We start from the raw sequence: 108,384 nt of genomic DNA, 5'->3' as shown, positions 1-108,384 counted from the left end.
GCGCGTACTCGCCAAGACCGCGCGGCTGTTCCGTGAGGTCCGCACGGCGTACGACTACGGGATCGTCGTCGCCGAACCGTCCGTCGACTGGGACAAGACGGTGCAGCGGGTCCGAGCCACGGTGGCCCGGGTACTCGACGCCAAGGGCTACGGCCCCACCATGGAACGCCTCGCCATCGACCTCGTCGAGGGCGACGCCGAGCTCACGGGCGAGCACAGCGTCGTCGTCGACGGCCGGGAGATCACCGCCGCCGCGATCATCCTGTGCATCGGCGGCAGCGGCCGCCGCCTGCCGATCGAGGGCGCCGAACATGCCGTCCTGCCGCACGAGGTACTCGACCTCCCGAGCCTGCCCGGTACGGTCGCGATCATCGGCGGCGGACACACCGGTGCCCAGATGACCACCATCTTCGACGCCATGGGCTCGGACGTCCTCCTCCTCGACGTCGCACCGCGCATCCTGATGACGGAGGACGAGGACGTCGCGGACGTCGTCACCGCCAGCTTCCGGGGCAGGGGTATCCGGGTGGAGGCCGGCATCAGCGGTATCGACAGCATCCGCCGGGAGGAGGGCGGCCTCACGCTCACCTGGCAGCGCGATGAGGCACCGGAGTCCCTCACCGTGGACGCCGTCATCATGGCGGCCGGCTGGCCCGCGAACCTCGCCGGCCTGGGCCTCGACGCGGCGGGCGTCCGGACTGCCCGCTCCTTCATCCCGGTGGACGACTACCTGCGGTCCAACGTGCCGCACATCTTCGTGGCGGGCGATGCGAACGGCAGCAGCATGCTGGTGCAGGCCGCAGTCTTCGAGGGGGAGACCGCGGCCGAGAACGCCGTGATGGGCGCCATGCGGACCACACCGCACCATCTCCTGCCCGAAGGCGGGTTCACCGACCCCGACTATGCAGGGGTCGGGCTCACGGAGGCTCAGGCGAGGGAACGCGACACGGAATGCCACGCCGTCACGGTGCCCTACGCCGCCGTGGAGCGTCCCATCATCGACGACCGCGAGCAGGGCTTCCTCAAGCTCGTGATCGACCGGCGCCGCGAGCTGATTCTCGGCGCACACGCGGTGGGTGAGAACGCCGTCGAGGTCATCACCGCGGTGGCCGCCGCCATGGCGGCGGGCACCGACCTGGCGACGCTGGCCCGGGTGAAGTTCGCGTACCCCACGTACAGTGCCATCATCGGGCAGGCGGCCAGGGTCGGCCTCCACAGCTGACCTCCCGGCCCCGGTCGCTGCGGGGGACGCCGCCGGGCGTCAGGAGGTGCGGCCGAGCGTCAGGTACTGCGGATTCTGCCGCAGGAAGTCGCGGGCCGCGGCGCACCCCGCGACGAGGTCCAGTCGTCGCCTGTGGGCGCTCAGGACCGCGCGCCGCATCAGGACCCGGCCCACGCCGCGCTGTTCGAAGCCCGGCATCTCGACCAGGGCCTGCAGGGTCAGCCGGCCGCCGAGCATCGAGTAGTCGAGGTGGGCGGCGAGGCCTCCGTCCACGAACAGTTCGAACCGCGAGCCGAAGGCGGAGTCCTTGAAGACCGCCCTGGAGATCGCGGCGTCCCCGCGGGTGGCGACCAGGCGGGCCCGGCGGGCCCGGCGCTCGATCTCGTCGACCGCCGCCGCGTACCGTTCGACGGCCTGCTCCGGCGGGACGGCGGTGTCGAGCAGGCGGAACATCCTGTCCGCGAGACCGCGGAGACCGGCCAGGGACGCGGTGCCGACGTCGAATGCCGTGGCGTCCTCCATGCACTGCGCTTCGCGCTCCCGCGTGGTGGGAGGCACGACGGCGTCAGCGGCCGGGTCGTCGGGGACGGCCGGCACCGGCGGCAGGGCGATGCCACCGGCCGCGCTGGTGACATCGGGAACGGTCGAGGATTCTGTCATGGAAGATCCGATGATGGTCAGGAAGCCGAGGCCTGCTGCTAGACCGTGGCAGCACGCACGCTAGTCCATGCCACCCCCAGAACTCCGGGCCGGCCACCCCGTGCCGTCCACCATGACGCACTGCTACTGTTGCAGCCATCCACATTGCAAGGGCACTTGGTTCTTCAGGATCGGCAGGAATGGCGAGGGCGATGATCGACAAGAAATTCACCGTGACCGAGGAGTCGACGAGCAAGCATCCGCACGACTGGGGGCGCGCGATGGCGGTGGCCATCAGCCGCCTGACGGACCTTGCGCGCGAGGCCGGCGACCCGGTGCACGACGAGGCACTCATCGGAGAGGAACTCCAGCTCTTCGTGGCGGACACCGAGAACGGCGTGAACATCACCATGTCGTGGACTCCCGGGGAACAGGGCCCGCCTCCCGCCGAGACGCCCGCGCATCCGGCGGAAGGCATCGCCGAAGAGGACGGCGGATCCGGCCGGTAAGCGCAAGGGCGAGCCGACAGGAACGTCAGTAAGCAGACTGATGATCCTGTGCGTAGGGTGGAGTGGAGCAGCCGGCCAACTACGTGGAGGACAGCATGAGCGAACGAAAGAACCCCGATCCCTCGAATGCGGGGAACCCGGATCCGGACGAGATGAACCTGACGGGCCTCGAGCCCGGAGGCGGCGTCCCACCCGGCGAGACACCGCCGGGCGAAGCCAGCACCACGTGGCAGCAGCCGACCATCGAGAACAAGACCCAGTCCAAGACCGTCACCGGTCTTTGGATCGGAGTCATCGCCGTCGTCGTGCTCCTGGTCCTGCTGTTCATCGTCGGCAACATCATCGGGCTGTTCAACCTGACCTGAGCGGACTCGGACCGGCGAAGCCCCCGTCCGGTGGACGGGGGCTTCGCTAGTCCGGGACCGGGGATCAGGCCTCGGCGCCGTCGCGCAGACCGTAGTGGTCGATCAGGGCCGTCTCCTCCTCCGGCGAGAGCTCCACGCTGCTGTTGGCGCTGGGCGCGTCGGAGATCACCTTCTTCGTCCACGCGAGGTGGAGGTCGTCACCCTCGAAGCGCGAGTTCGCCAGGGGCACGTAGTGCTTGCGGGAGTTGAGCAGCCCGAGTGACACCGTGACCCAGGCGGGGATGCCCGATTCCTTCTCGAGGTGCACGTCGTTGACATCGCCGAGCTTCTTGCCCTTGCTGTCCCAGGCCGTGGCGGACTGGAGTTTCGTGATTTCGGCCTGAGCCATTGGGTGTTCCCTTCGGTGGAGGAGAGTCGGTTCGCTTCCCATTCCAGCCCAGATACCGCCCGGGGGCAATCGACGCGTGGAGCGAGGCTCCGCTCAGGCCTTGTCGGCGGCCTCACCGAGCAGGGGGAGGAAGCGCTCGAGGGCCCAGGGCAGGCTCAGCGGGTTGGCCGCGGAGATGGACAGCGTGAGCGTGTTGTCGCTGTCCGCCACCAAGGCCCCGCTCTCGACCGCGGGAATCTGCTTCAGCAGCGGATCGGCCGAGATCGCCTGCTCGGTGGCCTCGTCCGCGACCCAGGTCACGAAGAGGTCCGAGTCCAGCTCGTTCGCCCGCTCCGCCGACCACGGGATGAAGAATTCCGAGGAGTCCTTCGTGTTCTCCGTGACGACGTCGGCCTGGACCATGCCGAGCTCGGTCAGGAAGCGCGGGCGGTTGTCGTTGGCGGTGTAGATGCTGACGCCGTCGGCGGCGGCCGGCTCGAGGTTGCCGTAGATGAAGGTCTTGCCGGCCAGTTGCGGGTAGTCGGCGGCGGCGTCCGCGATGGCCCGCTCCGTGTCGGCCACGAGCTGCTCGGCGTCGTCGGACAGGCCCAGGGCCTCGCCGATGATGCGCGTGGAGTCCTGCCAGGCGGTGCCGTAGGGGACCTCCGGGTAGGCGACGACGGGGGCGATCTTGCTCAGGGTGTCGTAGTCCTCCTGGGAGAGCCCGGAGTACGCGGCGAGGATGACCTCGGGGTTCGTGGCGGCGATGTCGTCGAAGGCGATGCCGTCGGTCTCGGAGTACTGGACGGGGGCGTTCTCGGTGCCGATGGCGGCGTCGAGTTCCTCGAGCCGGGCATCCTTCCAGGGGGTCGACTGGTTCTCGTTGCCACCGTAGGTGTCGGCGGGCATCCCCACGGGCACGACGCCGAGCGCCAGGGACACGTCCGCGTTCACCCAGGACACCGTCGCCACCCGCTCGGGCCTCTCGGTGAGGGTGGTCTCGCCGAAGGCGTGCTCGATGGTCACCGGGAATCCCTCGGCAGCAGCGGACGCCCTGGCGCCGTCGGCTGCGCCGGATCGGCTGTCGGCCGGACCTGTGGAGCAGGCGGAGAGGGACAGGACGGCGACGGCGGCGGCGGCCACGAGGCTGCGCAGGCGGGTGGGGGCCATGAGGTTCCTTGACTTCTGTGGCCTCGAACGAGGCCGGGACGGGACAGAAGTAAGGCTAACCTAAGTTATGTCCTATTAAGAAATACTTTCGTTGCGTAATGGTCAGCCCTCGCGGGCCCTGCGGGTCTCGCGCTCGTTCGCCTTCTGGAGCGCCTCGACGAGCTCGGCCTTGGACATCGTGGACCGGCCCGGGACGTCGAGCTTCCTGGCCAGGGCGTAGAGATGCTCCTTCGACGACTTCGTGTCCACCCCGCCGGCCGTGCGCCCGCCGTCGGCGCGGTTGCCGGCGGCCTGCTCGTCGGAGGGGCCCTTCTCCTCCTTCGGCTCCCAGTGGTCGCCCACCTTCTCGAAGCCGTGCTTCAGGGAGGCGAAGGCCGTGCGGCGGGCCCGCTCGCCGTCGCCGTACTGCTCCTCCGCGGCGTCGAGGGTTGCAGCGAACGTGTCCTGCGCCTTCTCGTCGGAACGCTGGAGCGTGCTCGGGAGCGTCTCGGACTTGACCTTGCCGTCCTTCGTGAATCGGGACATTCCTGCATCCTTCCGGGTCGGGGCACCGCAGGGCGCGTACCAGCACGCTACCGCAGAGGGCCCGGCCGGAGGCGTCGTCGGGAAGCGACGACGGCGTCAGCCGAGCGTCGCGAGGTACCGGACCAGCTCGCGGGGTGCGGACTTCGGCGCCACCGCCTCCACCGCGGCGTTGTAGTTGGTGTTGGTGTTGACGTCGTAGGTGAGGACGCGTCCGTCCGCGGTCTCGATGAACTCGATGCCGCAGACCTCCAGGCCGTTGCGCCGCGCGAAGTCCTCGAACCGTCCGATCACGGGATGATCGAACCCCTCCCGGAGGCTGAAGAGCTGCTGGCCCGGCTCGGGCGCGATCGTGGCTCCCGGGGGCATGATCGGCCTGCCGGTCACCGGGTCGATCGCGCAGGCGTCCGCGGGGCAGAGCTGGAAGCCGCCGCGCGCCGTATCGGCCTTGATCGCGTAGACGAACCGCCCGCCCACGATCTCCGCGCGCGTGATGAACGGTTCGGCGGCCTGGATGTACTCCTGCACGAGCGTGATGCCGTCCTGGGGCTCCTCGAACCCGCTCGACCCCACGTACTCGGCGAGCTCCTCGTGGGAATCGAACTTCCGCACCCCGAGGCCCTTGCCGCCCTGGTTGTGCTTGACGATGAACGGCGTCGCGAAGCCCTGCGCCGCTTCGAGGATGCGGTCACGGCCGACGGCGGCGACCGTGCGCGGGGTGTCGATGCCGGCGGCCTTCAGGGCGGTCAGCTGGTCCACCTTGCTCATCTCGAGTTCGAGGACGCGGCGGCCGTTCACCGTGCGGCGCCCGTGGGCCTCGAGCCAGGAGAGGACGGACCGCGCGTAGTCCTTCGACAGGCCGTGGTCGCGCGTGTGGGCGGAGGCGCTGATGCGGGACCAGAAGATGCCCTCCGGCGGCACGGCATCGAGGTCCAGCACGCCGTCCGTGAGCAGCCACTCGACCACCTCGACACCCTCGGCTTCGAAGGCGCGGGCGAAGGGCGGGAACCACTCGGGGTTCTCGTGCAGGGCGTAGACCGTCGTCACGGGGTGGACCTCCTGGAGGAATCGATGGACCTGTCCGGATAACCGGTGGCCAGGGGCACCTATTCCTGCACTCCTTCCTGCACTCCGTGCGACTCGGACCCCGGCACGGGCCCGCCGGATGCTGACGGCCCGTGCGGGGGATCAGCGTGCGGACGTGGCTTCCCTGGTCTGCTGCCAGGCGGTCCAGGCTGCGTAGCTGCCGTCGAGTTCGACGACGTCGTACCCGGCCCGGCGGAGGGCACTGGCGGCGACCGAGTTCCTCAGTCCGCTCTGGCAGTAGGTGACGATGGTGCCGTCGGAGGGAAGTTCGTCGAGGTGCCACATCACCCGCCCGCCGTTGAGCTGGTGGGCTCCGGGGATGTGCCCGTTGGCGTGTTCGGTGCGGTTACGGACATCCAGCACCATGGCGGCGTCGGAACCCTCGAGCTCTGCGGGCTGGATCAGGGCGGGCGTGGTGAGGGGTAGTCCGTCGAGGCTGGTGACGTACCCGGCGACACGGTCGATACCGACGCGGACCAGGTGATCCCACAGTTCCTGGGCCTGGTCCTGGCCGGTGGCGAGCAGGACGAGCGGGTTCGTGTCCGTCTCGGGGTTGACGACCCAGGCGCCATGGGTGGCCGGGGTAGGGCTCGCGGGGATGTTGAGGGACTCCTCGACGGTCCCCGCGTGCACCTCGTCCGCGGTCCGGGTGTCGATGAACGTCAGCGTGTCCGCGGCGAGGCCGGCGGCGACCCGGTCGGCGTCGAGTTCGGCCAGCGGTGCGCGCTCCCCCATGACCGCGGGCCCGTCGCGGTTCTCGCGCTTCATCCGCCCGAAGTAGGCGTGGGCGTCGGGCTGACCGTCGAGGAGTTCGTCGATGAAGCCCTGCTCGTCGTCCGCGGCGAGGTAGGGGCCCCACCAGGAGTAGAGCCGCTCGTAACCGACGGTGGAGGACGGGATGGCGCCCAGGGCCTTGCCGCAGGCGCTGCCGGCACCGTGGGCGGGGTGGACCTGGACGTGGTCGGGCAGGGTCAGGAACTTCTCCTGCAGGCTACGGAACAGCTGCTTCGCCCCCTCGAAGCGGGTGTCGACGCCGCCCGCGGCCTCATCGAGGAGGTCGGGGCGGCCGAGGTCCCCGGAGAACACGAAGTCCCCCGAGAGCAGGTAGCCGGGCTTGTCGCTGAACGCGCCGTCGGTGACGAGGAAGGACAGGTGCTCGGGGGTGTGCCCGGGCGTGTGCACGGCCTGGATGCTGATGTTGCCGACGGTGATCGCGTCGCCGTCGAACAGTCGGGTGCCGTCGAAGGCGTACTGCCAGTCGGGTCCGCCTTCGCCGGAGACGTAGATCGCAGCCCCCGTCGCCGCCGCCAGTTCGCGGGTGCCCGAGAGGTAGTCCGCGTGGATGTGGGTCTCGGTGACGGCCACGATCCGCATGTTGTTCTTCGCGGCGAGGTCCTGGTAGACGGCGATGTCGCGGCGGCCGTCGACGACGACAGCCGTCCCGTTGGCCTGGCAGCCGATCAGGTAACCGGCCTGGGCGAGGTCCTCGTCGTAAATGCGTTCGATCAGCATCGGGTGCTCCTTCGGTTTGGATGGATTCCGATACCCCCTGGGGTATCTTGCTGATCTCCAGCGTAATACCCCTGGGGGTATACCGCAAAGCGTGGAGGTGCCTGCGGGGGGCATCGGGAGGAGGGCGCGTGACCGGGCCCGGGACGGGACGGGTCCGGTCACGCGCCCGGTCTATGGGGTCCGGGGCCGCCGGGAGGGCGCCTGCGCTCCGGCGCGGCCCGCCTGGTCGACAGGGAGGCCTGTAGCCTCGCGGACGTCGAGGACCTGCCCGTGGTGCCGGCGGTCGCTGGTCGCGGCGGTGGCGGTCTCGCTCATCATGCGTCCCTCCTGGGATCAGAGGGTGCGTGGTGGGGCTGGTGCAGGGATGGTGCGGCACCAGCCCCGTCGCCCCGTTCCCGGTTCCGGGCGCTGAGGGGACGGGCCGGAAGGATGAACCGCCGGGCGACGAGTGCCGCGAGCGCAATTCCGGCGACCATCGCGGCGACGAGGGGACGCGCGTCTGCAGGGACCTGCTGGATGAGGACGAAGGCGCCCATGGCCAGCACGAACCAGCCGAAGGCCTTGCGGAGGGCCACCTCGGGGATGCGGCCGGCGAGTTGCGCGCCGATCAGGGATCCGACGATCGCGGCGGCCGTGACCGCAAGGGTGAGCGGCCAGTCGATCTGCACCGTCGTGAGGTACCCGGCGAGGCCGGCGAAGGACTTCATGGAGATCACGACCAGGGAGGTGCCGACGGCCACGGACATCGGCAGCCCGCCGAGCAGGGCCAGGGCCGGGACGACGAGGAACCCGCCACCCGCCCCGACGAGCCCGGTGACCAGCCCGACCACCACGCCGTCGAGCAGGACCCGCCCGAGGGGAAGCTCACGCCTGACGCCGACAGCGGCCGTGCCATGAGTTGCCGTGCGGGGCTTCCTGCGGCCGCGGATCATGGCGATCGACGTGGCGACCATCATGAGGGCGAAGGCGACGAGCAGGATCTGTCCGGGGACGAACCCTCCGAGGAGCCCGCCGACGAACGCCCCGACCATGCCGGCCGCGCCGAAGATCAGCCCCGTCCGCCACATCACCCGGCCGCGCCGGGCGTGGCTGATGACGCTGACCGCGGAGGTGACGCCGACGACGAACAGGGACGCGGCGATCGCCTCCTTCGCCTCGAAGCCGGCCACGTAGACGAGGATCGGGACGGTCAGGATCGATCCGCCACCGCCCAGGACGCCCAGGGACAGGCCGATGAGGATCGACAGGGCCAGGACGAGGGCCAGGACCGCGTTCATGCCCCGTCGGCCCGTCGGCGGGCCTCGGCATTCCCGACGCCGACGAAAGCAGTGGGCAGGGTCAGGATCGCGGATTCCCGAGTGGGCTCCTGGGCCGCCCTGTTCCAGGGCATCGAGGACAGGGCACGGCCCATCGCGCACGTGTTCGTCGCGGCCGAGAAGGTCAGGCCGGTGCCGATGAGGCCTGCCAGGGTCCGGATCCTCGGGGAGACGAGGCGTCCTCCGGCGAGACCGACGAGGACGAGGGAGCCGGCGGCCATGCGGACCTGACGCTCGAGATCCCAGCGGCCGCCACCGCGCACCACGTCGCCGCCGACCGCGGCGTACCCGGGAACCCCGCCCGCCAGGACGTGGGCGGCGCCGATGCCCGATGCGGCCAGCTTCCGGCGTGCCTGCTCGGCGCGGACACCGGACTGGCAGGCCAGCACGACCCGGCCGCCCAAGCGGGCGGCGAGCTCGTCGGTGTGCTCCGACAGGAGCGGCAGCGGGACGTTGTACGAGCCATGGATGTGCAGGGACTCGAACTCCGCCGCAGACCGCACATCGATCACCACGAGATCCTCGTGCTCGGCCACCCAGTCCCGCAGCGTCTCGGGGGACAACTCCGTCAGGGCCGACGAGGACGTCGCCTCCGACACGATGGCGGCGGGGTTCACAGGGGAAGGGGTGCTCATGGGAGCCTCTCGGTCGAATCGGAAGGGTATACCCCCCGGAGTATTCCCTATACCCCCCGGGGTAGTCAAAATACCCTTGGGGGTATAAGCTCGACAGGTACCCCGACATCTGGAGAAGACCATGCAGCTCGACCCGACCGAAATGACGCCTGTCATCAACCGCCTCAAGCGTGCCCAGGGGCAGCTCGCCGCGGTCACCCGCATGCTCGAGGAAGGCAAGGACTGCAAGGACGTCGTCACCCAGCTCGCAGCCGTCTCGAAGGCGCTGGACCGCGCCGGGTTCGCCGTGATCGCCAGCGGCCTCGAACAGTGCATCGTCCGCGAGGACACCAGCCTCGACAAGAAGGAGCTCGAGAAGCTCTTCCTCACCCTCGCCTGATCCGGTGGACCTGGCCCGAAGGAGGAGCCGGCAGGGCTGCCCGGCGCCGCGTCCTGCCGGCGTCGAGAACTAAACGTCCCGGAAACACTCCCGCAATACCGCTCCCGAATCATGGAGACAGCCCGCCGTTCCAACGGGCCGACCCTGGATCACCGAGGAGTACCGATGACCGCCATCGCCACCCGCACCACCGTCCGCATCCTCGACCTCCGCGCGCTGACCCCGGGAACGATCGTCGAAGCCCGTCGCAGGGACGAAGTGCACTACCGCGGGCGCGTGGAGGACACTGCCCCCGGGCTCGGCGTCGTCTGGATCCGCGACGACCTGGCCGGGCACCGCGCCATCCTCCACCTCGACGAGTACAGCATCTGGCGGGTCGCGGGGTGAGCCGCCCGTCCGGCAGTTCCGCCCTCAGCACGAGCGGGCACCCTCCTAGACTGGAGGGATGACTGCAACCCTCGTGGCGAAGGACCTGTCCGGGGGCCACGCCCACCGCACCCTCTTCTCGAAGCTCGACCTCACCGTGTCGCCCGGGGACGTCGTCGGCGTCGTGGGGGCCAACGGCGCCGGGAAGACCACGCTCCTGCGCCTCCTCGCCGGAGCGGACACCCCCCTTGCCGGCACCGTCCGGACCACCCCGGCCGACGCCTTCGTGGGGTGGCTCCCGCAGGAGCACGAGCGCGTCGCGGGTGAGACGGTGGCCGCCTACCTCGGGCGGCGGACCGGCACGACGGCGGCAACCCTCGCCATGGAGGACGCCGCCGCGGCGCTCGGAAGCGGGGCGAAGGGCGCCGACGACGCCTACGCCCTGGCGCTCGACCACTGGATGTCCTCCGGGGCCGTGGACCTCGAGGACCGCATGCCGGCCGTCCTCGCCGACGTCGCCGGGGGCCTCGACCCGTCCACCCCCACCGCTGCCCTGTCCGGCGGGCAGCTCGCGCGGGTCGCGCTCGCCGCCCTGCTGCTGAGCCGCTTCGACATCGTGCTCCTCGACGAGCCCACCAACGACCTGGACCTCGCCGGCCTCGACCGGCTGGAATCGTTCATCCAGAACCTGCGCGGCGGCGCGGTCCTCGTCTCGCACGACCGCGAGTTCCTGGCGCGCTGCGTGACCACCGTCGTCGAGCTGGACCTCGCCCAGAACAGGGTGGCGGTGTACGACGGCGGGTACGACGCCTTCCTGGAGGAACGCGCCGTAGCGCGCCGGCACGCCCGCGAGGCGTACGAGGAGTACGCGGACAAGAAGCAGGACCTCGTGGGCCGGGCCCGGACCCAGCGGGAGTGGAGCTCGCAGGGCGTCCGCAACGCCATGAAGAAGAGCCCCGACAATGACAAGATCCGCCGCAGGGCCAGCATGGAGTCCTCCGAGAAGCAGGCGCAGAAGGTCCGCCAGATGGAATCGCGCATCGCCCGGCTGGACGAGGTCGAGGAACCCCGCAAGGAATGGCAGCTGCAGTTCACCATCGGCGCTGCACCGCGCTCGAGTTCCGTGGTCGCCACCCTGAACAACGCCTCCGTCACGCAGGGCGCCTTCACCCTCGGGCCCGTGTCCGTCCAGGTGAACGCGGGTGAGCGCATCGGGATCACCGGCCCCAACGGTGCCGGGAAGTCCACGCTCCTGCGCCTCCTGCTCGGTCATCAGACGCCCGACGGCGGCGCGACCGCCCTCGGCTCCAGCGTGGCCGTCGGCGAGATCGACCAGGCCCGCGGTCAGCTCGACGACGCCCTCCCCCTCGGGACGGCCTTCGAGTCCCTCGTGCCGGAGATGGCGCAGGGCGAGGTCCGCACCCTGCTCGCCAAGTTCGGGCTGAAGGCCGACCAGGTACGCGCCGCCGTCGGCTCCCTCTCCCCCGGCGAGCGGACCCGTGCCGGGCTCGCCCTGCTGCAGGCGCGCGGCGTGAACCTCCTGGTCCTGGACGAACCGACCAACCACCTCGACCTGCCGGCGATCGAGCAGCTGGAGGACGCCCTCGAGTCCTACACGGGTGCGCTGCTGCTCGTCACGCACGACCGCCGGCTGCTGGAGAACGTGCGCCTCGACGAGCGCTGGCAGGTGGAGGACGGCAGGGTCACCGTCGGCTGAGCCCGGCATCGTACCCGCGCCGGAAGCCTCTCGCCCGACCCGGACGAGCCCTCCCCCGATCCCGCATCCGTGACAGCATGGATCCCGAAGCGCGGACTGCTGCTTCCCGGACGAGGGGTGCCGTACCCGGTAGGCGACAAGACGGCCCGGAGAGAGTCATGGCCTGGATCGTCCTCGTAGTATCCGGAGTCCTCGAAGCCGTCTGGGCGACAGCCCTCGGCCGATCGGAGGGCTTCACCCGGCTCGCGCCGACCGTGGTGTTCGGCATCGCCATCGCCGCGAGCATGGCCGGCCTGGCCTATGCGATGCGGACCCTGCCCGTCGGGACGGCGTATGCGGTCTGGGTGGGCATCGGCGCGTCACTGACCGTCGTCTACGCGATGGCGACCGGCACCGAGCCGGCGTCGCTCCTGAAGATCGTGTTCCTGCTGATGATCGTCGGCGGCGTCATCGGGCTGAAACTCGTGCACTAGACCATCCCTTGCGCCAAAACTGAGTCTGCACACCCGTTTCAGTTGACGTTGGTCCGACAGGATCGGTGAAGGCCCCACCGGGGGCCACGACCGGGGGTTGAGCAGAATGCAGCACGACGACACGCTGAGGGCCATGGAGTTCGCCGGGCTTTCCGTCTACGAGACGTGGATGCACTACTGCAACATGGGGGGCGCGGGCGACTACTTCGAGTTCGACGCATACCTCCACGGGATCGTCCGCCTCGACGCCGAGGACGCCGATGTCGTGTCGCAGGCCGTCAACGAACTCGTCGACGACGTCCTCCCCGCCGAGCAGTCCCGCGTCAGCCGTGCCCCCTACTCGTGGACCCGGTACCCGGAGCCGGCGGCAGGTCGGGGCGACGACGACCCGGTCCGCGCCCTGACCAGCCCCGGCGTCCCGCTGCCCCCCGGAGCCCCGCTGGAACTCCTCGGGGAGATCCTCGGCAGCAGCGTCCTGAACGGCTCGGTCGCAGGTGGGCGGGCGTAGGGCTACCCGCGCGGTTCCCGCTCCAGCGCGGCGTCGTGCTCGGCATGCGCCCGGCGGATCAGCTCCATGAACTCGGTCTCGTTCCGGATGAGGCGCTTGAACTTCTCGGGCAGCGCCCTCAGTCCCTCCTCCTCGGCGCACAGCTTCGCGAAGATCTTCTCCCGCTCGGCGATGTCGGTCTCGTAGTTGAGATCCAGGTACTCGGTGGCATGCCGCTTCGCCCCGGAGATGGCGTTCTTCGCCCGTCCCTTGGGGCTCAGGACCGAAGCCAGGACGGTCACGATCAGCACCCCGAGGATCACGCTCAACGAGACCCCGGTACTGATCTCGACCACCTCGACGTGCTCGCCGCCGTTGATGAACGGCAGGGTGTTCTCGTGCAGGGCGTGGAGGATGAGCTTCACGCCGATGAACCCGAGGATCACGGCGAGGCCGTAGGAGAGGTAGATCAGGCGGTCCAGCAGCTCGTCGATCAGGAAGTACAGCTGCCGCAGGCCCATGAGCGAGAAGGCCGTGGCCGTGAACACGATGAACGTGTTCTGCGTCAGGCCGAAGATCGCGGGGATGGAGTCGAGGGCGAAGAGGATGTCCGTGCCGCCGATCGCGACCATGACCAGCAGCATGGGCGTGAGGACGCGCTTGCCGTCCACCATGGTGAACAGCTTGTCGCCGTCGTAGTGCTCGGAGGCGGGGAGGAAGCGCTTCGCGAGCCTGATGATCAGGCTGTCGCCGGCGTCGTCGTGCCCGTCCGGCTTCAGCAGGTTGCCCGCGGTGAGCAGGAGGATCAGGCCGAAGATGTAGAACACCCAGGCGAAGGTGTTGATCAGTGCGGCACCCAGGAAGATGAACCCGGTGCGGGCGATCAGCGCGAAGACGATGCCGAAGAGCAGTACCTTCTGCTGATCCGCGCGAGGCACCTTGAAGCTCGCCATGATTATGAGGAAGACGAACAGGTTGTCCACGGAGAGCGCCTTCTCCGTGACGTACCCGGCGAAGTACTCGGTGCCCATGGTCGGTCCGCCGAAGACCAGCACGCCGACGCCGAACAGCAGCGCCAGGCCCACGTAGATCGAGGACCAGATCGCCGACTCGCGCAGCGTGGGGGTGTGCGCCTTGCGCACGTGGAAGAAGAAGTCGAACAGCAGCAGCCCGACGATGCCGATGATGGTGCCGACCCAGACGTAGAACGGTGTTTCCATGCTGCGCATCTCCCGCCGTCGTTGGTGATGGTCTTCGATTGTCCCGCTAACGGTACGGGTACACCCCTAGACTGGCGCAGTCCCTACCTTTTTGACGAGGAATGCCATGAGCCCGATGATGCGTGCTGCAGTGCTTCGCGCCGCCGAACTGCCCGTTCCCTACGCGGAGAGCACCCCGCTGTCCCTCGAATCGGTCCCCGTCCCTGAACCGCGCCCCGGCGAGGTGCTCGTGCGGATCGCCCGGGCGAGCCTGTGCCACTCGGACCTGTCGGTGATCGACGGGTCCCGCATCCGCCCCCTGCCGATGGCCCTCGGGCACGAGGCGACCGGCGTCGTCGAGGGCGTCGGCGACGGCGTCGGCGACGTGCGGGTCGGCGACCACGTGGTGCTCGTCTTCGTGCCCGCCTGCGGGGAATGCCGTGCCTGCTCGGCCGGCCGGCCGGCTCTCTGCTACCGGGGCGCGGAGGCCAACGGCAGCGGCGACCTGCTGCACGGGCCCGCCCTGCTGCGCGACGCCGACGGCGGGCGCGTCAACCACCACCTCGGCGTCTCCGCATTCGCGCAGTACGCCGTCGTGGCCCGCGAATCGGTGGTCGTCATCGACGACGACGTCCCGTTCGACATCGCCGCCATGTTCGGCTGCGCGGCCCTGACCGGGATCGGCGCCGTCCTGAACACGGCCGCCGTCCGGGAGGGGCAGTCGGTCGTCGTCTTCGGCCTCGGCGCGGTGGGCCTCATGGCCGTGATGGCCGCGGCCCAGATCCCCGGCACCACCGTCATCGCGATCGACCCGCTCGCCTCCAAGCAGGAGCTCGGCCTGCGCTGCGGAGCGCAGCATGCGGGCGCCCCGGACGAGGCCGCCGACCTGGTGCGGCGCGTCACGGACGGCGGGGCCGACGTCGTGATCGAGGCGGTGGGGAGCGCCCGCGTGATGGAAGCGGGCCTGCAGCTGCTCGCCCGGGGTGGCGCCCTCGTGTCCGTGGGCCTGCCGCACCCGGACCAGGAGATCTCCACCCAGGCCCTGCAGTTCGCCGGGCAGGGGCGGCGCCTGCTCGGGTCCTACATGGGGGACGCCGTTCCCGAACGGGACCTCCCCGCCTACCTGGAGCTGTGGCGGCAGGGACGCCTGCCGGTCGAACTGCTCCACACGGACACCCGGCCGCTCGAGGACCTCAACGAGAGCCTCGACGCGCTCGCCGAGGGCCGGGTGGTACGGCGGATCTTCACGCTCGGCTAGTACCGGAGCCGGTTCCCCGCGGGCTGTGAAGCGTGCTTACCATGTGGTCGGCACGTCTATCCAAAGGAGAACGACAATGCAGCAACGCTCGCTCGGCGGTACCCCGGTCAGCGCCCTCGGCCTGGGCGGCATGCCCATGTCCATCGAGGGACGTCCCGACGAGGACCGTTCCATCCGCACCATCCACGCTGCGCTCGACGCCGGTGTCACCCTGATCGACACCGCGGACGCCTATCACCGCGACGCCGACGAGGTGGGCCACAACGAGCTGCTGATCGCGAAGGCGCTGGCCCACTACGGCGGGGACAGCTCCGGCGTCCTCGTCGCCACGAAGGGCGGGCACCTTCGGCCGGGCGACGGGTCGTGGACGCTGAACGGCCGCCCCGAGTACCTGAAGGAGGCGGCGAAGGCCTCGCTCAAGCGGCTCGGCGGGGACGCGATCGACCTCTACCAGTTCCACCGACCGGACCCCGAGGTCCCCTACGAGGAGTCCGTGGGTGCCCTCAAGGACCTCCTGGACGAGGGCGTCATCCGCATGGCCGGTATCTCGAACGCCACCGTGCACCAGATCCGGAAGGCGAACGAGATCCTCGGCGGAGCCCTGGCCTCGGTGCAGAACCAGTTCTCCCCCGCCTTCCGGTCGAGTGAGGACGAGCTCCGTTACTGCGGCGAGAACGGCATCGCCTTCCTGCCCTGGAGCCCGCTCGGCGGCATCAAGAAGGCCGGCGGGCTCGGCGAGCAGTTCACGCCCTTCCAGGAGATCGCCGACGCGCACGGTGTCAGCCCCCAGCAGGTGTGCCTGGCCTGGGAGCTCGCCCTGGCACCGACGGTCATCCCCATCCCGGGCGCATCCCGCCCGGAGAGCATCCAGGATTCGGCCCGCGCCGAGGAGCTCGAGCTGTCCTCCGACGAGATCGCGATGCTCTCCCGCACCGACTGACCGGCACCACGTCCGCGTCGCACGCCCGCGTTCCCTCCGGGGGGCGCGGGCGTCCGCGTCACGGGACCCTCCCGGTCCCGTGGGGTGCCGGGCCCCGCCGATCGGTCACGGCCCGGGGCCGCCGCGCCGGGCACGATCGCCCAGGAGCCGTCAGGCGTCCGGCTGCATCGCGACGGCTCGGACGGGCGCGCCGTCCGTCCCGGCCAGGGCGAGCGGGAGTACCGACACCAGCGGGCGGTCCCAGGTGACCTGCGCCAGGTTCGCGAGGTTCTCGACGATCACCCCGTCCGCGCCGAGGAAGACGGCGTGGAACGGCAGATCGTCCCCGTTGTCGAGGGTGGCGTCCGGGTTGAGGGTGTCGACGCCGACCACGGTGATCCCGGCGGTGAGCAGCTGCCGGGCCACCTCGGCCGCGAGGACCGGGTGCTCGAGGTAGCGCTCCGTCCCGAAGTGCTCGGACCAGTCCGTGCGGAACAGCACCATGGCGACGCCGTCGAGGTCCTCGAGCTGATCGGCCACGGCGGACCACGGGATCATCTCGCGGGCGGCGAGACCCGTGCACCGCACGATCCTCGCGGACCCCACGAGCCGGGCGAGGTCGATGTCGTCCACCGCCCGCCCTCCGGGGATCGAATGGAGGGGGGCATCGAGGTGGGTCCCGGTGTGGGAGCCGGCGTGCAGGGATGCCACCTGGTAGCCGTCCTCGACGACGGTGGTCACCGTGGTCAGCGTGACCTCCGGGTCCCCTGGATAGACCTGCATCCCGGTGTGGACCGGCTGGGACAGGTCAACGATCCGCACGGGCGGGACTTTCCTCCGGCAGGTCGAGCAGGTGGACGTGGGGGCGCCGCGTGCGGTCGATCCGCCCGGTGGCCGCTGCCCAGGCCAGGTACAGCACGGCCGAGAGCACGAAGGTGGGGATCGTTGCGCCGATGGGGCTCGGGACACGGTAGGTCAGCAGCAGGGAGGCGCCCGCCCCGACCAGCCACACCAGCACGGCGGCGATGTTGACTCCCCCGCGGTACCAGTACTCCCCGCCACGGGTGCGCAGGATGTCGCGTCCGTAGTGGCGCGACTTCAGCACGTAGTAGTCGACGAGCATGACGGCGAAGACCGGGATGAACAGTGCGCCGATCACCGTCAGGAAGGCGGTGAACTGGTCGAGGAGGGCCAGCCACGTGGAGCCGAGGATCGAGATCACGCCGAGGACGATCGCCGTCGGCAGGAACGTGACGCGGCGCGACGGCGCCATGTTCACCACGGAGGCGACCATCCCGTACACCACCATGGTGTTCGTCGCCATGACGGACAGGAAGATCACGACGGCCAGCGGTGCGCCGAACGCGGCGACGATCACGGTGGGGTCGAAGGGAACGGCCTCGCCGCCGTCGAGCACCACGTAGCCGATGGCCGTGGCGCCGAGGGTCATGGCGAGGACCGTGGACAGGACGTAGCCCACCCCGGAACCGATCATGCCGGCTGCCTGCGTCCGGGCGAGGCGGTTGAACTCTGCGGAGAGGACGGTCCACGAGATGGCGGTCGCGATGACGACGTCGAGCGTCGCGACGGGCGTCCACCCGGCGGCGGCGTCCTGCGGGATCGCCGCGAAGTCCGCCGGACCGTACGCGAGGAACGCCGTGGTGAAGATGTAGGCCATGAAGGCGAGGATCACGAGGGCGAGCCACGGCTCCACGCGGGCGATGCCCGTGTGGCCGAAGATCGCGAGGCAGACCACGAGCAGCTGGCAGAGGACGGAGAACAGCACCGGGCTGGAGAAGCCGGTGGCCTGCTCGACGAGGAAATTGACCGTGACCCCCGCGAGCATCGCCTGGACCCAGCTCCAGCCCATCAGGATGATCACGTTCGCGGCGACCGGGAGGAAGGAGCCGCGGAGCCCGAAGGAACCCTTCGTGAGCGACATCGTGGCCAGGCCGGTCCGGGTGCCCATGTTCCCGACCAGCACCAGCACCGAGCCGCCGATCAGGGTCCCGAGGACGATCATGCCGACCGCGAGGCCCCAGCTGATGCCCGGGACGAAGAGCGTCCCGGTGAGCAGGGTGGTCACGACGAGGTTGGCGGCGAGCCAGATCATGCCCATGCGCGCGGTCCCGAGCGTGCCGCGGAGGGGGCCGTACCCGTCGGAGTTCTTGTCGAGGTGGTCGGACAGGCGCCGATACGCCGAGGTCCGGGAGGCCTGCGTCATGCTGCGCTCTCTTCCGTGGGGTCTTCGAGGGCGGGGCTCAGGTGTTCGTGGACGGCCTCGATCGAGGACCCGGCGCGGCGGAACACGATCGTCTCCCGCTCGCTGGTCGTCCCGGTCGCGCCTCCGACCGAGGTGGTCGTCCGGACGTGATGGGTGAAGATCGCCGTGGTCCCGACCACCTGCACGCGGGGACCGCTGCTGATGCAGTCCGTCACGCGCCAGCCATCCGCCATCCACCCCGCCCACAGCTCCTCGTAGGCGGCCCTGTCCTCGAGCCGGCGGGGCTCCGTGTGGAACACGAAGGTGGCGTCCGGGGCGAAGCACCGGAAGTACGCCTCGGTGTCCGTCGCGCGGAAAGCGGTCACGAGCGCGTCGGCTGCCGCGAGGACCTCGGCCTCCGTGAGGATCTCATGGGGTGGATTCACGTCAGGCATGTGCCCTCTCATCTCTCTGAAGTTGTCCCCCAGTGAACTTTTGTTGTCAGGCGATTTTGTGTGACGTGGACTTCATTGTCAAAGCACGCCCGGCGGGTGAACAGCCCGTTGCTAGGGTGAGGGCATGTCCTCCTCTCCCGTCGCCCTCATCACGGGCGCCTCCCGCGGCATCGGCCGTGCCATCGCCGACGAGCTCGGCACCACGCACCACCTGCTGCTCGGCGGACGTGACCTGACCGCCCTCGCGGAGCTGTCGGCGTCGTTCCCCTCCGCGGAACCGTTCGCCGCGGAACTGCGCGATTCCGGCCAGGTGGCCGCCGCGGTCGCCGGCATCCCGCGACTGGACGTCCTCGTCCACTCCGCGGGTGTCCTGCGGATGGGGTCGGTCGCGGAGCTGTCCGACGACGCCTGGCGCGAGAGCTTCGAGGTCAACGTGTTCGCGGTGGCCGCCCTCACGAAGGCGCTGCTCCCGGCCCTGCGCGCGGCCGGCGGCCAGGTCATCGCCATCAACAGCGGCTCCGGCTACAGTTCCGGGGCGGGTTCCGCCGCGTACAGCGGCACCAAGTTCGCGCTGCGCGCCCTCACGGACGCCCTGCGCGAGGAGGAGCGCCCGCACGGCGTCCGGGTCAGCTCCATCCACCCCGGCAGGGTCGCCACGGACATGCAGGAGGAACTGCATACCTGGGAGGGCAGGGACTACCGGCCCGAGGCGTGGATCCAGCCGGACCAGGTAGCCCGGGCCGTACGCCTCGCCGTGGACGCGACCCGCGAATCGACGATCGAGACACTCAGCATCCGGCCCTCGGGCATCGCACGCGCGTGACGGTGCCGGCCGGGGCGTAGCGTCATGACGCGGGCTCCGGTGAGAAGCACAGGCCCCGGCTGTACTCGGCCCCGCTCTCGGCCCGGTCGTCCTCGACCGTGATGCCCCCGTCGAGCACCGCCCCGCAGGACGCGGCGGGAGCGGACAGGAGGGGGTCCGAGGGTCAGGGACGGTGGACCACGCGAGGCTTCCCGAACTGCGTCTGCACGCCGGGCGAGAACAGCACGGAATCCGGCGGACCGTCCACGTGGAGCCCCGCCGCGGCGAGCAGCCCATCGTCGAGCTCCGTCAGGGTGGCGGGGTGGAGCGGCCAGGGCGTGTGGGTGTTGGGGATGTAGAGGGTGCGTCCGGCGAGGACGCTGTGCAGCCCGAAGCGCGCGGTGAGCTCCAGGGACAGCGCGTCCGCCGCCGTCGCGCCCGTGTCCGGCCGCACGGCGAAGCGGGAGCGGGCCTGCCGCCGGTACCGGGCGACGTCGTACCCGTACTCCCTGCGCTCACCCTCCCCACGCGCGAGCGGCGCGCACTGCGACCACACGTAGGGGATTCCGCCGGCGCGGGCGGCGAGGACGACGGCGAGGCGGGAGGCATCCAGCGTCACGAACACGACGCCGCGGACGCCGTCGGGGCCGCGTGAGTAGAGCCGGACGTTGATCTCGGTGAACGACCCGACGTACGGGACGGGCAGGCCGCGGCCCAGTCCCGCGCCGATCATCCGGAAGCCGATCAGTCCCACCCAGGAGGAGCCGTCCACCTCGTCCGGCACGACGCCGGGCGGCATGAACCCGGCGACGGCCGCGGCGTCGATCCGCCAGTGCAGGAAGACGGCGTCCGCCCAGTACTGGTCCATGATCACGGGGCGTGGCAGCTCCGGGGCGAGGTACCGGTCCGGGCCCTGATGGGGTTCGGCGGTCATGACAGCGGCTCCCCGCAGTCCTCGGGCTCGTCGGCGAACCGGTACCAGTCGGGCAGCGCGGCCGTGAACTCGGCGCGGATCGCGGGATCCTCGACGACGGTCCAGTCCACGGCCGAGCCCACCTCGGGTTCGACCTTGTTCCACTCGAACCAGTTGACCATCGCGAGTCGCGGGAAGCGCTCCTGGACGGCCGGGTCGAAGACCTGCTGCCACCAGGCACGCTTGATGTTCAGGGTTCGCAGGCCGCCGATGTCATCGCGGACGAGCGCCGCGGTCTCCGGGATGGCGACGGGTTTGCCGTGGCCCACGCCGTACTCGGCGTAGAAGTCGGGGAGCATCGTCTCGTCGCCGTTGGCGCCGTCGTAGGTGCCGGTGAGCTGGGCGACGAACTTGCCCTCCTCGGGCATCTCGCTCTCGCCCCAGGGGTAGGTGCTCCCCCAGTGGTAGATGGTCATGCCGACCCAGTCGACGGCGTCGTCGCCGGGGTAGTAGGGCGCGTAGGGGTCGTCGAGCGCGGTCAGCACGCCGTCCCCGGTGGTGTCGAGCGCCGGGAAGCCGGCGGCTCCGGGGAGGGACTCCTGGGCGCCCCCGGCGAAGGGATAGCCGCCGCCGTAGTTCGGGGCCCACATCATCGCGGACCCCGGGGCGTCGGCGTGGACGGCGTCGGCCACGCGGCGGAAGGCCTCGATGTACTCGCCGGGCTGCTGCCCCCAGGCGTACCAGGAGCCGTTCATCTCGTGGGCGAACCTCACGATGACCGGCACCCCGCTGGTGTTGAAGCCCGCGAGCAGGGCCGCGAGCTCCCCCGCGCGCTCGTCGGTGACGGCGGCCAGACCCTCCACGGGCTCCAGCGTCAGCAGGAGCATGGCTCCCGTCTGTCGCGCCTGCTCGGCGGCGGCACTGACGAGGTCCGGGTCCTCCGGGGCGAACGGGAAGTCCGCGAAGGTCACGGCCACGGCAGGGCGCTCGCCGAGCTTGTCCGAGTACTCGGCGAGGGTCTCCCTCCCCCACTCCAGGTTCACGCCCATGAGCGTGCCCTCGGCCGGCGCGAGGTTCCGGCCATCGATGGGGTCGCAGGCGACGGCGGCAGGGTTGATGTTGCAGGCGCACAGGCAGAGGAGCAACAGCGCCGTGACGAGGCGCGCAAGGTTTGAGACCACGGTGACAATGTACCGTCGGTCGGCCCCGGCCCCGCGCCGCGGACGGTCCCGGTGCGGCGGACGGGGCCAGTGCGGCGACGCGCGCGGCGTCGAGCGCTAGAAGGCATAGCGGATCCGGCAGTAGGGCAGCTGCGCGTCGGCGAGGCGGAGGAACTCGTCGAGATAGCCCCGCTTGTCGTAGGCGACGTAGCGTACGTTCGTGAACCCGTTCTGGGACTGCTTGGTCTCCTGGAGGTCCGGCCGCCACAGGATCTCCTCGGCCTGCGGATGCCACCCGAGGTTGACCTCGTGCAGTTGCTGGTTGTGGGTCAGGAAGATGACCTCCGCCGCGAGCTGGCTCTTGGCCGCGGGTGACAGCGCGGCGTCGAGCTGGCCGAAGAGCTCGCGCCAGTCGTCCTGCCAGCCGGGCGTGATGATCACGGGAGAGAAGTTGACGTGCACCTCGTAGCCCGCCTCCACGAAGTCGTTGATCGCGGCGATGCGCTCCGCGACCGGCGTGGTGCGCACGTCCACGGTTCGGGCGAGCTTCTCGGGCATGAGGGAGAAGCGGATGCGGGTGCGTTCCTGGGGGTCCCAGGCGAGCAGGTCCCGGTTCACGTACTTGGTGGCGAAGGAGAGCTTGGCGGTCGGCAGGTCCCGGTACAGGTCGACGAGGTCCCGCACGTTGTCGCTGACCAGCGCGTCCACCGAGCAGTCGCTGTTCTCCCCGATGTCGTACACCCAGGCCTGGTCGTCACACTGGTTGGGCTCCAGCTTCATGCCCTGACGCGCCACGTGCCGTTCGAGGTAGCCACTGATCTGGTCGATGTTGGCGAACACGGTGATGGGGTTGCTGTAGCCCTTGTGGCGCGGGACGTAGCAGTAGGCACAGGCCATGGCGCAGCCGTTCGCCGTCGAGGGGGCGATGAAGTCCGCCGACCTCCCGTTGGGTTTCGCGGTGAGTGACTTCTTGACGCCGATGATCAGGGCCTCGGTCTTGATGCGGACCCATCGGCGCACATTCGCCTCGTCCCCGCTGAGTTCCGGGATACGCCAGTGGCTCGCCACCTCGACGACGTCGGCGTCCGGCCACCGTGCGAGGATCTCCTGGCCGCGGGGCAGGGCAGCCGCAGCCGGCTCGACGTAGATGCGGCTGATCTGAAGCAGCTTGTTGGCCTGGGGCATGCAACCCTTCGAAGTGTCCGTCGTTATCCCCGACGGTACCTGCCGCCACCGACACTTCCGGAGGGCCGCGGGCCCGTCTACTGTGGCTGCACGGGCGCCGACGGCGCGCCCTGGGAAAGGCGGCCGGATCGTGGCAGAACTGCTGACACAGCCGACGGATCAGGACCCGCGCTCGTTCATCGACACGATCGCGCATCCCACGCGGCGTGCCGACGCGCTGGTCCTGCTCGACCTCATGGGCCGGGTGACGGGCGAGCGCGCCGTCATGTGGGGTTCCTCGATGATCGGTTTCGGCCGGTACCACTACCGGTATGCCTCGGGCCACGAGGGCGATGCCCTCTCCGTGGGATTCTCGCCACGGTCGACGGCGCAGGCGCTCTACGGCCTGCTCGCCGCACCAGGGGTGGAGGAGCTGCTGCCGCACCTCGGCAAGCACCGGCGCGGCGCCGGGTGCCTGTACGTCACCTCGCTCGCCGCCGTCGACCTCGCCGTGCTCGAGGACCTGGTGCGGCGCGGACACGGATTCATGACGACGGAGAACTTCTCCTAGGCGCCGGACGCCGCCCTCCTCACACGGGATGACGAGTATCCTGATGAGTAGTTCCCTGCCTCCGACCGGAGAGCACCACGGAGGACGACCTCCTGCTCGGGACGCCGAAAGGAAGCAATGAGCGCGAAGGATCCGCTGTCGACCCGCTTCATGCAGGCCACGGGCAGACTTCGCATGTTCTTCGGACCTGCACAGCGCGGCAGTACCACGGGCCCGATCGTCTATCTCGACGACGAAGCGCAGCGGGCGAGGCAGGAGGAGTTGCAGCAGTGGACGGTGGTGCGCAACCCGGACGGGTCGACCTACCTCACCTCGAAGCGGGACTCCTGATGGACGGCGACGGACCCACGGTCCGTACTCGTCGGTAACTTACGGGATTCCTGCGGCATGGAACGCGGGGAATACTGCCGGGTAATGGCAGACTGTCTGTGTCAATGCCTTTTCGCCCCTGAGCGATGTCAGGGTGCCGTCATCACACAGACCGAGGTCTCACCTACATGAGCACACAGTGCCCGTCTGCCCCCACGCCCACGGACGAAGCCGCGCCGCACCGGACCGCACTCCACATGGTGCCCGGCGGCCGGGACGCACGAAGCGGGGACACCCTCGTCCACCAGCTCAGTGCCGAGACGGACGCCCTGCTCGAGCACCTCGAGAGAGCCGTCGCGCGCCTCGCCCTCACGCACCGCGCAAGCGCACCTGACCTCGAGACGCAGAGGACGGACGACGACGCCTTCGCGTGGGTCCAGCAGTCCATCGAGGACATCGCGGCGACCCTGCGGGGACTGACCCTGAAGCGTTCGAGGGAGCACTCGACCGAATCTCCGCTGCACGCGCTCAGCGACCGCCCCTGAGGCGCGGCCAGGCGGCGGGCCCGGTCCCCGACGTGGACCGCGGATCCGGAAGGAGCCCTAGATGGACTGCCGGGCGCGGATGCCGGCGCGACCCATCGCGTCGGTGTAGGCCGCCTGGATCTCCTTCAGCCACAGCTCCTGGTTGACGGGCGTGCCTTTGAAGGCGCGCTCCCCAGGGGAACGGACCTCGTAGATCTTGAACCCGCGCTTGGCGATGGCCCGGTTCTCGAGCTTCATGAGCCGGCGGGCGGCCTTGTGGGCGTCGGCACCGTGCGCCACGAGCGCCGACGCTCGCGGGACCTGCTGCAGGAAGGTGAGCAGGGGCTTCACGCCGTCGGCGATCTGGTCCATGGTCAGCGCCCGCTCCTTGCCCTCCGGCAGGTACCAGGGGTGGGCGTTCCACGGCATGAAGGCATCGGGCCGCAGACCGACGGCCTCGTAGATCCCCGCCATGCGGATGGAACTCGGGTCGTCGTTCTCGAACGAGACGAAACCGGAGGGCAGCGAGGCTCCGGGGTTGGAGAAGAGGCTGACGATCTTGCAGCCGTCCACGTCGTGGATCGGGTCGATGTAGGGCACCGCCGACCCCGGCTTCGACTCGGCCAGGGTGTCGCACAGCCGGTTCACGTCCTCGATCTGCGGATCGTATCGCTGTTCCCACTGCTGTGCCCTGTACGTGGGGTCTGACATACGCTGTACCAATTCCGCCTCCTCGCGGACGGCGCCAGAGGTGGCGCGAACGTGTCCGCAACTCCCAGCCTACGCCAGTACCCGACCGGCGTCGCGGCCACCGGACCCTGCCGGCTGCTCGACCCGGGCGGAACGCGGGCTGTCGGAGCCCCGCCGGCCACCGTCCGCGTCCCTCGCGGGCGTGGTGGTCGGGTTCCCCGGGAGGTCTCAGGACAGGGTCGCCGCGTACGGGTTCCAGTCCTCCGGCAGCGGCTCGGCGGCGGTCGCGGTGCTCGAGAGCGAGACGAACTCACCGGTGGCGAGGCTCTCCGCGATCGAGACCATGGCGTCGAGGACGTGGTACGCCGTCTGGCCCTGCGCGCGGTGCGGGCGCCCCTCGCGCAGGGCCCGGGCCATCTCGAGCACACCGCTGCCGCGCGTCGACGTCGCGCCGACCGCGTGGACGACCTCCGGTTCGTCGCTTCCGCGGCGCGTCAGCACGAGGTCGCCCGTGAAGTTGTTCGGGTCGGGGAACGCGAGGGTGGCCTCCGTCCCGGTGACCTCGACGAACCCCGCGCGGTGGAGCGGCGAATCGAAACTGAAGATGCTCTGCGAGGACTCGCCGTTCGCGAACCGGGCGATCGCGCTGACGTGGGACGGGACGGTGACGTCGAAGACCTCACCGGCCCTCGGCCCCGAACCGATGGTGCGCCTCTCGCGGGACGTCGACCCGAAGCCCGCCACCTTCGTGATCGCACCGAAGGTCTGGACGAGCGTCGTCAGATAGTAGGGGCCCATGTCGAACAACGGCCCGGCGCCCTCCTGGAAGAGGAAGGCGGGATTCGGGTGCCAGGACTCGGGGCCCGGGGACTGCATCAGGGTCAGCGCCGTGAGGGGTACGCCGATGTCGCCGCGCGCCACCAGGCGCAGCGCCGTCTGCAGGCCCGCGCCGAGGAAGGTGTCGGGAGCACAGCCCAGGCGGAGGCCGGCGGCATCCGCGGCCTTCAGCAGGCCCGTGCCGCTCTCCCGGTCCAGCGAGAAGGGCTTCTCGCTCCACACGTGCTTGCCCGCTTCGACGGCGGCAGTAGCGACCTCGACGTGCGCTGCGGGGATGGTCAGATTCACGATGATCTCGACGTCGGGGTGGTTCAGCGCATCCTGGACGCCGCCCGAGGACGGCACCCCGAACTCCGCGGCCCGGGCCGCGGCGACCTCCTCGTGCAGGTCGGCGACGATGTGCACCGTCACGTCCGGGAAGGCTGTCAGATTCGTCAGGTATTCCTTGCTGATGACCCCTGCTCCGATGACGGCGACGCCGACGGGGCCGGTGCGCCGGGCTTCCGATCGAGCGCTCATTTCCTTCCCTCCGTCAGGTACGCGAGGCTGTCGGCGACGGCGGCGAAGATGTCGCCGTCGAAATCGTCGAGTTCGACGACGGCGGCCTCGAGCCCGGGAGCGGCGTCGAGCACGTCCCAGACGGGCATGCTGCCCGAGCCGACGGCAACCTGCTCCGTGTTCTGCTTGGTGAGTGGGCCGTCCTTGATGTGGATGAAGCGTACGCGGTCGCCGAGGCGGCGGAGCAGCGCGGCGGGATCCTCGCCGCCGACGGCCGCCCAGTAGGTATCCACCTCGAGGACGACCTCCGGGTCGAGGTAGCCGGCGAGGACCTCGAGGGCGGAGGTGCCGTCGATGCGCTCCTCCAGTTCGAACTCGTGGTTGTGGTAGCCGACGGTGATGCCGTACCCGGCACCCTTCTTCGCTGCCGCGTTGAGGGCTTCGGCGGTGGCCCTGATGTCCTCGTCGGAGGTCCAGGACGAGCGCTCGACGTGGGGGTCGATCACGGTGCCGATACCGAGCTTGCGTGCGGCCTCGAAGATCTCGTCCTGGTCCGCACTGAGGAGGGGCGCGTGGCCGGACGGGGCGGTGAGTCCGCTCTCCGAGAGTGCGGCCGTGAGCTCGTCGGCGGTGGCGACGAAGTTGTAGGGCTCGACGGCGGTGTAGCCCAGTGCGGCGACGCGCTGGATGGTGCCCGGCAGATCCTCTCCCATGGCCGTCCGCAGGGTGTAGAGCTGGAGTGAATACGTCACGGGGGATTCTCCTCGCTGAGAAAAGGGGGTGCTGAACCGGTTCAGCAGTCAGGTCGAACCTAGGTGATATCACGGGGTCGGTCAAGCAATTCGTGGAGCTATTGTGGAAGCCATGGCCAAGGAAACCATTACCGGCCTGGCGAAGAGGCTGGGCATTTCGAAGGCATCGGTCTCCTACGCGCTCAATGGCCAGCCAGGGGTCAGCGAACTCACCCGGCGCCGTGTCCTGGACCTCGCCGAGGAACTCGACTGGTACCCCAGCTCCTCCGCCCGCGCCCTCTCCCGGTCCCGCGCGGGCGCCGTCGGGATGGTCCTGTCCGCCGATCCCCTCCTCATCGGCACGGAACCGCACTACATGGCGATGCTCGCGGGCATCGAGACAGCCCTCGCCGAAGGGGACATGGCCCTGATGCTCCGCATGGTGGACAAGGGTCCGGCCCAGGAGCAGTCCACCTACGAGCGCTGGGCCGGCGAACGGAAGGTGGACGGCGTCCTCATCTTCGATCACCTGCACGACGACCCGCGTCCCACGCTGCTGGACCGGCTGGGCATGCCGTTCGTGCTGCACAGCGCACCGGCATCCGCCGCGCCCGCCTCGTACTCCGGGACGACGACGGACCACGCCGTCGACGCCGCCACGATCGTCGATCACCTCCACGACCGCGGGCACCGTCGGATCGCGCACGTCTCGGGCCCGCACCGGTTCGTCCACGAGGAGGAGCGCATCCGAGGCGTACGGGAGCGCGCGGCACGCCACGGTTTGGAGGTGGTCCAGGTGGAGACCGACTACGCACTCACGTCCGGGCACGACGCCGTCGTGACACTCCTCCGCGCACCGGAGTCACCCGTGACGGCGATGGTGTTCGGCAACGACCTGATGGCGATGGGCGGGCTGCTCGCCCTGCGCGAACTCGGCCTGCGCTGCCCCGACGACGTCGCGATCGTCAGCTGGGACGACTCGCTGCACTGCCGGCTCGCGTCCCCCGCGGTCACGGCACTGTCCAGGAACCCGGGCATGCAGGGCCGGGTGGCCGCCGAACTCCTGCTCGCCCTGCTCGACACGGGCACCATCCAGACGAAACCCATGCCGCACGGCGAACTCGTGCTCAGGTCCAGCACCGCCACGGGTTGAGGACGACCGACCGGCCCCACGGTCCGGCTGCGCCCCTGTCACAGACCGCCGGCGAGCGGTGTCTTGATGGTGTCGGAGATTCCCGAGGAAGCGAGGCGTCATGAGCGGGTCGGTGCGGGTGGTGGTCGTCGGTGGCGGGTACGCCGGGGTGATGGCGGCGAACAGGGTTGCGGGGAGCACAGCGGATCGCCTCCCCGTCGAGGTCACCCTGGTGGATCCGGGGGCGCAGTTCACCGAACGGATCCGGCTGCACCGGGTCGCCGCCGGGAGCCGGGACGCAGCAGGCGTGGACTGGTCGAGGGTGCTGCATCCACGGGTGCGTCGCCTCCCCGCCCGGGCGCTCCGGATCGATGCCGACCGTCGGTCCCTCACCCTGCGGGGCCACGCCCCGATCGGGTTCGACTGGCTGGTGTACGCGGTCGGCAGCGGAGAGCCGCCCACGCCCCTGCTGTCGGTCACCAATGCGGCGGCCGCGGCGGGAACGCGGCGCGCCATCACGCGTCTGGCCCCCGGTGCGGCGGTGACGGTGGCCGGTACCGGTCCCACGGGAGTCGAACTAACCTGCGCGCTCGCGGTCACCCGCCCGGACCTGTCCATCACCGTCGTCGCCCCGTCCGGGCCGGCCCATCCCCTCACCGACAGGGACGCGGTGGCCCGCCGCCTGCACCGCCTCGGCATCACCGTCGAGCACGGGAGCGTGGACCCGGAGACGGGGACCGTGACCCCCCGGGCTCCCGGTGCACGCCCACGACCGGCCGCGGCGGCGACGATCTGGACGGCGGGGCTCGCCGTGCCGTCCCTCGCGGCCGACAGCCTGTTGCCCGTGGACGGCAGCGGGCGGCTCGTCGTGGACGCGACACTCGCCGTGCCTGGCCATGAGCGCGTCCTCGGCGCCGGCGACGCCGTGTCCGTCACCGGTACCGCCGGCGATCACCTGCGGGCGTCCTGCGCGATCGCGCTGCCGATGGGCGCCCACGCCGCCGACACCGTGCTCGCCCGCCTGGCCGGCACCGCCCCGTCGGAGCTCGACGCCGGCTACCTCGCGCAGTGCCTGGACCTCGGCGCAGGACGGGGCCACGTGCAGTTCGTCCACGCAGATGACGCGCCCCGCCGCTGGGCGCTCTCCGGGCGGGCCGGAGGATGGGGGAAGGAACAGGTCTGCCGGATGACGCTCGCGTGGCTGGCCGGGGAGGCGCGCACACCGGGGTCCTACACGTGGCCGGCCGGTCCGGCCGTGCCCGTAGGCTGATGCCCATGGCCCCCTCGACGGAGCAGGACGAGCTGTTCGCAGCGCATCGCCCCATGGTGTTCGCGATCGCCTACGAGGTCCTGGGGACCCGCGCCGATGCCGACGACGTCGTCCAGGACAGCTACCTGCGCTGGGCCGGCGTGGACCCGGCCGGGGTCCGGGATCCGCGGGCCTACCTCGCCACGATCGCGACCAGGACCGCACTCAACGCGATCCGGACCGTGTCCCGCCGCCGGGAGTCCTACCCGGGTCCGTGGCTGCCCGAGCCGCTCGTGGCAGAGGCCGACGACCCCGAGCAACGCCTGATGATGAGCGAGCAACTCAGCTACGCCCTGACGGTGGTGCTGCTGCAGGCCACTCCGGAACAACGCGCCGTGTTCATGCTCCACGACGTCTTCGGCCTGCCCTATCCGGCGGTCGCCGAGGCCCTCGGCAAGAGTCAGGCCGCGGTACGGCAGATCGCCGTGCGGGCCCGGACCCGCATCGGCGCCGCAGACCGGTCCGCGAGCAGCACCAGGGAGGGCGCCGCGGCCCTCGAGGCTTTCCAGGCCGCCGTGGGCACGGGTGACCTGCAGGCCCTGATGGACGTCCTGGCCCCCGACGCCGTCCTGCTCTCCGACGGCGGCGGCAAGGTCGTGGCCGCCCGCAAGCCCATCCTGGGGGCCGCGGCGATCGCCGGGTTCCTTCTGAGGATCGGCCGCACGCCGACGCCGGGGGCGCGGGTGGGCATCGGACCTCTTAATGGCGGCCAGGGCATCCTGGTCCATGCGGGTGACCGGCTGGAACTGACCGTCGCCGTGGAGGCGGACGGGCAGGGCAGGATCAGCGGGATCTACCTCGTGCGGAACCCGGACAAACTGCGCGGCCCGGCCCGAGCCGCAAGGCTCTGACGACACGCAAGATCTGCGCACCTCCATGGATCCGGCCGCCCGACGCGGGGGGACCTGTGGTTTGCTGTACTTAGGTTGTTTAGCAATCAGGGACCTTATGGCACGCGGTGCCCGACGTCGCCTGGATCAAGCCGACGGTCAGAAGAAGGTCTCACGCACATGCAGAATACCCGGATCCCGGATCCTGTCCGGCTTTCTCCCCGGTCCTCCCCTCCTGCTGTCGCTGGTCCGGGCCTGCCGGGGAGCGAGGTGGAGTCGCTGCTCCTTCGGGTGGGGCAGGGCGACGCGCAGGCCTTCGAAGACCTGTACCGGCAGACCTCCGCCCGCGTCTACGGGCTTGCCCGGAAAGTGCTCGTCGATGCCGAGATGAGCGCCGAGACGACGCAGGACGTCTTCCTCGCCCTCTGGCAGGGCACCGCGGCGCGATTCGATCCCGGCCTCGGTACCGGGATGTCCTGGATCCTGACCGTCGCGCACCGCCGCGCGGTCGACAAGGTCCGGTCCGAGGAATCCCACCGGACCCGGGACCTGAAGTGGGGGATCAAGAACCAGGACGTCGACTACGACCAGGTCGCAGATGCTGCCGTCCGGCAGTCAGAGGCCGCTGCGGTCCGGGCCTGCCTTGCCTCCCTGTCCGCGGCGCAGCGGGAGGCGATCGACCTCGCCTACTACGCCGGTCTGACCTACGTCGAGGTCGCCGACCACCTCGGCATCCCCGTCCCGACCGCCAAGACCCGGATCCGGGATGGCATCGGACGGCTCAGGACCTGCCTCCAGGCGGCGGACTGAATGATCGACTCCGGGCTCCCAGGTCCTATACTTCTTCGGAGGAAAGCGCTCCACATCTCCATCCACGTGGTCCGAAGCGAGCGGTGAACCCCGACCGCCGCGACGACCCGGCCCGGTTCCGACCGCTGCGGCTTGGATCGTCGACCTGACATCCCCTCGTTCAAGGAGCCAGCCGCATGCCCGACGAAAAGGAACTCGCTCGCGAGATCGACCGCGACCCGGTCACCGCGCTCCTGCAGGACATGGTGCTCGAGAGCGACGACGTCCAGGAATTCCTCACCGGCCTCGCGACCATAGCCTCCGAAGCGTTCAGCAGCGCCTACGGTGAGGTGTTCTGCGGGGTGACGCTCCTGCGGCCACGCTCGATGATCACGGTCGCCAGCAGCAGCGACAAAGCCCGTGAGGTCGATGAGGTGCAGTACGGGTTCGACGACGGCCCCTGCCTCCGGGCCGCCCGCACGGGTGAGACCGTGCATATCCGGGACTTCCTCACCGAGGAACGCTTCCCCGAATACCGCCAGGCCATTGCGGCCCACGGCCTGCGCTCTGCCCTCGGCATTCCCATCCGGCTCGACGACGGAGCCAGTGCCGGCCTGGACTTCTACTCCACGACCCCGGACGCCTTCGACGCCACAGGCATCACGGTGGCCGAAGGCCTCGCCCGCGATGCCTCACGCTCCCTCCGCCTGGCCGTGCGGATCGCGAAGCTCAGCGAGGACACGCAGCACCTCAAGGCCGCCATGACGACCCGCACCACGATCGACACGGCCGTCGGCGCGATCATGGCCCAGAACAGGTGCACCCAGAAGGAAGCGTTCGCGATCCTCCGACAGGCATCCTCCACGCGCAACGTGAAGGTATCGGACCTCGCCGCCGGCATCCTCGCCTCCGTGGGCCAGGCAGAACCGCTGACCACGCACTTCAACCACTGACGACCAGGCGTCGCACGCCCCGGAGGATCCGCCGCCGTGAACCGGAGACAGCCCCGATGCGCTAGCGAGCGGTCTTCGAACGGGGAAGTTCGCCGCTGCTGATGAGGTGCTCGGCGACGTTCCAGAGTTTCAGGTGGGTGCGCTGGCTGGCCATGGACAGCACGATGAACGCCTGCTCACCGGTGATCTTGTGGCGTTCCATGAGGATGCCCTTGGCCTGGCCGATCACATCCCTGGAGTTCACCGCCTCGTGGAGTTGCCGGGCCTTCTCGGCCTCGGCGAACGCCACCGACGCGTGGGAGGCGACCAGCAGGCCGATGTTCTCCGACTCGTCCGTGAACGCGTCGGCCTCGTACGAGTAGAGGTTCAGTGCGCCCAGGTCGTCGCCTTCGACCCACAGCTGGATCGAGAGCATCCCCTTGGCGCCGGCCTCGGTGGCCCGCTGCGCGAACAGCGGCCACCGCTCCTCGTGCGCCATGTCGGGGACCCGCACGGTCCGGCGCTCGTACGCCGCTTCCAGGCACGGCCCCTCCCCGGTCTCCATCTGCAGCGCATCGATGCGCTCGGGCAGGCTGCCGGACGCGCCGCGGGATCCGATGTTCTTCCGCCCGATGACGACACTGACGGAGCCTTCGTCGACCCCGGGGATCAGGTCGACGGCCGCGTGGACGAAGCCGGCGACGATCGCGTCCGAGTCCGGTTCCTGCTGCAGCGACCGGGCGAGCTCGGCCAGCTCCGTGGCGAGATCGCGTGTCCGCTCACTACCGCCGTAATGCGACGACGGCATACCCCTGTTCATCTTGAGCTCCTCGCTCATCACATACACCTCCTGGCAGTGGGACCGCGATCGGTACGGGCGGTGCTGCCCTCCACTGTAATGCTCGTCGTTTTGCAATGCTTGTCGCGGTGTGCCGCTGCCGGATACACGATCGTCGACCGGCTTCCCCGCTGGACAGCCTCGCGACCGGTGCACTGTTTCCTGAGTGTCGGCCGTGCGATCAGCGGTTGCTTCGACACGGAATCCGCTCTTGACTGGAAGGAGTCCCCGGGTCGAGCAAACGGCACCGGGGGCGACAGGAGTGCAGGGCCCAGCGCCCTGCACTCCTGGTCATGCGCGGCTCATGCCGCAAGTCCTCGACCTGCGGCAGGAAGTGACGAGGCGGAACCGTGCAGTGATGCATGCTGGGAGGATGAAGGACACGCCGGCGCCTGAGGCAGGACCGAGCTCCGGGAGGTCGGCCGGCATCAGCGCCCTGGTAGGAGCATTCGGTGCGATGGCCGAGGACATCGACCTGAACATCGTCCTGGAGCGGGTGGTGTCGGCGGCCTGCAAACTCGTCGGCGCGCGGCACGGAGCGTTGGGAGTGGTCGGTCCGGATCGGCTGCTCAGCGCTTTCGTCACGGTCGTGCTGGAGACCGACGAGAACGGGACGGCCTCGTCGCACCCCCGGGGAGACGGGGCCCCAGGCGCATCGGGCCCCGGTCCGCGTCCCCTGCGCCTGCACGACCTGCGCCCGCACGAGCGCGCGGCAGGCTTCCCTGCCCGGCATCCGGAGATGAGCTCGTTCCTCGGAGTCCCCATTCGGATCCACGACAGGGTCTTCGGGACTCTGTACCTCACCGGGAAGGACGGAGACGGAGGATTCACCAGCACCGATGAGAAGCTCCTCGTCGCTCTCGCCGCGGCGGCCGCCATCGCGATCGCGAACTCCCGCCTGTTCGACGACTCGACGCGCAGGACACGATGGCTCGAGGGCGGGCTCGGTGCGGTCCGCGAGATCCTCGAACAGACCGACCCGGTCCGGAGCCATCCCGAATCGGTCGCGCACCACGCCCTGCGGGCATCGCACAGCGACCTCACACTCGTTCTCCGCGAGCACGGTGATCGACGAGCGCTCCTCTGCGTAGCGGCGGAAGGCCGGGACGCAGGCTCCTTCAGCGGGGAATCCTGGGACTATCCGGCGCTGCTGGACGATCTGACCGCGATGTCGCCCCCGTTGCTGCTGACACCGGCGGATACCGCCCGCCTGCTGCACGGGTCCTCCCTCCCTGCCCCGACGACGGCGGTGTGCGTACGACTCGCCGGGTCGGGAGAGCGGCACTACATCCTCTTCGTCCGCCGGGCGGAGGTCCCGTTCACCGACGTCGACCACGAGATGGTCCGGACGTTCGCGTCCCATGTGTCGTTGGCCCTGGAACTGCTGCGGGCCCAGCGGGAACGGGAACAGGAAGCGGTGTTCGGCGACCGGGACAGGATCGCACGCGACCTCCACGACCTGGTCATCCACCGACTGTTCGCGACAGGCCTGAGCATGCAGGTCCTCAGCAAACAACTCACGGATCGCAGGGCGCTCGAACGCATCAGCGTCGTGACCGCCGAGCTGGATGCCACGATCAGGGAACTGCGCGACACCATCTACTCACTGCGATCCGTTCCGCGGGCCACCTCGACCTTCAGCGCCGGCGTCTTCGCCCTCGTGGCGGCAGCGGCCAGGAGCCGCGCCCTCCAACCCGTCCTGCACCTCTCAGGCCCCCTCGACGCCGCTGTCGACCCCGAACTGGCCGAACATGTTCACGGGGTCCTCACGGAAGGCCTGTCCAACGCCCTCCGGCACGCCGCAGCACACTCCGTCACGATCACGCTGCAGGCCCTTCCGGATCGCCTCGAGATGGAGATCATCGATGACGGCTCCGGGTTCGCAGAACCGCCCTCGTGTCCCGGACTGACGGAGATGCGGCGCCGGACCGGACTCTGCGAGGGCACCCTCTCGATCTCGAGCCCCCTCGGCCATGGAACGCACATCCTGCTCATCGTGCCCCTGGGCACCGAGGGCGGCGGGGACCAGGAATCCGGGAGGTAGGAGGCGATTGCGGTAAGGTCGGTCTCGCCTCTAGAAGCGGGGCTCTTGGGTTTGTTGCATGTGAATGAGGCACTTCGTGAGTGATAACAGCAGGTTGGACCCGGCGAAGCTCTTCCCGGAGGATCTGACATCGATCGATCGGGATGACCTTGACATCCTGAACAGCAGGAACCACCGCTCGAGGGATGTGCAGTACATCCGTGACGGGGGCGTGGACGCGGAGACCGAAGGGCAGCACCACGAACTCCGGGAAGAGCTTGATCGCCGTCAGCTGGCACGCGACACCTTCGTATCCGCCGACAACGAGGACGCCGACAACGAGGCGAAGGAAGCCTGAGCCCGCCTCCGGTGGGCGCGACTACCGTCAGAGCGCCACGAGGGCATCGATGATGTCGCTGGTCTCCGTGCGGTTCGTGTAGTCCACGTGAACATCGATGAACCGGATGGTGCCCGTCGCGTCGGCGACGATCACCGTGGGGAACGGGATCGTCAGCGACCGGTCCAGGTTGGATCCGGCGACGTCGATCCCGAGGGCTATGCGCGCCAGCGTCGACTCGGGGCTGGGTGACGTGACGATCCCGAGCTGCGAGGCGAGGGTGTTCCCTGCGTCCGAGTAGAGCGATACGTACAGCCCCCTCTCGTGTGCCATCTTCCGCGTGATCTCCGGGTGCTGGGGGCTGACGGCGATGAGCCGCGTCCCGAAGGTCTCGGCGAGGGGGCTCAGTTCCCGCTGGTAGGTCTGCAGGGTGATGCTGCAGTAGGGGCACCACTCGCCCCGGTAGAACACGATGATCGCGGCTGCGGCCCCGAGGACCTCGCGCAGGGGCACCGGATGCCCTCCGTCGTCGTACAGGATCGCCTCGGGAAGCTTGTCGCCCACGCGGGCGATCCCCTGGGGCAGCCCTGCGCGGCGGAGTTCCTCCTGCTCCATCATGAAGACCTCCGCGAGCGCCGGGCCCACCTGCGCCTCGAAGGTCGGCCTGAACGCGTCCACCTGCGTCGCGATCGTGTCGGTGAATTTCTGTCGTTGCTTCATCTTCTCCCTCCGCACACCACGACGGGAGCCTCGAGCCCGTCGCACTACCAATTGTGGGCCAGGCCACACGATTTCCCAAGACGACGGCCATATTCGGGCGGCGGCCGGGGCCCACCGGGGATGCGCGCTGCGGAAGACCTGACGGAATCCTTGGCCACCGCTCAGCGGATTCCGGCGGCTGCGGGGCAGATGCGACGGGACAATGGGGTGCGGGTCCCGCTGCATCGCGGGGACCCACGACGCCCGGGCAGCCGCTCGGCGACAAGGGCAAACCCGGCGCGAGCCGGGGACGCAAAGCCACGGGACCCTCGCGGTCAGCCGGGCCACCGAACCCGTGAGGTGCCGATCATGCTTCCCGTTCCCCGTCTCGCAGCAGCTGCAGTCCTGACGACCGCCGCGCGCCTCGTCGTGGTCGCCGCGGTGCTGTCCGTCCTCATGCTCGGGGGGCCGCCGGTGTCCGCTCAGGCCGCGGCCACGGGCACGCCCAGGGTCACGGTCAGCACCACCTCCGGAGTGCCCGGCGCCGCCGTCACGGTGACTGGCGCGGGCTTCCCGAGGAAGAGCAGGGGAACCGTCGTGGCAGGGGCCGTGGGTGCGGCTCTGACCACGTCGCCGACGGGCGCCTTCACCGTCTCGATCGTGCCGACGGGGACCGGCCCGGTGGACATCACGGCGACGGTCGGTACCAGCACGGCGAGCGTCCGATACACGCTTCTCGAGCCTGCGCCCGCCCCGGGCGCCCCGAAGGGCATCCGCTTCGGCGTCGGCACCAATGGCGGGCCCGCGGCCGGCGGCGAGCTCGACGAGGTCGCGACACTCGCGGGCGAGGCCCCTTCCCTCGTGCTGTCCTACAAGGACTTCAACCAGCCCGCGCCCATCGCCGAGCTGGACGCGGTGCGCGCCCGCGGCGCCGAGACGCTGCTGACCTGGGAGCCGTGGACCTGGGGTGGCGGCGCCGACCAGTCCGCCTACTCCCTCGACCGCATCGCGGCCGGCGAGTTCGACGCCTACCTCCGCGAGTGGGGCACGGCTTTGGGGCGTTGGGGGCAGCCCGTGTATCTGCGGTTCGCGCACGAGATGAACGGGGACTGGTACCCGTGGGCCGCCGGCGTCAACGGCAACACCGAGGCCGACTACATCGCGGCGTACCGGCACGTACACGACGTCGTCGCCTCCACCGGCGCGACCAACATCAGCTGGGTCTGGAACCCCAATGTCCCCTACTGGGGGTCCACGCCCATGGATCGGCTGTACCCGGGTGGAGACTACGTCGACGTGGTGGCGCTCGACGGCTACAACTGGGGCACGTCGCAGGCGTGGAGCTCCTGGCAGGAACCCGAGGCGCTGTTCGGGGACGGCATCGCACAGCTCCGGCAGATCGCCCCGGGCACGCCGATCATGATCGCCGAGACTGCCTCGTCCGAGATCGGCGGGTCCAAACCCCGATGGATCTCCGACCTGTTCAGGTACGTCTCCGCGCAGCAGGACGTCGTCGCGCTCGTCTGGTTCCACATCGTCAAGGAGGCCGACTGGCGCATCGACAGCTCCCCCGCCTCGACCGACGCCTTCGCCACGGCACTCGCCGCGCGACGCTGACCGACGCCCGGCACGGGATGAGCCCGGACCCCGGCGTCAGTGCCCCGACGGTGGCGGCTGGCAGCGCGGACACCACCAGGTCCGACGACGGCCAGGATCATCCGGGACCTCCGCCCTGACGTGCACGGCGGTGCCGCACCGGAGGCACGGCCTGCCGGCGCGACCGGCCACCCAGTGCTTCTCGCCCCGCCGGGTGTTCCCCGTGGTGACCTGGTGCGCACCCGGCTGCATCGCGGAGAACCGCAGGCACCGGGCGCCGAGGGCCACCAGTGCCGGCACGTCCACGTCGGCCACTGCTGTGTCGGGGTGGACACCCCGCAGGAAGCAGAGCTCGTTGGCCCACAGATTTCCGAAACCGGCGATGTTCCGCTGATCGAGCAGGGCGGCCGCCACGCGCTCTCCCGGGCCGCGGCGCAGCCTGCGCACCGCCTCGTCCGCGGACCAGTCCTCCCGCAGCGGGTCCGGACCGAGGTGACCCACGGCGTCGCCCTCCGCCCGCGTGGCCAGGAGGTCGACGACGGGCAGGTCCAGCCCGTACGCCGTGGGCCCGTCACGCACCGCGAGGATCACCCGAGCGTCCGGCAGGAGTCTCCGCGGCAGCGCCCTCCCGGGGGCCGTGACCGTCCAGGACCCCCGCATCAGCAGGTGCGTGTGCAGGGTCAGCCCGCCGTCGAACCGCGTCAGCAGGTGCTTGCCGTGGGTCACGTGCTCCGCGATCCGCATCCCGTCGAGCGGCGTGGCGGCATGCGCGGGAACGCGCAGGTCGCCGCGGCTGAGCGCGCGCCCGTCGAGGGATCGCCGCAGGCGGACGGCGAGCCGGAACACGCTGTCCCCCTCGGGCACGGAGCCTCCCTGTCCTGGTGCTTCCGGCCAACCTAGCGCCCGGCACCGACACTTCCTCGCGCGGCAGGGCCTGCACCGCGGCACTCCCCTACAGCATGTTGCCTCTGGAAACTCCTCTCGCCCCGGCCGACCAGGTGGTCTAGATTCGAGAGGATCGCAGTCCATCGAAGGGAGAACACCATGAAGAACAAGCTTGTTTTCGCCGCAGGCACGGCGGTCGGCTACGTCCTCGGGACGCGGGCCGGCCGGGGGAGCTACGAGCAGCTCAAGACGAAGGCGCAGGCTCTGTGGGAGAGCCCGAAGGTCCAGGAGACCGTCACCTCGACCACCGGCACGCTCAAGAGCAAGGCCCCCGAGCTGCAGGACTCCCTGAAAGGCGTCCTCAAGAAGGGCGACTCCAGCAAGGGCGACAGGGCGCAGGGTGGCACCTCCGGGACCACCGGACCGAGCGGGGGGAACCCCCGCGACGTCGAGGACACCCCGTTCCAGGCCCAGGACAGCGAGACCCGTCCTGACCTCGGGAAGGATCTCGGGAAGTAGCGCTCGTCCCGGAGGCGGGCCACGACACGACGTCGGGGCCCGCCTCTCCCCTGCCCCCTGCGGGAGCAGTCAGACGCCCTCGCTGACCGCCTCCTCGACGTCGAGGAGGTCCTCACAGTCCTCCTTGACGAGGACGGCGTTGAGGGCCACCGCCGTCCGGTAGGCATCTCCGGCCGCGGTGATGAGGTGGGCTGCGGGGTCGGCTGCGTTGCCGACCACCCAGAGCCGGTCGCGGGACGCCCGGCCGAGGTGGTCGGTGACGATGCACCCGTCGTCGCGCACTTCGCACCACAGCGAGGCCACGAGCGGCGAGCCCGCGTCCGCACCCGGCTCGCAGAACACCGCGACGCACGGCACCCGCTCCCCGTCGGCGGACCCGTCGTCGACCCGGACGGCGACGAGCGCCTGCGGGGCACCGCCGCCGGGCACCCCGTCCAGGACGAACTCCCGGACGGCGCCTTCCACGACCCGCACGCCCCTCGTCCGCAGGCGGCGTGCGTCCTCCTCCGGCACGGACCCGAGAAGGTGGGGGAAGTAGGTCACGTCCGCCGACCACTGCCGCAGCAGGAGCGCCTGCGCGAGTGACGCGTCGGTGGAACCGATCACGCCGAGGGCCTGGTCCGCGACCTCCCAGCCGTGGCAGTACGGGCACTGCAGCAGCCCGCTGCCCCACGCCTCCCGGGCTCCCGGGACCTCCGGGAGGACGTCCCGGAGACCCGAGGCGAGGACGAGGTGCCGTCCCCGCGCCGTCCCGCCCGCCGCGGTACGCACGCTCCAGAGGCCCCCCTGCTCCTCCGCGCCGTCCACGACGTCGTCCACGACGTGCACCCCGTAGGGTTCCAGTTCCGCCCGCCCGAGGGCCACGAGGTGCTCCGGTGTGGCGCCGTCGCGGGTGGTGAAGCCGTAGGTGGCGCCGGCCGGGGCATTGCGGGGCGTCCCGGCGTCGATCACGAGGACGCGCCGCCGCGCGCGCCCGAGCACGAGGGCTGCGCTCAGGCCCGCGATCCCGCCACCGACGACGACGACGTCATATGTTCCGAGTCTGTCCATTCCTCCATCCGACCACGCCGCGCGGCTCCGCCGTCCCCGGAGTTTCCGCTTGCGCTCAGTCGGCGGGCCCGGGGTGTCCGCCGGCTCCGCGCGCTCCGCCGTCGACGGGTAGCCCCAGCGACGCCACGAGGGACGAGAAGCGACCGTTCGCGGCGAGGTCCTCGACGAGGACGGCCCTGCCGTCGGCGTCGGCGAGGGGGATCCGCCAGTTGGGGTACTCGTCGCTGGTGCCCGGCTGGTTCTGCGTGCGCCGTTCCCCGACGGCGTCGGCGAGTGCCACGCCCAGCAGGATGGACGGCGTCTGCGCGATGAAGGCGTGCAGGGCCTCGACGGTCTCCGGGACCCCGACGGGGCCGTCCGCGAGGAGATGCCGCTCCCGGAGGAGGTCCAGGAACTTCTCCTGGACGGCGCGGTCCTCGGCCTGCTCCTCCGCGACGGGCCGGCTGAGCAGGCCGAGCCGTTCGCGCAGCGCCACGTGCTCGCCCGCCAGGTACCCTGCGCTCGGAGGGAGGTCGTGCACGGTCACCGTCGTCAAGCAGCCCTGGCGGTAGGCCTCGGGGGGAAGGGGGCCGTCGGCGTCCTGCTCGAACCACAGGATCGAGGTGCCGAGGATGCCGCGCTCGGCCAGGTACTCCTGGACGCCTGGTTCGAAGACCCCGAGATCCTCCCCGACCACGATCGCACCGGCCCGTTCCGCCTCGAGGGCGAGGATGCCGATCAGCGCCCGATGGTCGTAGTACACGTAGGCTCCCGCGCCGGGCGCCTCGCCCTGCGGGATCCACCACAGCCGGAACAGGCCGAGGATGTGGTCCACCCGGATACCGCCGGCATGCCGCAGGATGTTGCGGAGCATGTCGCGGAACGCCGTGTAGCCGGAGGCGGCCAGGCGCTCGGGGTGCCACGGCGGCTGGCTCCAGTCCTGGCCGAGCTGGTTGAACATGTCCGGTGGCGCGCCGACGCTGATCCCGGGGGCGAGCACGTCCTGCAGCGCCCACGCATCCGCCCCGCTGGGGTGGACGCCGACAGCGAGGTCATGCACCACGCCGATGGACATGCCGGCGTCGGTCGCCTCCAGCTGGGCTTCCTGCAACTGCTCGTCGAGCAGCCACTGCAGCCACGCGTGGAACTCGATCCGCGCCGCATGGCGCTCGGCGAACGCGCGGGCTCCGGGCGAGTCGGGGCGTCCGACGGTCTGCCATTCCGGGGCGTCCGGTGGATACGCCTCGGCGAGCGCCGACCACAGGGCGAAGTCGGCCAGCCCCCGGCCCTGCCGGGCGCAGTAGGCGTCGAAGTCCTGCCGGCGCTGCGCGGTGCGTTCGACGGCGAAGACCAGCTCGAGGGCCTCCAGCTTCGCGGCGTACGAGGTGTCCCGGTCGAGCAGTTCGGTGGCCGTATTCGCGGCGGAGAAGCCCGCGGCCAGGCCCTCGATGCGCTGCCGCGCCGGGGCGTCGAGCCTCGCGTATTCGGGGATGTCCTCGATGCGCAGGTACAGGGGGTGGAAGTACCGGCGCGTGGTCGGCAGGTAGGGCGAGGGTTCCACCGGCGGTACCGGCTCGGCGGCGTGCAGGGGGTTCACGAGCACGAAGTCGCCCTGGTGCTGCGCGGCCGCCTGCGCGATCCGGCCGAGGTCCGCGAGGTCGCCGATGCCCCAGGAGTCGGTGGATCGGACCGAGTACAGCTGGGCCATCAGTCCCCAGCTGCGGTGGTCGGCGAGCGCCGCCGTCGTGCTCAGCCGGTCCGGCGTGACGACGAAGGCGCAGGTACTCTCCTGCCCGTCCACGCTGGCGTGCAGCGTGTGCCAGCCGAGCGGGACGGCGTCCGGCAGCGTGCCGTCGCGCCGCTCGAGGTCCTGGCCGTCGACGGTCCGGGCCTGCCCGGCCGCACCGACGGTCCCCTCGTGGCGGACGCCGTCCTCGTCCACGGCCCAGAACTCCACCGTCGCACCGACCGGCACGTGGAGGGGCACAGGGTCGGCGTCGCTCTCGCGCACGACGACGACGGCGGGCAGGATCGAGCGCCAGGGAGCGGCCGCGGTGTCGGCGAGGGCCTGCGCGATGGCGGTATCGGAGGAGGCATCGACCCCGAGCGCCGCGAGGACCGCCACGAGCGTCTCCGGGGTCACCTGCGCGGGTTCGCCGTCCCACCCCTTGAAGGTGGTGCCCACCCGGTGCGCCTCGGCGAGCCGGGCGAGGGGGGACGGGTTCCGCGGGCGTGCGTCGTCGTGCTGCGTCGTATCGGCCATGGCTCCAATCTAGGCGGCCATCAGCAGGCTGTGCATCCGTTCCCGCAGCACGCCCCGCATTTGACGGGCTCCGGGACCCCCGCCTCCCTGCACCGCCGGCGCAGGGAGGGGCTACCAGGTGTCCTTCGTGTAGGTGCTGTTGAGACGGGCGATCAGCGTGCCGAGCGCCTCCACGTCCTCCGGCTTCCAGCTGCGCATGAGGGCCGTGAAGGCCGTGCGTCGGCCGCTCTGCGCGGCGGCGAGCTGCTGCTGCCCGAGCGGGGTCAGGACCACGCGCTGGGAGCGGGCATCGTGCGGGTCCAGCTGGCGGTTGACGAGCCCCAGCCGCTCGAGCCCGGCGAGCTGCCGGCTCACCGAGGGCTTGCCCACTCCGATGCTCAGGGCGATGTCCGTCGCCCTGAGGGACCCTTCCCGCTGCAGGAGCGTCAGGATGCCGTACGCGGCCGGCTCCATGTCCGGATGCACGTGCTTCGCCAGCGCGTGCGAGGTGGTCCGTTCCCGGCGCCACAGCACGCTGGTCTGTTCCTCGAGCACCTCGATGGCGTGATCGAATTCGACGTCACCGGCCGCCGTTGCTGTCTCCATCCCCGAAGCGTATAGACGAGCGGCCTGGCCGGGGAGGGGTTACGGCGAACAATCCGAAGATTTCAGGGCGCGGGCCTCGTCCCCGCCCTGACGAAGTCCCGGTGCATCTCCGTCTGGGAGAGCGCGGACAGCAGCTGGAAACCCTGCAGCCCCTCCCAACCCGCGGTCCAGGTCAGGCGCGACGCGAGGTCCCAGACGGTGGGCTCCCCCAGGGTCTCGAGGACCACCTCCACCTCCCGTGCGCGCTTCAGCTGATGGTCGGCGCTCTCCTCCGCCCGCTCGCCCAGCCCCGTGAACCGGTGGCCGTGCCCGGGGAGCGCCTCGTAGTGTCCGTAGCGGCGCACGCTGTCGATCGACGCCACGTAGTCGGCCACGGGGTTCGACGGCGTCGCGCCCCCGAGCCCCACCCCGGCGAACACGGTGGGCAGCACGTGGTCGCCCGTATAGAGGAGCCCGCGGTCGTCGTCGCGCAGGCAGATGTGGCCGCCCGTGTGGCCGGGCGTGCCCATCACCACCGTCCGGAAGCCGGGAACGGGCAGGACGTCGCCGTCGGTCAGGGTACGGTCCACGGCCGGCCCGAGCCCCGCGGGCGAGCGGTCCACGAATCGGGCCAGCTCGTCCCGGCGTTCCCGCGGAACATCCCACCCGTCGAGGCGCGCGGTCACCTCGTCGGGATCGAGCAGACGGGTGTGGTGCCGCTCGAGGGCGGCACGCTCCACGCCGTGCATCGCCAGGGGTGCGCCCGAGGCCCGCCGCAGCCGCGCGGCCATGCCCACGTGGTCGGGATGCAGGTGCGTCCCGGTGATCCCGGTGACCGCTCCGTCCGGCGCGACCGCCGCGAGCGCCGCCGTCAACCGGTCCCAGTTCGCGTCGGAGTCCCACCCGGGATCGACGACGTGGACACCGGCGTCCGCGCCCCGCAGCAGGTACGTGAGGGAGTAGGCGAGGTGCCCGCCCGGCATGGGCTGCGCGAGGCACCAGACGTCGTCGCGCACCTGCTCCAGCGGCGGGAGCTCTCCACGTGCGAGGGCTTCGACCTGCTGCGTGCTGGTGGCGTGCATCTGTCCTCCCGAGGGTCCCCTCCACCGTAGACCAGGCGTGCACGACGGGGGCGAAGCCGCGGCCGAGCCGGAGTGGTCGCCCACTCCCAGCCTGTGGTGCATCGGCGATGTCGGTTGCGCCGTGGACACCCCGAAGGGCTCACGCGAGAGGACTGCTGCCCGATCAGCCGCCGAAGAGAGCCGCGGCGCGGGTGAGGGTCTGGAAGATCCCGTAGACCAGGGGGACCCCGACGAGGGCCCAGACGGCGGCGATTCGTGCTCCGGCCATGTCAGGCCTCCTTTGCAAATTCTCGTGGCGCATTCCGGACGGGTTCGTGGAAGCGGGCGTTCACTGGCTTGACGAGCAGGTTGGCGATGAATCCCACGACCAGCAGGGCCACCATGGTGAGCAGGGCGGGCTGGTAGGCGCCTGCGGTGAGTTCGCCCGGGGTGCCCTGGGCATCGAGGAAGGAGTTCACGATCAGGGGCCCGGCGATGCCTGCGGCGGACCACGCGGTGAGCAGGCGGCCGTGGATGGCCCCGACCTGGTAGGTGCCGAACAGGTCCCGCAGGTAGGCCGGCACGGTCGCGAAACCGCCGCCGTAGAAGGAGATGATCACGAAGGCGAGCGCCACGAACAGGAGGGTCGTGGAGGAACCGGCCAGGGCGAGGATCAGGTACAGCACCGCGCCCACGCCGAGGTAGATCATGTAGATGCGCTTGCGGCCGATGAGGTCCGACAGGGTCGACCAACCGAACCGACCGCCCATGTTGCCGATGGACAGCAGGCCCACGAAGCCACCGGCGACGGCGACGGAGACCGCCGTCGTTCCGTCCGCGCCGCGGAAGAAGTCCTGGATCATCGGGGAGGCCTGCTCCAGGATGCCGATACCCGCCGTGACGTTGCAGAACAGGACGACCCACACGAGCCAGAACTGGGGGGTCTTGATGGCGTTCGCCGCCGAGACGTTGTCAGAGGTGATGAGGGGCTTGGACTTCAGCTGGGAGGGATCGAAGCCGTCCGGCTTCCAACCCTCGGCCGGCACCTTGATGGTGAAGGCGCCGAACATCATGTAGACGAAGTAGATGACGGCGAGGGTCAGGAACAGCTTCCCGACGGCGTCGCCGCTGGCCACCCAGCCCTCGGCACCCGAGTTCGGGTCGTACATGCGGAGCAGCTGTGTGGACAGGGGGCTCGCGATGAGCGCGCCGCCGCCGAAGCCCATGATCGCCATACCCGTGGCGAGGCCGGGGCGGTCGGGGAACCACTTGATCAGCGTGGACACGGGGGAGATGTACCCGATGCCCAGCCCGATGCCGCCGATGAACCCGTACCCGACATAGACGAGCCACAACTGGTTCGTGAAGATGCCGAGTGCTCCCACCAGGAAGCCGGAGGTCCACAGGACGGCCGAGGTGAACATGGCCTTGCGCGGCCCGTTGCGGTCCACCCAGGTCCCGAGGAGCGCCGCCGACAGGCCGAGCATCACGATCGCGATCGAGAAGATGATGCCGATCTGTGTCAGCGTGGCGTCGAAATGCGCCGTCAGCGCGGTCTTGTAGACACTGGTCGCGTACGCCTGGCCGATGCACAGGTGGACGGCCAGCGCGGCGGGCGGGATCAACCAGCGGTTGAATCCGGGTTTGGCGATGGTGTGGTCGCGGTCGAGCCAACTCATCGATGGCCTCTCTGTCAGCTGGAGTGGCCTCCCCCGGCCATTGTTATCGAAAGCAATTATGCTGTGCATCACAGCGGCCGGGGTGCAACCCGCGTTCGACGGTAGTTGTGGCGCGTCGAGCGGTTCTGTGATTCGGACAATACCCAGCCAGCTTAGTAGTTTCGTTTACACTGACGCTCATGACCATCACCGAACAGAGCCCCGACACCAGACTGAAACGCGGCATCACCGGCCCGCTCCTGTACCTCTTCATCCTCGGTGACGTCCTCGGAGCCGGTGTCTACGCCCTGGTCGGGGTCATCTCGGAAGAGGTGGGTGGTGCCATCTGGATGCCGCTCATGGTCGCACTGGCGCTCGCCCTCCTGACGGCGGGCTCCTATGCCGAACTGGTGACCAAGTACCCGAAGGCCGGTGGAGCCGCCGTCTTCGCCGAGCGCGCCTTCAGGAAGCCGTTCATCTCGTTCCTCGTCGGGTTCTGCATGCTCGCTGCGGGCGTGACCAGCGCCGCCGGACTCGCCCAGGCGTTCGCCGGCGGCTACCTCACCACCTTCATCGACGTGCCCGCGACTCCGGCCGCGCTCGTCTTCCTCGTGCTCCTGGGTCTGCTGAACATGCGCGGCATCAAGGAATCGGTGCGCAGCAACGTGGTCATGACCGTCATCGAGGTCTCGGGCCTCGTCCTCGTGATCGTCGTGGTCGGGATCTTCGTGGCTGCCGGCAACGGTGACCTCTCGCGTGTCAACGAATTCCCACCCGGTGTGGGCCCGGCATCGGCCGTGCTCGCGGCGTCGCTCATCGCCTACTACTCCTTCGTGGGCTTCGAGGTCTCCGCGAACGTCGCCGAGGAAGTCCACGACGTCAGCCGTGTCTACCCCAGGGCCCTCTTCGGCGCACTCCTCACGGCCGGCGTCGTCTACCTCCTGATCGGGCTGGCCTCCTCCGCCGCCCTCGCCCCCGACCAGCTCGCGGGATCGAGTTCGCCGCTGCTCGACGTCGTGACGGCCACCGGCGCGGGCATCCCCGGCTGGCTCTTCAGCCTCGTGGCACTCATCGCGGTCGCCAACGGTGCACTGCTGACCATGATCATGTCGAGCAGGCTGACGTTCGGGATGGCCGAGCAGGGACTCTTCCCGTCGGTCTTCGACCGCGTGCTGCACCGCCGCCGCACCCCGTGGGTGGCCATCGTCGCCACCACCCTGGTCGCCATGGCGCTGACACTGACGGGCGGGCTCGAGTCCCTCTCCCAGACCGTCGTCCTGCTTCTGCTCTTCGTCTTCCTCAGCACCAACATCGCCGTGCTCGTCCTGCGGAAGGACGCGGTGGAGCACAAGCACTTCCGCATCCCGGCGGTCTTCCCCTACCTCGCCATCGCGTCCTGCATCCTGCTGCTCACCCAGCAGACGGCCGAGATCTGGTTCCGCACGGGTATCCTGCTCGCCGTCGGCCTCGCCCTGTACGGCGTGCAGCGGCTGGTCCGCAGCCGGGCACGGAGGGCTGTCGACCAGTAACTGGTCCCCCGCCTACCAGGTGTGGGGTGCGGGCCTCCGGGTGCTGGGCAGCCCGTTGTTGAGGCGCCACTCGTGGATCCAGTCGGGAAGCACCAGGTCCTCCGGCGGCGCCCCGAAGGCCGCGATGATCTCCTCGTTGCTGACAGGGCCCGACGACGAGACGAGCCTCGTCGCGATGAAGGCCCGTGCGTAGATCTCGCCGTCGGCCACGGCACGCTGCTCGAAGTAGACGGCGCGCTCGTCCAGTCCGATGATGCGCGTCTCGACGGCATAGCGTTGGCCGAGCTGGAGCGACTTGCGGAAACTGATGGTCTCCCCGGCCGCAACCGGGCTCCACCCGCGACGGCGCATCAGGCGCCACACCCCGCTGCGGACCATCAGGTCGAAGCGGCCGAGGTCGAACACCGAGAAGTACATCCCGTTGTTCATGTGCATCGCGATGTCGATGTCCGTGAGGAGGACCCGGAGGGTGACGCTGCTGGAGCCCCAGATACTGAGGTGTGACCGTCTGCCGGACCGGAAGAGCTGCAGCATCGTGCGGAAGATCAGGTGCATGGACAAGATATTACTCGCCGGTAACATAACCCCGGTCGGACGCACCCGCCTACACTCGGGAGATGGACCAGGCCTCCCCGCACGCCCTTCCGTTCGACCGCTACCGGGAGTTGCTGGACCGGGAGTACCGGATCCTCGCCGACCTCGTCCCCGCCACCCTTGACCTGCCCGTGCCCGCGTGTCCGGGCTGGACGGGCGAGGACCTCGCGCGGCACACCGCGATCGTGTTCCTCCACAAGGCGGAGACCATCCGGACGGGCGAGCGGCCGAGCCATGGCTGGCCTCCCGTGAGCATCGGTAGCTTCCCGCCGCAGGCCCTGCTCGCCCACTCCTTCAGCAGCCTCACCGACCAGTTGGATCGGCACCGGCCGGAGGATCCGGCGGAGACGTTCGTCCCGTGGGACCAGACCGTCGGATTCTGGATCCGGCGGCTCACGCACGAGACCGCGATCCACCGGGTGGACCTCTAGGACACGGCAGGAGACGGGCCCACGCCGATGGACCCGGACCTCACCCTGGACGGCATCGACGAAGTGCTGACCGTGATGCTCGTCCGCAGCCAGCCGGACCTCACGGCGTCCGCAGCGGTGGTCCGCCTCGAGGCGGGCGGGCACTCCTGGGACGTGTGCCTGGCCCCCGGGCGGGTCGAGGTCACGCGGGACGCACCGGCGAACGGACAGCCGACCGCCCGGACGGACCCGGAGGCATTGCTCCTGTGGCTCTGGGGCCGTGCGCCGCAGCCCTTCCCGCCCTCGGACGCCCTCCGTGAACTGCGGGACCGCCTGGCCGGGGCGCTCTAAACGGAATAGATCCTCCGGATCGCGGGTTGGCAGGTGCAGGAAGCAACCGACCCCCAAGGAGCAGCAATGACCGCCAGTACCCAGATCCAGCTCGTCCGACGTCCGGTCGGCGCGCCGACCCCGGAGGACTTCGCGCTCGTGACGGTGGACCTGCCCGAGCTCGGCCTCGATGAAGTGCGTGTCCGGAACGAATACGTGTCGGTCGACCCCTACATGCGCGGCCGGATGAACGGCTCCAAGTCCTACGTCGCGCCCTTCGGACTCGACGAGACCATGACCGGTGGAGCGGTGGGCCGGGTGGTGGAATCGACGTCCGAGGCGATGCCGGTCGGCACGGCGGTCCTGCACGGCCATGGATGGCGCGACGTGGCGCAGGGCCCGGCCTCCCACTTCTCGCCCCTGCCGGACACGGCGCTGCCGCTGTCCGTCTTCCTCGGTGCCGCCGGCATGACCGGCCTCACCGCCTACGCGGGACTCAAGCGGGTCGCCGGGCTGAAGGAGGGCGACGTCGTCTTCATCTCCGGCGCGGCGGGCGCCGTCGGCTCCATCGCCGGCCAGATCGCCCGGAAGCTGGGCGCCTCGCGGGTGATCGGCTCGGCCGGTTCGGCGGAGAAGGTGGCCCTCCTCAAGGAGAAGTACGGCTACGACGAGGCGTTCAACTACAAGGACGCCCCCGTGCGCCGTCAGCTCCGCGATCTCACACCGGGTGGCATCGACGTCTACTTCGACAATGTGGGTGGGGACCATCTCGAGGCAGCGATCGACCGCCTCAACACCGGAGGCCGCGCGGCCCTGTGCGGTGCGATCTCGCAGTACAACAACACCGAACGCACCCCGGGCCCCGACAACATGGCGAATCTGGTCACGCACTCCCTCACGCTGGAGGGCTTCATCGTGGGCCGGCACCAGGATCTGCAGGCCGAATTCGCGGAGCTGATGACGGGCTGGCTCGCCGACGGCAGCATCGTGTTCGACGAGACCGTGGTGGACGGCATCCGGAACGCCGTCGGCGCCTTCCTGGACATGATGAACGGTGCCAACACCGGCAAGATGCTCGTCCGCACCTGAGCGGCTGCGGCGCATCGCCGGCGCCACCGGGCAGGCTGGGATACTGGCGTCATGACCGCAGCGTTCACGTGCACGACAACCACCACGGTGGGCCAGGCCGAACTGTTCGACCGCTCGCGCAGCATCGATGCCCATGCGAGATCGATGCGCTTCTCACGGGAGCGGGCGGTCGCCGGGGTGACGAGCGGGCTCATCGGCCTCGGCGAGCACGTGACATGGCGGGCCTGGCACTTCGGTATCCCCGTCAGGATGACGAGCGTCATCACGGAGCTGGACGCACCGCACCGGTTCGTGGATGAACAGCACACCGGTCCGTTCCGCGACTTCCGGCACGTCCACGAGTTCTCGGAAGCCGACGGCCTCACGACGATGGTGGACCGGATACGCTTCACCGCGCCACTCGGTCCTGCCGGCGCCGTCGCGGAACGGATCCTCCTCCGGCCCTACCTGCGCTACCTCATCGAGGTGCGCAACCGCTTCCTGACGGCCGACCCCGCAGCCGGCCCGACGTCCGCCTGAGCGGGGACTCAGGCGTCCGAGGAGACGAGCAGCGCCGCTTCGAGCCGCTTGCGCTGGTCCACGGGCAGGAGGGCGCGGTACTGGGGGAACTCCCGGAGGAACTCCCGCACCCGCGGGCAGTAGGGCACGACGGCGATGCGCCGCTGGTGTGCGTTGAGGAGTACCCGCCGGATCAGCGCGGGTTCGACATCGACGGCGTCGAACTGCGGGTCGACGACCGCCTGGATGAGCACGGCGTACGGACCCTTCATCTCGTACTTGACGTGGCCCACCATGGTGCCGTCGCTGAAGAGCTCGAAGCGCGAGAACAGGGAATTGTCACGGAAGCCGCCGCGCGCCTTCGTGGGTTCACTGCGCGTCTCGGCCTGCACCTCGCGGCGTTCGATCTCCTCGACCAGCAACTCGTAGTGGTGAACGGCTTCCATCGGGGGGAAGTCGCGATCGAGCACCCGGTAGGTCTGGTTGCAGAGGACCCTCAGCTGCCGGTTCGACACGGTGGACAGGTCGGCAGGAAAGCCTGCGTCCTCCGCACGGGACGCAGGGCCCTGGGAGGCTCCAGGGGCCGTGGCCAACCCGAACGGCTGGGGATCGGCGGCGGGCGCACTTTGGGTACGGTAATCGGCGAACGAAGAAGATTGCATGGTCAGCTCCACGATGGTGGTTCAATGGCCCGCTGCTAGGCCCTGTACAGAATTATACCGCGCCGGGGCCCGATGCGAAATCAAGGCATTCCTCGCATACCTTCTCCGCCTGACGGGCAGGGCCGCTATGGCTTGAGTGAATCTTGAGGGATGAGGGGCGCTGCCCGGACTATCGTGTCAGGAGGAGCGGCAGTCCCCGTCCGGATGCCACTGGACCCGAGGAGCCGCCGTGCAGTCCCAGACAGCATGTACGGCCATGGCGGAATCGTCACTGACCGTCCATGAGGTGTATCTGCACTACCTCAATTCGGGTGGATTCTTCGACGAGTTCGAGATGGATGCCTACCTGCACGGCCTCGCCCCGCTGCCCCGCGAGGAACGCGACTGCATCGCCCGGGCCGTGAACGAACTCATCGACGACCTGCTCGCGCGCGGCGCGCCGCATCGCCGGCCCCGGGCGTCCTACAGCCGAATCGCCTGAGCCGCTTCGATCGCGGAGGTCCGCGCGCGTGGGTCACCATCCAGCGGCTCTCCACGGGACATGCCGTTTGACGGGAGGTTCGGCGCGGGACAGGCTGGTGCTGACCCGTCACCTCTCGACCAGGACTCCCACCATGGCACTCGCCCCCACCGTCCAGCTCCGCAGCGGCGCCCACCTCCCCCTCCTCGGCCTGGGCACGTGGCCGCTGGACGACGCCGAAGCCGCGGACACCGTGGCCCTGGCCCTGGAGACGGGCTACCGGTTGATCGACACGGCGGAGAACTACCGTAACGAGCGGGGCGTCGGTGAGGGGATCCGCCGCTCCGGCGTCCCGCGGGAGGAACTGTTCGTCACCACCAAGTTCAACCGTGAACACCACGGTCGGGAGGGCGTCCGGCGTGCCTTCGAGACCAGCGCCGGCCTGCTGGGCCTTGAGTACATCGACCTGCTCCTGGTCCACTGGCCCAATCCCGACCAGGGGCGCCACGTCGAAGCGGTCGAGGGCATCGCCGCGCTGATGGAGGAGGGCCTCGTGGGCGCGGTGGGCACCTCGAACTACAAGCCGGCGCACCTGCAGCAGGTCATCGACGCCGGGATCGTCCCCGACGTGAACCAGATCCAGCTCGATCCCCAGCGGCCGCGCATCGTGGAACGGGCGTTCCACAACGAGCACGGCATCGTGACCCAGGCTTGGAGCCCGCTGGGCAAGGGCAGCGGGCTGCTCGACGAACCCGCCGTCGTCGCGATCGCCGAGGCCCACGACCGGACACCCGCGCAGGTGGTGCTGCGCTGGCACGTGCAGCAGGGGATGGTCGCCATCCCGAAGTCCTCCAACCCGGAGCGGCTCGCCCGGAATCTCGACATCTTCGACTTCGAGCTCTCCGGGGCGGAGCTGGCCGCGATCTACCTGCTCGACTCCGGTCGGGCCGACATCGTCGACTCGGACGAGTTCGGCCATTGAGCCGGTGCCGGCCCGGGTGACGCGGCGGACGGTGCAGCCCTAGGGCCAGAGCATCTCCCGGCGCCAGCCCTCACCGAACCGGCTGTACAACAGGCGGGTGTGGCGCCGCTCCTGGTCGGCCTGCCAGAACTCGACCGCGTCGGGTGCCACGATGAAGACCGTCCAGGTGGTCGACACGAGGCCGTCCGCCGCCTCGATGCGGCGCACCTGTTCCGCCACGGCGGTGTCGACGTCGCTCCTGCTGCGCACCACCGAGCTCTGGCTGCCGGCCAGCACCAGGGCGCGGGCCACCGGGTGGCGGCGCTGGAAGTCGGCGTCGTTCTCCTGTGCGGTGCCGGTGGAGACCGAGCCGCGGATCCGCACCTGGCGGCCGGCCTCCGGCCAGAAGAAGGTCAGCGCGGCGGAGGGATGGTCCGCCAGCTGCCGTCCCTTCGGACTGTCGCTGCTGGAAGCCACCTCCCATCCGGCGGGCGTGAGGTCCTTCAGGATCACGACGCGCGCATCCGGCAGGCCGTCCTCCCCCACCGTCGCGAGGGTGAGCGCGTGCGGCGCCGCGACGCCGTCCTCCACCGCCCGCTGCAGCCACTCGACGAACAGCGGGATCGGGGAATCGGGGGCTGCTCCCGGATCGAAGGGCGGCATCTCGTCGGGGAACACTGGGACGCCGCGGATGATGTCGCGGATCATGCCTGGATCGCTCATGCGGCCAGCCTAGCCCTCGTGCCCGCCGACACCCCGACGGGCGACCACGCAACCCGGCGTCGCCGGCCGGGCCCCGGGATGCCCCTGCCCGGGCCGCAGCATAGAGTCGGTGGATGCCAGCGCACCAGGACCAATACGTCGGACCACGAGACCTCACCCGGTGGACGTCGCCGGTGGGCCGGTTCCTCGTCCGGTGCGTCCGCCCCCTCGCCCGCTGGGCCGGTCCGCATGCCGCCCTGCTGCTCCTCATCGCGATCGGCGGCGGGGTGGCCGCGGCCCTGACCGCGGCGTCGGCCGAAGTGTACGAATCGGTGGTGGAGGCCGACGGCGTCGCGGCCCTGGATCAGCCGGCCCTCGACCTCGCCGTGTCGCTGCGCGAGGGCTGGTTCGACGCCTTCATCACCGGCTACACCAACATCGGCGGACCGATCGGCATGCCCATCCTCGCCGTCTCGGTGATGGTGCTGCTCGCTGTCCACCGCCGCTCCTGGACGCCGGTGATCCTGCTGCCGGCCGCGGCGTTCGGCTCCCTGCTCATGACGGTCGCCGGCAAGGATGCGATCGGCCGCCTGCGTCCGCCCATGGACCTGGCGGTCCCGCCCTACGAATCGTCGCCGTCGTTCCCCAGCGGGCACTCCCTCAACGCCGTCGTGATCGCCGGCATCGTGGCATACCTGCTGGTCCTGCGGCAGCAGCGCAAGCGCACCCGGGCGCTGACCGTCGCCCTCGCCGTCGTCTTCGCCGTGACCATGGGCCTCAGCCGGGTCTACCTCGGCCACCACTGGCTCACGGACGTCCTGGTCGCCTGGACGCTCGGGGTCGCCTGGCTCGCCGTCGTGATCACCGCACACCGGCTCTTCCTGACGTTCCGCCTCCACCGGACAGCCACCCGTGGCGTCACCACCTGAGCAGCCCGGACCCGGCGCCGGCCCGCCACCCGCCCTCCGGCCGCTCCGGCGGGATGCCCGGCACAATCGCGAGGTGGTCCTCGCCGCGGCCCGGCGCATGTTCGCCGTCCATGGCGCGGAGTGCAGTTTCGAGGACATCGCCCGTGAGGCCGGGGTGGGCGTAGGAACCGTGTACCGCCGGTTCCCCGATCGCCGCACCCTCATCGAGGCCATCCTCGAGGAGCGCGTGACGGACGTCGACGCGACGGTGTCCGAGGCCCTCGCGCTCGAGGACTCCTGGGCGGCAGCACGGCTGTTCATCGGCTCCGCCGCCCGCATGCAGCTCGAGGACCGCGGGCTGCGGGACCTGCTGCACGACCCCGGCTTCGTGTCGGCGGGACTCGCGATGCTGCGGCGTCGGATCGCTCCGGCGGCGGAGGAGTTCGCCGCACGGTTGAGGGACGACGGCGCGCGGCCGGACCTCACCGGTGAGGACGTCCTGGTGCTCGTCCGCATGCTGGGATCACTGCCCCCGGGGGCCGTGACGGCCGCCCCCACGGGCCGGGACGCGGGCTTCGAACGGTACCTCGGCCTCGTCCTGGACGGCCTCCGCCGCCGGGCGGCCGCCGAAGGATAAGCAGAACTGACGAATTGTCGTCAGGAATAATGATTTCCCCTCACCAACGGCCCGCTCCATACTGGGGGGTGCACACGAGCACCCCCTAGGAACGGACGACGATGTCGGATTCATCAGCCCTGCAGAACCCACGATCGGTGTTGCGGCGCAAACCGATCGACAACGTCGAGGACGAGACGGGCCGCTCGACCCTGTTCAAGAGCCTCGGCCTCTGGCAGCTGACCGCCATCGGCGTCGGCGGCATCATCGGCGTCGGGATCTTCACGCTCGCCGGACTCGTCGCGAACGGCGGCCCGGACGGCGAGCCGGTGGGCCCGGCCGTGCTCATCTCGTTCCTCATCGCGGGCCTGGCCAGCGCAGCGGCGGCGCTGTCCTACGCCGAGTTCGCCGGGATGATCCCCCGCGCCGGCTCCGCCTACACCTACGGGTACGTGGCCCTCGGTGAGATCGTCGGCTGGTTCATCGGCTGGGACCTGCTCCTCGAGTACATCGCCATCGTGGCCGTCGTGGCGATCGGCATCTCGGGGTACTTCACCGAGTTCATGTCCGGCATCGGCGTCACCGTACCCACCTGGATGCAGGGAACGCCGGACACGATCGAGGGCGGCGTCGTCAACATGCCCGCGATCGTGGTCTGCCTGCTCGTCACCTTCATCCTCAGCCGCGGCACCAAGACCTTCGGGCGGTTCGAGCTCGTCGCGGTAGGCCTGAAGATCCTGCTCATCCTCGGCATCGTGGGCCTCGGCTTCTTCTACGTGAACGTCGACAACTACTCGCCGTTCGTCCCCTCCGGCTTCGGGGCCGTGTTCGCCGGCGCCGCCACCGTGTTCTTCGCCATGTTCGGGTACGACGCCATGAGCACCGCCGCCGAGGAGGCCAAGGACGGCAAGAAGCACATGCCGAAGGCCATCCTCCTGTCCCTCCTCATCGCGATGATCCTGTACGTCCTGGCGACCCTCGTCCTCACCGGGATGCAGAACTACAAGGACATCAGCCCGACCGCCGGCTTCGCCTCGGCCTTCCAGTTCGTCGGCCTCCCCGTCGTCGCGACGATCATCTCGGCCTTCGCCGTGATCTCCATCCTCACCGTCATGCTGACCTTCCTCCTCGGTGTCACGCGCGTCTGGTTCTCGATGAGCCGCGACGGGCTCCTGCCGGCCTGGTTCTCGACGACGGACCGCCACGGCACGCCGCAGCGCGTCACCTGGATCGCCGGGATCGCCTCGGCGTTCCTCGCCGGGGTGTTCCCGATCCGCGCCGTCGCCGACCTCACCAACATCGGCATCCTCGCGGCGTTCGTCGTGGTCTGCATCGCGGTGATCGTGCTGCGGCGCACCCGTCCCGAGGTTCCCCGCACGTTCAAGCTGCCACTGATGCCGATCGTCCCCGCGTTCGGCGTCCTCGCGTCGCTGTTCCTGATGCTGCAACTGGACGGAGAGACGTGGCTGCGGTTCGGCGTGTGGCTCCTGATCGGCCTCGCCATCTACTTCTTCTACGGCAGGAAGCACTCGCTCATGAACCCGGACAGCCCGCGCCACGCCTTCCTGAAGCGGCAGGCCTAGCCTCCGCCGCATCGATCAGGGGCCTGCCGCCCGCGTCACGAACGTGCGGCAGGCCCGATCAGCTCCTATCCTCGACAGGTGCGCGGCCTCTCCACGACCGCGGACCCTCCACCCCCACCACTGAAGGACCTGCCCCATGGACCTCTTCCGGACCAAGTCCATCGAGCAGTCGATCAAGGACTCCGACGAGAAGGGGCGCGGCCTCAAGCGGTCCCTCACCACGTGGGACCTCATGGTCATGGGCGTCGCCGTCGCCGTGGGCGCGGGGATCTTCTCGGTGGGCGCACAGGCCGCCGCCTTCAACGCCGGCCCCGCGGTGACCATCTCCTTCGTCCTCGCCGCGATCACGTGCGCCCTCGCGATCATGTGCTACGCCGAGTTCGCGACGGCGCTGCCGGTCGCGGGAAGCGCCTACGTCTTCACCTACGCCACGATGGGTGAGCTGATCGCCTGGATCATCGGCTGGAACCTGATCCTCGAACTGCTCATGGCCGCCGCCGTCATCGCGAAGTTCTGGGGCGTGTACCTGTCCGATCTCTTCAACGCCCTCGACCTCGACGTCCCCGCCGAGGTCGGCCTGCTGGGCGTCGACCTCGCCTGGGGTCCGCTGCTGATCGTCGCGGTCTTCACCGCCGTCCTGGTCTGGGGCACCAAGCTCTCCGCGCGGGTCAACAGCGTCTTCACGGTCATCAAGATCGGCATCGTGCTGTTCGTCATCGTCGTCGGCTTCTTCTACGTCGATCCCGGGAACTACACGCCGTTCGTCCCGGCCTCCGAGCCTGCGACGGACGGCGGAACCGGCTGGGCAGACCAGCCCTTCCTCTCCTTCCTCAGCGGGGCGACACCGGCCGCCTTCGGTTTCACCGGCATCATCTCGGGAGCAGCACTGGTGTTCTTCGCGTTCATCGGGTTCGACGTCGTCGCCACCTCCGCCGAGGAGGTCGAGGATCCGAGCCGCACCCTCCCCCGTGGCATCTTCGCGGGCCTCGCCGTCGTCAGCGTCCTGTACATCCTGGTGACCCTGGTCGTGACCGGCATGGTGTCCTACACCGAGCTCGGAGCCTCCGGTGCGCCGTCGCTCGCCACCGCCTTCCAGCTGGTCGGCGCGGACTGGGCCGCCGGCGTCATCTCGGTGGGCAGCCTCATCGGACTGACCACCGTGATCATGGTGCTGCTGATGGGCCTGGCGCGCGTGATCTTCGCGCTCAGCCGTGACGGGCTGATGCCGCGCGCCCTCAGCCGCACCTCGGACAAGCACGGGACGCCGGCGCGGACCCAGGTGCTCTGCGGGGTCGTCGTCGCCCTGCTCGCCGGGTTCACCCAGGTGGAGGTCCTCGCCGAGATGATCAACATCGGCACGCTGTCCGCCTTCATCACGGTGAGCCTCGGGATCATCGTCCTGCGGCGCAGGCGTCCGGACCTCACGCCGGCGTTCCGCGTCCCGTTCGGCAGTGTCATCCCGATCGCATCCGCCCTGCTCTGCCTCTATCTGATGTTCAACCTCGCCACCATCACGTGGGTGTTCTTCGCAGGGTGGCTCGTGCTCGGCTTCGCCCTCTACTTCGCGTACGGCCACCGGCATTCCCGCCTCGGAGCCCAGCAGCGCGCGGACGCGGAGGATCCCGCGCACGTGTGAGGTGCGCCGGCGCCCTCGACGCGGGATGATGGTCTTCCCGGGGTTGCGTCATCCGGGACCGCCGAGCCGACCAGGAGAACCACGATGTCCCAGGATCCCTATCCCAGTGAACTCCCCTCCCCCGGCCACAGGAATCCGTACGACGGCGGCGCCTACGGCCCTGCCGGCGGCTACCCGCCGAACCAGCCCGGCAGCAGCCCCTACCAGCAGACCGGCAGCTATCCGTCGGGTCTCTACCAGTCCTCGTACCAGACGATGGAGGGCGAGAAGGCGGCCCAGCTCTCCCTGATCCTCGGTCTGGTGGGCTTCTTCGTGGCGGGCATCGTCCTCGGGCCGCTGGCCATCTGGCAGGCCCGGAAGGCGGAGCGCCTCGGCGTGCCCGCGACAGCAGGCAAGGTCCTGGGCTGGATCGTCACGGCGCTCTACGGTCTCGCGATCCTGTTCGGGATCCTGTTCTTCGTCCTCGTCATCGTGGGACTCGGCGCCACGGCCGGTTTCAGCGGCTGACCGGCACCTGACCGGCAGCCCGACCCAGGGCCACCGCTGCCGTCAGAGCGTGGGGAACAGGTGGGTGGACTGCTCTCCGGCCTCGAAGACGCCCGAGTGCGGCCCCGTCCCGACGATCAACGGATCGGGCGTGCCGACGACGTCGTGGTCCTTCTCGTTGTAGTCGAGGACGTACAGGACGTAGCGCATCGCCTCGATCCGGGCCCGCTTCTTGTCATTGCTCTTGATGACCGTCCACGGGGCGTCCGCCGTGTTCGTGTAGAAGAACATGGCCTCCTTGGCCGCCGTGTACTCGTCCCACTTGTCGAGGGACTGCAGGTCCATGGGGCTGAGCTTCCAGCGTCGCACCGGGTCCGTGTGGCGCTTGGCGAAGCGACGCCGCTGTTCCGCCTGCGACACCGAGAACCAGAACTTGATGAGGTGCGTGTCGCTGCGGACGAGCATGCGCTCGAATTCCGGGGCCTGCCGCATGAACTCGAGATACTCCGTGGGCGAGCAGAACCCCATCACACGCTCCACCCCTGCCCGGTTGTACCACGACCGGTCGAACAGGACGATCTCGCCGCCCGAGGGGAGCGTGGAGACGTAGCGCTGGAAGTACCACTGCGTCTTCTCCTTGTCGCTCGGCTTGTCCAGGGCGACGATCCTCGCTCCGCGGGGATTCAGGTTCTCCATGAAGCGCTTGATGGTTCCGCCCTTGCCGGCCGCGTCACGGCCCTCGAACACCAGCGCCACCTTGGCCTCGTTCGCCCTGACCCACCCCTGCATCTTGAGCAGTTCGATCTGGAGGGCCCGCTTGGCCTTCTGGTACTCCCGTTCCGTCATCCGCTTCTCGTACGGGTAGTCCTCGCGCCACGTCGGCTGGTCCGGATGCGGCAGGAGCACGGGGGCGTCGCCCTCGGCGAGGGGATTCGGGACCGGGATGGCCGGCGCTTCGAGGGCGGGGGCGCCGTCGAGCACCGCGTCACCGGGGGCTGCCTTTGCTGAACTCATGCCTGGTCCTCCGGATTCGACCGTGCCGCGCGGATGCCCATCCTCTCAGAGAAAGCACCGGGGAGATACGGTCCCGGGGAATCCCCCGCCCCCATGACGGGTTACAGCCCACAAACGACCCGCAGGACAAGGAGCACCCGTGAGCGACGTCAAGACCCCGGAGGAACGCTGGCGCCGTTTCCGGAACGCCCGTGATGCGGCCCTGGCCGAGGAGCACGGCTGGCTGAGCCTGACGTCCTTCCAGTGGCTCGGCAGCGAGCCGGCCCGGGTCGACGTCGTGCCGGGGCTCTGGTCCTCCACGGGCGACGCCGCGCAGCTGACCGCAGGGACGTCGGACGGCCTGACCGATCTGACCGACCCGGCCGGCGGCAGGATCCTGGAGGGGACGATCACGGCGACCGTCGCCGACGAGGAATCGCTGATGTGGGTGGCGCACGGCGGTGAGGACGGGCGCCGGGTCGTCGTCGAACTCGCGCGCCGCGCCGGCCGCTATGCCATCCGGACCAGGGATGCCTCCTCGCCCACGCTCACCGGCTTCACCGGCGTGCCGACCTTCGACCACCGGCCCGATCTCGTGGTGGAGGGACGGTTCGAACCGTACGGGGATCCCCTGCACGAGCCGATCGCCACCGCCCACCCTGACGTGCCGGGAGTGCACGAGACGGCCGGCGAGGTGGTCTTCTCCCTTCCCGGCGACCACCGCCGGTTCCGGCTCCGCGCGGGCCAGGACGGGTCCGGGGCGCTCTCGATCACCTTCCACGACACGACGAACGGCGTCACCACCGCGGCCTGGCGCAAGGTGACCACGCGCCGGCCCCGCCCGGACGGCGGGGTCGTCCTGGACTTCAACCGGGCGATCAACTACCCCAGCGCCTTCACGCTCTACGGGACCTGCCCCGCACCGGTCGGCGCGAACGTCGTCGACGCTCCCGTCGAGGCGGGGGAGATGCGGCCGGCGGAGTTCCAGGCTCCCGTGGCGGGGTAGACGCTCCGGCGGAATCGCGTGCTGCTGCGGGTACAGCGCGCCGGCCGGAGCACAATGGTGGGGTGACCGATCCGTTCGACGCCCTGATTCCGCGCCCGCGGCGGGAGCTCGCGCCCGGCGCCGTGCACGTCCCCGACTGGCTGGACCCCGACCGGCAGCGCCGCCTGGTGGACCTCTGCCGCTCCTGGGCGAGCGGGCCCGTCCCGATGCGCGCCGTGACCATGCCGAACGGCGGCGTGATGTCCGTGAAGAGCGTGAGCCTCGGCTGGCACTGGCTGCCGTACCGGTACAGCCGTACGGCCGACGACGTCGGAGGCGCCGCCGTCGCACCCTTTCCGGAGGTGCTGCGCGCGCTGGGCCGCGACGCCGTGACGGCGGCCTACGGTGAGGAGGCGGGCTCCTCCTACGAGCCCGACGCCGCACTCGTGAACTACTACGACGACGCGGCCCGGATGGGCATGCACCAGGACCGCGAGGAACGGATCAGCGCCCCGGTCGTCTCCCTCAGCCTCGGTGCAACGTGCGTGTTCCGGTTCGGCAACACGGAGAACAGGAACCGCCCCTGGGAGGACGTGCAGCTCGCCTCCGGTGATCTCTTCGTCTTCGGCGGACCCTCACGCTTCGCCTACCACGGTGTCCTGCGGACCCTTCCCGGGACGGCGCCGGCCGGTATCGGCTTCGAGGGGCGGCTCAACATCACGCTGCGGCAGACGGGCCTCGGCTAGCGCCGTCGATCGGCGAGGATGATCCCGCGGGCGTACGCGGCCTGGCCGGCGTGCTGCACGGCGTCGTCGAGCACGCTCACGAGCCGGACGAGCAGGGTGACCGGCGGATCCCAGCGCTCGTCGACCACCCGGTGGAGGTCCTCCTCGTCGAGGTCCGCCACGAGGGTCCGGGAGATCCGATGGACTGCGTCGAAGTAGTCCAGCAGTTGCTGCGCGGACGCCACGCGGACGGCGTCGACCTGGTCCCGCGAGTGCCCGTAGCCGGTGTCCTCCCGGTCCAGCGCGAGGTCCCAGCGGTCGGCGAAGCCGTCGGCCAGCCACACCTGCTCGTGGCCGAACGCCTCGGCGAGGTGGCTGTCCGCCACCCGCGTGAGGTGCCAGACGAGCCACGCGACCGGGTTCGCGGATCCACCCGGCCGGAGGGACAACTGGTCGGCATCGAGGCCGCGCACGGCGCTGCGGACGAGGCCCGGCAGCCGGGAGAAGGCTTCGGAGAGGACCTCGACGGACGTCATCGGCGATCCCGTCCTGCGGCACGAGCGGCCCCCGGCAGGCGGAGCCGACGGCGCCCCGTGCCCGGCACGAGCGGAAGGATCACGGCAGTGCCGCGGAGCCCCGAAGGCGGATCCGGCTGCTCCGCCCGGGCTTCCCGCCGTTCGAGTTCCTCGACGACGGCGTGGTAGCGCTCCCGGCTCTCGGGGGAGGGACGGTCCGCATCGAGCCGCTGGTAGATGCTGTTGCAGAGGATCCTCAGCCGGCGGGTCGGCACCTCGCGGAGATCCTCCGGGATGTCGGCCTCCGCACCCAGGAGGAGGCCGGGGAGGCGCGCGCGCCGACCCTCCTGGACGGTCGTCACCCCGTTCAGCCGCACGGTGGGATATTCGAGACTGTGAGGAAGATGATCCATGGCCTGCTCCACATCAAGGTCCATGGCCCGCTGCTCGACCAGATCCCTGCAGTCTAGGTATTCGGCATCGTGATGGAAAGCGCCTGGCGTCGGAAGGAATCGCTTGCATCCCGGGGGACGCCGGCCTCCCGGTAGAAGCCCTCGATGTGGTCGCGGACCAGGTCCGCCGCCGTTTCGCCCCGACCGGCCAGCACCGCGTCCAGGATGGCGCGGTGCTCCCTTCGGAGGCGGTCGGAGGTGGTGCTCCAATCCGGGAGCCGGGCCGTGAGCCGCTGCGTGTACGCCGCGATCGAGCCGCGGAGCGATCCCATCATGGCGCCGATCAGCACGTTGCCGGCAGCCTCCGCGAGCGCTACGTGGAAGAGTGCATCGCGCTCCAGGAAACCGTCCGGGCCGTCGTCGTGCTGGTCCATCTCGTCGAGGAGGAGGGCCGCGCGCGCCAGGGCGGGCGAGTCCGGGGAGGCGTGGGCCGCCGCCCACGTCTCGAGCAGCAGTCGCGTCTCGACGACGTCCTTGACGGGCAGGTGCGCGCTCGCGACGTGGAGCCGCAGGGCGGAGTCGAGGGCCAGCGCGGGATTGCCGGTGATGACGGTCCCGGCCTGCGGACCGGAGCCCACGCCGGCGCGGACGACGCCGAGCGCCTCCAGAACGCGTGTCCCCTCCCGCACGGAGGCACGGGAGATGCCGAGCTGCTCCGCCATCGCGCGCTCCCCCGGCAGGCGGGACCCGATGGCCAGCCGGCCGGCCGCGAGTTCCTGCTCGAGCCATGCAGACACGACCTGGTGATTGCGCATGCCGCCAGCATAGCTTGTGTGGTCGGACCACACGCCGTAGGATCTGTGGTCCGACCTCACTCGGCGCTCGACGACGCCGGCTGAGCCACGGCCCGACGACGAGCAAAGGCAGACCATGCAGACACCCTCGAGTGCATCCATCCCTCCCGCCCTGAGGCGCCGGATCCCCAAGGTCGCGGACCTCGCACCGCTCATGCAGTTCAAGAAGCCGGAATTCGGCGCCGCCGGGCGCCTCCAGCGTGCCAACACCGTCTGGGATCTCCGCGACCTGGCCAAGCGGCGCACGCCCACCGCGCCCTTCGACTACACGGACGGTGCGGCGGAGGCCGAGATCTCCCTGGGGCGTGCACGCCAGGCGTTCCTCGACGTCGAGTTCCGGCCGGGCATCCTGCGGAACGTGGAGACGGTCAGCACGGTCACCCCGATCCTCGGGAGGGACTCCGCACTGCCGTTCGGTATCGCCCCCACCGGCTTCACGCGCATGATGCAGTCCGAGGGCGAGTACGCCGGGTCCCGGGCGGCCGCGGCGGCGGGCATCCCCTACACGCTCTCGACCATGGGCACGGCATCCATCGAGGACGTGGCGCAGTCGGCGCCGGACGGGCGCAACTGGTTCCAGCTGTATCTGTGGACGGACCGTGACCGCTCCATGGAGCTCATCGCGCGTGCCGCCGCGGCAGGCAACGACACCCTCATGGTCACCGTGGACACCGCGGTCGCCGGGGCCCGCCTCCGGGATGTCCGGAACGGGATGACCATCCCGCCGGCTTTGACCCTGAAGACCGTCGTGGATGCCTCGTACCGGCCTGCGTGGTGGTTCAACTTCCTCACCCACGAGCCGCTGTCCTTCGCCTCCCTCTCCCGCTACTCGGGCACGGTGGCGGACCTCATCAACTCGATGTTCGACCCCACCCTCACGTTCGAGGACCTCGACTGGCTGCGCAGCGTGTGGAAGGGCAACCTCGTGGTGAAGGGCATCCAGACGCTCGACGACGCGAAGAAGGCGGTGGACCACGGTGCTGACGGGATCATCCTGTCCAACCACGGCGGGCGCCAGCTGGACCGCGCGCCCGTCCCCCTGCACCTGCTGCCGCGCGTCGCCGCCGAGCTGAAGGGCAGGACGGCGATCATCCTCGACACGGGCATCATGAGCGGCGGGGACGTCGTCGCCGCCATGGCACTCGGCGCCGACTTCACCCTGATCGGCCGGGCCTACCTGTACGGCCTCATGGCCGGTGGCCGCAAAGGCGTGGACCGCACCCTCGAGATCCTCGGCACGCAGACGGCCCGCACCATGCAGCTCCTGGGCGTGAACCGGATCGGGGACCTCAATCCCGACCACGTCCGGCTGCTCGGCGAAGCACCCACCGATGCCGATCTGCCGAAAGCCGCGATGACGCTGTAGGTGCCACCGCGACCCCGCTCCCGGACACCCCGGATCCCGCTACATATCGATTCGGTATCAATTTCCGGGAGATCCCGGATGCCGGTCTAGTCTTTCCTCCAGTGGTCCTGCCCTGGGCGGGCCCGAGGGACCGATCCGGGAGACGAATATGGCGCGTAGGCGGGTGCACCATCCGTTGCCCTACAGGCGCGCCCGGTCCCTGCTCTACGTCATCGGGCTGTTCTGGCTGTGGCTGTGGCTGGGCAGCGGCGCCCTCGTGGATGGGCTCCACCATTCGCCGGTCCACGCGGCGCTCGCGGTGTACGCGGTCGCCGTCGTCCTCCTCGTGTCCATCCCCGCCGCGCTGCTCGCGGTGATCAGGATGCTCCTCACGCACCCCCGCCGGCGCGCCGTCGTCGTCATGACCCTGCCACTCCCGCGGCAGGCACCGCGAGAGGACGCGCACTGGTGGTACGGCGGGAAGGCCTCCTGAGGACTGCCCGCGGAACGGGACGGCCCCCTCGAGGGAGCGCCGTCCGTCAGCACCAGCGGGAGGTCTAGCCCTCGCAGTCGGTGCAGTACTGCCGGCCGTCCTTCTCGAGGGCGATCTGGCTGCGGTGCCGGACCAGGAAGCAGGACGCACACGTGAACTCGTCCTCCTGCGGCGGGATCACCTGGATGAGGAGTTCCTCGCCGGAGAGATCCGCACCCGGCAGATCGATGCCCTCCGCGGTGTCGCCGTCCTCGACGTCGACCGACGACGACTGGGCGGAGCTGCCGCGGTTCGCCTGGAGTGCCTCCAGGGATTCCGCTTCCTTGTCCTCGTCGTTGTTGCGCGGTGCGTCGTAGTCCGTTGCCATGCCGATGCCGTTCTTCGAGGGGGTCTGGTGCCCGGTGGGGCGTGTGCAGCACCTGAGTCTAATGGCAGGAATCAGCGCGCACGCGGCTTCCAGCGCTCCCCGTGATGCTTGTCATACCACCCGGAGCCGGGGTCCGCCTGCCGGGAAACCGGTGGACGCCCACCCGGCTGCGCTGGCACGCTGGACATCATCCCAGCCCACCCGACGACGGGGAATACCATCGCCTCATCCACCCGGCCTCCCGCATCCGCTCCCCGCGCGGGCGCGCGTTCCTCCGGGCGTCGTAACGTGCTGGTGGGGGTCCTGTTCGGCTGCGGGATCATCGCCTTCATCGACGAGGCCGTGTTCCACCAGCTGCTCCATTGGCACCACTTCTACGACCGGTCGACGCCCGGCGCCGGCCTCGTGTCCGACGGCCTCTTCCACGCCTTCAGCTGGTTCGCGACGGTGGCGTCGCTCTTCCTGTTCGCCGACCTCCGACGCCGCAACGCACTGGACACCCGCCGGTGGGTGGGCGGAACCCTCGTGGGGATCGGCGCCTTCCAGCTGTACGACGGCCTGATGCACCACAAGATCCTGGACCTGCACCAGATCCGCTACGGCGTCGACCTCCTGCCGTACGACCTGCTGTGGAACGGCGCCGCGGTGGTGTTCCTGGTCGCCGGACTCCTCGTGCTCAGGACGGCCCGGCGCGCCGGACGCGGGGGCGACACCACGGACCGTGACTGACGGCCCGCACCACCCCGGACCACCGGCGCCCGTCGTCGGTGATCCGACCGCCTTCGCGCTGGACGCGGCCGCCGTCGTCGTCTGGGCCTGCCTCGCCGTGCTGTATCTCGCCGCCGGGCGTGCCGCCGCCCTGCGCGGACGCGGCGCCCGTCCGCTCCGGTACTCGATCGCATGGCTGTCCGGGACGGCGCTCGGGCTCGCCGTGACAGCGGGCCCCCTGGCACGGGCCGCCGCCGGGACCTTCACCGGGCACATGGCCGTCCATCTCGTCCTGGGCATGATCGTTCCACTGCTGCTCGTCCTCGGCGCTCCCGCCACCGTCTTCCTGCGGGCCGTGCCGGGCCGGGTGGGGCGCACGTACAGCAGGATCGTCCGTACGGCGGCGCTGCGGCTGCTCGCCCATCCCCTCACCGCCATGCTCCTGGCCACGGTACCCATGGCTCTTCTGTACTGGGACGGCGCAGGGCTCGCGGTACTGCACCACGCCGTGCTCGGGCCGCTCCTCCACGTCCACTTCGTGGTATCCGGCACCCTGTTCGCCTATTCCGTCATCGGGATAGACCCCCATCCATACCGCGCACCTACCTGGGTCAGGGCGGCGGTCGTCGTGGCGGCCATCGCCGTGCACGGACTGGTCGCTAAGCACCTGTACTCCGTGGCCGGGCGGGGCGGCATGCCTCCCGACACCGAGCAGGCGGCCCTGCTCATGTACTACGGCGGCGATGTGGCCCACGCCCTCCTGCTGGTCCTCTTCTGCGCGCAGGTCTACCGCGAGACGGGACGGCACCGTCGAGGAGCCAGGATGCCGTCCGGGAGCACGGCCGGCTCCGACGCAGGACCGGGCGGGTCACGGACAGCCGGGTGACGTCCTGCCGCTCGCTGCGGGTGGCCGGCAGCTCGGCGACGTAGGCTGGTCAGCGCCCCGGCTGCCGTCGGGGCGCTGCCCGAGAGGGGCGGGTGCGAGCAGACGGGAAGGCCTGTGCCATGAACGAACCCGAGTGGGTCCAGCACGCGATCTGGTGGCAGGTGTACCCCCTCGGCTTCGTGGGCGCGGAGAAGTCCGCCACCCAGGAGCCGGCCGAGGCGCATCGCCTGCTCGGTCTGATCCCGTGGCTCGATTACGCCGTGGACCTGGGCATGTCGGGGCTGGCACTCGGGCCCGTCTTCGCCTCCGAGACGCACGGCTACGACACCACGGACTACTTCGCCATCGATCCCCGGCTGGGCACGCTCGATGACTTCGACACCCTGGTCGCGGAGGCGAACAAGCGCGGACTGCGTATCATCCTCGACGGCGTCTTCAACCACACGGGGCGCTCCTTCGCGCCGTTCCAGCAGGTCCTCGCCCAGGGGCCGGACGCGCCGACCACTGCCTGGTTCTCCCTCGACTGGCCCGACGGCGCCGGGCCCGGCGTCGAACCTGGGTACCGCGATTTCGAGGGCCACCACCACCTCGTGGCCCTGAACCACGAGGAGCCCGCGGTCGCGGACTTCGTCGTCGAAGTCATGGAGTACTGGCTGGGACGCGGGGCGGACGGCTGGCGGCTCGACGCCGCCTACGCCGTGCCGTCGTCGTTCTGGGCCGGGGTGACGCGGCGGGTCCGGGAGGCGCACCCCGACGCCTACTTCGTCGGCGAGTACATCCATGGGGACTACGCTGCGGCGGTCCAGTCCGGCGGCATCGATTCCACCACTCAGTACGAGCTGTGGAAGGCGATCTGGAGTTCGCTCAACGATGCGAACCTCTACGAGCTCGCCGCGGCCCTCGAGCGCCATGACGCGCTCCTCGCGGCCTTCGCGCCGCTGACCTTCATCGGGAACCACGACGTCACACGCATCGCGAGCAGGCTCGAGGACGCGTCCCTCGTGGAGCACGCCGTCGTCGTCCTCTTCACGGTCGGCGGGACGCCCTCCGTGTACTACGGGGACGAGCAGGGCTACCGCGGCATCAAGGCGGACCGCGCCGGGGGCGACGACGACGTCCGCCCCCTCTTCCCGCGCTCGCCGCAGGACCTCTCCCCGATCGGCGGGCCCGTCGTCGCCCTGCATCAGGAGCTCATCGGGCTGCGCCGCCGGCACGCATGGCTGCACCGGGCGAGGACCCAGGTGCTCCACCTGTCCAACGAGGTGCTCGCCTACCGCACCGCGCTCGGCTCCGACGCGCTCGTCGTGGTGTTGAATCTCTCCCACGAGGCCCAGCGCGTCGGTGTCGCCGGCGCGTCGTCCGTCCTCGCCGGACATGCGGCGGTCGACGGCGGCGCGGACACGGCGCTCGTACCGGCCCGGCGCTGGGCCGTCCTCGGCTGAGGCACCTCCCGCGTGGATAATGGAGTTCCACGCCATGTTGCAGGGAGGGTCAGATGAGTTGGGACGAGCAGCCCGGGAACACCGACACGGCCGACTTCACGCCCTGGCCACGGCCCGTCCCGTGGCACGTGCTCACTGCGATCAAGAAGGTGCTCCTCGTGGCCGCGGTCCTCGTGGGCGTCCATCAGCTCTTCCCGTCCACCACGCTCGGCTCCTCCCTGAGCAGCACCTTCACCCTGCTCGTGGTGATGTCCTGGCTCGGACCACTCGCACGGATCCTCGCGGCGAAGCCCTGGACGCGGAAGGACCCCGACGAGGAGTAGGCGACGCGGCGCGACGGGAAGGCGGTCTTCATCGGTCGGCTAGGGATGTTCCGCCGACTCCTCGAGGGCCTCGCACAGATCGACCACGCCACTGGTGGTGTCCCTGACGATCTCGACCGCATCGGGTTCGACGGCGTCCTCGTCCTCCGAGAGGCTGATCTCGATCCTCAGCTTCCCGTCCTCGAAGTAGAAGAGCTCCGGGAACCCTCCTCTGTCCAGCTCCGCCGAGTCGGTCGCACTCACCGGATAGACGATCGAAGGCCCTTCCAACGTCTCCACGACGGTCGACCTGTCCGCCGAGATCCGCTGGCTGCCCGGCCCGGAGACGTCCAGTTCGTCGATGAAGCCTCCGTCGGGGAGGTCCCCGCCAGGGGTCGCCGTCAGGTCCACGGTGCCATCGCCCCGGTACCTGATCACCGTCGACCCGTCGTCCTTGAGCGTGGACTTGTAGTGGACGTCTCGGACGTCTCCGGAGGTCATGGTGACGCTGGTCCCGCACGCCGGGAACTCGATGGGGTCGTAGTAGTCGTCGGGGACGGGCACGTACTCGCCGTCCGTGTCCGCCGGCGGCCAGGGGGCGGGAACCTCCTCCCCGTTGGCCGATGCGGCAGAGGCCGGCCCCGCGACGAGGGACAGCGTGGCGAGAAAGGAAAGACACAGCTTGTTCTGGATGTTCATCTCAGGCTCCCGAGTGCGGCAGGAGTGCAGCCGTGGTGCGTCCTGCCCGGATAAGGGGTGGATGCCGTGAAGGCGACGGGTCCGCCGACGGAACGGTCATCACCGTGCGCGTCAGTCAGGTCGTGCACCGCAACAAGCTACGCCTGGATTTGTCGGGCTGTCAATGGCAGCCGACGCCATACCGCTACCCGATCGGCGGACGAACCTACCCGCCGATCACCGGGGCACCGACAGCATGCACGTGCTGTGGGATCGAGTGGAGCTTAGGGGAATCGAACCCCTGACCTTTTCATTGCGAACGAAACGCTCTACCAACTGAGCTAAAGCCCCGGATACTACTTCCGAACACCAACACTGTACCCAGAAGTTCCCCCTACGCCCAAAGCGCGGGTGGTTCCCGCCCTCAGCGTGGATGTCAGCGCGCGGGCGTAGTCTTCTCCCCATGTCCAGCACCCCCACCCCGGCAACCGCCGGTCCCTCGAAGCACGACGAGATCAGGGCGTGGCCGGCCCTCTGGTCGCTCGTCATCGGCTTCTTCATGATCCTCGTGGATTCGACGATCGTCTCGGTTGCCACCCCGGCCATCATGGAGGGGCTGGACGCCGGCATCGACAGTGTCATCTGGGTGACGAGCGCCTATCTGCTGGCCTACGCCGTACCGCTGCTCGTGACGGGCCGGCTGGGTGACCGCTTCGGGCCGAAGCGCATCTACCTGGTGGGGCTGGTGGTCTTCACCCTCTCGAGCGCCTGGTGCGGGCTCTCCGGCACCGTGGAGGCACTCATCCTCGCCCGCGTGCTGCAGGGGTTGGGTGCCGCGCTCATGACGCCGCAGACCATGTCGGTCATCACCCGGATCTTCCCGCCCGAGCGGCGCGGTGCCGCCATGGGCCTGTGGGGTTCCGTCGCCGGCATCGCAACCCTCGTGGGCCCCGTGCTCGGCGGCATCCTCGTGGACTCCGCCGGGTGGGAGTGGATCTTCTTCATCAATGTCCCGATCGGCGTCATCGGCTTCATCCTCGCCTCCCGCCTCGTCCCGACCCTGCCCACCACGTCCCACCGCTTCGACATGCTCGGTGTGTTCCTCAGCGCAGCCGGCCTGTTCTGCCTCGTCTTCGGCATCCAGGAGGGTGAGACCTACAACTGGGGAACCATCGCCGGCCCCCTGTCCGTCTGGTCGCTGATCATCACGGGCATCGTGCTGCTCGTCGCCTTCGTGGTCTGGCAGAAGATCAACCGCGGCGAGCCCCTGGTGCCACTGCGGCTGTTCCGGGACCGCAACTTCTCCCTCGCCAACACCTCCATCAGCGCCATGGGCTTCGCCATCACCACCATGGCGCTGCCCCTCATGCTGTATGCGCAGACCGTCCGGGGCCTCTCGCCCACGCAGGCGGCGCTGCTCCTGACCCCGATGGCCGTCATCTCCGGCGCCCTCGCCCCCTTCGTCGGCAAATTCGTCCAGCGGGGCAACCCGAAGTACATGGCGATCGCGGGTTTCGCCGGCATGTCGGCGTCCCTCTTCTGGCTGGGGTCCATCCTCACGCCGGACGTCCCGATCTGGCAGCTCCTGCTGCCGATCTCCCTGCTCGGTCTCTCCAGCGCGGGGATCTGGGCGCCGGTGTCACTCACCGCCACCCGGAACCTCGCCCCGTCGCTGGCGGGAGCAGGGTCCGGGGTCTACAACACCACCCGCCAGATGGGCGCCGTGCTCGGGAGCGCTGCGATCGCGGCGATGATGCAGTCACGCCTGATGACGAACCTCGACGGCGGCGGCATGAGCGCCACCCCCGGAGGAGCACTGCCCGACGAGGCGAAGACCGGCTACGCCCTCTCGATGGGCCAGTCCCTCTACCTGCCGGCCGGCGTCATCATCATCGGCTTCCTCGCCGCGCTGTTCTTCGCTAGGCCGCAGCAGAACACCCAGTGGTCCCGGGACGCCGCGGCCGCAGGCTCGGCGGACCACGCCCAGGGTGACGCGCGCCCGGCGACGGGCCCCCGGGCGACGACGCCCGCCGACTCCTGAGCTGTTGCCTCGGAGAACTACCGGTAGTCTTCTGGCATGGCTGATGAGACGACGGACACACCCACCACTGCCGCGCGGGAACAGGATGCACGGGCCAAGGAGGTGTCGGACGACTTCGCCGTCAGGGAGCACACGTCCGCCTCGGGGCTGAAGTACACGACGACGACCGGGCGGCTCGTCCTGCGGCGCGAGGAGACGAAGGACGGCAAGGTGGACGGCTTCAAGCCGAAGGCCGAGATCTTCCTCGTGGCGTACACCAAGCAGGACGCCGAGCCGGACCGGCCTGTCACCTTCGCCTTCAACGGCGGCCCCGGGTCCGCCTCCGTGTGGCTCCACCTGGGGCTGCTGGGTCCGCGCCTGGTGGACTCGGGGGACGTCGGCGCCATGACGCCCGCGCCCTTCGGGCTCGTCGACAACCCGGACAGCCTGCTGGAATCGAGCGACCTCGTCATGATCGACCCGGTGAACACCGGCTACTCCCGCGTCGTCGACGGTGAGGCGGCCGACGAGTTCCACGCGTTCGTCCAGGACCGCGACCTCGTGGCGGAGGTCATCCGCCTCTGGACCACGCGCAACAACCGCTGGCTCTCCCCCAAGTATCTCGTCGGCGAGTCCTATGGCACGCTGCGTGCCGTCGCGGTGGCCGGGCGCCTGTTCGACGCCTGCGGCATGGCCGTCAACGGGCTCGGCCTGATCTCCACCGTGCTCAACATGTCCACGCTGCGCTTCTTCCCGGGCAGTGACCTGCCCTACGCGCTCCACCTCCCCACCTACGCCGCCATCGCCCACTACCACGGGCGGCACGGGGACCGCGAGCTCTCCGACGTGCTCCGTGAGGCCGAGGAGTTCGCGGCGCGCGACTTCGGTTACGCCCTGACGCAGGGCAGCCGGTTGAGCCCGGCGGAATACGACGACGTCGTCGCGCGACTGCACGCCATCACCACGCTCGACGAGGGCTTCATCCGCCGGACGAATCTCCGCTGGGCGTACCACGAGTTCGCTGCCGAGCTCCTGCGCGGGGACGGCCTCGCGGTCGGCCGCATCGACGGCCGGTTCGCTGCCCGCCCCGAGAACCAGCAGGCCTCGGACTCCTTCGACGACCCGAGCATGCGGGCGATCACCGGACCGTACTCGGCCGCGATGAACCACTACGTCCGGGCCGAACTCGGCTACGAGAACGACCTCCCCTACGAGATCCTCACCGCCCGCGTCCAGCCGTGGAGTTACCGGACGTTCGAGGGCGCCCCCGTCGACGTCTCCGGCGTCCTCGAACGTCTCCTCGTGCACAATCCCGCCCTGCGCGTGCACGTCGACTACGGCTACCACGACGGCGCCACACCCCACTTCGCAGCCGAGTACGTCTGGGCGCACATGAATCTCGACGACGCCGCCCGGGCCCGCTTCACGCACCACTACCACGAGGCCGGGCACATGATGTACCTGAACCCGATAGCACGTGATGCCCAGCTCCGCGCGCTGGCTACGTTCGTCACCGAGAACCGGACCACGCGGTAAATGATCAGTAGGATGATGAATCGACCGGCCGTGACCCTCGCGGCCGGACCCGACCGTAAGGACACACCATGCTGCTGAAGAGAATCCTCTGGGCCCTCGTACCCGTCATCGCATCACGCCTCATGAACCGGCGGGGCCAGCCGTCGCGTGCCAGCAAGACGCGCTACAACGGCAGGTAGCAGCGGCAGGACACCACGGGACAGGAAGGCACGGTATCGCACTCCGGGATGAGGCGGGCTTCGTGGATCTCCGCTCCTACGCGGCGATCGGCGACGGCCGGACGGTGGCGCTGGTGGCTCTCGACGGGTCCATCGACTGGTATCCGACCCCGGACCTCGATTCGTCGCCGGCCTTCGCCCGTCTGCTGGATGCGCAGGAGGGCTTCCTGTCCCTCGCCCCCACGGGGGACTTCTCGGTGGAGCGCCGCTACGCGGACGGCTCCAACGTCCTGGAGAGCACCTACACCACTGCCGCCGGCACGGTGCGGGTCACGGATTCGCTCAACACGGGAGTGGCCGGCCGCCTTCCGTGGGGCGAGCTCGCCCGGCGTATCGACGGCCTGACCGGTTCCGTGGAGATGGCATGGGCCGTCGCACCCGGCACCTGTTTCGGCGCCGCATCGCCGTGGGTCGATACCGGCGCAGGGCATCCGATCCTGCGCATCGACGGCGTCGCGCTCGGTATCCTCGGCATCGACCACGGCCTCCGGCACTCCCAGGGGCGGTCCGTCGCGGGCGCCTTCACCACGTCACCGGACTCGAGGCACCTGGTCGCTGTCGTCTCCACGCACGGCGAGCCACTCCCGCTCCCGGACCCGCAGACCATCGACGACGGCGTGGACCGCACCATCGCCAACTGGCAGTCGTGGTCGGACAACTTCGCCTACGACGGCGAGTACCGGCACGCGGTCCTGCGCAGCGCCCTCATCCTGAAGCTCCTGCTGCACAGCCCGTCCGGATCGATCGCCGCCGCAGCCACGACCTCCCTTCCCGAGAGCGTCGGGGGCGGCAAGAACTGGGACTATCGCTACGCGTGGGTGCGGGACACCGCCTACACCCTGCATGCCCTCACCCGGGCGGGGGTCCGCGAGGAGGTCCACGCCGCCGTGTCGTGGATGCTGAAGAACCTGCGGGCGCAGGGGACCGAGCTGGAGGTCTTCACCCGGCTCAACGGTGACATCCCCGAGGGCACCGGACGCCCGGACCTGACCGGCTGGCGCCATATCGGGCCCGTCGTCGACGGCAATCCCGCCGCGGGCCAGCTGCAACTCGGCGTGTTCGGGGACATCTTCGACATCGTGTGGCAGTACGTCCAGGCAGGCCACGCCCTCGATCCGGCGACGATGCGCCAACTCGCCGACCTCGCCGACCTCACCTGCGACATCTGGCAGCGCCGCGACGCCGGCATGTGGGAGTTGCCGGAAGAACGGCACTACGTGACCTCCAAGCTCGGGTGCTGGAACGCACTGCGGTGCGCCGTCCTGCTGGCCGAGCGTGGCCAGCTCCAGGGGCCCGTCGAGCGGTGGGCCGCGGAGCGCGACCGCATCCGCGACTGGGTGCATGAGCACGGCTGGTCCGAGGAACGCCAGAGTTACATCTGGTACCCGGGGTCCACCGAGCTCGACGCCTCGATCCTCCTGCATGCGATGAGCGGTTTCGATCGCGGACCGCGCATGTCCTCCACCCTGGACGCCCTCCGCGGGGAGCTCGGCGCGGGCCCCCTGCTCTACCGCTACAGCGGGATGCAGGAGGAGGAGGCGACGTTCGTGGCGTGCGCCTACTGGATGGTGTCGGCGCTCGTCGCCGTCGGCCGCCGGGACGAGGCCGTGCACCTGATGGAGGAGCTCGTGCCCCTGGCCAACGACGTCGGCATCATGGCCGAGATGATCGAACCGTCCGACAACGCGTTCATGGGCAACCTGCCGCAGGGGCTGAGCCACCTCGCACTGATCGTCGCGGCGCTGACCCTCTCGGGGGAGTCCTGACGCCTACTGGCCGGCGAAGTAGACCCAGACCCCGATGACCCAGGTGGCCCCGGCCAGGCAGGCGAGCGCCAGCTCGGCCAGGATCCCGAAGCCCGTCGCCTTCAGGGCATGCAGGCTCGAGGTCACCGCCTCCCGCACGTTCCGCTGCCGGGCGAACTCGCTCAGGAACAGCCCGAGGGCGAACCCGACGAACAGGCCGACGACGGGGATGAGGAACATGCCCGCGATCCCCGCGAGCACACCGATGGTGACGGACCGGCCCGGGATCCGGCGCTGCCGGAGGGTCCTGCCGGTGAGGACGAGTCCGGCGGCGAGACCGGCACCCGCAAGGACGGTCCCGATCGCGAAGACCGTCCAGCCCGTGGCGCTCCCCACCGTGAGCGCCCAGACGAGCAGCGACACGATGATCAGGATGCTGCCCGGCAGCACCGGCACCACGACCCCCGCGATGCCCACGGCGATCAGGGCCCCGCACACCACGGTCATGAACAGCTGAGGATCCATGGCCCCAGTCTTCGATCCCCCGGTGCGGCGCGGCGCCACCGGTCTTTCCACCCGCCGTCATGGGATACTTCAAAGGAATACTAAGCCACCTTAGCGAGCCTGCGGGCCCTGAGATCAGGAGGACCGATGAGTACACCGGCAACAGGGAACACGGACGGCGAGCGCCGCGGCGCCGTCGGGTCCGAGCACGCCCAGACCCAGGACAACCCCACCGAACTGATGGACACCCACCGCACGGGAGCCGGAGAGAGCGGCTCCGGCGCGTCGGCCGTGGCGCCGTCGTCGGCGCGGAGCGGAGGGAACGACGCCGGGAGCGGGTACGAGTCCGACGACGACTCGGTCGGCGACTACGTCCCGGGCATGTATTCCGGTAGTTCGGCCGACACCGAGGACAGCACCCCCACCCGCCGGCAGGCGGCGCCGATCTCCGCCTCGCGGGACGAGCCGCGCCCTGCGGAGCACACGAGGACGCAGGCCCACACGCAGGTGGTCCCCGTGACGCCCGCCGGGAAGCGCGAGGAGCGCGGCACCGCCGATCCCGGCACCGACCGCCCCCTCCCCCGCGGCGCCGTGGCCGGCTCGGGTGTGCCCAGCCCATCCGACCGCAAGCTGCTGCACCAGCGGGAGAAGGAACACTTCGGGGGCATGAAGTTCGGCTCCGCGTTCTTCGGCTGGCTCACCGCGACGGGCATGTTCGTGTTACTCTCCGCGGTCGTGGGCGGCCTGGCCGCGCTGTTCGGCGTCGGCGGCACCCTCTCCATGCAGGACCTCACGAGCGGTTCGGGCGAGGCGCAGACCGCGGCCATCACGACCGCCGTCGTCCTCGGCATCATGCTGCTCGTCGCCTACTACACCGGCGGCTACGTCGCCGGACGCATGGCACGCTTCAGTGGCGCCAAGCAGGGTGTCGCCGTCTGGCTCTGGGCAGTGGTCGTCACCCTCGTTCTAGCGATCATCGGACTCATCGTCGGCAACCAGGCGAGCGTCACCGAGCGGGTCCAGGGTCTCGGTCTCCCCGCCCTGCAGGACTTCACGGGTCCCGGGCTCCTCGCCCTGCTCGTGGTGGCCGCCATCGCACTCGTCGGGGCCATCCTCGGTGGTCTCGCCGGCATGCGGTACCACCGCCGGATCGACCGCGCGGACTTCGACGCCCTGGACGAGGCGCCGTAACCGTCCAGCACCGTACAACACAGCAACCCCGGACTCACAGGAGTCCGGGGCTGCTGTGGTCTGCCGTCAGGACCTACGGCGAAGGCATGCCGCCGTTGACGTTCAGGGTCTCGCCGAGCACGTAGCTCGACTCGGAGGACGCCAGGAAGACGTAGGCGGGCGCGAGTTCGGTCGGCTGGCCCGCACGGCCCAGCGGGGTGTCCTTCCCGAATTCGGGCAGTGCCTCTTTCGGCTGTCCGCCCGAGGGCTGCAGCGGCGTCCAGATGGGTCCGGGCGCCACAGCGTTGACGCGGATGCCCTTGGGCGCGAGCTGCTGCGCGAGTCCCTTGGTGAAGTTGTTGATCGCGGCCTTGGTGCTCGCGTAGTCCACGAGGGTGGGCGAGGGCTCGTAGGCCTGGATCGAGGTCGAGTTGATGATCGCCGAGCCGGGCTCGAGGTGCTTGAGCGCCTCCTTGGTCACCCGGAAGAACGAGTAGATGTTCGTCTTGTACGTGTGGTCCAGCTGCTCGTCGCTCAGGTCCTCGAGCGACTCGACGGCCACCTGCTTGCCGGCGTTGTTGACGAGGGTGTCCAGTCCGCCGAGGCCGTCCACGGCCTGCTGCACGAGGGAGATGCAGTACGCGGGGTCCTTCAGGTCACCCGGGATGCAGACGGCCGTGCGGCCCTCCGCCTCGATGAGTGCCTTGACGACCTGCGCGTCGCCTTCCTCCTCGGGGAGGTAGGACAGGGCGACGTCGGCTCCTTCGCGGGCGAAGGCGATGGCCACGGCGGCGCCGATCCCGGAGTCCGCGCCGGTGATGAGGGCCTTGCGACCCGTGAGGCGGCCCGTGCCGCGGTAGGAGGTCTCGCCGCGGTCGGCCTTGATCTCCATGCTGGACTCGAGTCCCGGCTCCGCCGTGTGCTCGGCAGGAGGGGTGATGCTCTCGAACCTGGTGACGGGGTTCTGGAAGGTGTACTGGTCGGTCGATCCTGTGGTGCTCTCGGAGGTCATGAGTGTTCTCCCTGGGTTTGTGCGTGTCCTGCGCCGCGACGGACGCCGGAACGAAGGTCGGCCCGCCGGTAAAGCTAAGCCTACTTACGACCCTAGGCGCGCGAGGACACCACCGACAAGTCGAGGACCACGCCGGACCGCACTGGCGGTAGCCGGCCTCGAGGACTATGGGCGGCAAGGGCAATCCTGCCGCAGGCGCGCACCGGCCGGAAGGTACTAGAAGATGACGGAGAAGAAACCCGCACCGATGCTGAGGACCAGGGCGGCGACGAGGAGCCAGACGATCGGGGTGCGGAGCCTGCGCATGTGATCCATAGGCGCCGAGTCTAGTCGCCGCTCCGCGGCCACCGTGCATCGCCTCGGGACGACGGGTGCCCGACCTGGGCCGCGGCCGCCTGTCGGGCGCGGGCCAGGCGCTTCAGCCCGTCGGCCGGGCGGACGGGTTCCGGCCATCGCGGTTGCAGGTCGTCACCCAGCGTCACCTTCCGCAGGCGCCGCCCGAACATCGGCACCACCCACTCCCCGAGCCAGGCCGACTCGCGGCGCAGCCCCGCCACCAGCCCCGCATACCCCTCCCGCTCGGGCAGGCGCGGCGTGAGGGAGTGGTCAACGCCGAGGACCCGCAGCACGTGCGCCGCCAGGTTCCGGTGCCCAGCGGGGGACATGTGCAGCCGGTCGGCGTCCCACAGTCCCGGATCCGAGTACTCGTCGAAGCACCAGTAGTCCACGAGGACGGCGTCGTACGTTCGCGCGATGCGCCGCACGTGGTCGTTGTAGAGCCAATTGCGGCGCTTCATCGGCTCGAAGACGGGGCTCAGCGGGATGTCGAACCCGGTGAACAGGAGCGGACGGGCGCCCGATGCCGCGATGCGCGCCACCACGGACTCGTACTCCCGCATGAGGGATGCCATGTCGGTACGCAGCTCGAGGATGTCGTTGCCGCCGGCGTAGAGGCTGACGAGGGTCGGCTCGAGGGCCAGCGCGCGGTCCACCTGTTCGTCCCGCACGTGGTGCAGCCGCTTGCTGCGGATCGCGAGGTTCGCGTACTCCCATGCGGGGTCCTGGCGCCCCAGCTGCTTGGCCACGCGGTCCGCCCAGCCCCGCACCCCGTTGGGGAAGGAGTTGTTCCAGTCACCGACCCCCTCGGTGAAGGAGTCCCCGATCGCCACGAACCGTCCAGCCATTCGAAGGAGCCTAGCGGCGCCCGGCGGCCCGCGGACCATCGGTCGGCGAACAGACGGTGAAGCGGGGAGGAAATATTTCCGTCCCCGCCGTGGCTGTTCCGGGCATGGAGCAGCGCATCGCAGTCACAGGGTCGACCGGCATGGTGGGCGGACGTGTCGCCCGGGAGCTCGCCGCCGAAGGGGTGCCGCTGATCCTCCCGGTCAGGTCACCGGACCGGGCGGAGCATCTCGCCGACGCCGTCATCCGGCAGTGCACGTACGCCGACGCCGACGCCTCCGCCGCGGCGCTCGCGGGCGTCGATGTCCTGTTCATGGTCTCCGCTGCCGAGGAGGCCGACCGCGTGGCGACCCACCGCACCTTCATCGACGCGGCGAAGGCGGCCGGCGTGCGGCACGTCGTCTACACCTCGTTCCTCGGCGCCTCCCCCGACGCCACGTTCCTGCTCGGCCGTGACCACTGGGCCACGGAAGAGTACCTGCGGCGCTCCGGCATGGCCTGGACCTTCCTGCGTGACAATCTCTACCTCGACGTCGTACCCGCCCTCGCGGAGGACGGCGTCATCCGCGGTCCGGCCGGCGACGGCCGGCTCTCCGCCGTCGCCCGGTCCGACGTCGCCCGGGCAGCCGCCGCAGTGCTGCGGACGCCCACGGACCACGAAGGCAGAACGTACCGGCTGACCGGCCCGGAGTCCTTCACCCTGACCGAGGCCGCTGCGACCATCAGCGCGGCGACCCCCGCGACCGTGCGGTTCGAGGACCAGACGTACGACGAGGCGATGGCCTCCCGGGCCCACCACGGCGCGCCGCGCTGGCAGGTCGAAGCCTGGGTGAGCACGTACACGGCCATCGCCCGCGGCGAGCTGGCCGAGGTGTCCCCCGACGTCGAGCACCTCACCGGGCGGCGCCCGCTCGGCCTCCGCGACCTCCTCGCGGCGCAGGGCTAGGTCCGGATGCGCAAGGACGTCGTCCCGGACCCCGCGAACAGCCGCGCGTTCTACAAGTTCCTGACCTCCGTCGTCGTGCCACGCCCCATCGCCTGGGTCTCGTCGACGTCCGCTGAGGGCGTGGACAACCTGGCGCCGCACTCGTTCTTCACGATCGCGTCGGTCAACCCGCCGATCGTCCAGTTCACGTCCGTGGGCCGCAAGGACTCCGTGCGCAACATCGAGGCCACGGGCGAGTTCGTGGTGAGCTTCACCCCGGAGGACCTCTTCGAGGCCGTGAACGCCACCGCCACCGACTTCCCGCCGGAGACCAGCGAGTTCGACGCCGCCGGGCTCACCCGGGAGCCGAGCACCGCGGTGAAGCCACCGCGGGTCCTGGAATCCCCCGTGGCGCTCGAGTGCCGGCTGCACCTGATCCAGGAGATGGGCGACTGCACCCTCGTCTTCGGCGAGGTGCTGCACGCCGCGGTCTCGGAGGACGTGCTCGACGGCGACCTCCCCTCGATCGCCGCGCTCAGGCCGCTCTCGCGGCTGGGGAAGAACGAGTGGGGCACCGCGGGGACCATCCGGACGATTCCGCGCATCCCCGTCAGGGACTGGCCCGCGCACTACCGCGGGATCCGCACGGCTCCCGCCCCCCCCTGAGTACCACGCGGAGCGCCGGAAGAGGGAATACTAAGGGGGCTTTCTTCTGTGTCGTCGGGCCCTTACCGTGAAGAGATGTTCTTCCTCTTCGGCCTCACCACACGTGAGCACCTCCAGTCCACCCGCTCCGCTTCCTGCCGCTACTGCGGGAGGTTCGCACCGCAGCAGGTGATCCAGCGCAGGACGAAGATCTCCGTGTTCTTCATCCCGCTCCTCACCGTGAACAAGACACGCCTGCAGGTGTGCACGAACTGCGGCGGCACCTCGCGCATCAACGGTGCGGAGGAGCGCGCCCTGGTCCGCTGACCGCGGCGGCGCTCAGCCTCCGACGGCGCCGATCGTGCCCCTGACCATGCTGACGCTGGAATGGGTGGGGTCCCCGTCGAAGGGCTCGTCGGAGATGTCCACGATGGGGTACTGCGCCAGGTCGATGTCGTCCGGCACCGCGAAGCTGCCATGCTCCGCCTCCAGCAGGCCGACGCTGTACATCTCCTGCAGGTCGGGGGCGATCAGCCACACCTGCAGGAACCCCTCCGGCGTCGCCCCGGCGAGGTCCACGTCGAGGCTCCGGGTGCCGTCCTCGGCACGCGAGACCGTCGCCTCCCCGGAGCCGGAGAAGCCGGGCAGCGGCTCGAGCTCGGTCTGGGCCAGCACCACGCTGTTCTCCCCCGGCCGCAGGGTCTCCCACCCCCAGAGCGCTCCTCCACCCACCAGGATGCCGACACCGGCGGCGACCGCAAGCCAGCGGGTGGAGAACTGCCGCCTCCCGCGGTCGGGCCTGTCCCTGACCGCAGAGAGGTTCTGCACGGTCGCTACCGACTCCGCATCGGGCCCCGCGCCCTCCGCACGCAGGCCGAGCTCGGCCCTGATGGACTCCCAAATCGCCGGGTCGGGCCGCTCGAGGACCGCTACGGTACCATCGGCTTTCGCGGCGGCGACGACGCTCCGCAGTTCGTCCACCTCGGCCGCGCACGTGCCGCACTGTCCCAGGTGCTCCTGCGACCAGGGGTCGAGTGGTTCACCCAGCGCAGCGAGTCCGACGGCGTCCGGATCAAGATGCTGCATTCCACTCCCCCAATCGATTGCGTAGGTGCACGAGACTCCTTCGGATGTGGCTCTTGACGGTTCCCAGGGGGAGATTCATCCGCGCCGAGATCTGTTGATGTGTGAGGTCTTCGTAGAAGGCCAGCTTGAGGATGGAGCCCTGGGGCTCCCCGAGCCGTTCCAGCTCCGAGCCCAGGACCACGCGGTCGGTGATGGTGTCCACACCGAGATCGAGGGCGGCGCCGGATTCCGGGGCGAAGCCGGCCCGGGCCACCAGCTGTTCCTGCCGGCTGCGGGCCGAGAGCGAGTCGAGGATGACGTTCCGGCAGATCCCCATGATCCACGCCGGCACCACCCCTGATTCCGGGTCGAAGCGGTCCCTCGATCGCCAGGCCCTGACGAACACGTCCTGGGTGACGTCCGCGGCGGCCGCGCGGTCCCTCAACGATCGCAGGGCGATCGTGTACACGAGCGGGGAGAAACACTCGTACGCAGCGGTCATCGCCCGCTCGTCCCCTGCGGAGAAATCCAGGTCGAGCTGCTTCGTCCACTCGGGGCCCGGAGATGCCACGTGTCACTCCTCAAGCCGGGGCCGATGCCGCACCGATGCGGCATCCTGTGATCCTAGGCTCTTACCCCATCAGACTCAGAGCGGTAAGGCTGTGAGCACTACATTATCCTCATAGTCCCCTTCCTCGGGCAGCCACTCACCCCCACAGGTGATGATCTTGAGCTCGTGGCCGCCGTCGCGGTCGAAGATCTCCGACCCATCCAGCGTGGCCTTCGGGACGTTCCGTACGTCGGAGACCGCATAGGTCAGTGACCGCCCGTCCTCCAGCCCCACCGTGACGGTGGTCCCGATCGCGACGTCCTTCAGCTGGGCGAAGGGCATCACCTCCGTGAGGCTGTCGACGTGGGCGGCGATCACCGCATTGCCGGCTTCCGCGCCTGGCGCGGGGCCGTACCGGTACCACCCCGCTTCGTAGAAGCTGTCGGGGATCTCCATGGCGTCGTTCTCCTCGATCCCGACGTCCACGACCTTCACGGAGATGTCGGTGCCGGCGACGACGAGCGAGACCGGGGCCGGGTCCTGCGGCCGGAGCGCCCCGTCCGCAGGCTGGACGGGCACGTCGGTGATCGCCGTCGGTGGCATGGCGGCCTCGGACGCCGGGGCTGGGTCGGGCGCCGGAACTGCGGCGTCGCCGGCGGGCGCCGACCGGGTGGGGACGGGAGCCGTGATGGCCGGTGCCGGATCCGCCGGATCGTCGGCCTGCGCGCATCCCACGAGGAGGATGGAGGCGAGGACCGCCGCGGCTGTCGCTGATCGTCTGGGATGCACTGTCCGGAACTCTCCTGCAGATGGGGTGCCGGGCGGGGAGGAGTGGGGTGCCTCCCCGCCCGGCAGTACTGGTGTCAGACGCGGGCGGTCCGACGGCGGGCGACGGCTGCCGCGCCGCCCAGCAGGACCAGGAGGAACGCCCCGATCCCGACGGCCGCGCCGTTGTCGTCCTGGGCCGCGAGGCCGGACTGGCCTCCGGGGACGGCACCCGGCGAGGAGTGGAGTCCCTCGATCGACTGGGTGGCGAGCGCGAGGTTGCCGGCCTCGAGGCTGCCCCAGGCATAGACGATCGTCGAGGTGCCCTCGGGGAGGTTCAGATCGGCAGGGCCGATCACCGGATCGGTGGTGCCCGTGGCTGCGACGGCCGCCGACACCATGCCGGGATCCGTGGTCAGCGAAGCCTCGTCCGGGTTGCTGAGGTTCTGGACGATCGGCGCATCGCCGGCCAGGACGTCGACGGCGGGAGCGGCCGCGACGTGGCGGACCGTCAGCCGTGTCTTGCCGGCCTCGATGGTCGAGACGTCGTTGGTGAAGAAGTTCGCCGTCGGCTGCCCCGCGGCGTCGAGATTCGCCGTCGCGGTGTAGTTCCCACCGGCCTCCAGCGTCACGTCGACGGGACCGATCACCGGCGCACTGGCATCCGCGGCGTCCGACGCCGTGATGGCCAGCTGGTAGTTCCCCGCCGGCAGGGCGAGCGGACCGGCCAGCGTGCCCGGGGTGAAGTCGTCCAGCGTGAGGGCGCCGTTGACGTAGACGTCGACGGTGAGGTCGGGGACGCCGTGAAGGACGGACAGGGACGCATCGGCCGGCGCTTCGGCTGCGGTCGCCGGGGCGGCGATGGACGCTGCTCCCAGGGCTGCGACGGCTCCAATGGCGTACAGGCTTCGTTGCATGGCTACTCCTTGGTGTGGCCCCGTGGCGGGGCTTTTTCGCTGACACCCGGTACTACCCGATGGCGGGGCGATTCGGATGCACGGAACACCAAGAATTTTTTCGGTCAGGCGTTCCAGAGCCCGTAGGAGTCCGCGAGGGAGGAGATCTTCTGCGCGCGTGCCAGGCGCGGCAGGTAGGAGCCGTCACCCACCACGGCGCCGGCGGCGTGCTCGCGGAGGAGCTCGGCGGCCCAGCTGATCTCGGACTCACTGGGCGACAGCCCGCGGTTGATGGTGTCGGTCGCATCGGTCAGCAGGCACAGCTTGCCCGTCATCCCCATGGAGGCCGTGACCCTGCAGGCCTCGAGCAGCTCGTCCCCCAGGGCGCCGACGGTGGGGCCGTCGATCGGTCCGGGCAGCTGCCCCACGCGGGAGGCGACCACGAGCTTCGACCGCGCATAGGCGAGCGCCATCGGGTCGTCGGAGGCACCGGTGTCGCGCCGGAAATCGCCGACGCCGAACGCCAGGCGGAACGTGCCCGGCGCGCTGGCGATCGCCGTCGCGTTCTCGATGCCGAGCGCCGATTCGATGAGCGCCAGCACGGGCGTGCCCGCCTGGAGGCGCATGGCCGTGTGGGTGACCTGTTCGGGCTTCTCCGTCATGGCGAGCATGACGCCGCGCAGGCCGGGCGCCCTGGACAGGGCGGCCAGGTCATCGGCCCAGTACTCCGTCTCGATGCCGTTGACCCGCACCCACGCCGTCATCCCGGTGGAGAGGGCCTCGACCACGCGCTCCCGCGCTTCGGCCTTGCCTGCCGCGGGGACGGCGTCCTCCATGTCGAACACCACGGAGTCGGCCTCGGAGGTGAGGGCCGGGATGAAGGTGTCCTCGGAAGCCGCGGAGGCCAGCAGCCAGGATCGTGAGAGCTTGGCGGGAAGCGCTGCGGCGCGGCTGTTTCTGAGGAAGGTGGCCATGGTCAAACACTACTGAGGATCGCTCCGAGTTACCCAACGAACATCACCGCATCGCGTGAACACTACGACCAAAACCGGCCGGGCGAGCCGGGACCGCGCACGGGGGTTCACCGTGCAGCGGACCCCTGCCCGTCGCGCAGGGGGTGCGACATGGTGAGCTCGTCCGCCGATCCGATTCCGGACGGGTCCGCCACCAGCATGGCCCTGCGGTCCGCGTCGCTGCCCGTGGAAGCGGCGGCGGTCTCGGTCAGCAGGGCCAGCTGGTGCTCGAGCGCCGCTCGCCGCTCGGGGAGCGCGACGGTCAGCAGATCCTCCAGCGCTGCCCGCAGGCGCCGGACGACCTGGGGTGATCCCGCGCCGGCCTGCCGGATCTCGTCGAACGCGAGGCGCACGTAGCCCTCCCAGTGCATGGTGGGCACGGTGAGCCGCAGCGTCCCGTCCCTGTCCCCGTACCGGCCGTCGTGCAGCGGTCGCTGGGCGATCTGGCGCAGGATGTCATGGATGCGGTCGATGGACTGCACGGCGGTGGTGGGATCATCGAGGGGCCCTCCTGACAGGGAGTGCTCGGCGATGTCCACCAGCATCCTCAGGCCGTAGGCCACGTCCTGGTTCATGGTCCGCTCGGGGCCGGTGACGATGGCCCTGCTCACGGCGCGGTGGGAGATGCCGGACGGATCGCCGACGATGCGCACGATCGAGGCCCCCTTCGGCACGAAGTCCCCCACCGCCCACAGCAGTTCGAACCGGCAATCCGCCTTCGTGGCCAGGAGGATGAGGCGACCGTGGTCGATGGTGAAGACGACCCCGCCGTGGGGCGCGGAGACGAAGCCTGGATCAGGGTCCGCCGCCGTCCCCGGTCCCGGGTAGACGCGATCGAGGGTCCTCATCGTGTCGTGGGCGACCCAGCCGACCAGCGCCGCGGCGCGCAGGGACTGGCCGATGTGATTCAGGTACCAGACGAGTGTCGCGATGCACGAGAGCACCAGCACGATGGCGATGAGGACGGCAAGGCCAGGGACGGTCCCGCCGTCGGGAGTGGTCCTGATGGCCCGCATCGAGAGCAGGGCGTGGCTGAACGTACCGGCGAACAGGCCGAGCGCCACCTGGCTAGGGCGGTCCTGCAGGATCTGGCGGACGATGCGCGGCGAGAAGCTGCCCATTGCGAGCTGGACGACCAGCACCAGTAGCGACAGCACCAGCCCCGTGAGGGTCAGCATCGCGAAAGCGATGAGATAGAGGATCTGCATCGCGGCCGTGGTGTCGCCGGTGACACTCTCGGGGATCATGTCTCCGTCGTCGATCGACGTGGTGATCAGGGACAGGGCGATGCCCCCGAGGATGAACAGCACCGGCACGACCCACAGGCTCGTCTTGAGCCAGTGTTCGAGGCGGAATCGTCTCATGACCACCTACTTCTGAACCATCGAGTGCATCCCGCCCACTCTTGCTGGCTTCGGGGTCCCGGTGCAAGGACTCCCGCCCTCCGGTCCGCGGTCGCCACCGCCACGATTTCCTGCATGGCGAGGAGGAGCCCTTGACCCTTACCGAAGCGCGGCCTAGCATTCGTATACGATTTTGTGCCCGACGGCGACGACCAGGGCGTCCTCACCCGGCACACGAGTAGCCACGCACTGCAAAAACAAGGGAGTTTTTCATGGCACTAGCGTCCGAGCGTCCAGACGCACAGCCCCGGGACGGCATGAGTGCGGCCGACCGCAAGGTCCTCGCCGGCACCATGGTGGGCACCACGATCGAGTGGTACGACTTCTTCATCTTCGCCCAGGCCGCCGGCATCGTCTTCGCGACACTGTATTTCGGGCCGCTCGAGGGCGAGAGCCCCGGTCTCGCCCAGCTCGTCGCCTGGGCCACGATCGGTATCAGCTTCTTCTTCCGGCCCCTCGGCGCCGTCGTCGCGGGCCGTCTCGGTGACAAGATCGGCCGGAAGAAGATGCTCGTCTTCACCCTGATCCTGATGGGGTCCGCGACCGCCCTGATCGGCCTGCTGCCCACCTACGCACAGATCGGCATCTGGGCGCCGATCCTGCTCATGCTCCTGCGCATCCTGCAGGGTTTCTCCGCCGGCGGGGAGTGGGGTGGCGCAGCCCTCATGGCCGTCGAGCACGCACCGGTGAACAAGCGCGGCTTCTGGGGGGCCTACCCGCAGATCGGCGTCCCGGTCGGCATGATCCTGGCCACCCTGGTGCTGTTCCTGCTGCGCAGCTCGATGTCCCCGGAGGACTTCCTCGCCTGGGGCTGGCGCATCCCGTTCCTGCTCTCCGTGGTCCTGATCGTCGTCGGCTACTTCATCCGCGCCGCCGTCGCCGAGAGCCCCGTCTTCAAGCGCATGATCGAGCGGAAGCGCGACACCGCCACCCCCCTGCGCGACCTGCTGAAGAGCAACAAGAAGCACGTGATCCTCGCCGCGGTCATCTTCATCGGCAACAACGCCGCCGGCTACCTCGTGATCGCGTTCCTCTCGTCCTACGCACAGCGCACCCTCGGCATGCCGGCGGCTCCCGTGCTCCTCGCGACGCTCCTCGCGTCCTTCGGCTGGCTCATCTTCACGCTCTACGGCGGCATCCTGTCCGACCGCATCGGCCGCGTGCGGACCTTCCAGATCGGCTACGGCCTCATCTTCGTCTGGATGATCCCGATGTTCATGCTGATCGACACCCGCAGCATCTGGGCGTACGGCATCGCCATCTTCGTCCTCACCATCGGACTCGGGCTGTCCTACGGCCCCATGTCCGCGATGTACGCCGAGATGTTCCCCGCCAACGTCCGTTACTCCGGCATCGGCATCGGCTATGCCCTCGGGGCGATCCTCGGTGGCGCCTTCGCAGCCCTCATCGCCGAGGCACTCCTCATCGCCACCGGATGGTCCGGCTCCATCAGCCTCTACATCATGGGCCTCTGCGTCATCTCCTTCATCGGTGTCACCCTGGTCAAGGAGACCAAGGGGGCGCCCCTGGAGGCGGAGACGGACGACGCCGGCGCGGGGGCCGAGCACCGCGCCTGACCGGCCGACGCCGTCGGGCCCGGCCCGCCGTACCCCTGGACATGCCCACCGACCGCTACCGGCCCGGTGGGCATGTCCACGCATGCCCACCGGGCGGGCCGACCCGGCGGGCGGAGCGGCCGGGGAGGACGCGGGGAACCGCGCGCCGTGCCCGCTATAGTGGCACTCGTCGGGCGCCACGGGCGCCGTGCCTGAAAAAGAGGCAATAAGGGCATCGCCCGAGGCACATACGGAATTCACCCACCAGGTCCCCGGGTGACCGTGTGCCTGCACCAGTGCCACGGGGACTTCGCCTGCAAGGATCCGACAATGGCCACCGTCTCCGCCCGCATCGTCTCCGCCCTCCTGCCAGCCACCACCGAGGTGTTCGGCGTCATGGGCAACGGGAACGCGCATTTCCTCGACGCCGTCATGGCCGCACCCACCCTGCACTTCACCGCGGTGCGGCACGAGGCCGGGGCCGTCGCGGCCGCCGACGCCTACCACCGGGCCGGCGGGCGCCTCGCCGTCGCCACCACCACGTACGGCGCCGGGTTCACGAACGCGCTGACCCCGCTGGCCGAGGCCGTCCAGGCGGACATCCCGCTGCTGCTCGTGGTCGGTGATGCTCCCACTAGCGGGCTGCGCGCGTGGGACGTCGATCAGGCCCTCGTGGCCAAGGGGCTCGGCGCCACGACGTTCACGGTCTCCGCCGCTCGTCCGCTGGCGGTGACGACGGCGGCGGTCGAGCACGCGCTCCGTCACCGCGAGGCCGTGGTGCTGGCCATCCCGTACGACCTCGCCGCTGCGGAGGCCGCCGAGGAGGAAACCCCGGCGGCGCCGGCACCCCTCCCCCGCCCGGCACCGGCGGCGGGTGACGTCGACCGCGTCGCGGCGCAACTCTCGTCCGCCGAACGGCCCCTGGTCCTGGCCGGCCGCGGCGCCTGGGTGAGCGGGGCAGGCGACGCGGCAGCACACCTCGCCGACCGCCTCGGCGCCCTCACCGCCACCTCGGGTCTCGGCGCGGGACTCTTCGGGGACGCCGCCGCCCTCGGCATCGCGGGCGGCTGGGCCTCGGAGCGCACCGCCGGTCTGATCGAGCAGGCCGACGTGGTCCTGGTCCTCGGCGCGCGGCTCAACCAGTTCACGCTGCGCTTCGGCCACTCCTTCGGCGCCGACGCCCGGGTCATCCAGGTGGATCTCGCCGCCGGCCCCACCTCGCCGGCCGTCACCGACTTCGTGCACGCCGATGCACGCCTCGCGGCGGAGGCGCTGCTCGCCGCCGTCGACCGCCGCGAGGGCGAGCAGCGGTGGAGCACGCGTGCCGCCGGGGACGCCCTGCGGGCCCATGACGCCCGGGACGACGGCGAGCCGACGGCACCGGACGGCCGGCTGGACCCTCGGAGCCTGTGCCGCGCGCTGGACAGGATGCTGCCGGCGGACCGGACCGTGGTGCAGGACGGCGGCCACTTCATCGGCTGGGCGCCCGGGTATCTGCGCGTGCCCGCGCCGAACCGCCTGATCATGGTGGGCACTGCGTACCAGACCATCGGTCTCGGCTTCCCCAGCGCCGTCGGTGCAGCCCGCGCGCTGCCGGACTCCACCGTGGTCCTGTGCACGGGCGACGGCGGCGCGCTCATGGCCCTCGCCGATCTCGACACGGTCATCAGGACCGCACGCCGCGCCGTCATCGTGGTCTTCAACGACGCCGCCTACGGAGCGGAGGTCCACCAATATGCCGTTCGGGGCATAAACCCGGGGCCCATGCTGATCGACGAGGTGGATTTCGCCGCCGTCGCCCGGGCCCTCGGGGCGCGGTCCGCGACCATCGACGCGCTCGACGACCTCGCCGCGGTGGCGGGCTGGCTCGCGTCCGACGACGACGGAGTCCTCCTGCTGGACTGCAGGATCTCCCGGCAGGTCGTCGCCCCCTATATGCAGGAGATCGTCGCCGTCGCCGCCCGGGTGGGCGCCCGCTGAGGTCAGTGCCTCACGCGGTAGCGGGAGATCACGACGCCCGAGCCGAAGACACGGCTGCCGACGAGTTCGAGGTCCGCGCGGCGGTGGTGGCGTGGGAAGAACGGGCGGCCGCCCCCGACCAGCACCGGATGGACCCGCACCTGGTACTCGTCGATGAGGTCCAGCGCAGCCGCCTCCTCGGCGAGAGTGGCCCCTCCGATGGCGATGTCCCCCTCCGCCGGGTCGGCGCGCAAGCGCTCGATCTCGTCCGCCAGACTGGCGGACGCCAGACGGGTGTTGCTCCCCCGCACCGCGGACAGCGAGTGGGAGAACACCACCTTCGGCAGCCCTTTCCACAGTGCGGTCCACTCGCGGTCCGGCTCGTCGGCCGAGGAGTCCTGGTCGGCGGTCTCCCAGTACAGCATCGTCTCGTAGAGCCGGCGCCCCAGCAGGTGGACGCCGACCGTGCGGATCTCGTCGATGGCGGACCGGAAGACCTCCTCGTCGGGCGTCGTGAAGTCGAAGCCACCATCCGGACCGACGATGTAGCCGTCCAGGGAGACCCCCATCGAGTAGGTCACGTTGCGCATCAGCTCTCTCCTCCGTGATGTATCAGGACTCGGTACTTCGCAGGGTCACCACATCTCCCACGCTGATTGCTCCGATGCGGTCGACGCGGGCCTGCACCCCGAACTCCATCCCATTGTGGACGGAGAGTGCCCTCAGCGCCTTGGGACCGGCGCCCATCCCGGCCTGGGGCTGGTCGATCATCGTGCAGCGGGGCATGCCGGCATCGACCGTGACGATCACGTCCGCCCCGATGGCAAGCTCCACGCCCGTCCAGTCGCGTTCGAGGAACAGCGGAGCGGACCCCGTGTCCAGGACGAGATTAGGGCGGAAGCGACGTTCCTCCACCATTCCGCCCAGCAGGTCCGCGAGCGCGGCGAGGGACGACGTCGTCAGCAGGTGGAGCGGCGACTCGTCGTGGTGCTGGAGCGTGGTCCCCTGCCTCAGCACCAGCTCCTGGCCGAACCCCGTGGTCAGTGCCTCGGAGGCTGCAGGGTCATCCACCCGATACGGGACACCCGCCGGACTGCGGAGGAGGGGGACGCCGTCGTGCCCGTCCAGCTCCGACGTCCAGTCCAGCAGCCCGGGGACGGGCCGGAAGCGGCGTGTGCGCTTGCCGCTGGCGATCCCGCCGTCGTGCGTGTAGACCGCCCAGCGGCGGTCGTGCTCGAGCCCCGACGGGGTGACGGCGGCGGCGCCCACCGCCTGGCCCGACGTCGACTTCACCGGATAGCGGTACAGCGCGCGGACCCGCCCGACGGGTGTTCCCTGGTGCGGCATGCGGTCATTCTCGCACCACGGCTCGCAGGCGTCACGGAGGCGCTGGAGCCGGCCACCACCCGGCAGGGGCGAGGCGCCCTCCGGAGAGCCGATCGGGCGCCCCCCGCAGCGTACGATGAGCCCTCTACCAGGGGGTCCCATGGCGCTCGAGGACGACGGACAGGCGGGTGGACGGATCCGCGGACCGGAGCGTAGCGCCGGCCCCGCCACGGATCGAGGGGTGAGCCGTGCGCGCGTGGTGGGTTGACGACCCCGCGCACGATTCCCCCGATCCCACGGCCGGGCCCGGCACGAGGAGCACGTCGACGCTGGTGTTCGGCACCCGGCCCGACCCGGTCCCCGGCCCCGGTGAGCTGCTGGTGGGCGTCCGGGCCTGCGGGGTGTGCAGGACGGATCTGCACCTGGTCGAGGGCGATCTGCCGGCGAAACACCCGCGCACCGTGCCGGGGCACGAGATCGTCGGCACGGTGGTGGACACCGGACCCGGCTGCCGGCTCTTCCGCGTGGGCGACAGCGTGGGCATCGCGTGGCTCCGCTCCACGTGCGGCGCCTGCCGCTTCTGCCTCCGGGGCGACGAGAACCTGTGCCTGTCCCCCCGGTTCACCGGCTGGGATGACGACGGCGGGTACGCCGAGCTCGTGACCGTGCCCGAGGCCTTCGCGTATGCGGTACCGCCGGGGTTCGACGACGAGGAGGCGGCCCCGCTGCTCTGTGCCGGGATCATCGGGTACCGGGCACTGCGCCGGTCCGGGGTGCGGCCCGGTGGCCGGCTCGGCATCTATGGCTTCGGGGCGTCCGCCCACCTCGCCGCGCAGGTGGCGATGTTCGAGGGCGTGGAGGTGTCCGTCATGACCCGCTCGGCGAGCGCGCGGCGCCTGGCCGCGGATCTTGGCGCCGTCTTCGTGGGGGACTCCGCCGCGGAACCGCCGCAGCCGCTGGACGCCGCCATCCTGTTCGCGCCCGCCGGCGGCCTGGTACCCGCCGCCCTGCGCGCCCTGGACCGCGGCGGCACCCTGGCCATCGCGGGCATCTACCTCAGCGACATCCCGGTACTGCACTACGCGGACGAGCTCTTCCAGGAACGCCGGCTCTGCAGCGTCACGGCGAACACCCGGACCGACGGCCGTGAACTCCTGGCGCTCGCCGCACGCATCCCGCTGCGCCCCACCATCCAGCGGTATCCGTTCAGCGCCGCGGACCGCGCGCTCGAGGACCTGGCAGCGGACCGCGTCGACGGCGCGGCGGTCCTGCACCTGGCCGGCGGTACCGGTGGGGACACCGGGGCCGACGGGGCCTGAGCGCCGTGAAGTCCGCGGCCACCCCGGCCTCCCGGCGACGAAGTGGGTGACCCGCACGGCCGCCGGCCCGGAACGGTCCGCGCCCGCGGCAGGAGGTCGGGCCGACCGGCGGCGGCCTCAGGGCGCGAGCGCGACGCCCTCACCGGTGAGGTTGGCACGGAACCCGTCGCCCTGGACGGCGACGTCCCGGAGCACGAGCCCCTCGGGCAGGCCCTCGATCTCGTGCTCGATCGTGACGAAGCGGCGGACGATTGCGGCGATCCCATCGGAGAGGAAGCCGGGGCCGCCGAGGTCGATCGAGCGCGGCTCCATGACGAGCCTGCCGTCCTCGACGTCGACGGTGCCGGTGGCGGTGACGGGGAGGTCCCGGCCCAGGGCTTGGACGGTGCGCACCACCGTGACCTGCCCGTCGTCGGCCGGGCGGACCACGGCGCCCCCGCCGAGCTCGGCGGCGACGGCGTCGAACGGCACCGTCGCGTCCACGGTGAGGCGCTCGGCGACCAACCCGGTCGGTCCGGTGACCACGCCCTGCCCGACGGCCCGGACATCCCGCAGGGTCGAGCCTGCAGCCACCACGGTCCCGGCGTCCAGCTCGAGATCGGCGAGCCAGACCTCGTCCTCGCCCAGTCCGGAAGGGGGCTCCGCCTGGGGCTCTTCCCGGGGCGGCGGTCCGGAGTCCGCGACCGCCGGCGCACCCCCGCCCGCGCCGGCCGGGCTGCTCGCCGCCCACCAGAGGACCACGACGGCGACCCCGAGGACGACGAGCATCCCCAGAGCACCGATCAGCCAGTCCCTCACGCGCGTCCACATCATCAGCACAGTCTGGTGGAGCGCCGCCTCGGACGCGAACCCCCGCTCCGGGACGGCCTGCCGTCAGCCGCGGGGCCGGAGGTCGTAGATCCGCCGGAGCTTGCCGCTGGAGCGCACGAGGGAGCCCTGCTCCACGACGGTGACGGCGCACGTGGAGCCGATGTGCGTCTTGACCTGGTGCCGGAGCTCGACGGCGGCCGCGGCGGCATCGGCGGCCGTGACGCCCTCGCGCGGTTCCACCTTGATGGTCAGCTGGTCCATCCGCTGGCCCTCGGGGCGCGTCAGTTCGAGCTGGAAGTGCGGGCTCAGGGCGGGGATGCGCAGCGTGAGCTCCTCGACCTGGGTGGGGAACAGGTTCACGCCGCGCACGATCACCATGTCATCGCTCCGCCCGGTGATGCGCTCCATGCGGCGCATGCCGGGCCGCGCGGTACCGGGCTGGAGGCGGGTCAGGTCGTGGGTGCGGTAGCGGATGATGGGCAGCGCCTCCTTGGTGAGGGACGTGAAGACGAGTTCTCCCGCCTGGCCGTCGCCCTGCACCTGCTCCGTGAAGGGGTCGATGATCTCGGGCCGGAAGTGGTCCTCCCAGATGTGCGAGCCGTCCTTGGACTCCACGCATTCGCCGGCGACGCCGGGGCCCATGACCTCGGACAGACCGTAGATGTCGCAGGCGTCGAATCCCGCGCGCCCCTCGAGTTCCTGCCGCATACCCTCCGTCCACGGCTCGGCGCCCAGCACTCCGGTCCTCAGGGACGTCGACGACGGGTCGATCCCGGCGGCGGCCATGGTGTCGAGGATGGTCAGCAGGTAGGTGGGTGTGGCGAGGATGGCGTCGGGTTCGAAGTCCCGGATGAGCTGCACCTGCCGCTCGGTCTGACCACCGGAGATGGGGATGACGGTGCAGCCCAGCCGCTCGGCGCCCGCGTGCGCCCCGAGGCCGCCCGTGAACAGCCCGTAGCCGTAGGCGTTGTGGACCTTCCAGCCGGCCTTCACGCCGGAGGCACGGAGCGAGCGCGCCACGAGGGACGCCCACCGGTCGAGGTCCCCCGCCGTGTAGCCGACGACGGTGGGCTGGCCCGTGGTGCCCGACGACGCGTGGATGCGGGCCACGCGCTCCTGCGGGACGGCGAACATGCCGAACGGGTAGGTGCTGCGCAGGTCCTCCTTGGTGGTGAAGGGGAACTTCGCGAGGTCGGCGAGCTCGCGCAGGTCCTCGGGGTGGACGCCGGCCTCGTCGAACTTCCGCCGGTACAGGGGCACCTGTGCGTAGGCGTGGGCGAGCGTGGCCTGCAGGCGGTCCAGCTGGACGGACTCCAGGTGGTCGCGGGACCACGTCTCCTCGACGTCGAGGGTGGCGGGATCCGCGGCGGACGCGCGGAGGGGGGTGGTGGTCATGGCTGGTCCTTCGCACGGAGGGGTATGGGGTGGTGGGGCCGTCTCACAGGACGGATCCGACGGCACGGGCCGCTGCGGCGACACGGGCGCCGATGGCCTCGACCGGCTGGTCGCTGCGGAGGTAGACGACGGCGAGCGCGGCCGGGAGCCTGCCGCGGACGTGCACGGGGGCGGCGACGGAACTGACGCCGGGGATCACCTCGTCCTGGCTCGTGGCGTACCCGGTGGCCGCCGCGATCCTGGATTCCTCCCGGTAGGGCGAGCCCGGCGCCAGGCGCTGCCAGTGGGCCTCGGTGAGGGCGGACTGGATGGCGATGCCGGGCGCCCCGGCGTCGAAGGGGTGGCGTGAGCCCGGCCGCTGGACCAGGGTGCCCTCGCCGTGCGGCGGTTCGACGGCGACGAGGGTGACGCAGTGGTGCCGGTCCCAGACCGCGATGAACGCCGTCATCTGCAGATCGGACGCCACCGCGGTGAGTTCGGGCAGCGCGGCGGTCTGCAGCCTGGGTGCCACGCCCCGGGCCAGGTTCGCGAGTCCCGGGCCGGCCTGGAAGCGGCCGCCGGCGTCCCGGACCACGAGCGAGTGTTCCTCGAGGGTGCGCAGGATCCGGTAGGCGATGGAGCGGTGCACCTCCAGCGCGCCCGCGATCTCCGCCGTCGTCAGTCCGTCCGGGGTCTCCGCGAGGATCTCCAGGGCCCGGATGCCCCGCGACAGGGTCTGGGAGGCGGGGGCCGACGGCGTTGCTCCTGCGGCGGCCGTCATGCCCGGGCCCGCCTGTGACATCCGCATGTCAGGCGAAGGCCCGTCCGGTGTCCGCCGCCCCGGGGCGGACCGCCCGGGAGGCCAGCAGCGGGGCGAAGAACGCGGCGAGGCCCGCCGTGTCGGCCAGTGGGAGCACGTGCGCCACGTACTGGTCGGGGCGGACGACGACGACGACGCCCGCGCGGTCCAGTCCGCGCAGGTCGAAGATGTCCGAGGCCGGATCGGCGGCGTACACCTTCTCGTAGTCGGTGAGCCCGAACGGCCCCACCGCCGGTGTGAACTCCGCCGGCACCCGCCCGAGGTCCACCTGCGTGTGGTCCTGCTGGTAGATCACCTTCAGGTCGAACCAGGCGTCCCGATCGGCGTCCGGGGGCGTGGCGGCGAGCGGCGAGTCGGGGTGCGTGCCGATCCAGTCGGCGAACGCCGCCACACCGGAGGACGCACCGGGCTCCGCCCCGTCGGCGAATACGTAGAGGCGCCACCGGCCGTCCGCCGTCGCGTGGTGACCGAGGTGCATCGGGACGCCGTCGCACACACGGACGACGGGCGCGGACTTGAAGCGCTTGCCGACGGGGAAGCCGGTGGCCAAGTCCTGGTGCGTGCCCTCGGCGATGAGCATCGACGGCGCGTACTGCGTCATGAAGCCCGCAGGGAACTCCATGGTCCTCACGTAGAAGTCCTCGAGTTCGGACGGGTCGGCGAACTCCTCCGGCTTGCGCGCCATGAGCGTCGACCATTCCTTGTCGAACGCGATGAGGTCCTTCGCGACGACCTGCCGTTCGGCCGAGTACGTGGCCAGCAGGGCCTCCGGGCTGCGGCCCTCGAGGACGTGCCCGAGTTTCCAGCCGAGGTTGAAACCGTCCTGCATGGACACGTTCATCCCCTGGCCCGCCTTGGCGCTGTGCGTGTGGCAGGCGTCGCCGGTGATGAAGACGCGCGGGGTGCGGGTGCCCACGCCCTCCGGCAGGACGTCGTCGAACCTGTCGGTGAGGCGATGGCCCACCTCGTACACGCTGTGCCAGGCGACGTTCCGCACGTCGAGGGTGTAGGGGCTGAGGATCGTGTTGGCCTTGGCGATGATCTGCTCGAGCGTCGTGGCCCGGACCGCGCCGTTGTCCGCCGGGTCCACCTCGCCGAGGTCCACGTACATGCGGAACAGGTGCCCGCCCTCCCTCGGGATCAGCAGGATGCTGCCGCCGGCCCCGGACTGGATGGCGCACTTGCGGCGGATGTCGGGGAAGTCGGTGACCGCGAGGGCATCCATCACGCCCCACGCGTGGTTGGCCTTGTCCCCGGCGAGGGTGCAGCCGATCGCCTGACGGACCTTGCTGCGCGCGCCGTCGGCCCCCACCACGTACCTGGCCCGCACCGTGCGCTCCGTACCGGCCCCCTCCCCCGCGGCGCGCGTGAGGGTGACCCGCACCGGGTAGTCCTGCTCGTCGTCGACCTCCAGTCCCGCGAGTTCGAAGCCGTAGTCGGGTTCCATGCGGGTCGGCGCGTTCTTCATGAACTCGGCGAAGTAGTCGAGCACTCGGGCCTGGTTGACGATCAGGTGCGGGAACTCGCTGATGCCGGTCGGATCGTCCTCGGGGCGGGCGGTGCGGACGATGCGCGAGGAGTCGGCGGGATCGGGCTTCCAGAAGGCCATCTCGACGATCCGGTACGCCTCGTCGATGATGCGGTGGGCGAACCCGAAGGCCTGGAACGTCTCGACGCTGCGGGCCTGGATGCCGTCGGCCTGGCCGATCGCGAGCCTGCCCGGGCGGCGTTCCACGATCCGGGTGGTGATGCCGGGGAACTGGGAGAGCTGTGCGGCGGCGATCATGCCGGCGGGTCCCGTGCCGATGATGAGGACGTCGACCTCGTCGGGGAGTTCCTGCGGACGGTCCAGTCCGACGCCGGCGGCCGGCTGGACGCGTGGGTCACCCGACACGTAGCCATGGTGGTGGAATTGCACGGGCTGGCCTCACTTCATCGTGGATGTGCCGTTCGCGGCGTTCGATAATCGAACGCCGCGTTCTTCTTTCGTAGGCCGATGGTAGCCCGGGCGGCGGCGGCACTCAATGGCGGGCTGTGGCGTAGGTTACTGATCATGCAGAACCGCAAGCGTCCGGACGCGGCCGATCCGCAGTCCCTGCTGCTCGAGGAACGGAACATCACGGACCTTATCGACCAGTTGTCGGTCCTCGGAGAACAGCTCTTCACCGACGACGAGTCGGTGCCGTGCGGACTGATGTCCCGGCGCGGGAATCGGCGCCTGAACGTCAAGAGCAGCTCGGACACAGCCACGGCCCTCAACGAGCTCCAGCACCATGTCGGAGAAGGACCATCGCTGGCCGCGATGACGAACCATGAGCTCGTGATCGTCGACGACGCACGACGCGACGGGCGGTGGCCCCGTTATTTCGGCTCCTCTGCGGCCACCGGGTTCGCGTCGATGCTGAGCGTTCCGCTGGAACTCGGACCAGAAGGACTCGCGACACTGAGCTTCTACGCCCGCCCGATCGGATACTTCACCTCCGAGTGGCAACGGGTCGCTGCGGTGTTCGCCTCCCAGGCCGGCGGGGCCCTCGAGATGGCGATGCGGGTGGCCCGCTACCAGGACGCCGCGGCCGATCTGTACTCGGCGATGGAGACGCGGACCAACATCGACATCGCGGTCGGGATCATCCTCGGCCAGAGCCGGTGCACCCAGAAGGAGGCCTTCGAGATGCTCCAACGGGCCTCCAATACCCGAGGCCGGAAACTCAGCGACGTCGCCCGCGATCTGATCGTGCAAGCCACGGGCACCACGCCCCACACCCATTTCACGAACTGACAGACGCTTCCAGCGTCAGTGGCCACCCGCGTCATCACGTCCACTGATCGCTATCGCCTGGTCCCGGACGGTGGTGCCCGTGCGGGCCGCCAGGTCGATGAGCTGCTGCATGGCCGTCTCCTTGTCGACGGCGTGGCGTTCCATGAGGATGCCACGAGCGATCCCCACGGCGTCCCGGCCGGCGAGCGCGGTCGTGCGCTCGTCACTCAGGCGTTGAGGGAGGTCGCTGGTCTGGATATGACCGAGCAGGGCTGCTGCGGATCGAGCGAGGCTCTGCAGGATCTTCCGGTCCGCGTCGGAGAACGCACCTGGGCTGTCCGAGTAGACCTTCATCGCACCCAACCGCCCCGGGTCCTTCGGCAGGGGCACGCTGAGGCAGGATCTGATTCCGCACCGGACGGCCGCTGCCCTCCACCTCTCCCACCGGAGGTCACGATGCGTATCGAGGATGTGGACGGGCGTGCCGGTCGCCCAGGCGCTCAGGCAGGGTCCTTCGCCCAACTCGTATTGCAGGTCGTCGACTTCGAGGACACCGTTGCTGGTGGCCCCGACACTCAGCCGCCGGCCGCCGCTGTCGAGGAGGCTCACACCCGCCCCGTCTGCTGACCGGATCACGGCGAAAGCGACCTCCGCGAGGCCGTCGACGGCGTCGTGGGCGGTCTGCTCCGTCAGGAGGCGGCCCCGGGTGCGCCCCGGGACCCCAGGCACCGGGGAGGGCGGAGGCGGTGTGGTGACCATGGGTTGCCGACCGATCGTTGACACGGGGACGCTGTCCCCGCCGTTAGTGGGTGAAGTGGGTGACGGGCTGCTGCGGGTCGTACGCGCTGACGATCCGTTCCTCGTCCTCGAGATCAAGGGGCACCGTCACGCGTGAGCCGATACCCATGGCTTTCCCCGCAGCCCGGCCGGCGGCCTGACGCATGATCATCGCCCGAACCTCGACGGTCCCGCTGCGGGCTGGGGGTGGACCGGCCCGCCGTCGTACTGCCGGATCGCGGCATTGCCATAGCCGCTGATGGCATCCTCCGTGAGATCCTCGAGGCGGGCGAGCCCGAGAACCTCGAGGATGAGGTGGACGTGCCCCTCGACGGCGCGCAGGGGCAGGTTGAGCACCCGGGCAACGTGCTGGCCGGTCAGACCGCAGGCGATCATCGCCGCAATCGATTCCTGCCGATCTGTCAGGACGGGTCGCCGAGCGGATTGCACGGGTCCACTACCGTGCTTCGACACGGACGAGATGAAACCGGGCGATGGGGGCCCTGAAGTGTGGGCAGGCGACATGTCGGGACTCCTTGACGGCAGAGAGAGCGTGGTGCCACCAGGGTCCGGGGTGTCAGCTTCAAGACTCCGCCATGCCCGCGTCTTCGTCAATCAGCGTGTCCGACCCGACGGCGATTGTTGTGGCCGCAGGGGGTGTGCACTGGGATACTGGGCGTTCAAGCCCTTGGACGGGAAGGCCGGGTTATGGTGGGGTCAGTTCTACGTGAATTCAGTGATCGTCGGCGGATTGTTGAGGGGCTTTCAGAACGATGAGTGTGCCTGCGGCCGTAGGGCCACAGCCAACGATCCGAGACCTGCCATGAAGACCGTATCCCCAGTCCTCCACCCGTGCGTCCGAAGCACCGGACGACGCTTCCCGCCCCTCGCCCCGGGCGGGTGCGCGTGTTGAACCTCCCCGGCGATGACGACCTGTGTGCGGTGTTCCTGTCGGAGCTGCCGGTGACAGGCGCTGCTATCTCGATCTTCGTCGGAACGGCGAACGAGACCCGCATGGGTGCGACGGATGACCGAGCGATCGCCTTGGACGAGGCGCAGTTCTCGGTCGGAGAAGGGCCACGATGGGATGCGATGCGGACCCGTGCGCCCGTGATCGTTCCGGATACACGCGCCGCTCACCTAGAATGGCCGGCTCTCGGCACCGCCCTTGCCGATGCGGGGGCGGCTGCTGTCTTCGTTCTGCCCTTGATCGTCGGCGCCGTCAATATCGGTGTCGTGGAGATGTATCACACCCGTCCAGGATCACTCAGCGCCCCGACACTCCTTCATGCGCAGACGCTGACCAGCACGACGTCCTGGGCCCTGATGCACTCCATCCTCGACGAGGGTCGCCGCAACCCGGGAGCGATGACGGAGTCCGAGCCGCTCGCGCGTCGGGAGATCCACCAGGCCACGGGAATGATCCTCGTGCAGGCAGACGTGTCGGCCGCAGAGGCTCTCATGCTGTTGCGCGCACACGCTTTCGCCCACGAACAAACCCTCGCAGAGGCGGCACAGGCAGTCATCAACCGAAGTCTCACCTTCGCGGCGGAACCGGATGCTGTGTCGGACAGTGCCGGCAGTGAGGAACACTGATGAAAGTACTTCCCTATCCCCGCCACCAGGGCGACGATACGAAGCAGTGCCGGAGGGCAGAACAATGGTGACCCGATCGAGACCCGAAAAAGTGAGCACCGCGTTCGTCAAGCTCGCCGATACCCTGGTCGCCGACTACGACGTCCTCGACATGCTCCACACTCTCGCCGAGGAATGCGTCGATCTCCTGCAGGTCGATCAGGTAGGCCTCCTGTTTGCCGGCCCTCATGGAGACCTCCAGGTCGTGGCGTCGACCAGCGAACAGTCGGAACTCGTCGAGATCCTCCAGCTGCAGGCCGGAGAAGGCCCCTGCATCGAGTGCTACCACACCGGATCCGTCGTCACGATCGCTGATATCGCCGCTCTCGACAAGTGGCCGGCCTTCCAGCAGGCTGCCCTCCGGCAGGGTTTCGCGTCCGTCCATGTCGTTCCCCTGCGCATCCACGAGCGGGTCATCGGCGCCATGGGGCTCTTCGGCTCCGCAACCGGTGACCTGGAGCAGGAGGATGCCGTGATCGCCCAGGCGCTGGCATCCGTGGCCACGATCAGCCTCCTGCAGGAGCGAACGATCCGGGAAAGCCAGATCGTGAACGATCAACTGCAGAGGGCGCTGAACAGCAGGATCATGATCGAGCAGGCCAAGGGTGTCATCGCCCAGATCTCCACGGTCACCATGGACGAAGCATTCAGTCGCCTGCGCAATCACGCCCGCTCCACGCACCAGACCCTCAATGACACCAGCCAGCAGGTCATCGACCGCACCCTGGTTCTCTGAAGCCGCACTCGGACCACCTTCCCCGGCGGAAACGAGTGCGGTCGGCCCTGATCGCGGCTCCGGTGGGCGGCTACACTTGTGCCACTAGTTTCACCGGGACCGCTGACGGGCCCGCATGATCCGCCCTTCAACTGTTCGCATTATCCGCGGAAAGGGTCAGGAAGATGCTGCGCTCGCGTTACCTTCCACCGCCCCGGGCCAGGTGATGCACCCGTGACCGCGAACGAATCACTCGGGCTGGATCAGCTGTGTTCGGCTCTGTGCACCTCGTTCATCGAGGCGATACCGGTGTCGGGCGCTGCCCTGTCGGCATTCAGCGGATCCGCCCGGGAGACGATGCTGGGGGCCAGCGACGAGCTCGCAGCCCGGCTCGACGAGCTCCAGTTCGATCTCGGGGAAGGCCCTCGGTGGGAAGCCGCCCGCTCCCGGACGCCCGTCCTCCTCCCCTATGTGCGCTCGATGACCCACGAGAAGTGGCCGGTCTTCGGAAAAGCGCTGACCGACACCGAGGTGCAGGCCCTGTTCGTCTTCCCGCTGGTCATCGGAGCCCTGGACGTGGGGGTCGTGGAGCTCTACCGGACCACCCCGGGCGAGCTGAGCCACTCCGAGCTGGTCGAGGCAGGCGTGCTCGCCGACGGGGCCGCCTGGAGTCTGCTGCGCCGCATCCTCGTCCCCGACGATGAGGACGACCCCGAAGCAGGGCTGACACCCTCCCGCCGTGAGATCCATCAGGCGACGGGTATGGTGCTCGCCCAGACCGGGGGGACGGCGGCCGATGCCCTGCTGCTGCTCCGAGGGCATGCCTTCGCGAACGGACAGACGGTACGGGAGACCTCCGGCGCCGTCCTCGACCGGCGGCTGGACTTCTCACCTCCGTTCGAATCTATGAAATGAACCTGAGGAGGCCTACCGTGGGCTTCATGGAATCCACCACCCGGGCAAGCCGGGTCAGTGCCGCGTTCGTCAGGATCGCGGACACTCTGGTCGATGAATACGATGTGCTGGACCTCCTGCACACGCTCGTCGACGAATGCGTAGGACTGCTCGACGCGACCGCTGCCGGGCTGATGCTCGCCGGCCCGGACGGTGTACTGCAGGTGCTCGCGTCCACCAGCGAGGAAAGCCGTCTCATCGAAGTCCTGCAGCAGGAGACCGGGGCCGGCCCGTGCGTGGAGTGTTACGTCACCGGGGTACCCATCACCATCCGTGACATCGCCGGGACCGGAGACCGGTGGCCGAGGTTCAAGGACGCGGCCGCGACCCAGGGCTTCCAGTCCGTGCATGCCTTTCCCCTGCGCGTGCGCGGCAAGACCATCGGTGCCATGAACCTGTTCCGCACCGAGACCGGTGAACTGAGCGAGGAGGACGTGGCCATCGGCCAGGCCCTGGCCGATGTGTCGACGATCAGCATCCTGCAGGAACGCTCCATCCGGGAATCCGCGATCGTCAACGACCAGTTGCAGCGGGCCCTGAACAGCCGGATCCTCGTCGAGCAGGCCAAGGGGGTGATCTCCCAGATCTCGAACGTCTCCACGAACGAAGCCTTCGAACGTCTGCGGACCTACGCCCGATCCCACAGGACCAGTCTGACCGACACGGCCGAAGCAGTGCTGCGGCGCACCCTCACCCTCTGACCACCAGCAGTCCTGTCGGACCGCCGACCGCGCAACCGGCGTCGCGGTTTCCTGCCGCTCAGCGGCAGCGCAGGGGCACGACGAGGAGGACGCGCGTTCCCTCGCCGAGGGAGCTCGAGACCGAGAGCGTGCCGCCGCAGAGTTCGGCGTGGTGCCGCATCGCCGTCGGGCCCCGGCCGGATACCAGCTCGGCGGACCCTGAGCCGTCGTCGGTGATTCCCAGCTCGAGATGATCCTGAACGGCCCGCAGGGTGATGGTGATGCAGTGCGCTGCAGCGTCCCGGAACGCACGGCACAGGCCTTCCCGGAGGACTCCCTGCACATGTTCGGCCACGCCGGGGTCGACAGCGATGTCGAGGGGCCCGGAAAGGCGCAACTCGGGCTGGAGAGCATGATCCCGGGCCATGGCCGCGACGAGGGCCAGGATACCGGCGCTGAAGGTCGGCGGGGGCGATCGGAGGGAGTGGATGGTACGGCGCAGGTCCCCGATCGCGGCATCCAGTTCGGCGCCCACGACGCTGATGCGTTCGAGGGCCTCACGGTCCGAGAGGTGTCTGCGCAGGCCCTGGATGCGCAGGCCCGCCGCGAACAGGCGTTGGATGACCTGGTCATTCTGCTGGACCATCCGCTCGGACCCGGCATCACCCGTCGGCCACGTCGGCGCGAGACGGGATGAAGGGGGTCGTGAATCGACGACGGAGGACATGATGGGCTCCTTGGCGGCTGGGAAGTGATCGTGCCACCAGGGTCCGGGGTGTCTGATACAAGACTCCGCCGCGCCCGCCCCGAGGTCAAGGAGTGTCGCATCCACCGCCCGGACCACGCATTGGTTGTCCGATCCGCTATCGGGGCGTCCCGGAGGTCGCCGGCGGGATGCTCATGATTCTCCCGTTCCTCGGTGGTCGACTGTCGGACTGGCCTCCAGGAGGGTCGGACCGGTCCACTGCGTGAGGGCGACGGTGAACCCGTGGACGAGGCGCTCGAAGCTGCGGTCGACATTCGCGCTCATGGCGAATGATCCCGTGGTCTCGAAGGAGACGAAGCCGTGCAGGGCGGAGCGCAGGGCGCGGATCGCGTCGACGGCGTCGTCGCCCGCCAGGTCGTAGGCGGCGAGGACGTCGGCGATGATCCGGACGCCGGCGAGTGAGACGGCCTCGTCCTCGATGTCGCCGGGAGAGGGCATCCGCTGGGAGGCTTCGTAGCGGGCGGGGTGGTCGCGCGCCCAGTCGCGGTACGCATGGGACATGGCGTGGATGGCGACGGCGCCGGACCGACCGACAGCGGCACGGGCCAGGACCTCGCCGAGTTCGCGCTTCGCGTGGACCGAGAGATCCCGATGCAGTCCTGCCATCGAATCGATGTGCTTGTAGAGCGATGGTTGGCGGATGCCGAGCCGTCCGGCCAGCGCGGCGAGCGTCAACCGATGGAGGCCCACTTCGTCGATCATGAGCGCAGCCTCCTCCACCACGCGATCGCGGGAGAGCCCGGCCCTAGGCATGCTGCACGGTCTCGAGGAAGCGGAGGATGGCGTCCGAGGTCACTGCGGGCCGCTGCGCCTGGGGGTAGTGCCCGGCTTCGGCGACCATGACGACCTCCGCACGAAGAGCATCACCGACGAAGCGGGCTTCGGCCGCGGGATCCTTGAAGTCGGGGTCCTTCTCACCCATGACCACCATCGTCGGGGCGGTCACCGAGCCGAGCTTCGCCTCGGCGGGATCGTGATCGGTCTGCCGGGTGGTGAGCGAGAAGGCCCTGCCATAGGGCTTGCGCTTGAGGCTCGTCACCACCGCCTTGCGGTATTCCTCGAAATCGTCCGGCTTGCGGCCGGCATAGAGGGTGGGCATATAGCTCTTCCACACGACCGCGACCCACGGCGGGGCCATCATGGTGCGGAACATGGCCCGCGTGAAGGCATTGGACGGAGGGTTGCGCACGAACGGGCCGATCAGCACCAGGCCATCGACCCGGTGAGGGTGCTCGGCTGCGACGATGACCGCGGAACCGGCGGCCAGGGAGTTGCCGACGATGACCGCCGACCCGCCGAGCTGCTCGATCAGCGCCTGGACATCGCCGGCCGTCTCGACATCGCCGTAGGAGGAGAAGGTGGTGTCGCTGTCACCGTGACCGCGAAGGTCGGTGCTCGCCACCGAGTAACCAGCGGCGACGAGCACCGGCGCCAGGAAGCGATAGGAGGAGCGCAACTCCCCCATACCTGGTACGAGGACGAGGAGCGGACCTGAACCCTGAAGGTCGTACGCCACGCGCCCCTCGGGTCGGATGAGGTACTGGGTGGGAGGTGTGGAAGTAGAAGAGGTCATGCGGCTAGTGTGTATCCCTAATAGGCTATAGTCAATAGCTTTAATGGCCTGGAGCTCTAGGGTTCGTCGATGACCTCGCCGATGTACTGGATGGTGAGGACCGGCGAGCTCATCTCGTCGGTGCCGGCGACCAGCGCGACATACACCTGCTGGTCCTCGAAGCCGACGGCGATGTAGTCGAAGCTCTTCCAGGTGGGGTGTTCCGCAGCGCCGTGCCAGGCCGGGTGGAGCAGCAGGTCCTCCCACTCGGACTCCGGCGGCAGGCCGTCCAGCCCGAGGGCTGCGACGACCGAGTGCTCGACGGCGACCGGGCAGAGGAAGTACTGGCGGGACGCGTACGGGCTGATGTCGATCAGGGCGCCCTCGGCGAGGGCCTTCTGCCGGGCCGGGCCCGGGTGCTTCTCGGGGATCTCGTGACTGAGCTGGTGCTCGAGCAGGTCGACCTGCTCCGTGTTGGGCATCCCCTCAGGATGCAGATAGGGGTTGACCCGCGATGCCGGGTCCCGAGGCACGAACCAGGCAGGGGCTGTCAGCTCCTTGCCTTCCGGTGCCGGCAGGTACGCCTCCTCGAGCATGGCGGTCTCGTCGAGCAGCCCGATGATCAGTCGATCCAGGTTCACGGCTCCCAGGCCGGCGCCGTACTCGATGTCTGCATGGCGCACGCCCTTCTTCGCGAAGCAGTAGGCCGCGAGTTCATGCGCGAACGTGCGGGGACCCTCCCAGCCGAGTTCGAAGTCCGAGGCCACCTCGGCCGCGACGACGGCGAAGCGCTGCAGGAAGCCGGACGTGTAGTAGCGCCGGAACGCCGGCGGCAACATGTCCACGATCTGCGCCCCAGCGGAAGCGATGTACTCCTGCACATCGCCGCCCGCAACCTCCAGGGTGCGCAGGGCGAAGAAGTCCTCGAAGATCCCGCCCAGGACGATCGGGATCGACTGCCTCAGGGATCCGCGGAGCAGTTGCGCGAGGACCAGCTCCTTCAACCGGTCCTCGGGGGACTCGTAGTTGGATGCCGGCAGCCGGCCGTCCTCGTCGAGCTGCATGCGCCCGATGCCGGCACCCTGCAACTCCGGGCCGCCGAAGTAGCCGAAGAGGGTCAGATGCACGCCCTCGAGCTTCCGGCCCTCATTGATCAGGTCGATCTGCCCGGGGGTCATGTTGTGCGGGTCGATCTCCGGTGCCACGGCTCTCCTCGGTCGACGGTGGCGCCAGACTAGCAGCGACGCCTCCCCGGTGTTCCGTCACGCCGGTGAGGATGAGAACCTTCTCATCGACGGCTCATCGTGACCTTACGTCCGGGTGACTGAATGGAGACTTCCAGAGGATCAGCACTCGGTCAGGACATGAGTGCTGCCCTTCCATGATCCGCAGGTCTCTGCGCGCACATCAGGAGGACCAGCATGCGTATTTCTGTCATCGGTTGCGGATACCTCGGGGCCGTCCATGCCGTGTGCATGGCCAAGCTCGGCCACGACGTAGTAGGCATCGACGTCGACCCCCGCAGGATCGGCGAGCTCCAAGCGGGGCGTGCCCCGTTCTTCGAACCGGGGCTGTCCGAACTTCTCGACGAGATCCTGACGACCGGCCGGTTGAAGTTCAGCTCCAGCATGGCCGATGCGGCGGGAGCGGAAGTGCATTTCCTCTGCATCGGAACACCGCAGCGAAAGGGCGAGTATGCGGCGGACCTGCACCACGTGGAGAGCGCCTTCGCGTCGCTGCTCGATTCCCTCGAGCCGGGCAATCTCATCGTCGGCAAGTCCACGGTCCCGGTGGGCACCGCGGCCCGCCTGGCGGACGACCTCTCGCGGCGGTACCCCGACGCCGACCTCGCGTGGAACCCCGAGTTCCTCCGTGAAGGATTCGCCATCAACGACACGCTGTCCCCTGACCGTTTCGTGTACGGCCTCCCGGAGGGCGAGGCCGGCATGCGCGCCACCCGACTGCTCGACACCGTGTACGCCACACCCCTGTCGACGGGCACCCCGCGTCTATGCTCCGACTACGCCACTGCCGAGCTGGTCAAAGCCGCAGCGAATTCGTTCCTCGCCACGAAGATCTCCTTCATCAACGCCATGGCCGAAGTGTGCGAGGTCACCGGCGCGGACATAACACTCCTTGCCGACGCCATCGGTATCGACGATCGGATCGGTCGGAAGTTCCTGAACGCCGGCATCGGCTTCGGCGGTGGCTGCCTCCCCAAGGACATCAGGGCCTTCATGGCACGCGCCGGCGAGCTGGGCGCCGATCAAGCGCTCACCTTCCTCCGTGAAGTGGATGACATCAATGTCCGGCGTCGCATCCGCACCGTCGAGCTCACCCGCACGCTGGTGGGAGGCTCGCTCCTCGGGAAGCGCCTGACGGTGCTCGGAGCGGCGTTCAAACCCGACAGCGACGACGTCCGCGATTCCCCTGCCCTCAGCATCGCCGCACAACTGCAATTGCAGGGCGCGGAGGTCACCGTCACCGACCCCGAGGCGATCGACGGTGCACGGCGCCGCTTCCCGGAGCTCCTGTACGAGGAGGACCTGCCGCGTGCCATGCAGGACGCCGACGCCCTGCTGCTGCTCACCGAATGGGAGGAGTATCGCAACCTCACCCCGGGAGCGGCCGCCGCATCGGTGGGCACGAAGAACATCCTGGACGGCCGCAACGTCCTGGAGCCCGCTACGTGGCGTCGCGCAGGCTGGAACTACAAGGGAATCGGCAGGCCGTAGACCATCGCCGTGGCACCGGCGTGAGCCGTGCGAAAGATGAGAACTCCCTCATGCACCCATCATGCGCGGCTCATGCGGGACTGACGTACTGATATCTCCACCATCCCAGCACCAGGTCAAGAAAGCCGGCAATCAACGATGGCAGATTTGCAGCCCGAGGAGCTCAGGGTCGTCCTCTACTCCCATGACTCCCAGGGGCTCGGGCACACGCGCCGTAACCTCGCCATCGCCTACGCGCTGTCGGCCGGCCTGCCCGGCCACGCGAACCGGAAGGTGACCGGCCTCCTCGTCACGGGGGAATCCTCCGCAACACGCTTCGACGTCCCGGCGGGATGGGATTGGGTGGTCCTGCCGGGGATACGCAAGAGCACCGAGGGTTACCGTCCACGTCATCTGACCATCGGGCAGGATGCCCTCATCCAGCTGCGCATGCACATGATCGACGCCGTGTTCGACCGTTTCCGCCCGCACCTGGTGGTCGTCGACCGCCATGCGTTCGGAGTGGACGGCGAACTGGGACAGGCCCTGACGAACCTCCGCCTCAGGCGTCCGGCATGCAAGGTGGTCCTCGGACTGCGTGAGGTACTCGACAGCCCCCACGCGATGGAGCAGGAGTGGAGCAGGATGGGTGGAATCGACGTCCTGGCGCCGGTCTTCGACCAGATCTGGGTGTACGGAGATCCTGCGATCCACGACCCTCTGGGAACAGGGGAGATCCCGGGGACCCTCGGCCCGCTCGTCCGCTACACGGGCTATCTCGCCGCGGGCAGGGTCTCCCGCGGACGGTCGACCCCCGTGGGTCAGCCGTACGTACTGACCATGGCCGGCGGCGGCTCGGACGGCCTCGCGCTGCTGCTCGCCGCTGCCGGCGCCGAGGTTCCCGAGGGCTACGGGCATCTCGTCATCACCGGGCCCCAGATGCCGAAGGAGCACCGCCGCCTGGTCGAGCGGGCCGCGGGACCCGGCACGTCGGTCGTGGTGAAAGTGCGCGACGCGCTCTCCGAGATCGAGGGAGCCTCGGCGATCGTATCGATGGGCGGGTACAACTCCGTCAGCGAGATCATGACCACATCCGCTCCTGCGCTCATCGTTCCGCGGACAGAACCTCGGATGGAGCAACTCATCCGTGCCTCTGCGCTGGCCCGGCATGGTGTCGTCGAGATGTGCCACCCCGACGACCTCTCCCCGGAACTCATCGGCGCGTGGTTCGGTCGTGCCGCAGGCACCCGTGTGGGCCGTTCCATGGTCGACCTGACCGGTGTCGCCGCACTCGCCCCTCTGGCCGCTGAACTCCTCGCCACCGAGGCGGGCTCCCAGGACCGGAGGTGGGTACATGCTGCTGTCTGACCGACCCGGACCGTCGCGCACCGCCTATGTCATGAAAATGT

At 69.8% G+C, this 108,384-nt stretch carries 120 protein-coding genes, 1 tRNA gene and 2 riboswitches (2 of these 123 running past the window's edge); of the genes, 61 read left to right on the top strand and 60 right to left on the bottom strand.

The genetic code is table 11. The annotated features are described in order from the left end of the window. Positions 1-1,222 carry the 3' portion of a dihydrolipoyl dehydrogenase family protein gene (locus tag AC4D2E_RS14925; protein ID WP_490953110.1) on the top strand. 149 nt of this gene lie to the left of the window's left edge, so 1,222 of the gene's 1,371 nt are visible here — the last part of the coding sequence; the start codon falls outside the window, past its left edge; it ends in the stop codon at positions 1,220-1,222. A 39-nt stretch (positions 1,223-1,261) separates the two neighbouring features. Here AC4D2E_RS14925 and AC4D2E_RS14920 read toward each other — a convergent pair whose 3' ends face one another. Further along, positions 1,262-1,882, bottom strand: a complete 621-nt coding sequence (locus AC4D2E_RS14920) for a GNAT family N-acetyltransferase (protein ID WP_490953109.1) — start codon at positions 1,880-1,882, stop codon at positions 1,262-1,264. A 191-nt stretch (positions 1,883-2,073) separates the two neighbouring features. On the opposite strand from AC4D2E_RS14920, the gene AC4D2E_RS14915 reads away from it, so the two are divergent. Both AC4D2E_RS14915 and AC4D2E_RS14910 read left to right on the top strand, forming a co-directional pair. Further along, complete coding sequence (locus AC4D2E_RS14915) at positions 2,074-2,370, top strand: hypothetical protein (RefSeq protein ID WP_490953108.1); 297 nt, start codon at positions 2,074-2,076, stop codon at positions 2,368-2,370. A 95-nt stretch (positions 2,371-2,465) separates the two neighbouring features. Then, positions 2,466-2,735 (top strand): DUF6480 family protein, encoded by a 270-nt coding sequence (locus tag AC4D2E_RS14910; protein WP_104168226.1) that lies wholly within the window; start codon positions 2,466-2,468, stop codon positions 2,733-2,735. 64 nt (positions 2,736-2,799) lie between these two features. On the opposite strand, the gene AC4D2E_RS14905 is transcribed toward AC4D2E_RS14910, so the two are convergent. From AC4D2E_RS14905 to AC4D2E_RS14870, 8 genes are all read right to left on the bottom strand, one after another. After that, the gene (locus AC4D2E_RS14905; protein ID WP_490910197.1) at positions 2,800-3,123 is read right to left on the bottom strand and encodes a PRC-barrel domain-containing protein; all 324 of its coding nucleotides are present in this window, start codon (positions 3,121-3,123) and stop codon (positions 2,800-2,802) included. A 93-nt stretch (positions 3,124-3,216) separates the two neighbouring features. After that, positions 3,217-4,272: an iron-siderophore ABC transporter substrate-binding protein gene (locus AC4D2E_RS14900; protein ID WP_490953107.1), complete on the bottom strand. Its 1,056-nt coding sequence runs from the start codon at positions 4,270-4,272 to the stop codon at positions 3,217-3,219. A gap of 102 nt (positions 4,273-4,374) precedes the next feature. Further along, a complete protein-coding gene (locus AC4D2E_RS14895; protein ID WP_104167891.1) occupies positions 4,375-4,797 on the bottom strand; it encodes a ChaB family protein in 423 nt (140 codons plus the stop codon). A 96-nt stretch (positions 4,798-4,893) separates the two neighbouring features. Then, positions 4,894-5,841, bottom strand: coding sequence for an ATP-grasp domain-containing protein (locus AC4D2E_RS14890; protein WP_104168225.1), 948 nt, complete (start codon positions 5,839-5,841; stop codon positions 4,894-4,896). Between the two features lie 141 nt (positions 5,842-5,982). Next, the gene (locus tag AC4D2E_RS14885) at positions 5,983-7,392 is read right to left on the bottom strand and encodes an MBL fold metallo-hydrolase (protein WP_490953106.1); all 1,410 of its coding nucleotides are present in this window, start codon (positions 7,390-7,392) and stop codon (positions 5,983-5,985) included. 171 nt (positions 7,393-7,563) lie between these two features. Next, positions 7,564-7,710 carry a hypothetical protein gene (locus AC4D2E_RS14880; protein ID WP_490953105.1) on the bottom strand — a complete coding sequence of 49 codons (147 nt, stop codon included), beginning with the start codon at positions 7,708-7,710 and terminating at the stop codon, positions 7,564-7,566. Next, positions 7,707-8,669 carry a sulfite exporter TauE/SafE family protein gene (locus tag AC4D2E_RS14875; protein WP_490953104.1) on the bottom strand — a complete coding sequence of 321 codons (963 nt, stop codon included), beginning with the start codon at positions 8,667-8,669 and terminating at the stop codon, positions 7,707-7,709. The genes AC4D2E_RS14880 and AC4D2E_RS14875 overlap by 4 nt, the downstream gene beginning before the upstream one ends. Beyond that, positions 8,666-9,343 carry a rhodanese-like domain-containing protein gene (locus AC4D2E_RS14870; RefSeq protein WP_490953103.1) on the bottom strand — a complete coding sequence of 226 codons (678 nt, stop codon included), beginning with the start codon at positions 9,341-9,343 and terminating at the stop codon, positions 8,666-8,668. The genes AC4D2E_RS14875 and AC4D2E_RS14870 overlap by 4 nt, the downstream gene beginning before the upstream one ends. 121 nt (positions 9,344-9,464) lie before the next feature. Between AC4D2E_RS14870 and AC4D2E_RS14865 the strand changes: the two genes are divergently transcribed. The 5 genes from AC4D2E_RS14865 to AC4D2E_RS14845 all read left to right on the top strand — a co-directional run bounded on the left by AC4D2E_RS14865 (position 9,465) and on the right by AC4D2E_RS14845 (position 12,786). Next, positions 9,465-9,722, top strand: a complete 258-nt coding sequence (locus AC4D2E_RS14865; RefSeq protein ID WP_104121696.1) for a metal-sensitive transcriptional regulator — start codon at positions 9,465-9,467, stop codon at positions 9,720-9,722. A gap of 165 nt (positions 9,723-9,887) precedes the next feature. Next, complete coding sequence (locus AC4D2E_RS14860) at positions 9,888-10,109, top strand: hypothetical protein (protein WP_104167887.1); 222 nt, start codon at positions 9,888-9,890, stop codon at positions 10,107-10,109. A 58-nt stretch (positions 10,110-10,167) separates the two neighbouring features. Next, complete coding sequence (locus AC4D2E_RS14855; RefSeq protein WP_104167886.1) at positions 10,168-11,805, top strand: ABC-F family ATP-binding cassette domain-containing protein; 1,638 nt, start codon at positions 10,168-10,170, stop codon at positions 11,803-11,805. A gap of 86 nt (positions 11,806-11,891) precedes the next feature. Beyond that, positions 11,892-11,956, top strand: a riboswitch (guanidine-III (ykkC-III) riboswitch). A gap of 7 nt (positions 11,957-11,963) precedes the next feature. Next, entirely contained in the window at positions 11,964-12,278 is a 315-nt protein-coding gene (locus AC4D2E_RS14850) for a DMT family transporter (RefSeq protein WP_104167885.1), read from the top strand. A gap of 97 nt (positions 12,279-12,375) precedes the next feature. After that, positions 12,376-12,786 carry a hypothetical protein gene (locus AC4D2E_RS14845; protein WP_146067459.1) on the top strand — a complete coding sequence of 137 codons (411 nt, stop codon included), beginning with the start codon at positions 12,376-12,378 and terminating at the stop codon, positions 12,784-12,786. Between the two features lie 2 nt (positions 12,787-12,788). Here the strand turns inward: AC4D2E_RS14845 and AC4D2E_RS14840 are convergent, their stop codons facing one another. Next, complete coding sequence (locus AC4D2E_RS14840) at positions 12,789-13,985, bottom strand: TerC family protein (protein WP_104168224.1); 1,197 nt, start codon at positions 13,983-13,985, stop codon at positions 12,789-12,791. Positions 13,986-14,103: 118 nt separating this feature from the next. Here AC4D2E_RS14840 and AC4D2E_RS14835 point away from each other — a divergent pair, with 118 nt between their 5' ends. Both AC4D2E_RS14835 and AC4D2E_RS14830 read left to right on the top strand, forming a co-directional pair. Next, positions 14,104-15,222 carry an alcohol dehydrogenase catalytic domain-containing protein gene (locus AC4D2E_RS14835; protein WP_490953149.1) on the top strand — a complete coding sequence of 373 codons (1,119 nt, stop codon included), beginning with the start codon at positions 14,104-14,106 and terminating at the stop codon, positions 15,220-15,222. Between the two features lie 76 nt (positions 15,223-15,298). Further along, a complete protein-coding gene (locus AC4D2E_RS14830; protein WP_104167883.1) occupies positions 15,299-16,162 on the top strand; it encodes an aldo/keto reductase in 864 nt (287 codons plus the stop codon). Positions 16,163-16,312: 150 nt separating this feature from the next. Here the strand turns inward: AC4D2E_RS14830 and AC4D2E_RS14825 are convergent, their stop codons facing one another. Genes AC4D2E_RS14825 through AC4D2E_RS14815 form a run of 3 tightly spaced genes read right to left on the bottom strand, consistent with a single transcriptional unit; the run spans position 16,313 to position 18,799 of the window. Further along, positions 16,313-16,963 carry a cyclase family protein gene (locus tag AC4D2E_RS14825; RefSeq protein ID WP_490953102.1) on the bottom strand — a complete coding sequence of 217 codons (651 nt, stop codon included), beginning with the start codon at positions 16,961-16,963 and terminating at the stop codon, positions 16,313-16,315. After that, positions 16,950-18,365: a purine-cytosine permease family protein gene (locus tag AC4D2E_RS14820; protein ID WP_490953101.1), complete on the bottom strand. Its 1,416-nt coding sequence runs from the start codon at positions 18,363-18,365 to the stop codon at positions 16,950-16,952. The genes AC4D2E_RS14825 and AC4D2E_RS14820 overlap by 14 nt, the downstream gene beginning before the upstream one ends. Continuing rightward, positions 18,362-18,799: a YybH family protein gene (locus AC4D2E_RS14815; RefSeq protein WP_104167880.1), complete on the bottom strand. Its 438-nt coding sequence runs from the start codon at positions 18,797-18,799 to the stop codon at positions 18,362-18,364. The genes AC4D2E_RS14820 and AC4D2E_RS14815 overlap by 4 nt, the downstream gene beginning before the upstream one ends. 124 nt (positions 18,800-18,923) lie before the next feature. On the opposite strand from AC4D2E_RS14815, the gene AC4D2E_RS14810 reads away from it, so the two are divergent. Continuing rightward, the gene (locus AC4D2E_RS14810; protein ID WP_490910207.1) at positions 18,924-19,622 is read left to right on the top strand and encodes an SDR family oxidoreductase; all 699 of its coding nucleotides are present in this window, start codon (positions 18,924-18,926) and stop codon (positions 19,620-19,622) included. 163 nt (positions 19,623-19,785) lie between these two features. Here AC4D2E_RS14810 and AC4D2E_RS14805 read toward each other — a convergent pair whose 3' ends face one another. The 3 genes from AC4D2E_RS14805 to AC4D2E_RS14795 form a co-directional block, all read right to left on the bottom strand. After that, entirely contained in the window at positions 19,786-20,535 is a 750-nt protein-coding gene (locus tag AC4D2E_RS14805; RefSeq protein ID WP_490953100.1) for a YqjF family protein, read from the bottom strand. Then, the gene (locus AC4D2E_RS14800; protein ID WP_490953099.1) at positions 20,532-21,695 is read right to left on the bottom strand and encodes a glycoside hydrolase family 26 protein; all 1,164 of its coding nucleotides are present in this window, start codon (positions 21,693-21,695) and stop codon (positions 20,532-20,534) included. The genes AC4D2E_RS14805 and AC4D2E_RS14800 overlap by 4 nt, the downstream gene beginning before the upstream one ends. A gap of 96 nt (positions 21,696-21,791) precedes the next feature. Further along, a complete protein-coding gene (locus tag AC4D2E_RS14795) occupies positions 21,792-22,859 on the bottom strand; it encodes a spore photoproduct lyase family protein (RefSeq protein ID WP_490953098.1) in 1,068 nt (355 codons plus the stop codon). 130 nt (positions 22,860-22,989) lie between these two features. On the opposite strand from AC4D2E_RS14795, the gene AC4D2E_RS14790 reads away from it, so the two are divergent. The 3 genes from AC4D2E_RS14790 to AC4D2E_RS14780 all read left to right on the top strand — a co-directional run bounded on the left by AC4D2E_RS14790 (position 22,990) and on the right by AC4D2E_RS14780 (position 24,263). Then, entirely contained in the window at positions 22,990-23,409 is a 420-nt protein-coding gene (locus AC4D2E_RS14790) for a DUF1801 domain-containing protein (RefSeq protein ID WP_104167877.1), read from the top strand. A gap of 117 nt (positions 23,410-23,526) precedes the next feature. Then, positions 23,527-23,739 carry a hypothetical protein gene (locus AC4D2E_RS14785; protein ID WP_104167876.1) on the top strand — a complete coding sequence of 71 codons (213 nt, stop codon included), beginning with the start codon at positions 23,527-23,529 and terminating at the stop codon, positions 23,737-23,739. Positions 23,740-23,906: 167 nt separating this feature from the next. Then, positions 23,907-24,263 (top strand): hypothetical protein, encoded by a 357-nt coding sequence (locus AC4D2E_RS14780; RefSeq protein WP_490910210.1) that lies wholly within the window; start codon positions 23,907-23,909, stop codon positions 24,261-24,263. 57 nt (positions 24,264-24,320) lie between these two features. On the opposite strand, the gene AC4D2E_RS14775 is transcribed toward AC4D2E_RS14780, so the two are convergent. The 3 genes from AC4D2E_RS14775 to AC4D2E_RS14765 all read right to left on the bottom strand — a co-directional run bounded on the left by AC4D2E_RS14775 (position 24,321) and on the right by AC4D2E_RS14765 (position 27,019). Beyond that, positions 24,321-24,953 (bottom strand): uracil-DNA glycosylase family protein, encoded by a 633-nt coding sequence (locus AC4D2E_RS14775; RefSeq protein WP_104167874.1) that lies wholly within the window; start codon positions 24,951-24,953, stop codon positions 24,321-24,323. 207 nt (positions 24,954-25,160) lie between these two features. After that, a complete protein-coding gene (locus AC4D2E_RS14770) occupies positions 25,161-26,288 on the bottom strand; it encodes a Gfo/Idh/MocA family protein (RefSeq protein WP_490910211.1) in 1,128 nt (375 codons plus the stop codon). Next, the gene (locus AC4D2E_RS14765; RefSeq protein WP_104167872.1) at positions 26,285-27,019 is read right to left on the bottom strand and encodes a sugar phosphate isomerase/epimerase family protein; all 735 of its coding nucleotides are present in this window, start codon (positions 27,017-27,019) and stop codon (positions 26,285-26,287) included. The genes AC4D2E_RS14770 and AC4D2E_RS14765 overlap by 4 nt, the downstream gene beginning before the upstream one ends. A 112-nt stretch (positions 27,020-27,131) precedes the next feature. Between AC4D2E_RS14765 and AC4D2E_RS14760 the strand changes: the two genes are divergently transcribed. From AC4D2E_RS14760 to AC4D2E_RS14740, 5 genes are all read left to right on the top strand, one after another. Continuing rightward, the gene (locus AC4D2E_RS14760) at positions 27,132-28,151 is read left to right on the top strand and encodes a LacI family DNA-binding transcriptional regulator (RefSeq protein WP_490953097.1); all 1,020 of its coding nucleotides are present in this window, start codon (positions 27,132-27,134) and stop codon (positions 28,149-28,151) included. Positions 28,152-28,251: 100 nt separating this feature from the next. After that, positions 28,252-29,400 (top strand): NAD(P)/FAD-dependent oxidoreductase, encoded by a 1,149-nt coding sequence (locus AC4D2E_RS14755; RefSeq protein WP_490953096.1) that lies wholly within the window; start codon positions 28,252-28,254, stop codon positions 29,398-29,400. 5 nt (positions 29,401-29,405) lie between these two features. Further along, positions 29,406-30,290, top strand: coding sequence for an RNA polymerase sigma factor SigJ (gene sigJ, locus AC4D2E_RS14750; protein ID WP_219815711.1), 885 nt, complete (start codon positions 29,406-29,408; stop codon positions 30,288-30,290). Between the two features lie 159 nt (positions 30,291-30,449). Continuing rightward, positions 30,450-31,079: an ECF RNA polymerase sigma factor SigK gene (gene sigK / locus AC4D2E_RS14745; RefSeq protein ID WP_490953095.1), complete on the top strand. Its 630-nt coding sequence runs from the start codon at positions 30,450-30,452 to the stop codon at positions 31,077-31,079. 176 nt (positions 31,080-31,255) lie between these two features. Continuing rightward, positions 31,256-32,011, top strand: a complete 756-nt coding sequence (locus tag AC4D2E_RS14740; protein WP_104167868.1) for a GAF and ANTAR domain-containing protein — start codon at positions 31,256-31,258, stop codon at positions 32,009-32,011. 61 nt (positions 32,012-32,072) lie between these two features. Here AC4D2E_RS14740 and AC4D2E_RS14735 read toward each other — a convergent pair whose 3' ends face one another. Beyond that, complete coding sequence (locus tag AC4D2E_RS14735; protein ID WP_490953094.1) at positions 32,073-32,828, bottom strand: GAF and ANTAR domain-containing protein; 756 nt, start codon at positions 32,826-32,828, stop codon at positions 32,073-32,075. Positions 32,829-33,201: 373 nt separating this feature from the next. Between AC4D2E_RS14735 and AC4D2E_RS14730 the strand changes: the two genes are divergently transcribed. Continuing rightward, positions 33,202-34,872 (top strand): GAF domain-containing sensor histidine kinase, encoded by a 1,671-nt coding sequence (locus AC4D2E_RS14730; RefSeq protein WP_490953093.1) that lies wholly within the window; start codon positions 33,202-33,204, stop codon positions 34,870-34,872. Positions 34,873-34,936: 64 nt separating this feature from the next. After that, on the top strand, positions 34,937-35,209 hold the full coding sequence (locus AC4D2E_RS14725) for a hypothetical protein (RefSeq protein ID WP_490953092.1): 273 nt from the start codon (positions 34,937-34,939) through the stop codon (positions 35,207-35,209). 27 nt (positions 35,210-35,236) lie between these two features. Here the strand turns inward: AC4D2E_RS14725 and AC4D2E_RS14720 are convergent, their stop codons facing one another. Then, on the bottom strand, positions 35,237-35,908 hold the full coding sequence (locus AC4D2E_RS14720; RefSeq protein ID WP_490953091.1) for a peroxiredoxin-like family protein: 672 nt from the start codon (positions 35,906-35,908) through the stop codon (positions 35,237-35,239). Positions 35,909-36,164: 256 nt separating this feature from the next. Then, positions 36,165-36,239, top strand: a riboswitch (cyclic di-GMP riboswitch). Positions 36,240-36,256: 17 nt separating this feature from the next. On the opposite strand from AC4D2E_RS14720, the gene AC4D2E_RS14715 reads away from it, so the two are divergent. After that, positions 36,257-37,504 carry a glycoside hydrolase family 26 protein gene (locus tag AC4D2E_RS14715; protein ID WP_490953090.1) on the top strand — a complete coding sequence of 416 codons (1,248 nt, stop codon included), beginning with the start codon at positions 36,257-36,259 and terminating at the stop codon, positions 37,502-37,504. 36 nt (positions 37,505-37,540) lie between these two features. Here the strand turns inward: AC4D2E_RS14715 and AC4D2E_RS14710 are convergent, their stop codons facing one another. Beyond that, entirely contained in the window at positions 37,541-38,347 is an 807-nt protein-coding gene (locus tag AC4D2E_RS14710; protein WP_490953089.1) for a DNA-formamidopyrimidine glycosylase family protein, read from the bottom strand. Between the two features lie 180 nt (positions 38,348-38,527). On the opposite strand from AC4D2E_RS14710, the gene AC4D2E_RS14705 reads away from it, so the two are divergent. After that, positions 38,528-38,887 carry a YtxH domain-containing protein gene (locus tag AC4D2E_RS14705; protein WP_490953088.1) on the top strand — a complete coding sequence of 120 codons (360 nt, stop codon included), beginning with the start codon at positions 38,528-38,530 and terminating at the stop codon, positions 38,885-38,887. A gap of 69 nt (positions 38,888-38,956) precedes the next feature. Here the strand turns inward: AC4D2E_RS14705 and AC4D2E_RS14700 are convergent, their stop codons facing one another. From AC4D2E_RS14700 to AC4D2E_RS14675, 6 genes are all read right to left on the bottom strand, one after another. Continuing rightward, the gene (locus tag AC4D2E_RS14700; RefSeq protein ID WP_490953087.1) at positions 38,957-39,937 is read right to left on the bottom strand and encodes an NAD(P)/FAD-dependent oxidoreductase; all 981 of its coding nucleotides are present in this window, start codon (positions 39,935-39,937) and stop codon (positions 38,957-38,959) included. Positions 39,938-39,992: 55 nt separating this feature from the next. Continuing rightward, on the bottom strand, positions 39,993-42,179 hold the full coding sequence (gene malQ / locus AC4D2E_RS14695) for a 4-alpha-glucanotransferase (protein WP_490953086.1): 2,187 nt from the start codon (positions 42,177-42,179) through the stop codon (positions 39,993-39,995). A gap of 111 nt (positions 42,180-42,290) precedes the next feature. Continuing rightward, complete coding sequence (locus AC4D2E_RS14690) at positions 42,291-42,764, bottom strand: MarR family winged helix-turn-helix transcriptional regulator (RefSeq protein WP_104167861.1); 474 nt, start codon at positions 42,762-42,764, stop codon at positions 42,291-42,293. Between the two features lie 62 nt (positions 42,765-42,826). Beyond that, positions 42,827-43,825: an MBL fold metallo-hydrolase gene (locus AC4D2E_RS14685; protein WP_104167860.1), complete on the bottom strand. Its 999-nt coding sequence runs from the start codon at positions 43,823-43,825 to the stop codon at positions 42,827-42,829. Positions 43,826-43,988: 163 nt separating this feature from the next. Continuing rightward, the gene (locus AC4D2E_RS14680) at positions 43,989-44,093 is read right to left on the bottom strand and encodes an MFS transporter small subunit (protein ID WP_459337035.1); all 105 of its coding nucleotides are present in this window, start codon (positions 44,091-44,093) and stop codon (positions 43,989-43,991) included. A 1-nt stretch (position 44,094) separates the two neighbouring features. Then, positions 44,095-45,483 (bottom strand): OFA family MFS transporter, encoded by a 1,389-nt coding sequence (locus AC4D2E_RS14675; protein ID WP_490953085.1) that lies wholly within the window; start codon positions 45,481-45,483, stop codon positions 44,095-44,097. A 179-nt stretch (positions 45,484-45,662) separates the two neighbouring features. Between AC4D2E_RS14675 and AC4D2E_RS14670 the strand changes: the two genes are divergently transcribed. Further along, a complete protein-coding gene (locus tag AC4D2E_RS14670) occupies positions 45,663-46,991 on the top strand; it encodes an APC family permease (protein ID WP_490910226.1) in 1,329 nt (442 codons plus the stop codon). Positions 46,992-47,003: 12 nt separating this feature from the next. Here AC4D2E_RS14670 and AC4D2E_RS14665 read toward each other — a convergent pair whose 3' ends face one another. Continuing rightward, entirely contained in the window at positions 47,004-47,546 is a 543-nt protein-coding gene (locus tag AC4D2E_RS14665) for an acyl-CoA thioesterase (protein ID WP_104167855.1), read from the bottom strand. A gap of 62 nt (positions 47,547-47,608) precedes the next feature. On the opposite strand from AC4D2E_RS14665, the gene AC4D2E_RS14660 reads away from it, so the two are divergent. The 4 genes from AC4D2E_RS14660 to AC4D2E_RS14645 all read left to right on the top strand — a co-directional run bounded on the left by AC4D2E_RS14660 (position 47,609) and on the right by AC4D2E_RS14645 (position 49,933). Next, on the top strand, positions 47,609-48,016 hold the full coding sequence (locus AC4D2E_RS14660) for a maleylpyruvate isomerase N-terminal domain-containing protein (RefSeq protein WP_490953084.1): 408 nt from the start codon (positions 47,609-47,611) through the stop codon (positions 48,014-48,016). Positions 48,017-48,043: 27 nt separating this feature from the next. Continuing rightward, the gene (locus tag AC4D2E_RS14655; protein ID WP_490953083.1) at positions 48,044-48,346 is read left to right on the top strand and encodes a hypothetical protein; all 303 of its coding nucleotides are present in this window, start codon (positions 48,044-48,046) and stop codon (positions 48,344-48,346) included. 66 nt (positions 48,347-48,412) lie between these two features. After that, positions 48,413-49,414: an NADP-dependent oxidoreductase gene (locus tag AC4D2E_RS14650; protein WP_490910228.1), complete on the top strand. Its 1,002-nt coding sequence runs from the start codon at positions 48,413-48,415 to the stop codon at positions 49,412-49,414. A 51-nt stretch (positions 49,415-49,465) separates the two neighbouring features. Continuing rightward, entirely contained in the window at positions 49,466-49,933 is a 468-nt protein-coding gene (locus AC4D2E_RS14645) for an SRPBCC family protein (RefSeq protein ID WP_490953082.1), read from the top strand. 8 nt (positions 49,934-49,941) lie between these two features. Here the strand turns inward: AC4D2E_RS14645 and AC4D2E_RS14640 are convergent, their stop codons facing one another. Then, on the bottom strand, positions 49,942-50,574 hold the full coding sequence (locus tag AC4D2E_RS14640) for a GNAT family N-acetyltransferase (protein ID WP_490910230.1): 633 nt from the start codon (positions 50,572-50,574) through the stop codon (positions 49,942-49,944). 256 nt (positions 50,575-50,830) lie between these two features. Here AC4D2E_RS14640 and AC4D2E_RS14635 point away from each other — a divergent pair, with 256 nt between their 5' ends. Next, the gene (locus tag AC4D2E_RS14635; RefSeq protein WP_104167850.1) at positions 50,831-51,055 is read left to right on the top strand and encodes a hypothetical protein; all 225 of its coding nucleotides are present in this window, start codon (positions 50,831-50,833) and stop codon (positions 51,053-51,055) included. Positions 51,056-51,188: 133 nt separating this feature from the next. Then, positions 51,189-52,016 (top strand): aldo/keto reductase, encoded by an 828-nt coding sequence (locus AC4D2E_RS14630; RefSeq protein ID WP_490910231.1) that lies wholly within the window; start codon positions 51,189-51,191, stop codon positions 52,014-52,016. Between the two features lie 39 nt (positions 52,017-52,055). Here AC4D2E_RS14630 and AC4D2E_RS14625 read toward each other — a convergent pair whose 3' ends face one another. Next, positions 52,056-52,718 carry a pyridoxine/pyridoxamine 5'-phosphate oxidase gene (locus tag AC4D2E_RS14625; RefSeq protein ID WP_490910232.1) on the bottom strand — a complete coding sequence of 221 codons (663 nt, stop codon included), beginning with the start codon at positions 52,716-52,718 and terminating at the stop codon, positions 52,056-52,058. A 113-nt stretch (positions 52,719-52,831) separates the two neighbouring features. Between AC4D2E_RS14625 and AC4D2E_RS14620 the strand changes: the two genes are divergently transcribed. The 5 genes from AC4D2E_RS14620 to AC4D2E_RS14600 all read left to right on the top strand — a co-directional run bounded on the left by AC4D2E_RS14620 (position 52,832) and on the right by AC4D2E_RS14600 (position 57,947). Continuing rightward, positions 52,832-53,626, top strand: coding sequence for a phosphatase PAP2 family protein (locus AC4D2E_RS14620; RefSeq protein ID WP_490910233.1), 795 nt, complete (start codon positions 52,832-52,834; stop codon positions 53,624-53,626). After that, positions 53,610-54,242, top strand: a complete 633-nt coding sequence (locus tag AC4D2E_RS14615; protein ID WP_490953081.1) for a TetR/AcrR family transcriptional regulator — start codon at positions 53,610-53,612, stop codon at positions 54,240-54,242. The genes AC4D2E_RS14620 and AC4D2E_RS14615 overlap by 17 nt, the downstream gene beginning before the upstream one ends. Positions 54,243-54,343: 101 nt before the next feature. Further along, the gene (locus tag AC4D2E_RS14610; RefSeq protein WP_490953080.1) at positions 54,344-55,804 is read left to right on the top strand and encodes an amino acid permease; all 1,461 of its coding nucleotides are present in this window, start codon (positions 54,344-54,346) and stop codon (positions 55,802-55,804) included. A 136-nt stretch (positions 55,805-55,940) separates the two neighbouring features. Then, a complete protein-coding gene (locus AC4D2E_RS14605; RefSeq protein WP_490953079.1) occupies positions 55,941-57,440 on the top strand; it encodes an APC family permease in 1,500 nt (499 codons plus the stop codon). An 84-nt stretch (positions 57,441-57,524) separates the two neighbouring features. Beyond that, positions 57,525-57,947 (top strand): DUF4190 domain-containing protein, encoded by a 423-nt coding sequence (locus AC4D2E_RS14600; RefSeq protein ID WP_104167843.1) that lies wholly within the window; start codon positions 57,525-57,527, stop codon positions 57,945-57,947. Positions 57,948-57,989: 42 nt separating this feature from the next. Here the strand turns inward: AC4D2E_RS14600 and ppk2 are convergent, their stop codons facing one another. Further along, a complete protein-coding gene (gene ppk2, locus AC4D2E_RS14595; protein ID WP_490953078.1) occupies positions 57,990-58,940 on the bottom strand; it encodes a polyphosphate kinase 2 in 951 nt (316 codons plus the stop codon). Between the two features lie 139 nt (positions 58,941-59,079). Here ppk2 and AC4D2E_RS14590 point away from each other — a divergent pair, with 139 nt between their 5' ends. Both AC4D2E_RS14590 and AC4D2E_RS14585 read left to right on the top strand, forming a co-directional pair. Further along, positions 59,080-59,925, top strand: a complete 846-nt coding sequence (locus AC4D2E_RS14590; protein ID WP_490910237.1) for a DUF1684 domain-containing protein — start codon at positions 59,080-59,082, stop codon at positions 59,923-59,925. A 62-nt stretch (positions 59,926-59,987) separates the two neighbouring features. Beyond that, on the top strand, positions 59,988-60,650 hold the full coding sequence (locus AC4D2E_RS14585) for an alpha-ketoglutarate-dependent dioxygenase AlkB family protein (RefSeq protein ID WP_490953077.1): 663 nt from the start codon (positions 59,988-59,990) through the stop codon (positions 60,648-60,650). Here the strand turns inward: AC4D2E_RS14585 and AC4D2E_RS14580 are convergent. The 3 genes from AC4D2E_RS14580 to AC4D2E_RS14570 are packed head-to-tail and all read right to left on the bottom strand — an operon-like array spanning position 60,647 to position 62,351. Further along, the gene (locus tag AC4D2E_RS14580; protein WP_490910239.1) at positions 60,647-61,165 is read right to left on the bottom strand and encodes a mycothiol transferase; all 519 of its coding nucleotides are present in this window, start codon (positions 61,163-61,165) and stop codon (positions 60,647-60,649) included. The two genes, AC4D2E_RS14585 and AC4D2E_RS14580, sit on opposite strands and share 4 nt — an antisense overlap. Further along, the gene (locus AC4D2E_RS14575) at positions 61,162-61,581 is read right to left on the bottom strand and encodes a hypothetical protein (protein WP_490910240.1); all 420 of its coding nucleotides are present in this window, start codon (positions 61,579-61,581) and stop codon (positions 61,162-61,164) included. Before AC4D2E_RS14575 ends, AC4D2E_RS14580 begins: the two co-directional genes overlap by 4 nt. Before the next feature lie 29 nt (positions 61,582-61,610). Further along, positions 61,611-62,351, bottom strand: coding sequence for a FadR/GntR family transcriptional regulator (locus AC4D2E_RS14570; protein ID WP_490910241.1), 741 nt, complete (start codon positions 62,349-62,351; stop codon positions 61,611-61,613). Between the two features lie 115 nt (positions 62,352-62,466). On the opposite strand from AC4D2E_RS14570, the gene AC4D2E_RS14565 reads away from it, so the two are divergent. Continuing rightward, entirely contained in the window at positions 62,467-63,756 is a 1,290-nt protein-coding gene (locus AC4D2E_RS14565) for an alpha-hydroxy acid oxidase (protein WP_490953076.1), read from the top strand. A gap of 148 nt (positions 63,757-63,904) precedes the next feature. Then, positions 63,905-64,228, top strand: coding sequence for a hypothetical protein (locus tag AC4D2E_RS14560; protein ID WP_490953075.1), 324 nt, complete (start codon positions 63,905-63,907; stop codon positions 64,226-64,228). A gap of 64 nt (positions 64,229-64,292) precedes the next feature. Here the strand turns inward: AC4D2E_RS14560 and AC4D2E_RS14555 are convergent, their stop codons facing one another. Beyond that, the gene (locus AC4D2E_RS14555; RefSeq protein WP_490953074.1) at positions 64,293-64,595 is read right to left on the bottom strand and encodes a DUF4193 domain-containing protein; all 303 of its coding nucleotides are present in this window, start codon (positions 64,593-64,595) and stop codon (positions 64,293-64,295) included. Positions 64,596-64,889: 294 nt separating this feature from the next. Between AC4D2E_RS14555 and AC4D2E_RS14550 the strand changes: the two genes are divergently transcribed. From AC4D2E_RS14550 to AC4D2E_RS14535, 4 genes are all read left to right on the top strand, one after another. Next, positions 64,890-65,324: a DUF2243 domain-containing protein gene (locus tag AC4D2E_RS14550; protein WP_490953073.1), complete on the top strand. Its 435-nt coding sequence runs from the start codon at positions 64,890-64,892 to the stop codon at positions 65,322-65,324. Next, a complete protein-coding gene (locus AC4D2E_RS14545; RefSeq protein WP_490953072.1) occupies positions 65,317-66,189 on the top strand; it encodes a cytochrome c oxidase assembly protein in 873 nt (290 codons plus the stop codon). The genes AC4D2E_RS14550 and AC4D2E_RS14545 overlap by 8 nt, the downstream gene beginning before the upstream one ends. Positions 66,190-66,308: 119 nt before the next feature. Continuing rightward, on the top strand, positions 66,309-67,631 hold the full coding sequence (locus AC4D2E_RS14540) for an alpha-amylase family glycosyl hydrolase (RefSeq protein ID WP_490953071.1): 1,323 nt from the start codon (positions 66,309-66,311) through the stop codon (positions 67,629-67,631). A 53-nt stretch (positions 67,632-67,684) separates the two neighbouring features. Continuing rightward, entirely contained in the window at positions 67,685-67,954 is a 270-nt protein-coding gene (locus tag AC4D2E_RS14535) for a hypothetical protein (protein ID WP_490910248.1), read from the top strand. 39 nt (positions 67,955-67,993) lie between these two features. Here the strand turns inward: AC4D2E_RS14535 and AC4D2E_RS14530 are convergent, their stop codons facing one another. Together AC4D2E_RS14530 and AC4D2E_RS14525 are read right to left on the bottom strand one after the other, a co-directional pair. Continuing rightward, the gene (locus tag AC4D2E_RS14530; RefSeq protein ID WP_490953070.1) at positions 67,994-68,632 is read right to left on the bottom strand and encodes a hypothetical protein; all 639 of its coding nucleotides are present in this window, start codon (positions 68,630-68,632) and stop codon (positions 67,994-67,996) included. A 257-nt stretch (positions 68,633-68,889) separates the two neighbouring features. Beyond that, positions 68,890-68,962, bottom strand: a tRNA-Ala gene (locus AC4D2E_RS14525). Positions 68,963-69,074: 112 nt separating this feature from the next. Between AC4D2E_RS14525 and AC4D2E_RS14520 the strand changes: the two genes are divergently transcribed. The 3 genes from AC4D2E_RS14520 to AC4D2E_RS14510 all read left to right on the top strand — a co-directional run bounded on the left by AC4D2E_RS14520 (position 69,075) and on the right by AC4D2E_RS14510 (position 74,151). Next, a complete protein-coding gene (locus AC4D2E_RS14520) occupies positions 69,075-70,652 on the top strand; it encodes a DHA2 family efflux MFS transporter permease subunit (RefSeq protein WP_490953069.1) in 1,578 nt (525 codons plus the stop codon). 36 nt (positions 70,653-70,688) lie between these two features. Next, complete coding sequence (locus AC4D2E_RS14515) at positions 70,689-72,167, top strand: S10 family peptidase (RefSeq protein WP_490953068.1); 1,479 nt, start codon at positions 70,689-70,691, stop codon at positions 72,165-72,167. A gap of 241 nt (positions 72,168-72,408) precedes the next feature. Continuing rightward, positions 72,409-74,151, top strand: a complete 1,743-nt coding sequence (locus AC4D2E_RS14510; RefSeq protein ID WP_490953067.1) for a glycoside hydrolase family 15 protein — start codon at positions 72,409-72,411, stop codon at positions 74,149-74,151. 3 nt (positions 74,152-74,154) lie between these two features. Here AC4D2E_RS14510 and AC4D2E_RS14505 read toward each other — a convergent pair whose 3' ends face one another. Beyond that, complete coding sequence (locus AC4D2E_RS14505) at positions 74,155-74,655, bottom strand: DUF456 domain-containing protein (RefSeq protein ID WP_104167825.1); 501 nt, start codon at positions 74,653-74,655, stop codon at positions 74,155-74,157. A gap of 126 nt (positions 74,656-74,781) precedes the next feature. Here AC4D2E_RS14505 and AC4D2E_RS14500 point away from each other — a divergent pair, with 126 nt between their 5' ends. After that, on the top strand, positions 74,782-75,825 hold the full coding sequence (locus AC4D2E_RS14500) for a hypothetical protein (RefSeq protein ID WP_490910252.1): 1,044 nt from the start codon (positions 74,782-74,784) through the stop codon (positions 75,823-75,825). A gap of 73 nt (positions 75,826-75,898) precedes the next feature. Here the strand turns inward: AC4D2E_RS14500 and AC4D2E_RS14495 are convergent, their stop codons facing one another. Then, complete coding sequence (locus AC4D2E_RS14495; RefSeq protein ID WP_104167823.1) at positions 75,899-76,816, bottom strand: SDR family oxidoreductase; 918 nt, start codon at positions 76,814-76,816, stop codon at positions 75,899-75,901. Between the two features lie 326 nt (positions 76,817-77,142). Further along, entirely contained in the window at positions 77,143-78,000 is an 858-nt protein-coding gene (locus AC4D2E_RS14490; protein WP_258069872.1) for an SGNH/GDSL hydrolase family protein, read from the bottom strand. 89 nt (positions 78,001-78,089) lie between these two features. Between AC4D2E_RS14490 and AC4D2E_RS14485 the strand changes: the two genes are divergently transcribed. The 3 genes from AC4D2E_RS14485 to AC4D2E_RS14475 all read left to right on the top strand — a co-directional run bounded on the left by AC4D2E_RS14485 (position 78,090) and on the right by AC4D2E_RS14475 (position 79,895). Continuing rightward, positions 78,090-78,944, top strand: a complete 855-nt coding sequence (locus tag AC4D2E_RS14485) for an SDR family oxidoreductase (protein WP_490953066.1) — start codon at positions 78,090-78,092, stop codon at positions 78,942-78,944. Positions 78,945-78,950: 6 nt separating this feature from the next. Then, positions 78,951-79,589: a flavin reductase family protein gene (locus AC4D2E_RS14480; RefSeq protein ID WP_490953065.1), complete on the top strand. Its 639-nt coding sequence runs from the start codon at positions 78,951-78,953 to the stop codon at positions 79,587-79,589. A 75-nt stretch (positions 79,590-79,664) separates the two neighbouring features. Beyond that, positions 79,665-79,895 (top strand): zinc-ribbon domain-containing protein, encoded by a 231-nt coding sequence (locus tag AC4D2E_RS14475; protein ID WP_104167819.1) that lies wholly within the window; start codon positions 79,665-79,667, stop codon positions 79,893-79,895. Positions 79,896-79,907: 12 nt separating this feature from the next. Here the strand turns inward: AC4D2E_RS14475 and AC4D2E_RS14470 are convergent, their stop codons facing one another. The 6 genes from AC4D2E_RS14470 to AC4D2E_RS14445 all read right to left on the bottom strand — a co-directional run bounded on the left by AC4D2E_RS14470 (position 79,908) and on the right by AC4D2E_RS14445 (position 85,221). After that, positions 79,908-80,654, bottom strand: coding sequence for an anti-sigma factor (locus AC4D2E_RS14470; protein ID WP_490953064.1), 747 nt, complete (start codon positions 80,652-80,654; stop codon positions 79,908-79,910). Next, entirely contained in the window at positions 80,641-81,204 is a 564-nt protein-coding gene (locus tag AC4D2E_RS14465; protein ID WP_258069871.1) for an RNA polymerase sigma factor, read from the bottom strand. Before AC4D2E_RS14465 ends, AC4D2E_RS14470 begins: the two co-directional genes overlap by 14 nt. A gap of 75 nt (positions 81,205-81,279) precedes the next feature. Continuing rightward, positions 81,280-81,972: a class F sortase gene (locus AC4D2E_RS14460; protein WP_490953063.1), complete on the bottom strand. Its 693-nt coding sequence runs from the start codon at positions 81,970-81,972 to the stop codon at positions 81,280-81,282. Between the two features lie 74 nt (positions 81,973-82,046). Beyond that, the gene (locus AC4D2E_RS14455) at positions 82,047-82,865 is read right to left on the bottom strand and encodes a DUF4397 domain-containing protein (RefSeq protein ID WP_490910257.1); all 819 of its coding nucleotides are present in this window, start codon (positions 82,863-82,865) and stop codon (positions 82,047-82,049) included. A 104-nt stretch (positions 82,866-82,969) separates the two neighbouring features. Then, on the bottom strand, positions 82,970-83,818 hold the full coding sequence (locus AC4D2E_RS14450; protein WP_104167816.1) for an HpcH/HpaI aldolase/citrate lyase family protein: 849 nt from the start codon (positions 83,816-83,818) through the stop codon (positions 82,970-82,972). Between the two features lie 107 nt (positions 83,819-83,925). Continuing rightward, positions 83,926-85,221: a DUF2254 domain-containing protein gene (locus AC4D2E_RS14445; RefSeq protein ID WP_490953062.1), complete on the bottom strand. Its 1,296-nt coding sequence runs from the start codon at positions 85,219-85,221 to the stop codon at positions 83,926-83,928. A gap of 251 nt (positions 85,222-85,472) precedes the next feature. Here AC4D2E_RS14445 and AC4D2E_RS14440 point away from each other — a divergent pair, with 251 nt between their 5' ends. Together AC4D2E_RS14440 and AC4D2E_RS14435 are read left to right on the top strand one after the other, a co-directional pair. Further along, positions 85,473-86,837, top strand: a complete 1,365-nt coding sequence (locus tag AC4D2E_RS14440) for an MFS transporter (protein WP_104167814.1) — start codon at positions 85,473-85,475, stop codon at positions 86,835-86,837. A gap of 309 nt (positions 86,838-87,146) precedes the next feature. Continuing rightward, complete coding sequence (locus AC4D2E_RS14435) at positions 87,147-88,796, top strand: thiamine pyrophosphate-binding protein (protein ID WP_490953061.1); 1,650 nt, start codon at positions 87,147-87,149, stop codon at positions 88,794-88,796. A gap of 2 nt (positions 88,797-88,798) precedes the next feature. Here the strand turns inward: AC4D2E_RS14435 and AC4D2E_RS14430 are convergent, their stop codons facing one another. Both AC4D2E_RS14430 and AC4D2E_RS14425 read right to left on the bottom strand, forming a co-directional pair. Beyond that, on the bottom strand, positions 88,799-89,365 hold the full coding sequence (locus AC4D2E_RS14430) for a dihydrofolate reductase family protein (RefSeq protein WP_104167812.1): 567 nt from the start codon (positions 89,363-89,365) through the stop codon (positions 88,799-88,801). 22 nt (positions 89,366-89,387) lie between these two features. Next, positions 89,388-90,122: an MOSC domain-containing protein gene (locus AC4D2E_RS14425; RefSeq protein WP_490953060.1), complete on the bottom strand. Its 735-nt coding sequence runs from the start codon at positions 90,120-90,122 to the stop codon at positions 89,388-89,390. A 227-nt stretch (positions 90,123-90,349) separates the two neighbouring features. Here AC4D2E_RS14425 and AC4D2E_RS14420 point away from each other — a divergent pair, with 227 nt between their 5' ends. Continuing rightward, entirely contained in the window at positions 90,350-91,420 is a 1,071-nt protein-coding gene (locus AC4D2E_RS14420; protein WP_490953059.1) for a zinc-dependent alcohol dehydrogenase family protein, read from the top strand. 117 nt (positions 91,421-91,537) lie between these two features. On the opposite strand, the gene AC4D2E_RS14415 is transcribed toward AC4D2E_RS14420, so the two are convergent. The 4 genes from AC4D2E_RS14415 to AC4D2E_RS14400 are packed head-to-tail and all read right to left on the bottom strand — an operon-like array spanning position 91,538 to position 96,342. Next, the gene (locus AC4D2E_RS14415; RefSeq protein WP_490953058.1) at positions 91,538-92,233 is read right to left on the bottom strand and encodes an LmeA family phospholipid-binding protein; all 696 of its coding nucleotides are present in this window, start codon (positions 92,231-92,233) and stop codon (positions 91,538-91,540) included. Between the two features lie 60 nt (positions 92,234-92,293). Beyond that, a complete protein-coding gene (gene paaK / locus AC4D2E_RS14410) occupies positions 92,294-93,625 on the bottom strand; it encodes a phenylacetate--CoA ligase PaaK (RefSeq protein ID WP_104167809.1) in 1,332 nt (443 codons plus the stop codon). Positions 93,626-93,668: 43 nt separating this feature from the next. Continuing rightward, entirely contained in the window at positions 93,669-94,385 is a 717-nt protein-coding gene (locus AC4D2E_RS14405; RefSeq protein ID WP_490910264.1) for an IclR family transcriptional regulator, read from the bottom strand. A gap of 28 nt (positions 94,386-94,413) precedes the next feature. Further along, the gene (locus AC4D2E_RS14400; protein WP_490953057.1) at positions 94,414-96,342 is read right to left on the bottom strand and encodes an FAD-binding monooxygenase; all 1,929 of its coding nucleotides are present in this window, start codon (positions 96,340-96,342) and stop codon (positions 94,414-94,416) included. A 135-nt stretch (positions 96,343-96,477) separates the two neighbouring features. Between AC4D2E_RS14400 and AC4D2E_RS14395 the strand changes: the two genes are divergently transcribed. Then, positions 96,478-97,203, top strand: coding sequence for a GAF and ANTAR domain-containing protein (locus tag AC4D2E_RS14395; protein WP_490953056.1), 726 nt, complete (start codon positions 96,478-96,480; stop codon positions 97,201-97,203). 15 nt (positions 97,204-97,218) lie between these two features. Here the strand turns inward: AC4D2E_RS14395 and AC4D2E_RS14390 are convergent, their stop codons facing one another. Genes AC4D2E_RS14390 through AC4D2E_RS14380 form a run of 3 tightly spaced genes read right to left on the bottom strand, consistent with a single transcriptional unit; the run spans position 97,219 to position 98,355 of the window. Continuing rightward, entirely contained in the window at positions 97,219-97,941 is a 723-nt protein-coding gene (locus tag AC4D2E_RS14390) for a GAF and ANTAR domain-containing protein (RefSeq protein ID WP_490953055.1), read from the bottom strand. Between the two features lie 43 nt (positions 97,942-97,984). Then, entirely contained in the window at positions 97,985-98,131 is a 147-nt protein-coding gene (locus AC4D2E_RS14385; protein ID WP_490953054.1) for a hypothetical protein, read from the bottom strand. After that, positions 98,128-98,355 carry a hypothetical protein gene (locus AC4D2E_RS14380; RefSeq protein WP_490953053.1) on the bottom strand — a complete coding sequence of 76 codons (228 nt, stop codon included), beginning with the start codon at positions 98,353-98,355 and terminating at the stop codon, positions 98,128-98,130. Before AC4D2E_RS14380 ends, AC4D2E_RS14385 begins: the two co-directional genes overlap by 4 nt. A 510-nt stretch (positions 98,356-98,865) precedes the next feature. Here AC4D2E_RS14380 and AC4D2E_RS14375 point away from each other — a divergent pair. From AC4D2E_RS14375 to AC4D2E_RS14360, 4 genes are all read left to right on the top strand, one after another. Beyond that, positions 98,866-99,555 (top strand): GAF and ANTAR domain-containing protein, encoded by a 690-nt coding sequence (locus AC4D2E_RS14375; RefSeq protein ID WP_490910270.1) that lies wholly within the window; start codon positions 98,866-98,868, stop codon positions 99,553-99,555. 91 nt (positions 99,556-99,646) lie between these two features. After that, a complete protein-coding gene (locus AC4D2E_RS14370) occupies positions 99,647-100,330 on the top strand; it encodes a GAF domain-containing protein (RefSeq protein WP_490953052.1) in 684 nt (227 codons plus the stop codon). Positions 100,331-100,543: 213 nt separating this feature from the next. Further along, positions 100,544-101,224, top strand: a complete 681-nt coding sequence (locus AC4D2E_RS14365) for a GAF and ANTAR domain-containing protein (protein WP_490953051.1) — start codon at positions 100,544-100,546, stop codon at positions 101,222-101,224. A gap of 26 nt (positions 101,225-101,250) precedes the next feature. Next, positions 101,251-101,964 carry a GAF and ANTAR domain-containing protein gene (locus AC4D2E_RS14360; RefSeq protein WP_490910273.1) on the top strand — a complete coding sequence of 238 codons (714 nt, stop codon included), beginning with the start codon at positions 101,251-101,253 and terminating at the stop codon, positions 101,962-101,964. 58 nt (positions 101,965-102,022) lie between these two features. On the opposite strand, the gene AC4D2E_RS14355 is transcribed toward AC4D2E_RS14360, so the two are convergent. From AC4D2E_RS14355 to AC4D2E_RS14340, 4 genes are all read right to left on the bottom strand, one after another. After that, on the bottom strand, positions 102,023-102,670 hold the full coding sequence (locus AC4D2E_RS14355; RefSeq protein WP_490953050.1) for a sensor histidine kinase: 648 nt from the start codon (positions 102,668-102,670) through the stop codon (positions 102,023-102,025). Positions 102,671-102,841: 171 nt separating this feature from the next. After that, positions 102,842-103,462 (bottom strand): TetR/AcrR family transcriptional regulator, encoded by a 621-nt coding sequence (locus tag AC4D2E_RS14350; RefSeq protein WP_490953049.1) that lies wholly within the window; start codon positions 103,460-103,462, stop codon positions 102,842-102,844. After that, on the bottom strand, positions 103,455-104,282 hold the full coding sequence (locus AC4D2E_RS14345) for an alpha/beta fold hydrolase (RefSeq protein ID WP_490953048.1): 828 nt from the start codon (positions 104,280-104,282) through the stop codon (positions 103,455-103,457). The genes AC4D2E_RS14350 and AC4D2E_RS14345 overlap by 8 nt, the downstream gene beginning before the upstream one ends. Before the next feature lie 56 nt (positions 104,283-104,338). Continuing rightward, on the bottom strand, positions 104,339-105,466 hold the full coding sequence (locus AC4D2E_RS14340; protein ID WP_490953047.1) for a hypothetical protein: 1,128 nt from the start codon (positions 105,464-105,466) through the stop codon (positions 104,339-104,341). 216 nt (positions 105,467-105,682) lie between these two features. Between AC4D2E_RS14340 and AC4D2E_RS14335 the strand changes: the two genes are divergently transcribed. The 3 genes from AC4D2E_RS14335 to AC4D2E_RS14325 form a co-directional block, all read left to right on the top strand. Next, positions 105,683-106,996 carry a UDP-glucose dehydrogenase family protein gene (locus tag AC4D2E_RS14335; RefSeq protein WP_490953046.1) on the top strand — a complete coding sequence of 438 codons (1,314 nt, stop codon included), beginning with the start codon at positions 105,683-105,685 and terminating at the stop codon, positions 106,994-106,996. A 138-nt stretch (positions 106,997-107,134) separates the two neighbouring features. Next, positions 107,135-108,343 (top strand): glycosyltransferase family protein, encoded by a 1,209-nt coding sequence (locus tag AC4D2E_RS14330; protein ID WP_490953045.1) that lies wholly within the window; start codon positions 107,135-107,137, stop codon positions 108,341-108,343. Between the two features lie 31 nt (positions 108,344-108,374). After that, on the top strand, positions 108,375-108,384 hold the 5' portion of the coding sequence (locus AC4D2E_RS14325) for a glycosyltransferase (protein ID WP_490953044.1). The gene runs 1,202 nt beyond the window's last position; 10 of the gene's 1,212 nt are visible here — the first part of the coding sequence; its start codon is at positions 108,375-108,377; its stop codon lies beyond the right edge, outside the window.

It is taken from the genome of Arthrobacter sp. TJ-265, from assembly GCF_058269135.1.
Note: the sequence above shows the minus strand (reverse complement) of the source record. Positions and strands in the feature narration are given on the sequence as shown.

Coding starts and splice junctions, on each gene's coding strand:
- AC4D2E_RS14920 (WP_490953109.1), bottom strand. CDS start 1,882: ATGACAGAATCCTCGACCGTTCCCGATGTCACCAGCGCGGCCGGTGGC.
- AC4D2E_RS14915 (WP_490953108.1), top strand. CDS start 2,074: ATGATCGACAAGAAATTCACCGTGACCGAGGAGTCGACGAGCAAGCAT.
- AC4D2E_RS14910 (WP_104168226.1), top strand. CDS start 2,466: ATGAGCGAACGAAAGAACCCCGATCCCTCGAATGCGGGGAACCCGGAT.
- AC4D2E_RS14905 (WP_490910197.1), bottom strand. CDS start 3,123: ATGGCTCAGGCCGAAATCACGAAACTCCAGTCCGCCACGGCCTGGGAC.
- AC4D2E_RS14900 (WP_490953107.1), bottom strand. CDS start 4,272: ATGGCCCCCACCCGCCTGCGCAGCCTCGTGGCCGCCGCCGCCGTCGCC.
- AC4D2E_RS14895 (WP_104167891.1), bottom strand. CDS start 4,797: ATGTCCCGATTCACGAAGGACGGCAAGGTCAAGTCCGAGACGCTCCCG.
- AC4D2E_RS14885 (WP_490953106.1), bottom strand. CDS start 7,392: ATGCTGATCGAACGCATTTACGACGAGGACCTCGCCCAGGCCGGTTAC.
- AC4D2E_RS14880 (WP_490953105.1), bottom strand. CDS start 7,710: ATGATGAGCGAGACCGCCACCGCCGCGACCAGCGACCGCCGGCACCAC.
- AC4D2E_RS14875 (WP_490953104.1), bottom strand. CDS start 8,669: ATGAACGCGGTCCTGGCCCTCGTCCTGGCCCTGTCGATCCTCATCGGC.
- AC4D2E_RS14870 (WP_490953103.1), bottom strand. CDS start 9,343: ATGAGCACCCCTTCCCCTGTGAACCCCGCCGCCATCGTGTCGGAGGCG.
- AC4D2E_RS14865 (WP_104121696.1), top strand. CDS start 9,465: ATGCAGCTCGACCCGACCGAAATGACGCCTGTCATCAACCGCCTCAAG.
- AC4D2E_RS14860 (WP_104167887.1), top strand. CDS start 9,888: ATGACCGCCATCGCCACCCGCACCACCGTCCGCATCCTCGACCTCCGC.
- AC4D2E_RS14855 (WP_104167886.1), top strand. CDS start 10,168: ATGACTGCAACCCTCGTGGCGAAGGACCTGTCCGGGGGCCACGCCCAC.
- AC4D2E_RS14850 (WP_104167885.1), top strand. CDS start 11,964: ATGGCCTGGATCGTCCTCGTAGTATCCGGAGTCCTCGAAGCCGTCTGG.
- AC4D2E_RS14840 (WP_104168224.1), bottom strand. CDS start 13,985: ATGGAAACACCGTTCTACGTCTGGGTCGGCACCATCATCGGCATCGTC.
- AC4D2E_RS14835 (WP_490953149.1), top strand. CDS start 14,104: ATGCGTGCTGCAGTGCTTCGCGCCGCCGAACTGCCCGTTCCCTACGCG.
- AC4D2E_RS14830 (WP_104167883.1), top strand. CDS start 15,299: ATGCAGCAACGCTCGCTCGGCGGTACCCCGGTCAGCGCCCTCGGCCTG.
- AC4D2E_RS14820 (WP_490953101.1), bottom strand. CDS start 18,365: ATGACGCAGGCCTCCCGGACCTCGGCGTATCGGCGCCTGTCCGACCAC.
- AC4D2E_RS14815 (WP_104167880.1), bottom strand. CDS start 18,799: ATGCCTGACGTGAATCCACCCCATGAGATCCTCACGGAGGCCGAGGTC.
- AC4D2E_RS14810 (WP_490910207.1), top strand. CDS start 18,924: ATGTCCTCCTCTCCCGTCGCCCTCATCACGGGCGCCTCCCGCGGCATC.
- AC4D2E_RS14805 (WP_490953100.1), bottom strand. CDS start 20,535: ATGACCGCCGAACCCCATCAGGGCCCGGACCGGTACCTCGCCCCGGAG.
- AC4D2E_RS14795 (WP_490953098.1), bottom strand. CDS start 22,859: ATGCCCCAGGCCAACAAGCTGCTTCAGATCAGCCGCATCTACGTCGAG.
- AC4D2E_RS14785 (WP_104167876.1), top strand. CDS start 23,527: ATGAGCGCGAAGGATCCGCTGTCGACCCGCTTCATGCAGGCCACGGGC.
- AC4D2E_RS14780 (WP_490910210.1), top strand. CDS start 23,907: ATGAGCACACAGTGCCCGTCTGCCCCCACGCCCACGGACGAAGCCGCG.
- AC4D2E_RS14775 (WP_104167874.1), bottom strand. CDS start 24,953: ATGTCAGACCCCACGTACAGGGCACAGCAGTGGGAACAGCGATACGAT.
- AC4D2E_RS14770 (WP_490910211.1), bottom strand. CDS start 26,288: ATGAGCGCTCGATCGGAAGCCCGGCGCACCGGCCCCGTCGGCGTCGCC.
- AC4D2E_RS14760 (WP_490953097.1), top strand. CDS start 27,132: ATGGCCAAGGAAACCATTACCGGCCTGGCGAAGAGGCTGGGCATTTCG.
- AC4D2E_RS14755 (WP_490953096.1), top strand. CDS start 28,252: ATGAGCGGGTCGGTGCGGGTGGTGGTCGTCGGTGGCGGGTACGCCGGG.
- sigJ (WP_219815711.1), top strand. CDS start 29,406: ATGGCCCCCTCGACGGAGCAGGACGAGCTGTTCGCAGCGCATCGCCCC.
- sigK (WP_490953095.1), top strand. CDS start 30,450: ATGCAGAATACCCGGATCCCGGATCCTGTCCGGCTTTCTCCCCGGTCC.
- AC4D2E_RS14740 (WP_104167868.1), top strand. CDS start 31,256: ATGCCCGACGAAAAGGAACTCGCTCGCGAGATCGACCGCGACCCGGTC.
- AC4D2E_RS14735 (WP_490953094.1), bottom strand. CDS start 32,828: ATGAGCGAGGAGCTCAAGATGAACAGGGGTATGCCGTCGTCGCATTAC.
- AC4D2E_RS14730 (WP_490953093.1), top strand. CDS start 33,202: ATGAAGGACACGCCGGCGCCTGAGGCAGGACCGAGCTCCGGGAGGTCG.
- AC4D2E_RS14725 (WP_490953092.1), top strand. CDS start 34,937: ATGAGGCACTTCGTGAGTGATAACAGCAGGTTGGACCCGGCGAAGCTC.
- AC4D2E_RS14720 (WP_490953091.1), bottom strand. CDS start 35,908: ATGAAGCAACGACAGAAATTCACCGACACGATCGCGACGCAGGTGGAC.
- AC4D2E_RS14715 (WP_490953090.1), top strand. CDS start 36,257: ATGCTTCCCGTTCCCCGTCTCGCAGCAGCTGCAGTCCTGACGACCGCC.
- AC4D2E_RS14705 (WP_490953088.1), top strand. CDS start 38,528: ATGAAGAACAAGCTTGTTTTCGCCGCAGGCACGGCGGTCGGCTACGTC.
- AC4D2E_RS14700 (WP_490953087.1), bottom strand. CDS start 39,937: ATGGACAGACTCGGAACATATGACGTCGTCGTCGTCGGTGGCGGGATC.
- malQ (WP_490953086.1), bottom strand. CDS start 42,179: ATGGCCGATACGACGCAGCACGACGACGCACGCCCGCGGAACCCGTCC.
- AC4D2E_RS14690 (WP_104167861.1), bottom strand. CDS start 42,764: ATGGAGACAGCAACGGCGGCCGGTGACGTCGAATTCGATCACGCCATC.
- AC4D2E_RS14685 (WP_104167860.1), bottom strand. CDS start 43,825: ATGCACGCCACCAGCACGCAGCAGGTCGAAGCCCTCGCACGTGGAGAG.
- AC4D2E_RS14680 (WP_459337035.1), bottom strand. CDS start 44,093: ATGGCCGGAGCACGAATCGCCGCCGTCTGGGCCCTCGTCGGGGTCCCC.
- AC4D2E_RS14675 (WP_490953085.1), bottom strand. CDS start 45,483: ATGAGTTGGCTCGACCGCGACCACACCATCGCCAAACCCGGATTCAAC.
- AC4D2E_RS14670 (WP_490910226.1), top strand. CDS start 45,663: ATGACCATCACCGAACAGAGCCCCGACACCAGACTGAAACGCGGCATC.
- AC4D2E_RS14665 (WP_104167855.1), bottom strand. CDS start 47,546: ATGCACCTGATCTTCCGCACGATGCTGCAGCTCTTCCGGTCCGGCAGA.
- AC4D2E_RS14660 (WP_490953084.1), top strand. CDS start 47,609: ATGGACCAGGCCTCCCCGCACGCCCTTCCGTTCGACCGCTACCGGGAG.
- AC4D2E_RS14655 (WP_490953083.1), top strand. CDS start 48,044: ATGGACCCGGACCTCACCCTGGACGGCATCGACGAAGTGCTGACCGTG.
- AC4D2E_RS14650 (WP_490910228.1), top strand. CDS start 48,413: ATGACCGCCAGTACCCAGATCCAGCTCGTCCGACGTCCGGTCGGCGCG.
- AC4D2E_RS14645 (WP_490953082.1), top strand. CDS start 49,466: ATGACCGCAGCGTTCACGTGCACGACAACCACCACGGTGGGCCAGGCC.
- AC4D2E_RS14640 (WP_490910230.1), bottom strand. CDS start 50,574: ATGCAATCTTCTTCGTTCGCCGATTACCGTACCCAAAGTGCGCCCGCC.
- AC4D2E_RS14635 (WP_104167850.1), top strand. CDS start 50,831: ATGGCGGAATCGTCACTGACCGTCCATGAGGTGTATCTGCACTACCTC.
- AC4D2E_RS14630 (WP_490910231.1), top strand. CDS start 51,189: ATGGCACTCGCCCCCACCGTCCAGCTCCGCAGCGGCGCCCACCTCCCC.
- AC4D2E_RS14625 (WP_490910232.1), bottom strand. CDS start 52,718: ATGAGCGATCCAGGCATGATCCGCGACATCATCCGCGGCGTCCCAGTG.
- AC4D2E_RS14620 (WP_490910233.1), top strand. CDS start 52,832: ATGCCAGCGCACCAGGACCAATACGTCGGACCACGAGACCTCACCCGG.
- AC4D2E_RS14610 (WP_490953080.1), top strand. CDS start 54,344: ATGTCGGATTCATCAGCCCTGCAGAACCCACGATCGGTGTTGCGGCGC.
- AC4D2E_RS14605 (WP_490953079.1), top strand. CDS start 55,941: ATGGACCTCTTCCGGACCAAGTCCATCGAGCAGTCGATCAAGGACTCC.
- AC4D2E_RS14600 (WP_104167843.1), top strand. CDS start 57,525: ATGTCCCAGGATCCCTATCCCAGTGAACTCCCCTCCCCCGGCCACAGG.
- ppk2 (WP_490953078.1), bottom strand. CDS start 58,940: ATGAGTTCAGCAAAGGCAGCCCCCGGTGACGCGGTGCTCGACGGCGCC.
- AC4D2E_RS14580 (WP_490910239.1), bottom strand. CDS start 61,165: ATGACGTCCGTCGAGGTCCTCTCCGAAGCCTTCTCCCGGCTGCCGGGC.
- AC4D2E_RS14575 (WP_490910240.1), bottom strand. CDS start 61,581: ATGGACCTTGATGTGGAGCAGGCCATGGATCATCTTCCTCACAGTCTC.
- AC4D2E_RS14570 (WP_490910241.1), bottom strand. CDS start 62,351: ATGCGCAATCACCAGGTCGTGTCTGCATGGCTCGAGCAGGAACTCGCG.
- AC4D2E_RS14565 (WP_490953076.1), top strand. CDS start 62,467: ATGCAGACACCCTCGAGTGCATCCATCCCTCCCGCCCTGAGGCGCCGG.
- AC4D2E_RS14560 (WP_490953075.1), top strand. CDS start 63,905: ATGGCGCGTAGGCGGGTGCACCATCCGTTGCCCTACAGGCGCGCCCGG.
- AC4D2E_RS14555 (WP_490953074.1), bottom strand. CDS start 64,595: ATGGCAACGGACTACGACGCACCGCGCAACAACGACGAGGACAAGGAA.
- AC4D2E_RS14540 (WP_490953071.1), top strand. CDS start 66,309: ATGAACGAACCCGAGTGGGTCCAGCACGCGATCTGGTGGCAGGTGTAC.
- AC4D2E_RS14535 (WP_490910248.1), top strand. CDS start 67,685: ATGAGTTGGGACGAGCAGCCCGGGAACACCGACACGGCCGACTTCACG.
- AC4D2E_RS14530 (WP_490953070.1), bottom strand. CDS start 68,632: ATGAACATCCAGAACAAGCTGTGTCTTTCCTTTCTCGCCACGCTGTCC.
- AC4D2E_RS14520 (WP_490953069.1), top strand. CDS start 69,075: ATGTCCAGCACCCCCACCCCGGCAACCGCCGGTCCCTCGAAGCACGAC.
- AC4D2E_RS14515 (WP_490953068.1), top strand. CDS start 70,689: ATGGCTGATGAGACGACGGACACACCCACCACTGCCGCGCGGGAACAG.
- AC4D2E_RS14505 (WP_104167825.1), bottom strand. CDS start 74,655: ATGGATCCTCAGCTGTTCATGACCGTGGTGTGCGGGGCCCTGATCGCC.
- AC4D2E_RS14500 (WP_490910252.1), top strand. CDS start 74,782: ATGAGTACACCGGCAACAGGGAACACGGACGGCGAGCGCCGCGGCGCC.
- AC4D2E_RS14495 (WP_104167823.1), bottom strand. CDS start 76,816: ATGACCTCCGAGAGCACCACAGGATCGACCGACCAGTACACCTTCCAG.
- AC4D2E_RS14490 (WP_258069872.1), bottom strand. CDS start 78,000: ATGGCTGGACGGTTCGTGGCGATCGGGGACTCCTTCACCGAGGGGGTC.
- AC4D2E_RS14480 (WP_490953065.1), top strand. CDS start 78,951: ATGCGCAAGGACGTCGTCCCGGACCCCGCGAACAGCCGCGCGTTCTAC.
- AC4D2E_RS14475 (WP_104167819.1), top strand. CDS start 79,665: ATGTTCTTCCTCTTCGGCCTCACCACACGTGAGCACCTCCAGTCCACC.
- AC4D2E_RS14470 (WP_490953064.1), bottom strand. CDS start 80,654: ATGCAGCATCTTGATCCGGACGCCGTCGGACTCGCTGCGCTGGGTGAA.
- AC4D2E_RS14455 (WP_490910257.1), bottom strand. CDS start 82,865: ATGCAACGAAGCCTGTACGCCATTGGAGCCGTCGCAGCCCTGGGAGCA.
- AC4D2E_RS14450 (WP_104167816.1), bottom strand. CDS start 83,818: ATGGCCACCTTCCTCAGAAACAGCCGCGCCGCAGCGCTTCCCGCCAAG.
- AC4D2E_RS14445 (WP_490953062.1), bottom strand. CDS start 85,221: ATGAGACGATTCCGCCTCGAACACTGGCTCAAGACGAGCCTGTGGGTC.
- AC4D2E_RS14440 (WP_104167814.1), top strand. CDS start 85,473: ATGGCACTAGCGTCCGAGCGTCCAGACGCACAGCCCCGGGACGGCATG.
- AC4D2E_RS14435 (WP_490953061.1), top strand. CDS start 87,147: ATGGCCACCGTCTCCGCCCGCATCGTCTCCGCCCTCCTGCCAGCCACC.
- AC4D2E_RS14430 (WP_104167812.1), bottom strand. CDS start 89,365: ATGCGCAACGTGACCTACTCGATGGGGGTCTCCCTGGACGGCTACATC.
- AC4D2E_RS14425 (WP_490953060.1), bottom strand. CDS start 90,122: ATGCCGCACCAGGGAACACCCGTCGGGCGGGTCCGCGCGCTGTACCGC.
- AC4D2E_RS14415 (WP_490953058.1), bottom strand. CDS start 92,233: ATGATGTGGACGCGCGTGAGGGACTGGCTGATCGGTGCTCTGGGGATG.
- paaK (WP_104167809.1), bottom strand. CDS start 93,625: ATGACCACCACCCCCCTCCGCGCGTCCGCCGCGGATCCCGCCACCCTC.
- AC4D2E_RS14405 (WP_490910264.1), bottom strand. CDS start 94,385: ATGACGGCCGCCGCAGGAGCAACGCCGTCGGCCCCCGCCTCCCAGACC.
- AC4D2E_RS14395 (WP_490953056.1), top strand. CDS start 96,478: ATGCAGAACCGCAAGCGTCCGGACGCGGCCGATCCGCAGTCCCTGCTG.
- AC4D2E_RS14390 (WP_490953055.1), bottom strand. CDS start 97,941: ATGGTCACCACACCGCCTCCGCCCTCCCCGGTGCCTGGGGTCCCGGGG.
- AC4D2E_RS14385 (WP_490953054.1), bottom strand. CDS start 98,131: ATGATCATGCGTCAGGCCGCCGGCCGGGCTGCGGGGAAAGCCATGGGT.
- AC4D2E_RS14380 (WP_490953053.1), bottom strand. CDS start 98,355: ATGATCGCCTGCGGTCTGACCGGCCAGCACGTTGCCCGGGTGCTCAAC.
- AC4D2E_RS14360 (WP_490910273.1), top strand. CDS start 101,251: ATGGAATCCACCACCCGGGCAAGCCGGGTCAGTGCCGCGTTCGTCAGG.
- AC4D2E_RS14355 (WP_490953050.1), bottom strand. CDS start 102,670: ATGTCCTCCGTCGTCGATTCACGACCCCCTTCATCCCGTCTCGCGCCG.
- AC4D2E_RS14350 (WP_490953049.1), bottom strand. CDS start 103,462: ATGCCTAGGGCCGGGCTCTCCCGCGATCGCGTGGTGGAGGAGGCTGCG.
- AC4D2E_RS14345 (WP_490953048.1), bottom strand. CDS start 104,282: ATGACCTCTTCTACTTCCACACCTCCCACCCAGTACCTCATCCGACCC.
- AC4D2E_RS14335 (WP_490953046.1), top strand. CDS start 105,683: ATGCGTATTTCTGTCATCGGTTGCGGATACCTCGGGGCCGTCCATGCC.
- AC4D2E_RS14330 (WP_490953045.1), top strand. CDS start 107,135: ATGGCAGATTTGCAGCCCGAGGAGCTCAGGGTCGTCCTCTACTCCCAT.